This window comes from Frankia sp. R43 (genome assembly GCF_001306465.1).
GTDB lineage: Bacteria > Actinomycetota > Actinomycetes > Frankiales > Frankiaceae > Parafrankia > Parafrankia irregularis.
In genome coordinates this window covers 692056-807099 of sequence record NZ_LFCW01000003.1, presented here as the reverse complement: position 1 = coordinate 807099, position 115044 = coordinate 692056, and the positions used below count along the sequence as shown (strand labels likewise).

Annotated in this window: 102 protein-coding genes and 1 pseudogene (2 of these 103 cut by a window edge); 41 read left to right on the top strand and 62 right to left on the bottom strand. The window is 71.4% G+C overall.

What is annotated here, in order from left to right:
• On the top strand, positions 1-29 hold the 3' end of the coding sequence (locus ACG83_RS16900; protein ID WP_054567110.1) for a hypothetical protein. 460 nt of this gene lie to the left of the window's left edge; 29 of the gene's 489 nt are visible here — the last part of the coding sequence; the start codon falls outside the window, past its left edge; the stop codon is at positions 27-29.
• A 100-nt stretch (positions 30-129) separates the two neighbouring features.
• Here the strand turns inward: ACG83_RS16900 and ACG83_RS16895 are convergent, their stop codons facing one another.
• Positions 130-1359 (bottom strand): MFS transporter, encoded by a 1230-nt coding sequence (locus ACG83_RS16895; protein WP_054567109.1) that lies wholly within the window; start codon positions 1357-1359, stop codon positions 130-132.
• A gap of 220 nt (positions 1360-1579) precedes the next feature.
• Positions 1580-2926 (bottom strand): erythromycin esterase family protein, encoded by a 1347-nt coding sequence (locus ACG83_RS16890; RefSeq protein ID WP_054567108.1) that lies wholly within the window; start codon positions 2924-2926, stop codon positions 1580-1582.
• A gap of 131 nt (positions 2927-3057) precedes the next feature.
• Between ACG83_RS16890 and ACG83_RS16885 the strand changes: the two genes are divergently transcribed.
• Positions 3058-3543: a MarR family winged helix-turn-helix transcriptional regulator gene (locus ACG83_RS16885; protein ID WP_054567107.1), complete on the top strand. Its 486-nt coding sequence runs from the start codon at positions 3058-3060 to the stop codon at positions 3541-3543.
• A gap of 115 nt (positions 3544-3658) precedes the next feature.
• On the opposite strand, the gene ACG83_RS16880 is transcribed toward ACG83_RS16885, so the two are convergent.
• From ACG83_RS16880 to ACG83_RS16850, 7 genes are all read right to left on the bottom strand, one after another.
• Positions 3659-4066: a type II toxin-antitoxin system VapC family toxin gene (locus ACG83_RS16880; protein ID WP_054567106.1), complete on the bottom strand. Its 408-nt coding sequence runs from the start codon at positions 4064-4066 to the stop codon at positions 3659-3661.
• Positions 4063-4308: an AbrB/MazE/SpoVT family DNA-binding domain-containing protein gene (locus ACG83_RS16875; RefSeq protein ID WP_054567105.1), complete on the bottom strand. Its 246-nt coding sequence runs from the start codon at positions 4306-4308 to the stop codon at positions 4063-4065. The genes ACG83_RS16880 and ACG83_RS16875 overlap by 4 nt, the downstream gene beginning before the upstream one ends.
• A 219-nt stretch (positions 4309-4527) precedes the next feature.
• Positions 4528-6957 (bottom strand): diguanylate cyclase domain-containing protein, encoded by a 2430-nt coding sequence (locus ACG83_RS16870; RefSeq protein WP_054567104.1) that lies wholly within the window; start codon positions 6955-6957, stop codon positions 4528-4530.
• A 277-nt stretch (positions 6958-7234) separates the two neighbouring features.
• Positions 7235-8485, bottom strand: coding sequence for an NAD(P)/FAD-dependent oxidoreductase (locus ACG83_RS46065; protein WP_054567103.1), 1251 nt, complete (start codon positions 8483-8485; stop codon positions 7235-7237).
• Complete coding sequence (locus ACG83_RS16860; protein WP_152991404.1) at positions 8482-10398, bottom strand: ferritin-like domain-containing protein; 1917 nt, start codon at positions 10396-10398, stop codon at positions 8482-8484. The genes ACG83_RS46065 and ACG83_RS16860 overlap by 4 nt, the downstream gene beginning before the upstream one ends.
• Positions 10399-10532: 134 nt before the next feature.
• The gene (locus ACG83_RS16855; RefSeq protein ID WP_054567101.1) at positions 10533-12017 is read right to left on the bottom strand and encodes a radical SAM protein; all 1485 of its coding nucleotides are present in this window, start codon (positions 12015-12017) and stop codon (positions 10533-10535) included.
• Complete coding sequence (locus ACG83_RS16850) at positions 12014-13429, bottom strand: hypothetical protein (RefSeq protein WP_054567100.1); 1416 nt, start codon at positions 13427-13429, stop codon at positions 12014-12016. Before ACG83_RS16850 ends, ACG83_RS16855 begins: the two co-directional genes overlap by 4 nt.
• A 941-nt stretch (positions 13430-14370) precedes the next feature.
• Here ACG83_RS16850 and ACG83_RS16845 point away from each other — a divergent pair.
• Positions 14371-15687, top strand: coding sequence for a hypothetical protein (locus ACG83_RS16845; RefSeq protein WP_054567099.1), 1317 nt, complete (start codon positions 14371-14373; stop codon positions 15685-15687).
• 229 nt (positions 15688-15916) lie between these two features.
• On the top strand, positions 15917-17320 hold the full coding sequence (locus ACG83_RS16840; RefSeq protein ID WP_083473296.1) for an APC family permease: 1404 nt from the start codon (positions 15917-15919) through the stop codon (positions 17318-17320).
• Positions 17321-17469: 149 nt separating this feature from the next.
• On the opposite strand, the gene ACG83_RS16835 is transcribed toward ACG83_RS16840, so the two are convergent.
• The 5 genes from ACG83_RS16835 to ACG83_RS16815 form a co-directional block, all read right to left on the bottom strand.
• Positions 17470-18465 (bottom strand): aldo/keto reductase, encoded by a 996-nt coding sequence (locus ACG83_RS16835; protein ID WP_054567097.1) that lies wholly within the window; start codon positions 18463-18465, stop codon positions 17470-17472.
• A 145-nt stretch (positions 18466-18610) separates the two neighbouring features.
• Positions 18611-19144, bottom strand: a complete 534-nt coding sequence (locus tag ACG83_RS16830) for an NADPH-dependent FMN reductase (protein WP_076830838.1) — start codon at positions 19142-19144, stop codon at positions 18611-18613.
• 133 nt (positions 19145-19277) lie between these two features.
• Positions 19278-20756: a hypothetical protein gene (locus ACG83_RS45805; RefSeq protein ID WP_054567096.1), complete on the bottom strand. Its 1479-nt coding sequence runs from the start codon at positions 20754-20756 to the stop codon at positions 19278-19280.
• Positions 20753-22981, bottom strand: a complete 2229-nt coding sequence (locus ACG83_RS16820; RefSeq protein ID WP_054567095.1) for a hypothetical protein — start codon at positions 22979-22981, stop codon at positions 20753-20755. The genes ACG83_RS45805 and ACG83_RS16820 overlap by 4 nt, the downstream gene beginning before the upstream one ends.
• A gap of 450 nt (positions 22982-23431) precedes the next feature.
• Complete coding sequence (locus tag ACG83_RS16815) at positions 23432-23995, bottom strand: MarR family winged helix-turn-helix transcriptional regulator (protein ID WP_063793099.1); 564 nt, start codon at positions 23993-23995, stop codon at positions 23432-23434.
• A 119-nt stretch (positions 23996-24114) separates the two neighbouring features.
• Between ACG83_RS16815 and ACG83_RS16810 the strand changes: the two genes are divergently transcribed.
• From ACG83_RS16810 to ACG83_RS47960, 4 genes are all read left to right on the top strand, one after another.
• Positions 24115-24642 carry a hypothetical protein gene (locus ACG83_RS16810; protein ID WP_152991403.1) on the top strand — a complete coding sequence of 176 codons (528 nt, stop codon included), beginning with the start codon at positions 24115-24117 and terminating at the stop codon, positions 24640-24642.
• A gap of 897 nt (positions 24643-25539) precedes the next feature.
• Positions 25540-26628: a hypothetical protein gene (locus ACG83_RS44245; protein ID WP_131831201.1), complete on the top strand. Its 1089-nt coding sequence runs from the start codon at positions 25540-25542 to the stop codon at positions 26626-26628.
• Between the two features lie 95 nt (positions 26629-26723).
• The gene (locus ACG83_RS44240; protein ID WP_152991402.1) at positions 26724-27158 is read left to right on the top strand and encodes a hypothetical protein; all 435 of its coding nucleotides are present in this window, start codon (positions 26724-26726) and stop codon (positions 27156-27158) included.
• 272 nt (positions 27159-27430) lie between these two features.
• Entirely contained in the window at positions 27431-27529 is a 99-nt protein-coding gene (locus ACG83_RS47960) for a hypothetical protein (RefSeq protein WP_241840265.1), read from the top strand.
• 37 nt (positions 27530-27566) lie between these two features.
• On the opposite strand, the gene ACG83_RS16805 is transcribed toward ACG83_RS47960, so the two are convergent.
• From ACG83_RS16805 to ACG83_RS16780, 6 genes are all read right to left on the bottom strand, one after another.
• Positions 27567-27782 carry a hypothetical protein gene (locus tag ACG83_RS16805; protein ID WP_054567093.1) on the bottom strand — a complete coding sequence of 72 codons (216 nt, stop codon included), beginning with the start codon at positions 27780-27782 and terminating at the stop codon, positions 27567-27569.
• Between the two features lie 134 nt (positions 27783-27916).
• Complete coding sequence (locus ACG83_RS16800; RefSeq protein WP_054567092.1) at positions 27917-28339, bottom strand: DUF86 domain-containing protein; 423 nt, start codon at positions 28337-28339, stop codon at positions 27917-27919.
• Between the two features lie 3 nt (positions 28340-28342).
• On the bottom strand, positions 28343-28735 hold the full coding sequence (locus ACG83_RS16795) for a nucleotidyltransferase domain-containing protein (protein WP_054567091.1): 393 nt from the start codon (positions 28733-28735) through the stop codon (positions 28343-28345).
• A gap of 176 nt (positions 28736-28911) precedes the next feature.
• Entirely contained in the window at positions 28912-29316 is a 405-nt protein-coding gene (locus tag ACG83_RS16790; protein ID WP_054567303.1) for a flavodoxin family protein, read from the bottom strand.
• Positions 29317-29420: 104 nt separating this feature from the next.
• Complete coding sequence (locus ACG83_RS16785) at positions 29421-30074, bottom strand: SUMF1/EgtB/PvdO family nonheme iron enzyme (RefSeq protein WP_200931335.1); 654 nt, start codon at positions 30072-30074, stop codon at positions 29421-29423.
• A 36-nt stretch (positions 30075-30110) separates the two neighbouring features.
• The gene (locus ACG83_RS16780) at positions 30111-30917 is read right to left on the bottom strand and encodes a hypothetical protein (RefSeq protein WP_054567089.1); all 807 of its coding nucleotides are present in this window, start codon (positions 30915-30917) and stop codon (positions 30111-30113) included.
• Positions 30918-31080: 163 nt separating this feature from the next.
• On the opposite strand from ACG83_RS16780, the gene ACG83_RS16775 reads away from it, so the two are divergent.
• The 5 genes from ACG83_RS16775 (at position 31081) to ACG83_RS46060 (ending at position 38131) form a co-directional block, all read left to right on the top strand.
• A complete protein-coding gene (locus ACG83_RS16775; protein ID WP_054567088.1) occupies positions 31081-32385 on the top strand; it encodes a CoA transferase in 1305 nt (434 codons plus the stop codon).
• Positions 32386-32753: 368 nt separating this feature from the next.
• On the top strand, positions 32754-34082 hold the full coding sequence (locus ACG83_RS16770; RefSeq protein WP_054567087.1) for a wax ester/triacylglycerol synthase domain-containing protein: 1329 nt from the start codon (positions 32754-32756) through the stop codon (positions 34080-34082).
• Positions 34083-34210: 128 nt separating this feature from the next.
• Positions 34211-36640, top strand: coding sequence for a wax ester/triacylglycerol synthase domain-containing protein (locus ACG83_RS16765; RefSeq protein WP_083473293.1), 2430 nt, complete (start codon positions 34211-34213; stop codon positions 36638-36640).
• Between the two features lie 85 nt (positions 36641-36725).
• On the top strand, positions 36726-37613 hold the full coding sequence (locus tag ACG83_RS16760; RefSeq protein WP_054567302.1) for a DMT family transporter: 888 nt from the start codon (positions 36726-36728) through the stop codon (positions 37611-37613).
• Positions 37614-37963: 350 nt separating this feature from the next.
• Positions 37964-38131 carry a hypothetical protein gene (locus ACG83_RS46060; protein WP_200931326.1) on the top strand — a complete coding sequence of 56 codons (168 nt, stop codon included), beginning with the start codon at positions 37964-37966 and terminating at the stop codon, positions 38129-38131.
• A gap of 107 nt (positions 38132-38238) precedes the next feature.
• Here the strand turns inward: ACG83_RS46060 and ACG83_RS16755 are convergent, their stop codons facing one another.
• The 4 genes from ACG83_RS16755 to ACG83_RS16740 all read right to left on the bottom strand — a co-directional run bounded on the left by ACG83_RS16755 (position 38239) and on the right by ACG83_RS16740 (position 42736).
• Positions 38239-38538 (bottom strand): hypothetical protein, encoded by a 300-nt coding sequence (locus tag ACG83_RS16755; protein ID WP_054567085.1) that lies wholly within the window; start codon positions 38536-38538, stop codon positions 38239-38241.
• A gap of 630 nt (positions 38539-39168) precedes the next feature.
• Positions 39169-40197 (bottom strand): AIM24 family protein, encoded by a 1029-nt coding sequence (locus ACG83_RS16750; protein ID WP_063793098.1) that lies wholly within the window; start codon positions 40195-40197, stop codon positions 39169-39171.
• Between the two features lie 28 nt (positions 40198-40225).
• Positions 40226-40903 carry an AIM24 family protein gene (locus ACG83_RS16745; RefSeq protein ID WP_054567084.1) on the bottom strand — a complete coding sequence of 226 codons (678 nt, stop codon included), beginning with the start codon at positions 40901-40903 and terminating at the stop codon, positions 40226-40228.
• 126 nt (positions 40904-41029) lie between these two features.
• A complete protein-coding gene (locus ACG83_RS16740) occupies positions 41030-42736 on the bottom strand; it encodes a TerD family protein (RefSeq protein ID WP_054567300.1) in 1707 nt (568 codons plus the stop codon).
• Between the two features lie 280 nt (positions 42737-43016).
• Here ACG83_RS16740 and ACG83_RS16735 point away from each other — a divergent pair, with 280 nt between their 5' ends.
• Positions 43017-44033 carry an aldo/keto reductase gene (locus tag ACG83_RS16735; protein WP_054567083.1) on the top strand — a complete coding sequence of 339 codons (1017 nt, stop codon included), beginning with the start codon at positions 43017-43019 and terminating at the stop codon, positions 44031-44033.
• Between the two features lie 187 nt (positions 44034-44220).
• On the opposite strand, the gene ACG83_RS16730 is transcribed toward ACG83_RS16735, so the two are convergent.
• The 4 genes from ACG83_RS16730 to fdhD form a co-directional block, all read right to left on the bottom strand.
• The gene (locus ACG83_RS16730) at positions 44221-44871 is read right to left on the bottom strand and encodes a hypothetical protein (RefSeq protein WP_152991400.1); all 651 of its coding nucleotides are present in this window, start codon (positions 44869-44871) and stop codon (positions 44221-44223) included.
• 302 nt (positions 44872-45173) lie between these two features.
• Entirely contained in the window at positions 45174-46181 is a 1008-nt protein-coding gene (locus ACG83_RS16725; protein ID WP_152991399.1) for a hypothetical protein, read from the bottom strand.
• A gap of 698 nt (positions 46182-46879) precedes the next feature.
• Positions 46880-47458: a hypothetical protein gene (locus tag ACG83_RS16720; protein ID WP_054567080.1), complete on the bottom strand. Its 579-nt coding sequence runs from the start codon at positions 47456-47458 to the stop codon at positions 46880-46882.
• Between the two features lie 123 nt (positions 47459-47581).
• Entirely contained in the window at positions 47582-48442 is an 861-nt protein-coding gene (gene fdhD, locus ACG83_RS16715; RefSeq protein ID WP_076831141.1) for a formate dehydrogenase accessory sulfurtransferase FdhD, read from the bottom strand.
• A gap of 343 nt (positions 48443-48785) precedes the next feature.
• Here fdhD and ACG83_RS16710 point away from each other — a divergent pair, with 343 nt between their 5' ends.
• Together ACG83_RS16710 and ACG83_RS16705 are read left to right on the top strand one after the other, a co-directional pair.
• Positions 48786-49565: a sporulation protein gene (locus tag ACG83_RS16710; protein WP_054567078.1), complete on the top strand. Its 780-nt coding sequence runs from the start codon at positions 48786-48788 to the stop codon at positions 49563-49565.
• A gap of 316 nt (positions 49566-49881) precedes the next feature.
• Positions 49882-50088 (top strand): hypothetical protein, encoded by a 207-nt coding sequence (locus ACG83_RS16705; protein WP_054567077.1) that lies wholly within the window; start codon positions 49882-49884, stop codon positions 50086-50088.
• 109 nt (positions 50089-50197) lie between these two features.
• On the opposite strand, the gene ACG83_RS16700 is transcribed toward ACG83_RS16705, so the two are convergent.
• The 5 genes from ACG83_RS16700 to ACG83_RS16680 form a co-directional block, all read right to left on the bottom strand.
• Complete coding sequence (locus ACG83_RS16700; RefSeq protein WP_050795763.1) at positions 50198-50623, bottom strand: GNAT family N-acetyltransferase; 426 nt, start codon at positions 50621-50623, stop codon at positions 50198-50200.
• A gap of 111 nt (positions 50624-50734) precedes the next feature.
• Entirely contained in the window at positions 50735-53050 is a 2316-nt protein-coding gene (locus ACG83_RS16695; protein WP_054567076.1) for a prolyl oligopeptidase family serine peptidase, read from the bottom strand.
• Positions 53051-54832 carry an N-acetylglutaminylglutamine amidotransferase gene (locus ACG83_RS16690; protein WP_054567075.1) on the bottom strand — a complete coding sequence of 594 codons (1782 nt, stop codon included), beginning with the start codon at positions 54830-54832 and terminating at the stop codon, positions 53051-53053.
• 239 nt (positions 54833-55071) lie between these two features.
• Positions 55072-57732 carry a carboxylate--amine ligase/circularly permuted type 2 ATP-grasp protein gene (locus tag ACG83_RS16685; protein ID WP_054567074.1) on the bottom strand — a complete coding sequence of 887 codons (2661 nt, stop codon included), beginning with the start codon at positions 57730-57732 and terminating at the stop codon, positions 55072-55074.
• 704 nt (positions 57733-58436) lie between these two features.
• On the bottom strand, positions 58437-59384 hold the full coding sequence (locus ACG83_RS16680) for a LysR substrate-binding domain-containing protein (RefSeq protein WP_054567073.1): 948 nt from the start codon (positions 59382-59384) through the stop codon (positions 58437-58439).
• 112 nt (positions 59385-59496) lie between these two features.
• Between ACG83_RS16680 and ACG83_RS16675 the strand changes: the two genes are divergently transcribed.
• From ACG83_RS16675 to ACG83_RS16660, 4 genes are all read left to right on the top strand, one after another.
• Positions 59497-60057 carry a peroxiredoxin gene (locus ACG83_RS16675; RefSeq protein ID WP_006539284.1) on the top strand — a complete coding sequence of 187 codons (561 nt, stop codon included), beginning with the start codon at positions 59497-59499 and terminating at the stop codon, positions 60055-60057.
• Complete coding sequence (locus ACG83_RS16670) at positions 60057-60596, top strand: carboxymuconolactone decarboxylase family protein (protein ID WP_054567072.1); 540 nt, start codon at positions 60057-60059, stop codon at positions 60594-60596. Before ACG83_RS16675 ends, ACG83_RS16670 begins: the two co-directional genes overlap by 1 nt.
• Positions 60597-61382: 786 nt before the next feature.
• Complete coding sequence (locus ACG83_RS16665) at positions 61383-62207, top strand: FadR/GntR family transcriptional regulator (protein ID WP_054567071.1); 825 nt, start codon at positions 61383-61385, stop codon at positions 62205-62207.
• 209 nt (positions 62208-62416) lie between these two features.
• The gene (locus tag ACG83_RS16660) at positions 62417-63055 is read left to right on the top strand and encodes a hypothetical protein (RefSeq protein WP_054567070.1); all 639 of its coding nucleotides are present in this window, start codon (positions 62417-62419) and stop codon (positions 63053-63055) included.
• Here the strand turns inward: ACG83_RS16660 and ACG83_RS16655 are convergent.
• From ACG83_RS16655 to ACG83_RS46740, 4 genes are all read right to left on the bottom strand, one after another.
• Positions 63001-63567: a hypothetical protein gene (locus ACG83_RS16655; protein WP_083473292.1), complete on the bottom strand. Its 567-nt coding sequence runs from the start codon at positions 63565-63567 to the stop codon at positions 63001-63003. The genes ACG83_RS16660 and ACG83_RS16655 overlap by 55 nt on opposite strands.
• A gap of 240 nt (positions 63568-63807) precedes the next feature.
• Positions 63808-64971, bottom strand: a complete 1164-nt coding sequence (locus tag ACG83_RS16650) for a dienelactone hydrolase family protein (RefSeq protein ID WP_054567068.1) — start codon at positions 64969-64971, stop codon at positions 63808-63810.
• Positions 64972-65237: 266 nt separating this feature from the next.
• Positions 65238-67184: a bifunctional diguanylate cyclase/phosphodiesterase gene (locus ACG83_RS16645; protein WP_054567067.1), complete on the bottom strand. Its 1947-nt coding sequence runs from the start codon at positions 67182-67184 to the stop codon at positions 65238-65240.
• A gap of 214 nt (positions 67185-67398) precedes the next feature.
• Complete coding sequence (locus ACG83_RS46740; RefSeq protein WP_235497983.1) at positions 67399-67590, bottom strand: hypothetical protein; 192 nt, start codon at positions 67588-67590, stop codon at positions 67399-67401.
• 57 nt (positions 67591-67647) lie between these two features.
• Between ACG83_RS46740 and ACG83_RS46735 the strand changes: the two genes are divergently transcribed.
• Entirely contained in the window at positions 67648-67797 is a 150-nt protein-coding gene (locus tag ACG83_RS46735; RefSeq protein WP_235497982.1) for a hypothetical protein, read from the top strand.
• Between the two features lie 39 nt (positions 67798-67836).
• Here ACG83_RS46735 and ACG83_RS46730 read toward each other — a convergent pair.
• Positions 67837-67965 (bottom strand): annotated as a pseudogene (locus ACG83_RS46730) (pyridoxamine 5'-phosphate oxidase family protein); the annotation flags it as partial.
• Between the two features lie 105 nt (positions 67966-68070).
• Here ACG83_RS46730 and modA point away from each other — a divergent pair.
• From modA to ACG83_RS16620, 4 genes are all read left to right on the top strand, one after another.
• Positions 68071-68904 carry a molybdate ABC transporter substrate-binding protein gene (modA, locus tag ACG83_RS16635; RefSeq protein WP_054567299.1) on the top strand — a complete coding sequence of 278 codons (834 nt, stop codon included), beginning with the start codon at positions 68071-68073 and terminating at the stop codon, positions 68902-68904.
• Between the two features lie 41 nt (positions 68905-68945).
• Positions 68946-69767, top strand: a complete 822-nt coding sequence (locus ACG83_RS16630) for an ABC transporter permease (RefSeq protein WP_054567298.1) — start codon at positions 68946-68948, stop codon at positions 69765-69767.
• Positions 69764-70906: an ABC transporter ATP-binding protein gene (locus tag ACG83_RS16625; protein ID WP_054567065.1), complete on the top strand. Its 1143-nt coding sequence runs from the start codon at positions 69764-69766 to the stop codon at positions 70904-70906. Before ACG83_RS16630 ends, ACG83_RS16625 begins: the two co-directional genes overlap by 4 nt.
• Before the next feature lie 99 nt (positions 70907-71005).
• Positions 71006-71788, top strand: a complete 783-nt coding sequence (locus ACG83_RS16620; protein WP_054567064.1) for a CAP domain-containing protein — start codon at positions 71006-71008, stop codon at positions 71786-71788.
• A 90-nt stretch (positions 71789-71878) separates the two neighbouring features.
• Here ACG83_RS16620 and ACG83_RS16615 read toward each other — a convergent pair whose 3' ends face one another.
• From ACG83_RS16615 to ACG83_RS16600, 4 genes are all read right to left on the bottom strand, one after another.
• Positions 71879-72205: a SelT/SelW/SelH family protein gene (locus ACG83_RS16615; RefSeq protein ID WP_054567297.1), complete on the bottom strand. Its 327-nt coding sequence runs from the start codon at positions 72203-72205 to the stop codon at positions 71879-71881.
• Positions 72206-72376: 171 nt separating this feature from the next.
• A complete protein-coding gene (locus tag ACG83_RS16610) occupies positions 72377-73087 on the bottom strand; it encodes an MBL fold metallo-hydrolase (protein WP_006539271.1) in 711 nt (236 codons plus the stop codon).
• A 135-nt stretch (positions 73088-73222) separates the two neighbouring features.
• Positions 73223-73597, bottom strand: coding sequence for a co-chaperone YbbN (locus ACG83_RS16605; protein ID WP_083473291.1), 375 nt, complete (start codon positions 73595-73597; stop codon positions 73223-73225).
• A 361-nt stretch (positions 73598-73958) separates the two neighbouring features.
• Complete coding sequence (locus ACG83_RS16600; protein WP_076830757.1) at positions 73959-74486, bottom strand: MerR family transcriptional regulator; 528 nt, start codon at positions 74484-74486, stop codon at positions 73959-73961.
• 242 nt (positions 74487-74728) lie between these two features.
• Between ACG83_RS16600 and ACG83_RS16595 the strand changes: the two genes are divergently transcribed.
• The 3 genes from ACG83_RS16595 (at position 74729) to ACG83_RS16585 (ending at position 78788) form a co-directional block, all read left to right on the top strand.
• Complete coding sequence (locus ACG83_RS16595; protein WP_054567063.1) at positions 74729-75367, top strand: hypothetical protein; 639 nt, start codon at positions 74729-74731, stop codon at positions 75365-75367.
• Between the two features lie 266 nt (positions 75368-75633).
• A complete protein-coding gene (locus ACG83_RS16590) occupies positions 75634-77280 on the top strand; it encodes an FAD-dependent oxidoreductase (RefSeq protein ID WP_054567295.1) in 1647 nt (548 codons plus the stop codon).
• 20 nt (positions 77281-77300) lie between these two features.
• Entirely contained in the window at positions 77301-78788 is a 1488-nt protein-coding gene (locus ACG83_RS16585) for an ATP-binding protein (protein WP_054567062.1), read from the top strand.
• A 33-nt stretch (positions 78789-78821) separates the two neighbouring features.
• On the opposite strand, the gene ACG83_RS16580 is transcribed toward ACG83_RS16585, so the two are convergent.
• Positions 78822-79232: a helix-turn-helix domain-containing protein gene (locus ACG83_RS16580; RefSeq protein ID WP_054567061.1), complete on the bottom strand. Its 411-nt coding sequence runs from the start codon at positions 79230-79232 to the stop codon at positions 78822-78824.
• 111 nt (positions 79233-79343) lie between these two features.
• On the opposite strand from ACG83_RS16580, the gene ACG83_RS16575 reads away from it, so the two are divergent.
• Complete coding sequence (locus tag ACG83_RS16575; protein ID WP_063793097.1) at positions 79344-80801, top strand: DHA2 family efflux MFS transporter permease subunit; 1458 nt, start codon at positions 79344-79346, stop codon at positions 80799-80801.
• 20 nt (positions 80802-80821) lie between these two features.
• Here the strand turns inward: ACG83_RS16575 and ACG83_RS16570 are convergent, their stop codons facing one another.
• The 7 genes from ACG83_RS16570 to ACG83_RS16545 all read right to left on the bottom strand — a co-directional run bounded on the left by ACG83_RS16570 (position 80822) and on the right by ACG83_RS16545 (position 89383).
• Positions 80822-81067 carry a DUF2630 family protein gene (locus ACG83_RS16570; RefSeq protein ID WP_006539263.1) on the bottom strand — a complete coding sequence of 82 codons (246 nt, stop codon included), beginning with the start codon at positions 81065-81067 and terminating at the stop codon, positions 80822-80824.
• Positions 81068-81196: 129 nt separating this feature from the next.
• Entirely contained in the window at positions 81197-83737 is a 2541-nt protein-coding gene (locus tag ACG83_RS16565; RefSeq protein WP_083473290.1) for an MMPL family transporter, read from the bottom strand.
• A gap of 198 nt (positions 83738-83935) precedes the next feature.
• Positions 83936-84415 (bottom strand): bacterioferritin, encoded by a 480-nt coding sequence (bfr, locus tag ACG83_RS16560; RefSeq protein ID WP_054567060.1) that lies wholly within the window; start codon positions 84413-84415, stop codon positions 83936-83938.
• A gap of 183 nt (positions 84416-84598) precedes the next feature.
• Positions 84599-84793 carry a bacterioferritin-associated ferredoxin gene (locus ACG83_RS42445; protein ID WP_076830741.1) on the bottom strand — a complete coding sequence of 65 codons (195 nt, stop codon included), beginning with the start codon at positions 84791-84793 and terminating at the stop codon, positions 84599-84601.
• Between the two features lie 562 nt (positions 84794-85355).
• Positions 85356-86570, bottom strand: a complete 1215-nt coding sequence (locus ACG83_RS16555; RefSeq protein ID WP_054567059.1) for an OmpA family protein — start codon at positions 86568-86570, stop codon at positions 85356-85358.
• Positions 86571-86719: 149 nt separating this feature from the next.
• Complete coding sequence (locus ACG83_RS16550; protein WP_054567058.1) at positions 86720-87814, bottom strand: phosphatase PAP2 family protein; 1095 nt, start codon at positions 87812-87814, stop codon at positions 86720-86722.
• Positions 87815-88048: 234 nt separating this feature from the next.
• Positions 88049-89383 carry an Ig-like domain-containing protein gene (locus ACG83_RS16545; protein WP_054567057.1) on the bottom strand — a complete coding sequence of 445 codons (1335 nt, stop codon included), beginning with the start codon at positions 89381-89383 and terminating at the stop codon, positions 88049-88051.
• Between the two features lie 838 nt (positions 89384-90221).
• On the opposite strand from ACG83_RS16545, the gene pucL reads away from it, so the two are divergent.
• Entirely contained in the window at positions 90222-91130 is a 909-nt protein-coding gene (gene pucL / locus ACG83_RS16540; protein WP_054567056.1) for a factor-independent urate hydroxylase, read from the top strand.
• Between the two features lie 12 nt (positions 91131-91142).
• On the opposite strand, the gene ACG83_RS16535 is transcribed toward pucL, so the two are convergent.
• The 3 genes from ACG83_RS16535 to ACG83_RS16525 form a co-directional block, all read right to left on the bottom strand.
• Positions 91143-92144 (bottom strand): S-adenosyl-l-methionine hydroxide adenosyltransferase family protein, encoded by a 1002-nt coding sequence (locus tag ACG83_RS16535; RefSeq protein WP_083473289.1) that lies wholly within the window; start codon positions 92142-92144, stop codon positions 91143-91145.
• A gap of 24 nt (positions 92145-92168) precedes the next feature.
• The gene (locus tag ACG83_RS16530) at positions 92169-93350 is read right to left on the bottom strand and encodes a CaiB/BaiF CoA-transferase family protein (protein WP_054567055.1); all 1182 of its coding nucleotides are present in this window, start codon (positions 93348-93350) and stop codon (positions 92169-92171) included.
• A gap of 218 nt (positions 93351-93568) precedes the next feature.
• Positions 93569-94507 carry an RNA polymerase sigma-70 factor gene (locus ACG83_RS16525; RefSeq protein ID WP_054567054.1) on the bottom strand — a complete coding sequence of 313 codons (939 nt, stop codon included), beginning with the start codon at positions 94505-94507 and terminating at the stop codon, positions 93569-93571.
• Positions 94508-94837: 330 nt separating this feature from the next.
• Between ACG83_RS16525 and ACG83_RS16520 the strand changes: the two genes are divergently transcribed.
• Complete coding sequence (locus tag ACG83_RS16520; protein ID WP_054567292.1) at positions 94838-95323, top strand: carboxymuconolactone decarboxylase family protein; 486 nt, start codon at positions 94838-94840, stop codon at positions 95321-95323.
• A gap of 129 nt (positions 95324-95452) precedes the next feature.
• Here ACG83_RS16520 and ACG83_RS16515 read toward each other — a convergent pair whose 3' ends face one another.
• Complete coding sequence (locus tag ACG83_RS16515) at positions 95453-96043, bottom strand: DUF3099 domain-containing protein (protein ID WP_054567053.1); 591 nt, start codon at positions 96041-96043, stop codon at positions 95453-95455.
• A gap of 303 nt (positions 96044-96346) precedes the next feature.
• On the opposite strand from ACG83_RS16515, the gene ACG83_RS16510 reads away from it, so the two are divergent.
• Genes ACG83_RS16510 through ACG83_RS16495 form a run of 4 tightly spaced genes read left to right on the top strand, consistent with a single transcriptional unit; the run spans position 96347 to position 100456 of the window.
• Complete coding sequence (locus ACG83_RS16510; protein WP_198955642.1) at positions 96347-97504, top strand: glycosyltransferase family 1 protein; 1158 nt, start codon at positions 96347-96349, stop codon at positions 97502-97504.
• Positions 97501-98688: a glycosyltransferase gene (locus ACG83_RS16505; protein WP_054567052.1), complete on the top strand. Its 1188-nt coding sequence runs from the start codon at positions 97501-97503 to the stop codon at positions 98686-98688. The genes ACG83_RS16510 and ACG83_RS16505 overlap by 4 nt, the downstream gene beginning before the upstream one ends.
• Positions 98689-98701: 13 nt before the next feature.
• Positions 98702-99658: an SGNH/GDSL hydrolase family protein gene (locus tag ACG83_RS16500; RefSeq protein ID WP_054567051.1), complete on the top strand. Its 957-nt coding sequence runs from the start codon at positions 98702-98704 to the stop codon at positions 99656-99658.
• A 30-nt stretch (positions 99659-99688) separates the two neighbouring features.
• Positions 99689-100456, top strand: a complete 768-nt coding sequence (locus ACG83_RS16495) for a hypothetical protein (RefSeq protein ID WP_054567290.1) — start codon at positions 99689-99691, stop codon at positions 100454-100456.
• Positions 100457-100503: 47 nt separating this feature from the next.
• On the opposite strand, the gene ACG83_RS16490 is transcribed toward ACG83_RS16495, so the two are convergent.
• The 4 genes from ACG83_RS16490 to fabG all read right to left on the bottom strand — a co-directional run bounded on the left by ACG83_RS16490 (position 100504) and on the right by fabG (position 103851).
• Positions 100504-101019, bottom strand: coding sequence for a DUF3090 family protein (locus tag ACG83_RS16490; RefSeq protein ID WP_054567050.1), 516 nt, complete (start codon positions 101017-101019; stop codon positions 100504-100506).
• Between the two features lie 18 nt (positions 101020-101037).
• Positions 101038-102402 carry a ferrochelatase gene (locus tag ACG83_RS16485; protein WP_054567049.1) on the bottom strand — a complete coding sequence of 455 codons (1365 nt, stop codon included), beginning with the start codon at positions 102400-102402 and terminating at the stop codon, positions 101038-101040.
• Positions 102403-102444: 42 nt separating this feature from the next.
• A complete protein-coding gene (locus ACG83_RS16480) occupies positions 102445-102750 on the bottom strand; it encodes a hypothetical protein (RefSeq protein ID WP_054567048.1) in 306 nt (101 codons plus the stop codon).
• A gap of 384 nt (positions 102751-103134) precedes the next feature.
• Entirely contained in the window at positions 103135-103851 is a 717-nt protein-coding gene (fabG, locus tag ACG83_RS16475) for a 3-oxoacyl-ACP reductase FabG (protein WP_054567047.1), read from the bottom strand.
• A gap of 96 nt (positions 103852-103947) precedes the next feature.
• Between fabG and ACG83_RS16470 the strand changes: the two genes are divergently transcribed.
• The 3 genes from ACG83_RS16470 to ACG83_RS16460 all read left to right on the top strand — a co-directional run bounded on the left by ACG83_RS16470 (position 103948) and on the right by ACG83_RS16460 (position 108196).
• A complete protein-coding gene (locus tag ACG83_RS16470) occupies positions 103948-104256 on the top strand; it encodes a DUF167 domain-containing protein (protein WP_054567046.1) in 309 nt (102 codons plus the stop codon).
• Positions 104257-104286: 30 nt separating this feature from the next.
• Positions 104287-107202, top strand: a complete 2916-nt coding sequence (locus ACG83_RS16465) for a hypothetical protein (protein WP_054567045.1) — start codon at positions 104287-104289, stop codon at positions 107200-107202.
• A 268-nt stretch (positions 107203-107470) separates the two neighbouring features.
• Entirely contained in the window at positions 107471-108196 is a 726-nt protein-coding gene (locus ACG83_RS16460; protein WP_054567044.1) for a DUF5701 family protein, read from the top strand.
• 153 nt (positions 108197-108349) lie between these two features.
• Here ACG83_RS16460 and fabI read toward each other — a convergent pair whose 3' ends face one another.
• The 3 genes from fabI to ACG83_RS16445 all read right to left on the bottom strand — a co-directional run bounded on the left by fabI (position 108350) and on the right by ACG83_RS16445 (position 110912).
• Positions 108350-109123: an enoyl-ACP reductase FabI gene (gene fabI / locus ACG83_RS16455; protein WP_006539242.1), complete on the bottom strand. Its 774-nt coding sequence runs from the start codon at positions 109121-109123 to the stop codon at positions 108350-108352.
• A 68-nt stretch (positions 109124-109191) separates the two neighbouring features.
• On the bottom strand, positions 109192-110406 hold the full coding sequence (locus ACG83_RS16450) for a cation:proton antiporter (protein WP_054567043.1): 1215 nt from the start codon (positions 110404-110406) through the stop codon (positions 109192-109194).
• Between the two features lie 23 nt (positions 110407-110429).
• Entirely contained in the window at positions 110430-110912 is a 483-nt protein-coding gene (locus ACG83_RS16445) for a cation:proton antiporter regulatory subunit (protein WP_006539240.1), read from the bottom strand.
• A 439-nt stretch (positions 110913-111351) separates the two neighbouring features.
• Between ACG83_RS16445 and ACG83_RS16440 the strand changes: the two genes are divergently transcribed.
• Positions 111352-111882 carry a PGPGW domain-containing protein gene (locus ACG83_RS16440; RefSeq protein ID WP_054567042.1) on the top strand — a complete coding sequence of 177 codons (531 nt, stop codon included), beginning with the start codon at positions 111352-111354 and terminating at the stop codon, positions 111880-111882.
• Here ACG83_RS16440 and ACG83_RS16435 read toward each other — a convergent pair.
• Positions 111876-112277 (bottom strand): hypothetical protein, encoded by a 402-nt coding sequence (locus ACG83_RS16435; protein ID WP_054567041.1) that lies wholly within the window; start codon positions 112275-112277, stop codon positions 111876-111878. The genes ACG83_RS16440 and ACG83_RS16435 overlap by 7 nt on opposite strands.
• Positions 112278-112489: 212 nt before the next feature.
• Between ACG83_RS16435 and ACG83_RS16430 the strand changes: the two genes are divergently transcribed.
• Both ACG83_RS16430 and lhgO read left to right on the top strand, forming a co-directional pair.
• On the top strand, positions 112490-114379 hold the full coding sequence (locus ACG83_RS16430) for a glycoside hydrolase family 15 protein (RefSeq protein ID WP_054567040.1): 1890 nt from the start codon (positions 112490-112492) through the stop codon (positions 114377-114379).
• Between the two features lie 296 nt (positions 114380-114675).
• Positions 114676-115044, top strand: the 5' portion of a protein-coding gene (lhgO, locus tag ACG83_RS16425) for an L-2-hydroxyglutarate oxidase (RefSeq protein WP_054567039.1). It continues 915 nt past the right edge of the window; the window shows 369 of its 1284 coding nt (coding positions 1-369); its start codon is at positions 114676-114678; the stop codon falls past the right edge of the window.

Here is a 115044-nt window from a genome sequence, read left to right as displayed (position 1 = left end):
CCGCACCGCCCCAGCCGCGAGCCAGCTGAGCACTCCGCGGACAGACGTCCGACGTCCCCCACGATCAGCGGCTTCCACTCCGACCCGCTCGCCTAAGCGCCCTCGGTAGCAGCCGAGCTTCGTGTCTCATCACGGCGTCGCGCCGCCGGCGCGACGTGCGATGACGCTGCTGTCGGCCGCCGGCAGGTGCAGTAGCCCGAACCCGAGGCCGGCGGCGAGTGCTACGGCGGCGCCGACGAGAAGCGGCGACCGCGCACCATGCGCGTCGAGCAGCACGCCGCCGATCGCCGCGCCCGCCGTGATCGCGACCTGGAACGCCGTGACCTGCAGAGACATCGCGGACTCGGCGCGTTCCGGCTCGACTCTGGTGACCCACAGCTGGGTGGCGACCGGCACCATGTTGAACGCGAACCCCCACAGCACGATCCCGATCACGAGCTGCACGGGAGCGTCCGCCATGGCGGTGATCACCAGGCTCACGCCCAGCAGGGCCGGTCCCCCGGCCGCCAGTGGGCGCAGCCTCGCGGCGAGCGCGCCGGCGATGATGTTCCCCGCCATGCCACCGAGGCCCCACGCGACGAGCAGCCAGGTCGTGTGGGCCGAGGTCACCCGTTCGATCGCGAGCCTGATGTAGGGGTAGGCGGCGAAGTTCCCGAACGCGACCAGGACGACGCACCCGATCCCCGCCATGAGCCGCCGGTTCCCGACAGCCTCGCGCAGCATCGGCAGGCCGGCGGACGGATGCGCAGGCACCGGCGGAAGCGTGCACGCCAGCCAGGTCGCGGCGGCGGCGCAGATGACGGTGGCGCCGGCGAACGCGGCCCGCCAGCCGACGTCGTTGCTGACAAGGGCGGCGAGCGGCACACCCAGCACCGTCGCGAGGCTCACGCCGAAGGCGAGCGCGGTCGACACGACGCTCGACCTGCCCGGGGCAACGGTCACGCCCGCGCCGAAGGCGAACGACCAGAAGCCGGCGAGCGCGATGCCGAGCAGGAGCCGGCCCAGCAGCAGGACGGCGAAGTTCGGGGCGGCCGACACGGTGATGTTGGCGACCGCGCCGGCGGCCAGCAGGGCGACGAGCACCGTGCGCCGGTCGGCCCGCGGGAGGACGAGCGCGATCGTGGGCGCGGTCACCGCACCGGCGATCGCGGTGACCGCGATCGCCAGGCCGGCGACCCCGTCGCTGACACCGACGTCCGCGGCCATCTTCGGCAGCACGCCGGCGGGCAGGAACTCACTGGTCACGAGCACGGTCGTCCCCGACGTGAGTGCGGCCACCGGTGTCCAGGCCGCCGCCGGTGTGACGGCCCCGCCGGTCGGCGAGGACGTCGGCGGGGACACGGCGATCTCGTTGCTCATGAGGCCAACCTGCACCACCGCCGGACGACAGGCGTGATCCCGTGACACTTCCGGAGATCCCGCCGTTCGCTACACGTCCGCGTGCGTGGCCACTTTCACCGGCGCGGACCCGCGGCGGCGACAGCCGTGACGACAGCCGTGACGAACTTGCGATGTGCCCGGGTGATCCGCGGAATCCCGTCGAAGTAGATCTTTCGGGTCTCCCACGCCAACGAGTGCCTCAGAGCGGCGTGGTCGCGGTGACCACCCCCTGGTGGACGAGCACGTCGAACCAGCCGCGCAGGCTGCCCCCGGACATGAAGTAGGACGGGTCGTTGGCGGGGTCGTAGCTGGGGCCGACCGCGCGGAGGACGGCGGGGCCCCGAAGCCAGCTCCGCACGGCCGGCGGGGCGGGCGATCGCAGGTCGAGCAGGTAGTCGGCCGCCGTGGCGGCCGGCGCGAACGCGGTGTCGGTGAACTGTGGGGCCGGCGGCGGGACGGCGTACCGCTGCAGCGGGTAGCCCGCGTTGACCTCCCCGTGGTCGAAGGTCATGGCGACCGACAGGTACCGGTCGCCGTAGCGGCGCCGCAGGATGCCGCCGGCGCTCGTCTGCGTCGAGGGCGGGAACGGCGGATAGGAGATGGTCAGCGGGTCGCCGCAGGCGCTGTGAACGTTCGAGGCCCAGTAGATCGAGCGTCCGCCGGTGTACCCGCGCCAGAAGGCGACGGTGTCGGCCATGTAGCGGTCCCGGACGGCCACGGCGGAGGTGGCGTGGTACTCGTGGAAGCCGACGATCGCCTCGGCGTGCCGCAGCGCGAGCCGTCGCCCGGGGTCGGCGGGAAGGCTGGCGACGAGGTCACGCGCCGCGCGGGCGTGGTCGATGTAGGGCTTCTTGTCCGGCTGGCCGCGGTACCAGGCGATGTGCGGGCCGATGGCGCCGGCCGGCCGGATCACGTCGTAGTGGGCGCTGAGGTCGGCGAGGCGGCGCCGCGCGCGGCGGGCCACGTGGTCGGTGACAGCGTCGTAGGCGAGGGCGCGGACCGAGACCACGTCGGCGCCGGCGAACCGCACCGGGTCGGTGGGATGGCGTTCGTTGTGCTCCCGCATCCAGACGAGCAGGTCGAGAATCTCCCGGCACTGCCACGGTGTGCCGGCATCGGCGAGCAGATCGCGCGGGTCGCCCCGGCCGTGACGGAGGAACTCGTCGATCTGGATGCCCTTGGTCCAGTCCTCCTCCAGCACCACCGACCGGAAGCCCGCCCGCTCGACCAGGAACCGCACCAGGCGGTGCTTGAGTCCGAGCTGTTCGTGCGCGCCGTGGGTGGATTCCCCGAGCCCGACGACCGCGACGTCACCGATCATCGTGCGCAGCGGCTCGAGGTCGACGGGCGCGGCGCCGGGCACGATGCTGGCGATGCCGTGCGCGTGACCGCTGATCCACCTGGAAACGGGATCAGGCACGGCGGTCGGCTCGGCCGCGACCGCCGGCCGGGCCCCACCCGCGACGCCGAGTCCCAGGGCGCCACCGCCCACCGCCCGGAGCAGGCTTCGGCGGGACGTGCCGTATGAGTTCGGTTCGGTCGGCACTGGCGTCTCAACGGACGGGTGGCGACGGGACGACGGCAGCACACGGTGAGGGCATGACGACTCCTCCATCGATAGACATACGTGAACCATATACGAGTGTCTATCATTATCAAGCTGCTAGTATTTCGCTGGTGTCCGAGGAGTGCGACGAACCGAACCAGAGCCAGGGAGGAGTCGCCTTCCTGCTCGCACAGCTCGGCGCGCACGCAGCCGCACGCTTCGCCGACCGCGTCGCCGAACTCGACCTGACACCGGCGCAGGCCGGGCTGCTGCGCATGATCGCGGTGTCACCCGGGCTCAGCCAGCAGACCTACGCGGCTCGGCTGGGCACCCCGCCCAGCCGCTTCGTCGTGCTCGTCGACACCCTGCAGGGGCGGAACCTGGTGGAACGGCGCCGCGGCAGCCCCGACCGGCGGTCCTACGCCCTGCATCTCACCGGCGACGGCGAACGCCTCATGGGTGAAATGGGTGCGGTGGGCATGGCGCACGAGGGCGACCTGTGCGCCGCGCTGACCGCCTCCGAGCGTTCGGCCCTGCGCGGCATGCTCGCCCGCATCGCCGAGCAGCAGGGCCTGACCCCGGGGGTTCATCCCGGCTACCGGCGCCCCGCCGGCTGACACCCGCCCGCCGTGTCACTGGACCCATGCACGTACAGCCCCTGCGGGCGGCCGGCGATGACGTCCAGGCAGCGGTGGCGGTCCTGACCGCAGAAACGCCGTCCGCGAATCCTGATCAGGAAGCGAGTCGGTCCACGGTGACTCCCATGGCTTCGTAGGTCGCGGTAGCTCGCTGGTCGAGACTCATCAGGGTCGCCTGGTGTTCGGCCGCGGTGAAGGCGATCAGGGCGTCGTAGGCCGGGCCGCCCAGGATCTGGCCGGCCGCCAGAACAGCCAGGAGTTCCTGGTAGCCCGTCTCCGACAGGGTGAGGAACGGATCAGTGAACCGCTCGGTGATGAACGTGTGCACGGTCGACGGCTGCGCCCGGTGCGGAGGCGGAAGGCGGGTCAGGACCGAGTAGGACTCGATCGCCGCATGTGCGATCAGGCGCGGATGGCTGGCCATGGCCTTGCGCGCGACGGCATGGTGCTCGTGCCAGCTGGCGAAGCAGGCCACGACCACGCTGGTGTCGACAGCCTTCATCGCCGGGTTCGCTCCAGCGTGGTGCGTACCAGATCAGCGGTCAGCACCGGCATGTCCGCCTCTGCGATGGCGACCACGCCGTCACCCTCGTCCACCAGCGTCATCGGTGTCGGCGCCGGAACGATCTCGAGCCGCCCGTCTCGCTCGGCGATCTCCAGCGGCTGACCCGCCGTGAGCCCGAGAGCATCACGCAGCGCCTTGGGGATGACGACACGCCCCGCAGCGTCGATGGCAGTGCGCATGCCAGAAATCTACCATCGACTGCCCTGAAAGGCTTTCTCCGCGGCCAGGGTCAAGACCGCGACCAGAGTCGACATCCACGATCACCCGCGCGGTGGCGCCGAAGACGACAGTCCGCCCATCAGCCGTCGCGGCCGCACGGCTCGTGATTCGATTCTGGTGACACAGGACGCGAGACCCGAGCGACCAAGCCGACGAGAAGTCGCGTGCGCCGCGAGACCCTAGGCCGCTGGGCGACCGGTCGCCCCGGGCAGTGCGGCCGGTGGTCCGAACAGCTGTCCCTGCCCGAAGCGGCATCCGTGGCGCGCCAGTGAACGTGCCTGCTGCCGGCTCTGGACGCCGGTGGCGATGACCATGAGATCCAGGTCCTCAGCGAAGGCGATCACCGCATGGCGGAGCAGGTCGGCCCGGCCCACGCCGCCAGGGACACGACCGCCGAGCGAGCTGTCGAACATGAGTATCTCGATGGGCAGCTCGTCGAGCGACAGAAGACTGTTGTGGTTGCCGGCGATGCCGTTCAGTGCGAGGCGCAGCCCACGGGCGGCACAGGTACGCAGGCTGTCGGCGGCCCGCTCATCGAGGCGCTCCGTTTCCGACAGCCTGAGGACCAGCGCCTGCACCGGGAGGTCGGAGGCGGCCAACGCCGTCTCGATGTCGGCCGGCAGGTCGCGGGTCGGCCGTGCCACCGACACGCTGACGTAGACGGCGACGTTCTTTCCTGTCCGCCTTCGGTAGCGGCCGATGTCGTGGCAGGCACGGTCGAGGATCGCCTGTTCGAGCTGGTGGCTCAGCCCTGCGCCGGCCGCCACCGCGACCGTCCGTTCGCCTGTGAGATGCCCGAGGACCGGGTGACGCCACCGCGCCGAGGCCTGGTAGGCCACCGGGTGACCGTGGGTCAGATCGACGATCGGCTGGTACAGAACGTCGAGGACGCCACCCGCGGGATCTCCCCGCAACACCTGGTGCAGTGCACGGTGCGCCGGCAACGAGCCGCTGTGGGCGACGATGCCGGGATCGTAGACGACCAGTCGGTCCTTGCCCCGCTGCTTGGCCGCGTACATGGCGAGATCTGCCTGCTGGAGCAGACTCTCGGAGCTGATCGGAGATCCCGGCTCGGCGACTGCCAGGCCAAGGCTCACCTGGACGGCGTATGGCTGCCCGGCGAGGCGGCACGGCGCGCTGACGGCCGCGCGCACCCTCCTGCCGGCCGCCTCGGCGTCCACGGTCTCGTCCTCCAGGAGGACCGCGAACTCGTCGCCCCCGAGGCGGGCAACCGTGTCCGACGACGGGACGCAGCCGAGCAGCCGCCGAGCGACCAACCGCAACAGCTCGTCGCCGGCAGAATGCCCCAGCGTGTCGTTGACGGTCTTGAAGTCATCAAGATCACAGAAGAGCAGCGACAGCCGGCCGCGGCTCCGCCGAGCGACCGCGTGTTCCAGCCGGTCGCCGAACAGGGCACGGTTCGCCAGCCCGGTCAGGGGATCATGGAGCGCCTGGTGGCGCAGCTGCCGACGGCTCTGCTCAACCCTGTCCAGCAGCCTCATGTTGTCCGCCAAGGTCAGCAGCTGACGGATCAGCACGACGAGCACAAGCAGGAGGACACCGAGTAGCACGCTCGGTCCGACCTGCGTCCGCGTCGCCATCTGGACGGCCACCAGCACGCCCAGGGCGGCCAGCGGAAGGTATGGGAGGAGCAGTCTCGCCCAGCGGGGGCCCTGCCCGGCCTGCCAGCCGGCCCAGCGGGCACGCCACCGGGCCAGGCCGCCGGGAGCGGATCCGAGACCAACGGCGGCGGGGCAGACAGCACGGTCCGTCCGCGCCCGCGGCGGCACGATACAGGCGAGCCCGATCATCATCGTGCCGACGGTGTTGCTGGCCACCAGTTGCAGGGGCTCGGGCCGGCCGCTCGCGATGAAGTACAGCGACACGTGCAGAAGTACGGTGATGGAACCGAGCCCGCCCCCGAGCAGCGCGAATGATTCCCTGCAGCGGGGGCGCCGGAACACCCCGACGAGCAGAACTGTGATCAGCAGCAGGAAACATCCCAGGCCGAACGCCAGCAGGATTCCGAGCGAGGCCGGCGCCGGTGCCCGCGCGCGCACCAACGGGCCGAAGACGACCACCCAGCCGAGCAGGCTCAGCGAGCCGACGAGAAGCACCGCGTCCAGTACGGTGACGACCTTCCAACGAGTGCCGTGAGTTCCCGCCGGTTCGTCCTCCGGCCTGAGCGGGTCGGCAGGGAAGGCGAGCACCGCGGCGATCGACGCTGGAATGTACGCCAGATAGGCGGGCTCCGTCCCCGACAGCGGCGGCAAAGGGTTCTGCCCCAGGAACAACGCCCTGACGGATGTGATCAGGAGGCCGATCGCCACGCCGATCCATCCGGTGAGAAGGAGCAGCCTCCAGCGCCGCTCGGCGCCCCTCGCCCGCCGCGTCGACCAGAGCTCGCAGCCACCCTGGAGCCCCATCGCGGCCATGCCGCCGAGGCCGACGGCCAGCTCGGCGACGCGCGAAGGCAGGACGAAGGGGGCAAGCAGGGCTACGGACGCGACCACCGCGCACACAACGACGATTCGGCGGAACCTGGCCGCGCCGCAGTTCGGCGCTTCCCGCTCCGGTGCGATGCCTCGAGTGAGCTCCGCGTGCGACATCATCCTCTCCGCCTGGGCTCTTCGTCGGCTCCGCCGGCGAGGATCGTGCTGCCAGCCGGACCGGATCACGCCGGCGAGCCCCCGCCACCACCATCTGACCCAAGGTCAGCATGTGGATGCGAACAGCAACAACCTCCACGCTAGTGCAGGAGGAAGAAGTCCGCTAATGCGCCGACCACGATCCTTTCGGGCCGGTCAGGCCACCGGATGGTGCACCTTGCACGCCGCGAAGGTCCACAGCGGGCCCGGGCATCGCCACCTTGGCCGCGCGATGCGGCTACGGACTGTGCGGCACCAGTCTCCAGCCCGGTAGCGGGCCGGTCAGGGTGAACCTCGGAGAGGGGGCCGCGGCCAGGCCGAACCCGCGCAGGGCGGCGGCCGTCAGGTCGATCTCGTCCTGCCAGGCTGCCGGGTCCAGGCCGGCGCGCCCGGCGCCCCAGGATGTCCGCGCGCTGCCCGGACCTCCACCGACCGGACCACCACCTGCCGGACCACCGCCGACCGGATCTCCGCCGACGGGATCTCCGCCGACCGGATCTCCGCCGACCAGGGCGGAGGTGTAAAGGCCCAGGCAGGTGCGGACGTGCTCGGTGAAGGCGGTCAGGACCCGGTCCGTGACATGCGCGCGGACATCCAGCTCGTCGGCGCCGCGGTCGACCACGTCGATGGCCGCCGCGGCGAGTACCGCTGTTCGGACAGCCTGCGCGGTCCCCGAACCGCTGAGCGGATCGAACCGGGCGGCGTGGCCGCCCACCGCGATCCAGCCGGGCCCGCAGGGCGGTTGCCGCAACCGGGGCGCCGCGGGCACCACGACGGCGGCCTCGGGCGGTGCCACGAGCCGGCGTCCCAGCTCCGTCCCGTCCAGGAGCCTGCGCAGCAACGGCACCGGGTCCGCGACCGGCCCAGGCACCATGGCCTGCACCAGCGCCCGCCGCGGTCCGACCGGTGCCAGGAAGATCCAGGCCGGACCGGTGGCCACCAGGTGACTCGCGGCGGACTCGCCCGCCACGAGCCCCACCTCCGCGCTGATCATGTGTCTGCGCCCGATGTGAACCGGACGGCTCCCGGCCGGCCCGGCTGACGGGTGCCCGGCGGCGATCAGCCACTCGGCCGCCGACGGCGCGGGGCCGGCCGCGGTGAGCCGGACCAGGTCCGGATGGGTCTCGGCCAGCCGCCTGCCCAGCCGCTGGGCCAGCTGGGCCCCGTCGACCGCCAGACTCCGCTGTTCGAGGGGCTGGTCGGTGCCGGAGCCACCCCACCTGACGTACCGGCACCGAACCGGCCAGGCGCCGTCGAACAGACCGCTTCCGCCGTCCCAGACCTCCCGCAGCAGGTCGATGGTCAACTCGTTGAGCACCAGCCAACGCGCCGGCGGGGACGTCTCTCCCGGTGCCTGGCTGGTGCCGGATGCCCGCTCGGGGTCACCCGGACGCCATCCGGTGACCAGAACGCGGCGGCCCTGCCCGGCGAGCAGGTAGGCGCAGGTCAGGCCCGCCAGCCCGGCCCCGGTGACGACGGCGTCGGTCACCCCTGGGTCCGGGGCGGTGGCGGCTGGGCCGGCGGGGCGATCGTGCCGCCGGCGGCGATCGTGCCGGCGCCGGCGGCCTGCAGCTCGGCGAGCAGGGCCTCGTGCGCCGCGCCGTGCTGGAGGACGAGCCTGCGCTCCGGCGCGCCGCCCAGCTCGGCGACGGTCTCCTGGGCGCGGCGGATGCCGGCGGCATGATCGGCGACCGGGACGGGCAGCGTGACCGGGACGGGCAGCTCGAAGCGCGGCCGTACGCCGCGCGCCGCGAGCAGGTGGTTCGTCTCGTGCAGGCTGAACATCGCCCGGCGGGCCTGTTCGAGCAGCTGGCCGCCGGCCCTGTCCCCCAGCGCGAAGGTCGCCTGCAGGGCGTTGAGCAGCAGCGCGTAGTTCTGGTCGCTGAGATCGGCCAGGCCCTCGGTCAGCGCGTCGGCCGGGGCCACCCGCAGCGTGCGCAGGTAGCTCTCCGGTGCGAGCCCGGCGAGGTGGCCCTTGACCAGGCCGAACCGGCGGAAGTGCTCACCCCCCTCGTCGATGATCAGCTTGATGAGGTGGACGAGCCTGTCCCGCTCGGGGAAGAGATCGGGGCGCGCGTCGATCGTGGTCAGCAGCTGGACGTACATCCCGTCGACACCCGAGGCCGTTCCCTGGCTGGGCCGCTCGACCTCGATGAACCAGTCCAGCTGCGCCGGGGTGAGCGGCTCGAGCTGGAACGGCCGGTCGAGCTGGCGGTGGATGCGCTCGGCCCGCCCGACGTTCGGCGGCTGGCCGAGCAGGGCGAGCGCCTCGTTGACCCAGCGCAGGTGCCGCATCTCGTCGACGGCGATGGAGTAGACCTCGGTGGCCGCGGCGTGCACGCGGCGGGTGTGCTCGTCCGCGTCGTCGGGCAGCAGCCGGGGCGCGTCGAGCGAGTAGTGCGCGAACAGGTACTCCACCGAGAGGGCGTGTTCGACGGTGGCCAGGTAGTTCAGCTCGTCGAGCACCTCCTGGCGGGCCAGCTCGCCGACGGTCGGCCCCGGCGGCGGTGGCGGGGCGACCCCGGCGGTCTCCCGGCCGCCCAGCACGACCGCCAGGTCGTTCCAGGCATGGAGCATCTCGGCGTAGTCCAGCTCCTGCTCGCGCCGCCCCGCCTCGGTCGGCAGATCCGCGGGCGGCGGGACGGCGGTGCGGTCGCCGCGCTGGAAGTTGACGTAGGGGATCTGCCCGTCGGCGCTGGTGACGACGTCGGGCTTGGAGGCCGCCCAGTAGAAGCAGCCGCAGTCCCGGAAGTCGTACTGCCACGGCGCGCACAGGCTGCGGGTCAGCTCGCCGGGCAGGTAGACCTCGGGGTCGATGACACCCTCGGGGTCGAGGTAGCGGGCCCGGTCGGCGACCAGGACCGCCAGCACCGTGCCGTCCGGGTCCCGCTGCACGACGCTGCGGTCACCGCGGCGGAACCCGTTGAGCGAGCCGTTCACGACGTCCGCGCCGGGCGAGGAGATGCCGGGCGCCGGGCCGAGCAGGATCGCGATCCGGCCCGGCATGAGGTCGTGCACCAGCCGCCAGACGTCCAGCCCGCCGAGGTTCGCGCAGCTGAACGTCGGGATGTCCGCCTCGGTCTGGTCGACGGTCGTGCGCCCGCAGACGGCCCACAGGTGCAGGGGCAGGTCCGCGTCGGTCAGGCCACGCTCGGCGGCGATGCCGGTGGCGTCGACGCGGCGCAGCACGGCGCCGTCCGGGCGGTGGAACTCGAAGGTCAGCCCGGGGAAGAAGGCCTTGTCCAGGTTGCGCTGGTCGAACTCCAGCCCCGGATAGCAGTTGTCGACGCCGCTCTCGGGACGGGAGGCCGCCGGGTTGCCGCGCACGACGTGGTCCGCCCGCGCCGTCAGGTTTCGGGGGAAGATCTTCCCCACGGGTGGCCCGGCCACGGGTTCCGTCACGTTCCAGCCCTTTCGTCGCGCGCCGCGCCTCGTCGGGCGGCGCGTCGGTGTCCGCGCGGCGCACCTGATGGGCGACGCGTCCTGCTCACGCGGCGCACCTGTGTGGTCCGCGCGTCCAGCTCACGCGGCGTCCGTCAGCGGGCGACGGTCGTCGGATCGCTGCCGCTGCCGCCATACCCGGAAGACGCCGGCAGTCCCTCGAAGTAGTCGGGGCGCGCCGCGGACAGCTCGACGTAGGCCCGCAGGCAGAAGGCGAGCCAGCCGCGGATGTAGTCGCACCCGGGCCGCCCGCGCCGGGCCACCTCGTGGTAACAGCCGCCCCCGCACAGGTACCGGGCCCAGCACGACCGGCACGGGCTCATCCGGTCGACGTGGCCGCGGGCCAGATGCTCCGCCCGGGCCGCCTGGTCCGGGCCGGCCGTCACCGAGCCCATCGCGAAGCCTGGGTCGTCGACGAGCCGGTGGCAGGCGAACAGGTCGCCGTTCGCGGCCGCGCTGAGATACCCCGCACCCGCGCCGCACGGGTAGGGGCGGTGGCTGCCCCGGTGAATCTGCGCCATGGCCGTCTCGAAGTTGCCGAACGGGTACCGGCGGCCGGCGGCCAGCTCACGCAGCGCCACCTCGCCGCATTCGACCATGTGCGCGAGGAACCCCTCGAACTGCGGCCCGGTGAACTCCAGCGCCGGGTCCGGCGACGCGACGACCGCGGCGAACCCGACCTCGTCGAAGCCGAGGCCGATCACATGGTCCAGGACGTCGAGCAGCCGGCCGCCCGCCGGGGTGACGGTGACCCGCGCGGCGAGGTGGCGCGGACGCCCGTGCCGCGCCAGCAGGTCGAGCCCGGCACGCACCCGGTCGTAGGCGCTGGCGCCACCGGGCAGCCGGCGCAGCGCGTCGTTACGGTCCCGGTCGCCGTCGAGGCTCACCGAGACGGCGAAGGGATACCGGGCGAAAAGGCGGGCGTCCGCGGGGCGCAGCTCGGTCAGGTTCGTGGTGAGGGAGAACCGCGCCCGGCGCCCGGCGGCCTCGGCCGCCCGGGCAGCGTAGGCGGTGACCTCGTGCACGAGGTCCGCGGCGAGCAGCGGTTCACCACCCATGAACCCCACGACCACGTCGGCGCCCGGCCGCGAATCGGCGAGGAGACGGTCGACCGCGGCGAAGGCGACCTCGCGCGGCATCACCCGGGCCGCGCCGCCGAAGCGGCCCTCGTCCGCGTAGCAGTAGGCGCACGACATGTTGCACGCCTGCATGACGTTCAGGGAGAGGGCTGACAGCGGCGGCGGGTCGATCGGGCGGCCGTCGATGCGTCTGGACGCGCCGGGCTCCAGCCCCAGGGCGGCGCGCGCGCCGGGCCCGAGCTCGCGCGCATCACCCGAGTCCAGCCAGGACCGCACCTGCCCCTCGACGTCACCGGGCAGGTCGTAGACCCGGCTGCCGTCCACCACGAACAGGTGTGCCCCGTGCGCGCTGTGGAACAGGCGCGCCTCGGCGGCGGCGCCCGGCACCACGTCCGGGACCGCGCCCGGCAGGGGCCGGTCGGCCGGCACGGGGTGCCCGCCCGGGGACGGGTCCGGAGTCGGGTCCGGCGGGCGGCGGCCGATCTGCAGCAGGACCGTCACGTGCCCTGCTCGACGTCCTGCCGCAGCGCTGCGCTCCAGGCCCGGAGCAGGTCGTACTGCCGCCGGGTGAGATGCATGGGATGGCGGTCGGAGCCGCGCATCAGCGCCGGCATGCGGCGGTCGTAGTAGCGCTCGCTGGTCGCCGGCTCGCGCACAACCGTGGGGAGCAGGTCAGGCCGCTCCCGCAGCAGGTCCTCCAACACCTCCAGAGCCAGGAACCGGCGGTGGCGCGCCCGGGCCGCCTCTGTCAGCGGGAACGGATGGTCGGTCAGCGGCTCGGCCGCCGGGAATGCCCGGTCCCGGGCCGCTGCCTCCGGTTCCCCCCGGCTGCGCGCGATCGCGATGTTCTCGAAACGGGCGCGGCCGTTCTGGGCGTCGACGTTCACCGTGGCGACCGTCTCCAGGATCCGCTCGAACAGGTCGCGGACCTCCAGGGTGGTGCGGGCGGCGTCCGCCACGTACGCGGGGTCGCGGACGTCGGCGCGCCGGACCCGGTCGGTCAGGCCGTCCGCGGCCGAGGTGAACGGGCGCTGGTCGGGGGCGAAGTCCGGCGGACCGACGACGATGCGTGCCACCGCGCTCAGCTCCGCCGGCTGACCCGGGCCCGCCGGCAGGACGACCCGCACCGTGCCGTCACAGACGTCGTCGACGAGCCCGAGACCGGCGTTGCCCTCCGCGCCCGCGAACAGCCCGCCCGGGTTGGTCCGCGGATCGTCGCCGCCCAGCGCGAAGCCGACCCAGGGCGACTGCGGGCTGAGGACGAGCCGGTCCGCGGGCAGGACGTAGTCGCTCGTGCGGTTCGGGAGGTCCGTCGGCCCGTACACGGCGCCGACGGCCGGGGTGAACCGCAGGCGTAGCTCCGGCAGCTCGGCGCTGGGCCTGGTCAGCTGCACACTGCCCAGCGGGACGCGGCTGCCGGCGGGCACCAGCGGCGCCGCGGACCCCGCGGGCGAGTGCCCGTCGAGCGCCCGGCGCCCGGTGTCGTCCCCGGCGATGCTCACCGTCGCGACGATCCGGTCGTCGTCGACCTGGGTGTAGTGGTGCGGCTTGAGGTTGGCGACCTCGACCTCCCAGCGCACGTCGCCGAGGGCGACACCGGCGGCGGCGAGGACCTCGGCGGTGATCGGCCCCTCGTGGGTCACGCCGTCGGCTGTCCAGGCGCCGTGCAGTTCGAAGAACGGGCACACCGGGCGGAAGCCGGCGGGGTCCTTGAACGTCACCGTCGCGGGCTGCCGGAGGGTGACCGTTCCGTCCTCGGCGACGTCGAGCGTCTCGGCCGGCTGGACCGTCGTGCGGCCGGTGCCCCGCGACGACAGGTCGTTGGGCCCCCAGACGTAGTTGTCACAGGGAGTGGTGGACGGGCCCAGCCGCCCGTAGGCGAGCGGCGGATACAACCACAGCCGGTCGATCACCCGGGTCTCCTGTTCTCCGTTTCCGTGCTTTCCGTTCCCTGCTGCCACCCGCACCCGTTCGGGTGGTCGATGCCGATGGCGGCGGAGGATTCCGTGTCATACCACACGGGAATCCGATGCCGTCACCGGATTTCGGCAATTCATCGGTGTTCCCTGGTGATTCCGATGCCCGCCGACAGGGCGTGTCCGTTTCATCCCGAAGGTTCATTCCGCACGTCATCGTCCCGACCAGCCACGGCAATCCCGAACGCCGGGCCGGACAACAGTACGGTGCGCTGGAAGCGAGATCGTTCGCGGTCACATGTATCACACCGACGCCGTCGGTCACCACCCCGGTTCGCGCCGCCACGCGGGCGACTGTCGGCTCCCGGACAACGCGTGGTTCCAGCCGTCGCCAGCCTCTTCCCGTGCGAGGATCAGCCTGCCCCACAGGCGGTGTCGACCGGATGAGAGACTCAGGTGCCCGTCGTGTTCGGGCCCCGGCGGTCTCGACGACCTCGCCTCCGCACCAGGCCACGCAGCCGCCGGGAACAGGGCTCTGACGGCTTTCTTCGAGCAGGCAATCGTCAGAACCGAACAGTACGTCGGTCGCGGCGACAGCAGGTTCTTCAATCCTGCACGCATCGACCCAGCGCCCCGGGCGGCCCGGGGAGGTGAAAGGCCGTGGCGGTTTTCCCGACAGCCTGCTCGACGGCGCACACGGGGCCCAGGCCCACCAACTGGCCGAACAGCTGCCGGACAGCTACCGGACGGCCTGGTCGGCGACCGCTGGAACCGCGGGGGCGTCAGGGACGCCCCCGCACTCAACCAGGCCCGAGCGTCGCGTGGCCGAGCCGTCGAACTCAGCATGGCAGCGGTCCGGAGTACGCCGCGCGCGCTCGTCTGGCACCGCATCCGGCGACAGCGAGGTACATCGACACCCATCCGGATAGGTTGTTCGTGTGGTAAGCGGCAAAGGGACGGAGCCGGCGCGACGCGGAACGGCTGTCCTGTCCGCGGCTGCCATCGGCGGGGCGGCGGGGGCGGCTCTCACCGCCCATCGGAGCCGGCGGGCCACCGCTCTGGGCGCGCTGGTGGGCGCGGGCGCCCTGGCGGCCGGCGAAGCCGTCGCGCGCGCCCGGCAGCGGCCCGGCGAGATTCCCGCGCTGTGGCAGCGGATCGCCACCAGCGCGGCACTCGTCGCACCCGTCGGGTGGGCGGCCGGCCGGCGCAGCGGCGCGGGCCCCGTCACGATCGGCGCGGCGACCGGGAGCCTCGGCGGCCTGCTCGGGCTCCGGCCGCAGAAGGTGCTCCTCGGCCCGCCGTTCGGCGCCGCCGTGGGAGCGGTGCTCGCGGCCCGCGGCCGCCCGGTGCCGGCTGCCGCCGTCGCCGGCATCACGATGGCCGCCTACCGGACCGTGTCGGCGTTGGCGTTCCGGGACGCGCAGGTCGCCCTGCTGGCCGAACGGGTCCCCGCCGAGAGGCTGCCCTTCGTCGTGCCCCGGCAGTCGCGCTCGCGCGTTGTCGGAACCGGCTTCGTCCGAGAGCTGGCCGAAGAGCTCGGCGGTCGCTACGTCGCAGACGCGACCGACGTCGGAATCGTCGCCTCCATGGACGATCTGGCCGGCCCGGACGTCGACCCCGGCGCCGTCGACCCGCTCGTCCGGGAGTTCTACGAGCACACCACCCGCTTCTCGCTCGACATCGTGCCGCGGTGGCGGCTGTGGGTTCGCCCCGGCTATCTGCTCTACCGCAACCTGCTGGCCCGCCCACTGGGCCAGGCGAACGTGCCGATGAACCAGCGAGAGACCCAGCGGGGAATCCGCAGCCGCATCGACACCATCACCCACCCCGGCACCGGCACCGATTCCGACGTGGTGGCGGTCCGCGGCTGGATCCGCTCGTTCGCCGACACCGACGAACCCATCTACGTCGGCATCTACACCACCTACCGGCATGACGGCCGCGGCTACGTCAGCGTCGGTTTCCCCCTTCCCCAGGCCAGTTTCACCGCCACCCTGCTGCCACGCGCCCGGCCCGACGGCGGCCTGACCCTGACCAGCCGCGGTGGCGACCTGGCGCACCCCGGCCACTACCTCACCTTCCGCGACCCCGCCGACGGCACCCTCACCGCCCTGGCCGTCCACGGCTTCACCGAACAGCTCGACGTGTACCGGCGAGACGGCGACCTGCGCGCCGACCACGCGTTCGCACTGTTCGGCATCCCCTTCCTCGTCCTCGACTACCGCATCAGCCGCAAACCGCACAGACCCGCGTAGGCGACACGACCCCGTTGGGCCGCCTCGAGTCCGCGAGCGCGCGGCCGACAGGTTCCTCGCCGCGCCGACGAGCGCAATCCCCCGGCATCCGACAGGCGGGCCGGCAGGCGCGGTGTCAGGATCCGGCCCAGGGGAGGCGGCCCGGTTCCCCCAGCGGCCTGGCGGGCAGCGACCATCCCGCCGGTCCGGGGCGGCCACACGGTACGGGCCAGCGACCGCCGTCGGCCGGATGACGGCCAGCCACACTCGCGGAGACGGGACTACCGATGACGAGACGGCGGTGACCGGGCGGACACCCGACGCCGAACAACCCGCCCTGGCGCGCGTCCTGAGCGGACGGATGCTGGTGTTCCTGGTGCTCGGCGACGTCCTCGGATCGGGGATCTACGCGCTCACCGGGCAGATCGCCGCCGATGTCGGCGGGATGATCTGGGCGCCGTTCCTGATCGCCTTCACACTGGCGTTGCTGACCGGGACGTCCTACGCCGAGCTCGCCGGCAAGCACCCCCGGGCGGCCGGCGCGGCGCTCTACGCCGACCAGGCGTTCCGTCGCCCGTATCTCACCTTCATGGTCGGCTTCACCGTACTCGCCGCCGGGATCACCTCCACCGCCACAGCCGCGCAGGCCATCGGGGGCGAATACCTCACGGAGTTCGTGACAGCCCCGGTGGTCGTCGTCGCGGTCGTGTTCCTTCTGCTGACCGCCGTCCTCAACGCACGTGGGATCGAGGAGTCGGCCCGGGTGAACCTCGTGCTCACCGTGATCGAGCTGGCCGGGCTGTTGCTGATCGTCGGAATCGGCGTGTACGCGCTGCTCACCGGAACCGGTGAGCCGGGGCGGGCCTTCGAGCTGCGGGCCGAGGGCCCTGCGCCGCTCGCCCTGCTCGCCGGCACGACCCTCGCGTTCTACTCGATGCTCGGCTTCGAGAACTCGGTGAACCTGGTCGAGGAGGCCCGACGGCCGCGCCGGGACCTGCCGAGGGCGCTGTTCGGTGGCATGTTCATCGCCGGCATCGTCTACCTGTTCGTCGCGTTCACCAGTGCGGCCCTGGTCGATCCCGACGTCCTCGCCGGTTCGAGCGCCCCGCTGCTGGAGGTGCTGAAGGCGTCCGACGTGCCGGTGCCGCCGAAGCTGTTCGCCGCGGTCGCGCTGGTCGCGGTTGCCAACACCGCCCTGATCAACATGGTGATGGCATCCCGTCTCGTCTACGGCATGGCCGCCCAGGGCACGATCCCGGCCGTCTTCGCGCGCGTGCTGCCCGGCCGGCGCACCCCTCCGGTGGCGATTGGTCTCGTGACGGCCCTGGCGGTGGCGCTGGCCTGCACCGGCCAGCTGGCCGGCCTGGCCGACACCACCGTCCTGCTCCTCCTGCTGGTCTTCCTCATCGTCAACATCAGCGCGCTGGCACTGCGCCGCGAGCCCGCCTTGCCGGGCGCCTACCGGGCCCCCACCTGGGCCCCGGCACTCGGCGCGCTGTCCTGCGCGGTGCTGGCCACCCCGCTGGTCCACCGTGAAGGCACGGCCTACCTGCGCGCCCTGGGTCTGCTCGCGATCGCCGCCCTCGTCGTCATCACCCGGAAGGTCGTCAACGGCAGGTTCCGCGCGTGCGCCAGCCGCCCGCCATCGCTGTAGTCGGCGGCCCGCTCCAAACGCGTTCCGGATCACCGTGATCACTGGTGGTCTGCGGCCCGGCCGGCGGTGAGACGGCATGACCGGGCCGCGCGAACCTGCCGAGCCGGACCCCTGCGCGATGGCAGAACGCGGCGGGCGGACTTCGCCGGCTACCAGGCGAAATGCTCGGGGGCCGTCCGGTAGCCCGGGAAGATCTCGTCCAGCCGGGCCAGCGCCTTCTCGTCCAGGCGTACGTCGAGTGCCCGGACGGCGTCGTCGAGCTGCTGCGGGACGCGCGGGCCGACGATCGGCGCGGTGACGGCCGGCTGGTGGAGCAGCCAGGCGAGCGCGACGTCACCAGGCTCGTGACCAAGCTCGGCGGCGAAGTCCTCGTAGGCCTCGATCTGCGGGCGCCTGGCCTCCAGGGCCGTCGCGGCCCGGCCTTCCAGGCGCCGCCTGCCCTCGCGTTCCTTGCGGAGCACGCCACCGAGGAGCCCGCTCTGCAGCGGCGACCACGGGAGGATGCCCACGCCGTAGTGCTGCGCCGCGGGCAGCACCTCCAGCTCGACCTCACGGGTGAGCAGGTTGTAGATCGGCTGCTCACTGACCAGGCCGAACGTCCCGCGCCGGGCCGCTGCGCTCTGCGCCTGGGCGATGTGCCAGCCCGCGAAGTTGCTGCTGCCGACGTAGAGGATCTTGCCGGCCGCGACGGCGACGTCGACAGCCTGCCAGATCTCGTCCCACGGGGTGCCGCGGTCCACGTGGTGGAACTGGTAGAGGTCGATGTGGTCGGTCTGCAGGCGGGCCAGGCTCGCGTCCAGGGCGCGGCGGATGTTGAGCGCCGACAGCTTGCCCTCGTTGGGCCACTCCCCCATGGCGCCGTAGACCTTGGTGGCCAGCACTGTGCGCTCCCGGCGCCCACCGCCCTGCGCGAACCAGCGGCCAATGATCGACTCGGTGTGGCCCGGGCCCTCGCCCTGACCTGACACGCCGGCCGAGCGCAGGCCGTAGACGTTGGCCGTGTCGAAGAAGTTGATGCCGTACTCGTGCGCCGAATCCATGATCTTGTGAGCATCGGCCTCGTCGGTAAGCGGACCGAAGTTCATCGTCCCGAGACACAGGCGCGAGACAGACAGACCGGAACGGCCGAGATGAGTGAACTGCATCCTGGGCGAAGTCCTCTCCGATGAGGGATCGCTCGGCGCCAGGCTTCCACGGGCGCCGCGCTGGCCTTTCCAGTCTCCACCTCCACGTGGGCCCCAGCCAGCAGATCCGCGGCGAGGCGGCCTCCACGCCGCACAACACCGGCGGTCAGGCGGGCGCGGCGGCCCGCCGGGCGACAAGCTCAAGCACTTCACGCAGGGCGCCCCGCACCCGTTCGTCGCCGACGAGCCCATCCGGCCCCACCGCATCCCGCCCCACCACGATGCGCACCGGGCTGGGCACCGCGACGACCGCGCCGACGTAGCCCAGCACCGTGGCCAGCGCCGCGTCCGCACCGCCCCCTCGGCCCTCGGCAGCCACATTGACCCAGGCAACCGGCTTGCCGTACAGCTCACCGCCCCCGACCGTCCAGTCGAGCAGGTTCTTCAGGCTGCCCGGCAACGACCCCGCATATTCCGGCGTGCAGAACAGCACCGCGTCCACCGCGTCGAGGTGCCGCCTCAGTTTCGCCACCGCGGGGTGGACCGGCTCCTGGTCGCCGGGAACGAATGCCGGCAACTGCGCCAGTCCCCCGTAGAGGTCGGCGATGACGCCGTCGGGGGCGACGGCCTGGGCGGTTCGCAACGCGGCCGTATTCGTCGAGCCGCCACGCGTGCTACCGGAAACGAGCAGGATCCTCACCTCAACGCCCCTTCATGTCGCCAGGAACAACACGCTTCGGTACGGCCGACGCTCGCACCGAGCCGGTTACGCGGGCCAGCCTGGGGTTGTACCGGCCGATCCGCCGTCTACCAGGAACCAACGGCTCAGGAGACTAGGAACGCAGGGCGGGAACGGTCAGGGCTTGGGCGCGGGCCGCAGTGGCGAGCAGGGTCTGGGCCGTCGAGGCGAGGTCCGCGACCATCGCGACGAGGATCCGTGGGTCGTTCTGATCGCCCCAATCGTCGACGGCGGTGTGCGCGTGCGCGGTCGTGAGGTCGACCGTCACCGAACCGGGGCCGTCGCCCTCGCCGTTGCCGAACCCACTCGTCAGAAGGCTTCGCGCGGTGTCGGCGATGCCGCGGGCGACGAAGTCACGGGCCGACGGCCGATCCTCGCCCTCGCCCTCGCCGGCGTTGCCGTAGCGGTCCAGCAGCGAGCCGGCGAGGCCGTGCGGGCGCCGCGGCGACTCACTCGCATCGTCCGGCGGCATGCCACCGTCGTCCCCACCACCACCACCACCGTCGTCGTCCCCACCACCGTCGTCCCCGCCGCCTCCTTCGTCCCCGCCGCCTCCGTCTCCCTCACCATCGTCGCCACCGCCGTCGCCACCGTTTCCGCCACCACCGGCGTTACTTCCCTCACCGGCGCCGGCGGTGGAGCTGTCGCTGATGGCCTCGCCGTTCCGATCGAGAACGGTCGTATGCCGGTAAACGGTGCCGTCCTCGCCTTTCGAGGTGGTCTCGATGGTTGTCTCGCCGGTGGTTTCGTCCTGGGTGACCTTCGTTTCGCTCTCGTTCTTCCCGTCGGTCGAGTAGGAGCTCTTCTGCTCCGACGTGACGTTTCCGTTCACGTCGCGGTGGACGTCGGTGCGGACCGTCGTCGTGGTTCCCGAGTCGCGGTCCTTCCAGGTCGTCTCGGTATCCGTGTCCGTTCCGCCACCCGGGGACGGCGTGGTGACCGTCTTCGTCGTCCTGTCGACGGTGTGCCCGTCACTGTCGACGTAGGTCTTCGTGTCCGTGTCCTGGCGGACAACCAGATTCCCCTGGGCATCGCGCTGCTCACGGGACTCGCTGACCGAACCGTCCGGGCGCTCGGTCCGTTCCTTCGTGCTCTTCACACCGTTCGGCGAGACGATGGTGGTACTGGTTCGGACACTGCCGTCGGGCTGGCGGACCGGACCCGTGGTCGTAACCGTCGGACGGGCGTCGCCCATGGTGACGGCGAGGTCGGGGAAGGCTCCAGGAACGGTCCTGCCGACCACGGCCCAGCCGCCCGTCTCGGCCGTCCAGCTCGCCGTCCCGTCCGGGCCGAACGTCGCCGTGCCACGGACCGTCACCCGTTCGCCGGTTCGGCGGGTCCAGCTCGTCTCGGTGTCATGCGGGCCGACCGCACGGGCGACGGTCACGAGCGTCGCCGCCGGCGCGCCCCAGCGGCCCGGAGCCAGCTCGACCTCGGTCTGTGACCAGCCGGAGCCATCGGTCACTGCCACGCTGACGCCGTGGTGGCTCGTCTCGACGACCGCGTACCGCTGGCCGGTCCCGTCGGTCAGGACGGCCGTCAGGCGGCCGTTCGAGCGCAGTACCAGCCTCATGCCGTCCGGCTCCCGTTCCCGAAGGGGATCGCGACGACGAGTCGGTCGTCATGGATCGCGGCCACCCGGCCGTCGCGCAGCGTCACGCTGAACGGCGGGGGCTCGGCGCCCGCGGGCTCCTCACGCGGGCCGGCTCCCGCGACCTCACGGACCTCACCCGTCGGCGACCAGACGGTCAGGCCGCCGTCGACGGTGCGCACACCGACCCCGTCCTCGAGGCGGAACAGGCTCGCCGCGGGCGCGGGCAGCGCGACGACCTGGGTCGGCAGCAGCCAGCGCTGGATCAGCCGGGCCCCGTCCGGGGCGGCCGGCAGGTCATGCTCGAGCGTGAGCTCGGTGGCGGCATCCGTGACGAGTTCGATCGCCACGGCAGTGCCATCCGAGGGTGAGAGCGCGACCAGCCTGCGGTCGTCCGCACCGTCGCGGTGGCCGGTGACGGTGACGGTCGCGCCCCCGGGGATCTCGCTCACGGCCAGCTGCCAGTGCCGCAGAGCGTCCACGCCGTAGGTGAACGGAGGCGGGTCCACGAGCCAGCCGATCCTGATCCGCGGGTCGTGCCAGTCCCGGCCGAACCGGCGGCACTGGTCGACGGCCAGGATCTTGACCCGGGCGGGGTCCGGAGCGGGAGGCGGAGCGGGGACCGGGCCGGTGCCGATCGGTTTGCCGGACGGCGAGCGCAGGTAGCCCGCCAGGTCGTAACGGCGGATGCCCGCCGAGGTGTGCAGGAACGCCCGCCCGACGGACCCGGCAGCCGCTGGATTCCCCACGATGGCGATGCGTTGTTCGGGCCGCGCGCTCCACCCGTCGAACTGGAGCTCCCAGCCCTCCGCGGGCAGGACCGTGCTGGAACGGAACACCGTGACCGGGACGTGCATGACCAGGGTGGCCAGGGCCATCGCGTCGGCGGTGACCCGGACGTTGGGAAGCTCGAACGTCTGTCTCCAGCCTCCACCGTGCTCGCAGGTGATGCCGCCGACCCAGTCGCCCTGCAGCTGCCCCAGCGGTTCGGCCGCCGGGGCGAAGGTCGCCCGGTGGTTGATGCCGAACGGGACGCCCAGCTTTCCTGAGACGACGAGGCCGTCCGGCCCGGCCGACGCGGCCTGGACGAGGGCGGTCGGCAGCGGGGCCGGGAGGCTCTGGGTGCCCTCGTAGGTCGCCGACGAGTCGTCGCTCGCGACCTTCCGCAGGTCGCCGCGCGAGTCGGCGCCCGTCACCTGGTTATGCACCCCGTCGGCGATCATCGAGCCGACGATGCCCAGGCTCAGCGCGGCGAGCGCTATCGCGGGGACCGGGTTGACCACCGCCAGCAGGAGGGTGAGGGGGCCGCCCTTGGCCGCCCAGCATCGAAACGAGTCCCAGTCCGACGCGTTCCCGTCTATCACGAACCGCGTGGTCAGGCTTTTCGCCTCGATATCGGGCACCAGCGCCAGCCGCGTGGTGACGTCGACCGAGAGGTCGACGTCACCGAACGGGCCGGAGCAGGCCTTGAGCTTCTTGACACCGAATCCGCCGACGACACCCCAGTCGCCGGTCCCGAAGGGGCCGAGGGGCTGCCAGGTGGCTACCGGCTGCTCCTCGACGGCCATTCCCGCGCCGAAGTCCGCGATCGCGGTCTTCAGTGCGGTGAGCAGCTGTTCCCGGAACACCTCGCCAGAGATACGGATGCACCATTCGGCCCCGTCGAGCGCCACCACGCGGTCGGCGGTCGGCGCGGTGAGCTCGCCGGGATCGCCGGTCACGAACCGGATGGTCACGGCCTGGTCGCTGGCGAGCACCGCGGCGCCGACCACCCTGACGCCGGCGGGCACCGGGAAGTCGCGGCGCGCGATGCCCAGCGAGAAGGCCGGCTCCGACGGCGGCCGGCTGGGAATCGCGAGCGCGACGAGGTCGATCCGCAGATGCTGCAGCGCACCTTCGCCGGGGACGGCAGTCACGGTGAGGGTGGCCGTCCCGGTGGTCTTCGTCATGGCGGCGGGGTCGGCGTCCAGCTCGGCGATCGACACATGGCTGATGGTCACGTCCGCCGTCAGGAGGAGGACACCGAACCGCGCCGGCACGCCCGGCGCGGACGAGACGATGGTCGGCAGGCCCCAGTCGAGCCGAGTGATCAGCCGGTCATGACCGAGCACCGCGAGCGAGCCGGTCGGCAACCCCTCGATCAGCATCAGACACTGGGCAAGCGCGGAAAACTGGTTCCTGGTGAACTCGGCCTCAATGACACCCATGCCCGTCTTCCTCATTCCCCGTTGTACGCGCCCGCCCGCCGGGAACACACGCAGGCACGTTGAAAGAAAGTCCGGTGACACTGCCGTGATGTCGGCCTCAAGCGCCGACCGGGCACCGACGATACCGCTGGAAAAAGTCGACGACCCCGCCATTGTCGGTGTACCGACCAATGCCAGCGGGTCGCGCCTGGCCGCTGACGGTTGACGGCCCGGCCGGCGGTGAGGCGGCACGACGGTGTCGCACGAACCTGCCCGGATGGACCGTGACGCAATGGCTGACGCGGGAGGCGGCCTTCGGCGGCTACCAGGCGAAATACTCGGGGTCCGTCCGGCACGGCCTGACGATCGACGAACCGCCCCGCAACAGGTTGTTCCGGATCACGCGGACATCAATTGTCGCGTTCCGCAGTCAGGGGGGCGGTGCGGACGGCACCCGGGCGGCCCGCCTGCCTAGATCACATCGCCCGGCGCCGCGCCTGACGGGGGAGACGGGGGAGACGGGGGAGACGGGGGCGATCCGAGGGCCGTCGGCGTTCCCGGCGTCGTGAGCGACGCGGAGGCGTCGAGGGCCTCGGACTGCTCCTGGCCGAGCCGCGCGGTCTGAGCCCTGAGGACCTGGATCGTGTTGCGCAGGTAGTCGACGATCGCGGCTGTCTGGTGCTCGTCATACCGGGTCATGAACGCGCCCATCTCGCGGCCGAGCTCCGCGAAGATGCCGGTCAGGTCGGGTGCCCGCTGCGGGTCGGCGCGGACCAGCACCCGCCGGCGGTCCGCCGGGTCCGGAATCCGCTGGACGTAGCCGGCGCGTTCGAGGCGGTCCACGATTCCGGTCACCGCGCTCGCCCCGACGCCGAGGGAGGGCGCGAGCGCGCCGACGGGCATGGGTCCGGTCCGCACGATCACGCCGAGCGCCTTGTGCTCCGCCGCGCCCAGCCCGAGGCGGCGGGCGATCGCCTCGTGGAAGAGCACCACCGCGGTGCTCAGCTCCCATCCCAGTGTGTCGCCGTCCGTCACGGCCCTCGACTCCTCCGGCACGCCTCCAGCATGACCTCCACAGGCCGCCCCTTGCGCGCCCACCCTCCAATAGTTCATGATCGTGGAAAGTTCATGATGATGAAAGAAAGGGAGCTGGGATGGCAACGGGACTCACGGTGAGTGGTCACGCGCTGCGTTGGGCCGCACGCTGTTACCGCGACAACGCGGCACTGCTGGTGGCGCTCGCGGCCGCCGCCTCGCTGCAGCGCTTCGGGACGATCCGGTACGGCGACGAACTGCCCGCGGCGATCGGCCCGGCCGGCGAGGCCCTCACCGGCCTGACCCGTATCGCCGTGATCGCCGTCGCCCTGCGCGCCCTTGCCCGGGAGCCCGAGCTGGCCCCGCTGACACCCCGCGAGCGCCTCGACCTGTTCGGGTCAGCGGCGGGCGCTCGCCGGAGGGCGCTGGTCGCGCCCGCTCTGCTGCTCGCCGCCGCCTTCGTGATCTTCGATGTCATCCCGAACGCCGTGATCACCCTGCGGGTCGAGCCAGCTGATCGCCGTGAGCTCATCCAGGCGATCCTGGTGGCTGTGAAGAATCCGACGGTGATCGTCCTGACCATGCTCTGGATGGTCGGCCTGGCTCGCGAACTCATGACCGAGCACCTTCGCGCCGCGGCTCGCTGAAGCTCTCGGTTCCGCCGTACTGCCGTCGGGTCCGCGGGCCTCGCTGGGTCCGCGGGCTCCGCCGGGTCCGCGGCGGGTGGCCGGCGAGCGGGTCAACCGCCGTCTCGTGGCCGTTGCACGACACGCCCGCCCACCCGTGGACGGCGGCAGACCCGGCGGCCAATATCGGAGTGTCGAGGGTCGGCCTAGCCCGTGGTGTCACCGTCATGGTGGGCGAACCACCGATCACCCACCTGGCCAGCCGGCGAATCACCTCGGCCGCCGACCTGCTAGGGAGACCGACCAGACGGTTGGCACGATCGCGAGGAAGGTCGCCTACGCCAACGCCTTCGCACTGAGCGTGGCGTTCAAACAGCTACGCGGCACGCGACCAAGTAATCATCGAGCCCCAGGACACGACGTCCGCGATCCCGGCTCCAGCCCGTGACACGGACGACCGCTGCTCGCACTGCGAATGAGAGCAATCCGAAGAGCGGAGGTCAGCACTCGCCTTGGCCTTCTTGCTCATCGTCAGGTGTCGGACGCTCGGCAATCTTCGGTCGGATCGCAGTGGCGATCATTAGCTCAACAACGACTGGTGCGATCAGCTGCGGAGCAGTTAGCCAACCGAACCATGCAGCGACCGCTACCAGCCCTAGAACCAGGACATATATGAGGATTTCCCGCCAGACAGGGGCAGTGCGGGGGGTGCCGGAGGTGCTCATGAGCGTCTCCCAAGGTTTGCCGCGATGAGTCGTGGAACGCGAGGTCTTTCGACGTGTCCTGATCGACTGCGCAGTCGCCGTCCACCCGGCTTGTCGCTTCTGCCAGGAGCTTTGCGTCCCACCCGATGAGACCACCCGGACAGGAGCCAACACCAACCCCACATGTGCACCGTTTCGGTGCGATGAGGGTGCCGTGACGGTGCAGGCGGCACTACCATCGCACCCAAGCCGTCCGCACGGCCTTGTGGCGTTTTGTTGCGAGGCGTCAAGTGGATCTTGTGGCGAGGGGGTCGGCCAGGGAGTGCAGGAGAAAGATTCGTCATCACATTCGGGACCAGAAGGCCCGGCAAACAGCATTCCATTGGCCGACGATCTGAACAGCCGGATTTATGAAGACCTAAAGCGACTCATTAATCCTGGGCTGGTGCGTGCTCACGGCGACGGCGAGCTGACCACCTTGCCCCATTTGGCATCCGTGAGAAGAAAGCGATCAGGGACTTCGAAACGTGGGGAGCTTCACGCAATTCGTACTGTTGTCCTTGGGGCGATTGAGCAGCTGGGCCTGCCAACGTCCGCGGCCGCGAAAGAACTCTTGGCTCTTGAATCCAATCCGACAAGGGTGGAATTCCGACGGGACCGCGCCGCTCGCGCGATAGGCCTTCAGTCCGGCCAGGGGTTCAAGTCACACCGCCAGTCGGCACTGCTGAAAGAACTCGCCGACACCATCGAGCATCTCGAGGAGAGCATCCATGAATCACTGAAGACTCAAACACCAATCGTTCTAGAATGGCCAGTAATACAGATGGCAATTGTCCGGATGCATGCAAACGTCGACCGATCGTTTGCGCCCGAACTTCTGCTGACCATGTCGGGTCCCGGCAGTTTCGCCGCCTGCTATTTCAGCACCCTTAGCTCAAGAGACGTGCCACTGATAGTGTGCACAACCTTTCCAAGGCGAGACGACAGACTCCCGAGCCACAGTATCTTCGAACGCGCCGCCACGGCTTCCAACTACGTCAGGATCGACACATCCAAATGGGTCGTTTACCTGCCAAACCTTCTCTTCGAATTGCCAACCAAAACGAGGGTCCTAATTCTTGACGATCGAATCCTGTCGGGCGAAACGCAAAATACCGTCGCCGAAAAAATTGGGGGTCGCTTCGATGTTCGAAGGGCGGCCATTATCGCGCACACCTCGGCACTCTCAATGCTCGATTACCACGGGATGGTCCTCGATGATGACTACATAATGCCCTGGGGATCCAAGCACGGCCGACAGTGAGAATTGAAATATTCACTTTTCGGAACGAGAACCTTAAGGCTCCCCCGCGAGGATCTTTAAGAATCGACGCCAGACGCACGTAAGGATGACACACAATGAATGACGAAACAGTCAACGAACTGGCCGAGCATGTCCGAACCTCGTTGGAGTCAGTGAAAATTATTCAAGAAGCTTACGATGAGGTTGGATGGCAAATCAAAGACCCAGCACTGGCGAAGGTCCGGCATATGCTACTACACCTCATGAAAGTTACTACAGAAGTCGCAGTCATCGTGGAAGACGCCGAGCACCGACTACATGACGGAACTCCCGCCGATGAAGTCGGAGCACACTTCACGGAAAGAATTGCCCAACGAGGGGACATTGCTGGACATTTGCTTTTCCATGCTGCACAGCTGGCAAATATCGGAAGTTACAACCTGGGGCAGCAGCTTCTAGAAGTATACGCGGAGAACTCTCAACGATTCGCTCCGAACTCAGTTTTTGTCGGTATCGACCAACGACGGTCCCCGGCAGAGAATTCGCAGTAAGTTTAGAACCCGTAATGAATTAGCTCGACGGCGTCTGGTGCACATATGCGCCAGCTACGTCCAGGAGTAGCCCATGCCCGAAGGCGCCGGACGCGCTGGACGACCTGCGCGAGGCGCTCGTCGGCCTGATCGAGGAGTCGGGATCCCGGGGGGTGTCCGTCACCGTGGCGGCCTGATGCCGCCTGCGACCTCCGTCCGAGGCATACAGCGGTCCATGCGCTGGAGCGTCAGGGCTACACAAGGTTGCGAAGTTCAACGGCAGCCATCACATCATGCGACACCCGGACGGACGTGACACGACGGCACCGGTGCAGGGTACGCGCGACCTTGCGACAGGCAACCTGCGCGGCATCCATAATGATGCGGCCTAACGATCGAAGAACTCGCCCCGTGACAGCCCGTTTCAGGTCACGCGGGCATCAGGCTGGCCACGACCGTCGCTCCGAGCTCCCAGCAGGCCTCGCGCACCGCGGCGTCCACTTCGCCGACGATCGACAGCGGCTCCCGCAGACGCTTCCACTTCAGCCCGGTGACGATGGTCTCGACCCCGCGGATCGCGCCGGTCGTGTCGCTGTTGCCGTGCACGTGGAGCGCGTACGGCCGGCCGATGGTCGCCTCAAGCACGGGATAGTAGATCTGGTCGCAGAACTCGCGGAAAGTCGCGTGCGTCGTGCCGTCACGCTACGTGCCACACGAGGTTCGCCGTAGCGGCCTGCATGGCCATCGTCCAGGTCGGGCAGGACGACGTGCGTTCTCGGCTACGCCTCCGCGGCAGACACGTACGCTGCTATCTGCCGGACGAATTCGTCAAGGCCGTCGAGGGCGTGCAGTCGAGCAACGACGATCTCGTCGTTGACCGCGATGTAGTCGTGGACGAGGACGTTCCTGAAGCCGACGGCCTTGCGGAGCGACACTGCGAGCGTTGAGGCCAGCGCCCCATGGTCGCCAAGGAGTTGGATCGCGTCGCCATTGTCCGCCGGCGGTCCCCAGCCCTGTGTCGCGCAGATGTGCTGCGCGACGTCGACGCAGGCCTCGATCGCTGTCACGAAGGTGTACTTCACCCCGCGCAGCCAGATCGGGTCCGCGCGGCGCTCGCCGTCGGCGTCCGCCTCGGAGCGGAGCACAGACAGGTCGTCGGTGATCGCGCGGAGCAGGCGCAGCACCCTGGCTTCGTCGATCACCGGCTACGCACTCCGGCCCAGAACAGCCGCGGCGAACTCCCGGTGCGCCCGGGTGATCCGCGGAAGCTCGTCGAAGTAGATCTTTCTGGTCATCGCCTCCCAGCGCACCCGCGCGGCCCGGTCGTCCTCGAAGAGCAGACGCCCGCCGACCGCCACCCTGCCCGCGAGCTCAAGCGGCGCGCTGTCAAGAACGAGCAGGTCCACGCCCGGCGGCAGGAGTATCTCGAAGGCGCTCGGAGTCCGTGGGCCGCCGAAGAAGGCGGCGATATCGATGTCCGAGTCCGCCCGGTGACACCCGACGGCGCGGCTACCGTGCAGATAGGCGAACCGGGCGCCCGCCCGCCGCAGCACGGCGACAGCGTCGCGCGTCGCAATGGTCGCGAGCGTCTCGTCCATGCCCCGATCATCCCAGACACAACGGCCGCGCGGCACTCGGCCTCCGTCCGCGTCGCCGGCCCCGCACAGTGGTCTCGGGTCCGCTGGAGGTCTCGTTCATCGAACCCGCCGAACCGCGGCACGGCCACCCGGATTCTCCTGATCCACCCGTCCCTCGCGTTCCACGTGCCGGCTCATCACGCGGACATCAGGCTTGCCGCGACCGTGGCCCCGAGTTCCCAGCAGGCCTCGCGGGCTGCGGCGTCCGCCTCGCCGACGATCGACAGCGGCTCGCGCAGACGCTTCCACTTCAGCCCGGTGACGATGGTCTCGACCCCGCGGATCGCGCCGGTCGTGTCGCTGTTGCCGTGCACGTAGAGCGCGTACGGCCGGCCGATGGTCGCCTCGAGCACTGGATAGTAGATCTGGTCGAAGAAGTGCTTGAGAGCGCCGCTCATATAACCGATGTTGGCCGGGGTGCCGAGCAGGTACCCGTCGGCGGCGAGCACGTCGACGGCGGTGGCGGCCAGTGCCGGGCGGACGACGACGTCGACACCCTCGATCGCGTCGTCCCGCGCCCCGGTGAGCACGGCCTCCAGCATCGCCTGTGTCGTCGGCGACGGCGTGTGATGGACGACCAGCAACGTCGGCACCCCGACATGCTAGCCGTGACCCGCTGCCCGCCTGTGGGCACCGCCTGGGACCGTCAGCGCGGGACAGCCGTGCGCGCGAGGCGGAAGCCGACGTCATCGACCTGGAAGTCCGGATGGCCACGGCGCCGCACCGAAGCGCGGCAGCTCCAGTGCTCGTCGAACCATCCGCCGCCACGAAGCACCTTGTAGGAACCGTAGACCTCGGCGTCGTAGGTGTCCCAGCACCAGTCCCAGACATTGCCGAGCATGTCGTGAAGGCCCCATTCGTTGGGCGCCTTGCCGCCGACCTCGTGCGGGCGCTCGGCCGAGTTGCCGCGATACCAGGCGATCTCGTCGAGTGGTCCGTACCGTGGGCCGACCGACCCGGCCCGGCAGGCATGCTCCCATTCGGCCTCGGTGGGCAGCCGGTATCCCTCGGCGGATTCGTCCCATTCGACGTGACCATCACCGGCACGGATCACATAGGCGGGCGCCAGCCCCTCCCTGCACGAGAGTTCGTTGCAGAACCGTACGGCGCCCCACCAGGAGACGCCCTCGACCGGCAGCCGCCCGCCCCGAACAGCGCTCGGAAACTCGCCGACCACCTGGGTATACAACGCCTGGGTGACAGAGAACGCGGAAATGGAATACGGCGCGAGCTCGACCGTCCACGTCCGCCGTGTCCGCCGATCCGACAGGGTCACCTGCCCCGGCGGGATGACGACCATGGCGCCTTCCACGTCATAGTCCACAAGAAATTGATCTTACAGCGTGACGACGCAGGCAACAGGCCGCCGGGCTCCGGGCACTGGCGTTCCTGGCCGCTCGACGGTACCGCTACGGCTCAGCGCTCCGGCTCGTTCGCGGCCAGGTCGGCCGGGTCCAGGTGCAGCAGGTCGTCCGTGGTCGGTTCGGGCAGCTCCGCGACCCGCTGCGCCTGGTTCTCGGATCGACACCTTGATCGACACGCCGCGTTCCGCGAGCGCCGCGTGCCTACCTGGAGGCAGCAACGCGATCCAGCCGCTCTCCACCGTGGTCAGGCTGGCGCCGGCGAACGCCGTCACGAGGATCACCAGGCCGACGACGGCCACCGCCAGGTACGGCACGACCGCGTGGGCCCACAGCCGGACCGGTCGCTGGGACGCCGGTCGCCGGGACGGCACGGACGGCTCTTGGCCGCCCGGCCGCTCCGACACCTCCGATGGCCACTCCTCGTCGCGGTGCGGCGCGACGGCGGCCGCCAGGGCGACGAACAACGAGCTGAGCAGGAGCAGGATGTTCAGCGGCGCCGCCACCCGGGGTCCGTACGACCCCAGCAGGAGGTAGCCGACCTTCCCCTCGATGAGCGCGACGCTGCTGGCGAGCAGCAGGTAGAGCGCCCCACCGGGCGGTGCGCTCCGGAAGGAGACGAGCAGCACCACGACGGCGGCCACCACGAGATCACCGACCGAGGTGACGACGAGGAGATCCCTCGGGACGGGCGCACCGACGTTCTCATCGAGGTGCGGGAGAACGAGAGCGGCTCCCACGAACGCGAAGGATCCCACCACCGCGACGCAGTCCAGCAGCACCAGCAGCCGCCACCGCCGGGACGTCTGGGGGCGCCCCGGCCGGGGGCTCGGTGTGACGTCCGTGGGCCCGGCCCGGCGCCGGGCATCCGGATGTCCCGGCAGACCGCCGTCAGCGGAGCAGCTGGCGCGGATTCTCGGACCAGCGACCGACGCCCCACCGGCCGTGTTCCACTGCGATACTCCTCCGGTGACCGGTTCCTGGCTTTCCGCGACACTTCCGGTGCTGGGCCTGGCGACCGCCTCGGTCGAGGCGGTGCGGCTGGCTGCCGTCCGGGCCGGGGCGGCCGGGCCCGTCACCGACGCGGTCGTCGACCCCGAGCGCGTCGCCGCCGCCTTCGGCAGCGAACGGCTTTTCCGGGATGGCGACGCCCGCCCGGACGCGTTCGCACCACTGTCCGGCTTCTTCCGAACGCAGGACGGCTACCTGCGGACCCACGCGAACTATCCGCACCACCGCGACCGGCTGCTACGGATCCTCGGACTTGCCGACGCCGACCGGGAAGCAGCCGCGGCCGTGATCGCGACCCGCGCCGCGGCCGAGATCGAGGACGCCGCGGCGCAGGTCGGCGCCATCGCCGTCCGGGTCCGGACCGAGGCCGAATGGCGCTCCAGCGCCCCTGGCATGGCCGCTGCCACCGGGCCGCTCATCCGGACCACCGATCGTGACGACACGGTGGCCGGCGCGCCGTCCGCCCGGACATCGTCCGCCCGAACACCTTCCACGCGTGCGCCGGCAGGCGGGAAGCTGCCGCTGGCGGGGGTGCGGGTCCTCGACCTCACCCGCGTCCTCGCGGGGCCGGTGTGCGGCCGCACGCTCGCGCTGTTCGGTGCGGACGTGCTGCGCGTGGACCCACCGGTGCCCGCCGAGATCACCTGGCAGCATCTCGACACCGGCCAGGGCAAGCGCTCGGCGCTGCTGAACCTTCGTACCGACCTGCCGCGCGCCCAGGAGCTGCTCGACCAGGCCGACGTCCTGGTCACCGGCTACCGGCCGGGGGCCATCGAGGCCTTCGGCCTGCGGATACCTCCCGGGCTGGTCCGGGCCCGGATCAACGCCTGGGGCGACGCCGGGCCGTGGGCGGGGCGGCGCGGGTTCGACTCCATCGTCCAGGCCGCCGCGGGCATCTCGCTGATCGAGGGCCACGACGGGGTCACCCCCGGCGCCCTGCCCGCGCAGGCGCTGGACCACGCCACGGGCTACTTCCTCGCGGCGGCGGTCATCGACGCGCTGGCGGCCCGCGCCATCGACGGCCGGGGCCGCGACGTCGCCGCCTCCCTCGCGCGCACCGCCACCTGGCTGCTCGACGCCCCGGGGCGCGACCCGCGCCATCCGGCGGCGACCACGCCCACCGACGCCGCGACGGTCACCCACGGCCGGCTGACCACCGCGCGCCCGGCGATTCCCGGCTTCGACGACCACGCCTTCCCGTCCCGTCCCTGGGGCCGCGACGAGCCCGCCTTCGGCTGACGTCGAGCGGCGGGACCGCGGCGCGCCCCGAGACCAGCACCGACCGAAGCCGGCCGTCGCGATCCGCCCCACATCCGACGCGGACGTCGTCACCACACAGCCCGACCCGGTGTGGGCCGCACACACCCGTACCGGGTTCTGACCGGCCACCGGCCGCCCGACGAGGGTTCTGGCCCGCGGGCCGACCATTCGACCGCCCGGGATGCCTGGTCGGTTCGGCACTTTCGGGCGGTTTGCCGGTTGTTTTCCGCGGGTGTTCCTGTTCGGGTGCGTATACGCTGACCCGCCAGGCTGGACGGACCACTCGGAACCGGCGTCGACCCGGTCATCCGTCGAGGTTCGCGGCATGACGCCGATCGGAGCTGCTCATGACTCAGACATTCGTCGACGGCGTCCCGCGAACCTCGCCGGCGACCAGACCCCCGCTGACCAGACCCCCGCTGCGCCCCCTGACCAGCGGTGATCGTGCGTTCCTGCATTTCAGTCGGCTCAACCCCGGGGAGCGGCTCGAGGCCGGGGTCGTGCTGTGCGTCGACGACCCGACGCTGACCGTCCACGAACTGCGCGCGCACGTGGCGACGCGGCTGGCCGAGGCTCCGGCCCTCACCGAACGGCTGTCCCCACCGACCGGGCGATCGGCGGCCGGTGTCGGCTGGCAGCTCGACCACGAGCCCAGCCTCGGGTATCACGTCAGCGTCGAGGAACTGCCCGCCGGCAGCGGGCAGGACGGCCTGCGGGAGGCGATGGACCGCATCGCCGCCCGGCCCCTCGACCTCAACCGCCCGCTCTGGCGGATCTGGCTGCTGCGCGGGCACCGTCCCGACGGGGTCGAGGTCGTCTACCGCTTCAGCCACATCCACCAGGACGGCGCCGCCCTGCACCAGGCACTGCACCTGCTGTTCGGGCTCGACCGCGAACCGGCGCTGCGGAACCTGCCCACCTTCGGCGCCCCCACCCGACGCGACTACGCCCGGATGGCGTCCGGGCTGCTCCGCGGCATCCCCCGTACCCGGCAGCTCACCTCCTGGGGCGGCCCGCCGCACGGCGGGGCCCGGCACACCTGGGCGATCGCCGAGCTCGACAGACTGCGCCGCATCGCGCGCCGCAACTCCGCGACCGTGAACGACGTCTATCTCGCGGCCGTCGCCGGTGCCCTGCGCACCTGGTCACGAACGGAATGGACCCGGTACGGGCGTCCCGTCCACGCGGTGATGCCGATCAGCCTGCGCACCCCGGCCGAGCAGGAGATCCTCTCGAACTTCACGTTCGGGGTACGGATACCGCTGCCCTGCGCGGAACCCGACCCGCGCCGCCGGCTGGCCCGGGTCGCCGCGCAGACCCGGCGGATCAAGGCAGGCGGGCGGATGGGCACGATCGAGCGGCGGATTCTGGACCGGGTGCCGCCGAACGCCTCCCCTCGCATGCTCGCCGGGGTCGCCGCCTCCGGATCACGCGCGCACGAGGTCGCTCTGGTCGCGAGCAACACCGGAACGATGCGCGGCCCGTACGTGATCGCGGGGCGACAGGTCCGCATGCTGATCGGTATGCCCCCGCTGTTCGTCGGCCGGCAGCACCTGTCGGTGGCACTGTTCGGTCTCGACGCGCACGTGTGCGCCGCGTTCACGGCCAGCGCCAGCGTGCCGCGCCACGCCGAGCTCGCCGACCGCTGGCTCGCCGAGCTCGCCGCCCTCGACTGACGGGCGCTGCCGGGTCGGCGTAGGAGGGCTGGGCCGACCGGCTCCGCCGCTCACTGGATCGAAGGTCTGCACACACCTGGCGTGACCAGTGCCGATTCGGGGCACTGTGCGTGGCAGGGGGACGTGATATGAGCCGTCGAGCGCTGAGCACACCGGACCGCGCACACGTCACCGCCTCGCCCGCGGGCGGGCCGTGGCCGTCGCCGCAACGTCCGGAACCAGCCGTGGAGCGGGCGCCGCGACGGCGACGGCACGAACACCCGACCGAGCACGGACATCCGACCGAGCACGAACACCCGTCCGGGCAGGCCCGCTTCGCCGGGCGGGGCGTCGACGCGGTGTGTCAGATCGCGATCGGGCTGGCGATCTTCGGCGTCTACCTGGGTGTGGCGCACGGCCTGGCGGTCTCCCGGTCCGCCGCGGACGCGCGAGGAGCGGACCTGCTCGCCGCGGAACGCTGGCTGCACATCGCCGCGACGGAGCCGCTCAACAACGCGCTGCGCGGACACACGGCGCTGGAGATCCTGGCGGCCTGGGAGTACGCCACCACCTACATCATCACGACCTTCGGCCTGCTCGGCGTGTTGTGGGCGCGAGCCGACCCGACGTACCGCTGGGCCCGTGACAGCCTGGCGGTCACGACCCTGCTCGGCGTCGCCTGCTTCGCGCTGTGGCCGACCACTCCCCCACGGCTGCTGCCCGGGGAGCGATTCGTCGACATCGTCGCGATCCACCATCCGCCGCTGTCGTGGGGAGGTGGGCCGGTGTCGGCGGGGGCGAACCAGTTCGCGGCGATGCCGAGCCTGCACGTGGCCTGGGCGGTGTGGATGGTGGTGGCCTCGATGCGCGCGCGGCGGGTCGGCCCGGCCGGCCGGGCGTTCGGCGCGGCCCATCTGGGCGTGACGATGCTGGTGGTCCTCGCGACGGCGAACCACTACGTGCTCGACCTGGTCGCGGGTGGCGCGGCCGTGGCGGTCGCCGCGCCGGTCGCCGGCGGGATGGGCCGGCGGGCCACCGCGAGCGGCACCCGGCGGGTGGCCGCGGCCGACGAACTGTTCCTCCATGTGCAGACCGCCACCAACCCCCAGTACGTCGGCGGGGTGGCGGTGCTCGACACCTCCCTCGGAGCACCACCGACCCTGGACGCACTGCGGCGGCACGTGGCGGCACGGCTGTCGGCGATGTCCCGCCTCACCCGGCGGGTGGTGCCGGCGGGCCGGCTGCGTCACCACCGCTGGGCGAGCGACGGCGACATCGATCTGTCCTGGCATGTGCGCGAGACGCACCTGCCCGCACCCGGGGGGCAGGCCGCCCTCGACGGCCTGGTCGCCAGGCTGAGCGTGACGCCGCTCGACCCGGACCGCCCGCCCTGGCGGATCTGGCTGGTCCGCGGCCTGGGCGCGCATCGGGTGGCGGTCGTGGTCATCGTCCACCATGCGGTGGCGGACGGACTCGGCGTCGTGGCGCTGCTGCGCCACCTCCTGGACCTGCCCTCCCCACCGGACCCGCACCGCCCGCAGGACCTGCACCCGCCGCCCGACCTGCATGCTCCGACCGACCCGCACCTGCCAGCCAACCTGCACGGCCCGACCGACCTGCGCTCCCCGACCAACCTGCACCCGCCGGCCGACAGCGTCACCACCAGCCCGGGCGGGCCGGCCCCGGGACCGGGGCGGGCCCGACGGCTGGCCCGGGTCGCGCGCACACCCGTCACCCGACCAGCCACTGTCGTGAGTGGGCTGGTGAGCCTCGCCCGTGACGGTGCCGCGCCGCCGATGACGCTGTCCGGTCCGCTCGGCAGGTCACGCGCCTACCTCACGACCTCCTGGTCGCTTCCCGCGGTTCGGTCCTGTGCCCACCGGCTCGAGGTGACGGTGACCGATCTGCTGTTGGCCGCGGTCGGATCCGCTGCCACGGCGGCCGTGGCGGCGGCCGGCGAGGAGCCGTCCGGACAGGTGCTGCGCGCAGCCGTCCCCGTGACCATGCGCATGCCCGGTTCGAATCAGCATGGCGTTCCCCGCGGCCCCGGCAATCTGACCGCGGCACTGCGCCTTGACGTGCCACTCGGGCCGATGCCGCCGGACCGGCGCGCCGAGCAGATCACCCGCCGCGCGCGGGGCCGAAGGGCGTCGGGACGCCTGCCGGCGAGCGCCGCGGCCCTGCGCCTCATGGGGGCGCTGCCGGCTCCGCTGCACCGGGCGGCGGCCCGCTCGGTCTACCGCGCACGGTTCTTCACCGCGATCGTGTCGAACATGCGCGGGGCGCCACGGCCGTTGGAGCTGCTCGGGTGCCCGTTGCGGGACGTCTTCCCGATCGTCCCGCTCGCCGCGCAGGTACCGCTCTCGGTGGGTGCGCTCGGCTGGAACGACCGCTACTGCGTCGCCGCGACAGTCGATCCCGCCCGGCTCGACCCGGTGCTCTTCGGGACGGCGCTGCGGGCAGCGCTGGCCGAGCTGACATCACCGGAGCTGACATCACCGGAACTGACGTCGGCGGAACTGACCGGCCGTGCCCGGACGTCGCCACCTCCCGGGCGGCCACTGGCCCGATCAGCCTGAACCGGCCGCGACACCCACCTGTCCGTCTGTGACAATTCCGATCACGTGATCTTGCCTGTCCGGTTGCCATCCTGGGTGGGTGACCATGCCCGCTGTCGTCCCCGTCGCTCTTCTCGCCGCGTTCCTGCTCGCCTCGTCGGCCGCGCTGCAGCAACGCGCCGCCGGCCGCAGCAGCTTCGCGACCCGCGCCGACAGCGCGCACGCCGTGCCCGGCATCGGGCTGCTGGCCGAGCTCGTCCGGGACAGGCTGTGGGTGCTGGGCTGGCTGGCGAACATCAGCGGCTTCTGCGTCCAGGCGGCGGCGCTGCACCTGGGGTCGGTCGCCGAGGTACAGCCGCTGATGGTCTGCCAGCTGCTGTTCGCGCTTCCCCTCGGCCTGATCGGCACCGGGCGGCGGATGTCCCCGAGTGCCTGGTGGGGTGCGGCGGGCATCTGCGGTGGCCTGGCCGCGCTGCTGTCGGCGCGGGGCGACCTGCCCGCCTCGGGCGGCATCGACGAGACGCGCCTGGTCGCGGCGATCGCGGCGACGGTGGCACTGGCCGGCCTGCTGGTCGTGATCTCACTCGGCCGGCCGCCGGCCGCCCGCGCGGGCCTGTTCGGCGTCGCGGCGGGGCTGTTCTACGCCCTGACCGCGGTGCTGATGAAGGAGACCACGGAACTGCTCCTCACCGACGGCATCCTGCATACGGCGATCAGCTGGGAGGGCTATGCGCTCGCCGCGGCGACGGCGAGCAGCCTGCTGCTCGGGCAGGCCGCCTACGCGAGCGGGCCGCTCGCACCGACGATCACGGCGATGAACATCACCAACCCGGTGATCTCCTATGTGCTGGCGGTTCTGCTCTACGGCGTTCCCGTACCGAGCACCGCCGGGCAGCTGGCGGGCGTCACGCTCGGCGCCACACTGATCACCGCCGGGGTCGTCCTGCTCGCCCGAACCCCCACGCTGCCGAGGGCCGGCAGCCAGCTGCCCTGACATCCGCCAACCGACCGAGATCCTCCACGGCCCAGACCCGGCCCACCGGCCGGATCAACATATGCCGCGCCTGCCATTTCACGCCGAAACAGATCGCCGGTACACGCTCTCGGTTTGATCAGCAGGCCGACCGTATCCGTTCTCTCGCCAGGAGCGATCACGACTCGCACTCCCTGGCGATCTCTCGCACCAGACGAGGGCAGTCATCCCGCATCACGCGGGCGAGAACCGGCACCCGTAACCGGCGAGCACTCACCACGTAACACCGCATACATCATTTCATGCAACAGTGAGGCATCCGGACATCCAGCCGGACATCCGTTCCCTTGACCCCTCACGGTGGTGATCTCGTGGTTGATATCGTGTCGCTGACGGCCTCTGTCAACGGCATCCCGACAGTGGCGGAGACCGACGCGATATTGGCGGAGCTTCGCCAGATGCCACGGACCGTGCAGAACACGTCGCTTATGGATGACCTTCTGGAGTTTCGGTCGCTGCTCACAGCGGCGACCGAATGATCGGGTCTCCTGGCGGGTGTGCCGGCCAGGCACGTGGGGAGAGGCGGGGAGGCAGAGTTCCCGCCCATGAACTCCCCTCCGCACCTGGCCGGTTGTAAGCAGGGTTGTTACTGGTCGCCGAAGCGCTGCCCCTCCTGGCCCTGGTCCCCACCGAAGCGCTCACCGGACTGTCCGCCCTGGGCGCCTACGCCGACGAGCTCCCGCAGCCGGTTCTCGACATACCGCTCGCTGTGGTGGGTCTTGTCGGCGATCCGGGCGATGAGGTCGTTGATGCCCGTCGCCGAATCAACGTCAGAGGTGCTGACCTGACCGAACTGGTCGAGCAGCCGGTAGCGAAGCTGCCGCCAGTTCTGGCGCAGCTGCCGCTCGATCTGCTGACGCTGCTGCTGCTGCTCCTGCTGAGTCATTTCAAAGAGCCCTTCCGACGCGATGGAATTTTACGAGGTGTTGACGCGGGGGGAACACTACCTGCCTCCCCGTGGAATGCAGCCCAGGTCACCGAACCAGCGTGGCTGCAATCAGTCTCACCAATACCTCAGATCGGGCAAGAGGAAAACGGTGCACACACCGGGATGATTTCTTTCCGGCGATGTGGATCCGGAACCTGCCGGTGATCAACCGGGCCGGTCGCTCCGGGGCAGAGGCCGGGAACTCGCGCAGTTCCGGCCGCGGACATGGTCACCGGCAGATGATCGATGGAATCGTTGCCGGACCTGGGCCGGGACGCCGTGGCGGGACACGTCCCGGCCCGGTAGGACGTCCCGGCCCGGTAGGACGTCCCGGCCGAGCCGGTCGACTACGGGCTGCTCCGGAGCCGGCAGCGTGACGACGTCCGGAGGACGGATGCGGGCTCAGCCGCAGCCACGGGCGGACACCCCGCCACGGGTGGGCACCAGAGTGCCCACCCGGAACGGACGGCGCTGGGGGGGCGTCAGCCCACGCCGCGGCCGTCCCGCACAGCCCGCGGGCACCCGACAGGCCGGGTGGATCGTCTCTCCCCCGGGCCGCCCACCCGAAAGGGCCAGGGACCTGGCTGGCTAGTGCCGGCCCGGGTTGCCGCCGAACAGGCCGCCGAACCCACCCGGACCGCCGCCGAAGCCGCCGAGGCCACCGAAGCCGCCGCCGTGGCCGCCTCCGTGGCCTCCGCCGTGACCGCCCAGCTGGTTGCCGGCGAACCCGCCCTGACCGAGACCGAACTGCCCGGCGAGGCCCGAACCGGCCAGCGCGTCATAGGGCGGGAGCAGCTCACACGGCTGGACGATCACGTAGCCCTCGCCGCTGAACTGCAGCTGCCAGCTCTCCCCGGTGTTGCCCCGCGGCTTCCAGGCCGCGCTGGAGGTGACCGCTGCCTGCATCGAGACCTGCAGGCTCGACGACCAGCCGACCACGGCGTCCGCGTCCGCGAAGTAGTAGTTCTGCGAGGTCACCCGCATCACCAGCGGGGCCCCGGTGGTGCACACCACCACCTGGCCGTCGCCGCGCAGGTCGACCTGGTAGTTGCCGACACCGGCGATCCCGACCTGGCTGTCGATTCGGACGAGGTCCCAGTTCAGCGCCTTGTCGAAGGCGAGCACGTTCTTGCCGTCCACGGTCAGCCCGTCGCCGGCGAGATCGAGGATGTGGATGTCCTGCGCCTGGTTGGCGAGGTAGACCGTGCCGGAGCCGGCGACCTTCATCAGGTTCAGGCCCTCGCCGCCGCTGAAGAAGCTGCGGAACCGCGAGCCCCAGCCCTCCCAGTGGGCGTCGAAGGTCGCCGCACCCTGGTAGGCGACCATGGCGCCACGCCGGGCGTAGAACCCACGCATGCCCTGGGCGCCGAGGGTCGCCTTGAGCATCTTGCCGTTCTGCAGCGTGAACCGCTCGTTGCTGTTGACCTCGGGGTTGTCGAGCAGGCTGCTGCGGATGCCACCACCCGGCCCGCCAGGACCACCCGCGCCTGGCGGCATTCCCCCGGGCGGGTAGCCACCGGGCACACCCGGGCCGGGCGGGTAGCCGCCGGGCATCCCCCCTGGCATCCCACCGGGGTTACCGCCCGGGTGACCGCCGTACATCCCGCCGTGCGTCATGATCAGATCCTCTCACCCACGCCGACGGTCAGCCCCGCACCGAGAAACTCGGGCGCTCGTCCTCGCTCGGTTGCACCACGACGAACCCCTGACCGGAGAAGCCCAGCTGGAACGCCTCGCCCGAGCCACGCCCGATCAGGCCACCGAGGCGGGCGGTGCGCCGTGGCTCCACCCGCAGGCCGTCGGTGTAGGCGACGAGCGCGTCGGTGTCGACGAAGGTGGCCGCCTCCCGGGTGTCCAGCATGATCGGGTTGCCCTTGGCCGTCAGCGCCACCCAGCCGTGGCCGCGCACCACGACGTTGAACATCCCCATGCCCGAGAGCATGTTGACGCCCTTGACCCGTTCGATGCCCCACTGCAGGCCGGCGTCGAAGGCCAGGATGTTCTTGCCGTTGATCGACAGGCCCTCGCCGGCGAGCTGGACGACGATGACCTCCTTGCCGTAGTCGGCCAGGTAGAGCAGGCCCTGGCCGGTGGCGGTCATCAGCGGCACGCCCTCGCCGGTCGCCCAGGACGACGCGATCCGGCCGAGCTGCGGCGGCTGCGGGTTGAAGTCGATGAGGCCCTCGTAGGCGATCATCGAGCCGACCCTCGCGAAGAGGTCCTGGCCCGGCATCATGACCACCTTGGCGATCTTGGATCCGTGCTTGCTCATCCGATCCATGACCGGCGTCGGACCGTAGTGGTCCATCAGGCTGCCCTGCACGGCACGCTCCCCTCTGCCCGTCCGCCCACTGCCCGTCCGCCCACTGCCCGTCCACGCCCCGGGCCGTCGGGCCACGCCACGCGACTCATGTCAGACCTCGCACGCATGTCAGACGTCGGACGCATGTCAGACCTCGTAGGGCTGGACGACGACGAAGTGACCCGCGAACCCCATGAACTGCAGCGCGAACGACTCCCCGCTGGCCCCCGCGTAGATCGTGCGGGAGACGCGCACCTGGGTCGACACGCTCACCCGCATGCCGGACGTCCAGGCCACCAGCGCGTTCATGTCCGCGAACGTCGGCCCGGCGACGTTCAGGGTCATCGGTGTGCCCTTGGTCATCACGACCACCGAGCCCGGCCCGGAGACCTCGAAGTGGAAGAAACCGCCACCCGGGATGCCGGGGCTCTCGATCCGGCGGACCTCGGAGCGCACGGTGGCGTCCATGGCCAGCAGGTTCTTCGAGTTGATGCACAGCGACGAGTTACCGAGATCGACGATATGCAGGTCCGCGGCATCCCGCGCGAGGAAGACCTCACCGTTGCCCCGGCAGGTCATGAGCTTGAGCCCCTGCCCGGTGAGCTTCTCCTCGATCAGGCCGCGCAGGCCCCCGCTCTTGTAGTCGAACTCGACGTTGCCCTGGTAGGCGACCATCGAGCCGCGCAGGGCGAGCGCGTCCGGCCCGAGGGTCACCTTGACCAGCTTGCCGTTCTGCTGCGTCCAACGGCCCGCCGTCGGCACCTCGCGGTACGGGTTGAGGCTGTTCATGGCGCCCGGCTGGATGGGCTGGGCCTGGGACGGCAGGTAGGGCACCGGCCCGGGGAACCCGGCCGGCGGGTGCGGCTGGCCGCCCGGGCCGGCTCCGTAGCCTCCCGGCACGGGACCACCGAACCCACCCGGCCCGCCGGGGCCACCGTGCCCTCCGGGCATCTGCTGGCCTGGCATCTGCTGGCCGGGCATCCCCGGACCGGGAGCGCCGTGGCCGTGGCCGGGGCCGCCGGGCATCCCTGGTGGGGCGGGCGGCGCCGCGGGCGGCTGGGCGTACCCCTGGTGGGCGCCGCCGGCCTGGCCGTACGCAGGCTGTGGCTGCGGTTGCGACTGCCCGTAGCCCTGGTTGTAGGCCGGTTGCGGCTGCCCGTGACCCGGAACGGGAGCCGAGGGCGGCGGGGGCGCGTTGTAGGCGGGCGCGGGAGCCGGCTTGGTCTGCGAGACGGGGGCGGGCGGCGCGCCGAACCCGGGGGCGCCGCCGGGGCCCGCGCCGGGCGGCGGCGCGAAGGACGGAGCACCCGGCGGGGGCGCCGCCGGCTCGTCCTCCACCTCGCCGCCGTAGCTGCGGATCAGCTCCGCGAGGCCCCCGCGGAAGCCCTGGCCGACCGCGGCGACGCGCCAGACTCCCTTGCGGTAGACATCGCCGATCATGATCGCGCGCTCGTCCGAGAAGTCCGCGCCGGTGAAGGAGTAGCGCAGCACCTCGGTACCACCGGCGACGATCCGCAGGTAGCCGGAGGTGATCTGGGCGGCGCTGCCCGCTCCGTCGAGCGCGGCGCAGAAGGCCAGCTTGTGGACGGCCGCCGGGACCTGGTCCAGTGTGATCCGGAACGACTGGGTGTCACCGGACTGCGCGCCGAGCAGCTGGATCGAGGACTCGGGCGACTTCGGCTGGTTGAAGAAGATGAAGTAGCGGTCGTCAGAAAGCCGGTCGGCAGCGTCCAGGCCGAAGCAGGACACGTCCCATTCACCCGGCGCGTTGATCTGGATCCCGATGTACAGATCGGTGCCAGCGGTGATCGCCGACAGCTGGGACTTCTGCCCTCGACTGAACTGCGTTACCACCGCGCTCCCTCCCATCGGCGTACCGGCCCACCGCGGCACGAGCCGCACTAACCGGACTGTCCGGGAAACTAGCAGCCCGGGCCGCCGGTGGCAGGACCAGCATCCTGCCCGGTCCTGTCAGACCCCGGACATCGCCCACGCCGTACGCCGGCCCGGCAGGCGTACGCCGGCCCGGCAGGCGTACGCCGGCCCGGCAACATATGGGACGGGCCACCGCAGGATCCGCCGATGTTCCCGGCTCCCCTCGCCCTCGGCGCGCCGGTGGCGTTGACTGGTTGCCATGCGCTATGTGGATGTCGTCTCCACAACGAAGAAGATCTCCAAGATCGGGCTGGGCACGTGGCAGTTCGGCTCGCGCGAATGGGGCTACGGCTCTTCCTACGCGCAGACGGACGCGGTGCTGATCGTCCGGCGTGCCCTCGAGCTCGGCGTGACGCTGTTCGACACGGCCGAGATGTATGCCTTCGGGCGAAGCGAGCGCATCCTCGGCGACGCGCTCGCCGAGGCCGCGGCGCTGGGCTGGGAGACGTCCACCGCGGTGCGGCCGGAGGAGGCGTTCGTCGCCACCAAGATCTTCCCGGTGCTCCCGGTGGCTCCGGTGGTCGAGCAGCGCGCCATCGCCAGCGCGAACCGCCTCGGCGTGCGCACGATCGACCTGTATCAGGTGCACCAGCCCAACCCCGTCATCCGGGACGGCACGACCATGCGCGGGATGGCCTCGCTGCGCCAGGTCGGCGTCGTGGACGAGGTCGGCGTCAGCAACTACTCCCTGGAGCGCTGGCGCGCCGCGGAGACCGCGCTGGGCAGCCGGGTGCTGTCCAACCAGGTCCAGTACAGCCTGGTCCGCCGCCAGCCCGAACGCGATCTGATCCCGTTCGCGCGCCGCGAGGGCCGTCTGATCATCGCCTACAGCCCGCTGGCGCAGGGGCTGCTCTCCGGGCGCTACGACGTGACGAACCGCCCGCGCGGGGCGGTGCGCAAGGCCAACCCGCTGTTCCTCACCGAGAACCTGGCTCGTCTCACGCCGCTGCTCGACGTCCTGCGCGAGGTGGCGTCCGGGCACGACGCGACCGTCGCCCAGATCGCCCTGGCCTGGGCTGTTCACCACCCGAACGTCGTCGCGATCCCGGGTGCGTCCAGCGTCGCCCAGCTGGAGAGCAACGCGGCGGCGGCGGAGATCACGCTGGCCGACGGCGAGTACGACGCGCTGACCTCCGCGGCAGAGAACTTCTCACCGCTCACCGGCCCCACCTCGTGGGCGGCGATGGCCGCGGAACGGGTCGGCAACCGGACCTGACCCACCCAGGTTCCCGAGCCAGCCGCGGCCCTGGGACCGGTGCCCTCTCGGCCCGCGCAGCTGGCTATTTGCTGGCCCGGCGGCCGACCGTCATCGGCGGACGGGCCCATGCAGCGCGGTCCGGGCAGCTGGCGCACGGCCGCGGCGTCCGCCGGGCCGCGACCCCTCGGGATCACGTTCCGAAGGGCTAATACGTGCCAGCGCTCAGCGAGGCATGAACGACGCGCATCACCTCGGTGGCATCGCATGGAGACCGACGCAGTATTCCCGGCGCCATGTCAGCAGGGCCGAGGAAGCAGTCCTTGAAATCACCGCGGCGGTGGCCGGACACCACGGTCGCGGCGACCGACGGCCCGCACGGTTCGGAGGTGTGGAAAACCCCGGCCGGCAGCAGGTAGAAGGTGCCCCCATCGACACGCCGTTCCTCGACAACGCACTCGGTCACAAAGTCCACGGTCTGTGTGACAACATCCGACAGCCCGTCGCTTGCTACCTCGAAGACGCGCTGCAGCGCCTCGGCGCCTCGGTCGATTCGGTCGATTCGATGCACCCGGTTGACCAGCGAGCCGGTCAGCACGAAGCTACGAAGGTCCCAGCTGTGGGAATGAACCGTCGACACCTTCTTTCCGTCCGGCGCCTCCGGCCAGAGGTGGAGACAGAGGCCCGAATGGTTGTCACGGAGCAGCGAGATACATACAAAACCGAGCGGATGCCTCGACGGACGGTATTCGGCCGACCCGTCGAGTAGGCACTCCAGAAAGTTCGCCGCACGACAACGCAACGCGTCACTATCACTCGCATCAAAAGCTTGGCAGATGTCACTGACGAGACTATTCATATGGATTCCTGTCGTGGAGCGCCCGAGCGACTATATCATCGATGTCGGCATCCCCGAAGTCAGCCGTTAGATCAGGACCAAGGTTCTCGAAAAGATGGCACACCTGCGCCGTCGTCGGCTCGCTGCTTAAGCGGGAGATATCTTCCCGGACAATGGGAACCTGGCGCACCCGCCGAGAACCTGACCCATACTCTCAGTAGTGCAACGTTATCCTCGGTGACATTGCCGGGCGACCGGGTTTCGATCAGACGGCACCTGGTCCCACCCCACCCGACCCGATGGCCGATTGCGCCAGCCGATGGTCATCGACCGGACCGCCCCCGCAACCCGTCCAGGTAGGTGGTGAACCCAGCCGTGTGGGAGACGTACTCAGCCCTCCACCGTTCCACGTCGTCCGTTGACACCGGACGCCCGGTGAGATCGCTTAGGTGATCGACAAGAAACTGATCGTCATGAGTCGAGTCGAAGCGAATCTTGTTGTTGGCGAGTTGGAATCTTCGAGCAATATCGAGCCGCAGCGTGAGATACATGAAGGACGACGCGCCGAAGCGGAATGACTCCGGCATCTCCTTGCCCCTGGAATTCGGGCCGTGGAACCACGACACGAACACGGCGTCATCGAAGATCTCGTACCGGTACACCGCCGTGTCCTCGGTGTATACCAGGTCGACGGGGCAGAACCTGCGATAGTCAAATAACGATACGATGGTCAGGATGAGTTCGGTCCGCAGTTGGTCCTCAAGCTGCGCCTGGGTCATCGAGCGGTAGCGGACCCAGGACTGCCGGTCAGCAGCACGGCGTGCTATCAGGACGTGGTCACCGGGGCTGAGTATCGATACGCGGACTTCCTGGGGAAAACTTCGCGCGCTTTTCAGCCTCGCTGCGATATAACGCCCTGCGGGGCCTCGAAACGCGTAGTAGGAGGACCCCTCCAGGCTAGCCATCATGTCGCTGTTGTACCGGTCTCCAAAAGAGGCCCCCGGGTCGAGGGGAGGGTACGAGCCCGATGGAAGGAAGAGGGTGTTCGTCCGCACCAGATCCTGCCGCAGCTCAAAGGATGCAGCCTTCATTCCCTCCTCGATACTTTCCGCGGCGGCACGCTCCTGTATCCGGTTGCTCAACATGGCGAAGATGACCGCGAAGATGACCGAGGCGATCAGACTGAGTCCGATCGACGACGATACCTGCTGCAGGTTGAGACTACTGTCGAGATAGACGAGAACTGCACCCAACGCAATAGTAAGCAAACACGCGAGAGAGTACGCGTACAGCTGCAACAGACGCCGGGTCCGCTGCGGATCTGCCGTCACTTTTGAGCCCCCCGGATACTCGGCTTACAAAATAGTCGAACGCTCGCTTCGTCGTTCCGGGACTGAGGCGGCTGGCAGGGCCTTCGATCAGGCGACGTCGATGGTTGTCGTCTGATCGCCGCGTTCTCGCCGGCCCGCATCCAGGTCATCTCATCGTGACAGTTCGTCGTGCTCCGATCGACTCCGCGGCTTCCCCGTGGGATCAGGGGGTCGGGCTCATCGACAGCGCTGGCGGCCTCGAGCTGCAACACCGATCGCCGCTTCAAACGGCCGCAGGTGACCGTTGGTCGACCAGGGAGAACCTCGACGTGGCTCGGCGGGGAGCGCAGCGTCAAAGTTGTCAGGTCAGCGGAACGAGGGGCTGCCCGCGTAACAGGCGTGGGAAGCTCCGCATGGCTCGGGGATCTCGCCCAGAAGCAACAGAGGGCCGCAGTGCGGTCGTCAGACAGACGGCTGCGGCGACCAGCATGCATACTTCTGCTTGGCACGTTCCAGCTCCCAGGTGTTCCGCAGAGCGAAGCGTAGTGCCGTATTCCGCGACGATACCCGCCAAGAGCGGAATTCACGAGGGGTCACAGAACTCCTGCCACGGCAGGGGTGCGGCTCGCTGCCGGACGTGCGATGGCGCCGTCCGCGTCCGGGCACCGGTGCTCGGACGCGGACGGGACGCGCTCCTGCGGTATCTCGCCCGCGCAGGCTCAGAAGGTCGTGCGGTCGTCGATGTCGCCGCCGTCGCGATGGGTGCCGTCGTCGGAGATGATGTGGAAAGGCGGGCAGACACCGGTGGAATGGTGCGCCGCCGCTTCCAGCGCCTTGCGGACCCGCTCCTCCGGCTCCTCGCCGATGGTGCTGTGCAGCGACCCGCGCGCATACTCCTCGCCGCAGCCGGCGGCATCGTAGTTGTCGACGGTCCGGCCAATCTGGTAGTCGGAATCGATCCGGTAGAGCTGACCCCGGATACCGACCAGGAACTGGCCGCCCGACTCGTTGCCGGCGTCGTTGCGCGCGTAGCCCCCCTCCCTCAGGCAGTCCCGGACGACCGAGACGAACTCGGTGGCCATGAAGCGGTCAAGGTCCCAGGTGTGAGGAACGGGCGGAACGAGGCTGTAACGCAGCAGCTGGCCCATCCGGAACGAATCCGTGAACCCCATGATGAACTCGCCGTTACGAAAGACCTTCGTGTCCGCACGGACCGTGATCGACCAGCCGGCGACGCCAGCACTGTCTCCCCCGATCACGACCCGTCCGTCGTGCTCCACACCGACGATGCAGGTCACGGTTGGAGATGTTATCGGGTGGTTCCGGCGGGCCGACCGGCCACCGCCGGCCAGCCTGTCATCGCCCGCCCATAATCCCATCGCACGACGGTTTTCCAACTTCCGGGCGGGCTGGCGAGCGGGCTAGCGGGCGGCGGCCACCGCGGGCAGGATCACCCGGTGCGCACCCGTGTACAGGTTCATCGACGATCCGCGGACGAAGCCGGCGAGAGTCATCCCGCACTCCTCCGCCAGGTCCACCGCGAGCGCGGACGGCGCCGACACGGCCGCCAGCACCGGGATGCCGGCGAGCAGCGCCTTCTGCACCAGTTCGAAGGACGCCCGGCCGCTCACCAGCAGCACATGGCCCCGCAGCGGCACCCGGCCCGCCCGGGCCGCCCAGCCGACGACCTTGTCGACCGCGTTGTGCCTCCCGACATCCTCACGCACCACCAGGACCTCACCGTCGACGTCCGCCAGGGCCGCGGCGTGCAGCCCGCCCGTCGCGGCGAACAGTCGCTGCGCACGGCGCAGACGTCCCGGCAGGTCGACCAGGACCTCGGCGGTGATCCGCACCGGGTCGGCGCCGATCTCGTAGCGCCCGCGCAGGCGGACCGCGTCGATGCTCGCCCGCCCGCACACCCCGCACGAACTGGTGGTGTAGAAGTTGCGCCGCAGGTCCACATCGGGCTCGGGCACGCCCGGCGCGAGTGTCACATCCAGCACGTTGTAGGTGAGGCGCCCCTCGTCGTCGACGGAACCCTCGCTGCCGGCGCAGTAGCGCATGCCCGCGATGTCGGCGGCGGTCGCGATCAGGCCCTCACCGAGCAGGAAGCCCATCGCGAGATCCATGTCGTCGCCGGGCGTCCGCATCGTGACGGCCAGCGGGTGCCCGCCCACCCGGATCTCCAGCGGTTCCTCCCCGACGATGGTGTCGGGTCGCGACGTCGGCTCCGTCCCCAGAGTCACCCGCATGACCCGACGTCGCGTTGTTGCTCGCCCCATAGGCTCACCGTCCTCCAGGTGGGTCGAGAAATCCACCATGTCGAGCCATCGGCGGCGTAGTTCACTGACTCCACGCGCCCACATCCCGACGCCCACGGACGATTCGACACACGACGTGTCGCACCCCGTCGCACCGTGTCGCACCGTGTCGCACCGTGTCGAGATGATTTCTCGTCAGGCGTATGGATTCCCGGCCAGCCCGGGGTGTCTGGTCCATGACCTGGCGCGATCAGGCGCCGCGTACCTGCTACAGCTATGTGATGGCATGGGACGCACCCGCCTGCGTTCCACCGGAGAACACATCCAGTGACAACCCATCCAGTGACAAGGGGACGGAACAGCCATGGGAATGAAGCGGTTCATGTCGCGGCTCGGTGTCGGCGCCGCCGAGGTGGAGACGGTGCTGGATCGTCCGGACGCACTGCCCGGTGCGGTGGTGACCGGGCTGACCACGATCACCGGTGGCTCGGTCGACCAGGAGATCGAACGGGTGCTCGTCGCGCTGGAGGCGACCGTCGAGGTCGAGACCGAGGACTCCACCTGGCACGAGCAGGTCACCTTCGGCACCCAGCAGATCGGCGGCGGGTTCGTGATCCGGCCCGGCGAGAAGCAGTCCGGCCGCTTCGAGCTGCCGGTGCCCTGGCAGACACCCATCACCGACGTCGCCGGCTGGCATCTGCACGGCATGAAGATCGGCGTGCGCACCACGCTGTCGATCCCCGGCGCACTCGACCCGGGTGACCTCGACCCGGTGGCCGTGCATCCGCTGCCGGTGCAGGAGACGGTGCTCGCCGCGCTCGGCGACCTCGGCTTCCACTTCCACTCCGCCGACGTCGAGAAAGGCCACGTGCACGGCTCGGACCTGCCCTTCTACCAGGAGATCGAGCTGAAGCCGTCCGGGGAGTACGCCAACCGGATCAAGGAACTGGAGGTCACCTTCCTCGTCGACGGCGCGGGCATGGACGTCGTGCTGGAGGCCGACCGCCGCGGTGGGCTGCTGCACTCCGGCGGCGACCAGCTCAGCCGCTTCCGGGTCGGCCACCACGACACCGACCGCCACGCCATGGCCGGCGCGCTGCACCAGCAGCTGCAGGCCCTCGGCGCCCGCCGCGGCTGGTTCTAGAACCGCGGCTGAATCCGGACCAGCGGCCGGATCTCGACATCTCGACCGGCGGCTGGATCTCAACCGGCGGCGATCCCGACCGGCCCGCCACAGCCACGACGCGCGGCGTCGAAGGCTGGCGCGCCGCAAGCAGGCAACAACCGCAAGCGGGCACCAGCAACCGGCGGCGGTGGACAGCAGCTACCAGCGGCCTGCAGCTGCAGGCGGACAGCAGCTGCAGGCGGACAACGACAGGGCCGGCGGGTTCAGCGCCGCTGGAGACAGGCGAGGACCGCCAGGACCCGCCGGTTGTCCGCCGGTCCAGCGGATCGACCCGGTGTACCGAGCCGACGAGCTCACCCACGACGTCCGGGTCGATCACCGTGCCGCCGGCGGCCAGCCGGTGCAGCGTCCGGCTGAGATGGTCGGGATGCAGGACCCGTTCCTTGAGCAGGTAGCCGGTCCCACGGGCGCCTGCGGCCAGCAGCCGGGTGGCGTACTCGGGCACGGCGAACTACGACGGGCTCGCCGGCCGGGTCGCTGACCTGGCGTCGGGGAAGGGCCACGGGGACCGCGTCCCCCACGAGAGGGCTCGGCCGACGAGCAGGGCAGACCCCAGCGATCTCGAAGGATCCCATCCCGCCTCACACCGCTCAAAGACGGCGGGCGAAGTGGAAGGACGGGATCGTGAAGCCGGTACGGAGGAAGAGCCGATGCGCGTCATGGCGGTGGGTGCCGGCGTCGAGGTGGATCTGCGCGCAGCCCAGGCGGCGCGCCTCGCGTTCGACCCAGGCGAGCAGCCGGGTGGCATGACCGCGCCCACGCATGTTCGGCATCGTCGTCAGGTCATCCACGAGCAGATGCCTGCCATAGGCCAGGGAACTGCTCTCCCGGAACCCGGCGGCCGCGACGACGCGGCCCGACTCACCGTCCCACGAGCCCACCAGCCGGTACCCCTGCGGCCGCTGTTCCTCGTTCACCAGCCGGACGAAACCGGCCGAAGTCAGGTGAGGCCGCAGCTGCCTCATGGGATCGAACGCGAGCCAGGTACGTTCGGCCTCCAGCTCCTCTATCTTCACATTACTCATTGTTACAGCTCCATCGCGCGATGTGTGGACGGGCTCCCCCACGAGGCGGGAGAAGCCCGGACACACCCCCGGTGGAGGCCCGGGTAGCCGCGACCGCGCGCCTCAGACCGCCTCGCCGAGGGTCTCCGGCACATCCGCGGTCACCAGGTGGGCTGCCACGAACTCCACCACGGCGCGAACGAAGGCGAGCCTGTTACCCCGCTCGGAGACCTCGTGCCCCTCTCCCGAAAAGAGCAGGTACTCACACGGCACCCCGCGAGCCCGCGCGGCGGCGACAGTCTGCTCGGCCTCGAACACCGGGACATTGGTGTCGTGGTCGCCGTGCACGACCATGAGCGGAGCCGCGAGTGCGTCCATCCGGTGCAATGGCGAGAGCGCCCGCAGGAGATCACGATCGGCAACCGGATCCCCGTACTTGGTGACGGCAGGTGCGGCGATCCACGGCTCGGTGTGCTGATAGAAGGTCTCCAGGTCCACCATGCCGCACACGTCGACGCCCACGGCGAACAGCTCGGGAAACCCGACGAGCGCGGCCAGCGTCAGGTAGCCGCCGTAGGAGCGGCCCGCCACCCCGATCCGGCCCGGGGCCGCCAGGCCCTCATCCACCAGATAGGTGACGGCGCTGGCGACGTCGGCGATTCCGGCGAACCGCCGCTCCAGGTGGTCGGCCTCCTCGAAGGACCGGCCGAACCCGGTCGAGCCCCGCACGTTCGGTGCGAAGACGGCGATGCCCCGTGCGAGCAGCGCGTGGAACAGCGGGTTCAGCACAGGGCGTTCCTGCGCCTCCGGGCCACCGTGGAAGTACAGCAGCGTCGGCACCGGGCCCGGGCCGACAGGCGGGCGATACCACCAGCCGCTCAGTTCCAGCCCGTCGTGGGCACCGAAGCGGTGGGAGATCGGGCGGACCAGCCGGTAGCCGACGGACTCGGCCGCCAACGCCGACCGGTCCAGCACACCGTCGACGGAGGCGGGCTCAACCGACGCGAGCTCAACCGTGGGGTAAGCCGTCGGTGTGTGGGAGACCAGACATCGGTAGGCGGGCCCCTCCGCCGCGTGTGTATCACCCGGAGCCAGGCCTTGGCCCTGCTCCGCTACTCCCGCCTGTGCCAGATCCAGCGTCCACACCTCACCGGGGGTGGTGGACCCCGCGAGTCCCAGGATCAGCGTGGATCCATCGGGGCTGCTCAGAAGGCGGGTGACCACCTCTCTCGGAGGCGACGGCAGGGTTCGGGTCACGTCGTTCGCGAGGTCGAACAGCACCAGCTCGCTGCGTCCGCCGACGTTCCAGCTCAGCACGGCCGTGGTCGGGTCGACCAGGATGAAGCGTTCCAGGTCGGCGTCGTCGCGCCCGATCAGCAGCCGCACCGAGCCAGGGGTGCCGTCGGGGCGCGGGATGACCTCCAGCAGGCCCGCCCGCTCCCGCCCCAGGTCGCTGGCGAGCAGCACGCTGGAACCGTCGGCGGTGAACGTGCCGGCGACGGTGGTGGCGGTGCCACCGGGAACCACGAAGCGGGCCGCCACCGCGGCCGAGGGCAGCAGCACCTCGGTGGCGGGCAGCAGCACCTCGGTAGCTGGCCCCGGCTGCTCGGACGCCGGTACGGTCGCGGCCACTGCTGGGGCAGCGACCGCGAAGTCGGGGACCGCGACCCGGCTCAGCAGGATCCGCCGAGCTCCACGCGGGCCCTCCCGCAGCAGCAACGACAACCGGCCGTCAGCGTCACCCGGACCTTGCGCTTCCTCGTGCACGGCGCAGACCTGCAGGGCCAGTCCGACCGCGAGGTGACGACGATGGCCCGACAGATCGACGGCGAGAGCATGGGTGAGGCCGGATCGGACGGATTCGGTGATCAGCAGAAGCCGGCCGCCCGCAACCCACCGGACCGCGGTCGCCGCCGACGGTTCCGCGGTGCCCGCCGCATGCCCGCCGGCCAGATGGCACAGGCCTGTGCCGTCGGGCCGGACCACGTGGACCTCGGTGCGTTCCCCGCCGCCTGGCGCTACGACCAGGGCGATCCACGTTCCGTCAGGAGACCACAACACGGACCGCACCTGGCCGGGGCCGGTGTCGACGGCCCGTTCGGTGCCGTCCCTCTCGCGGATCCACAGTGCGGGGATCCCGGTGCGGTCGCCGACGAAGGCAAGGGCACCGTCCGGGCCGGGCGACGCCCCGCGCACGCTCGGCGGCGCGGCCCATTCGTCGACCAGGTCACGTGGGCCGCAGCCGGGCCGCTGCCAGGGAAGGTCGGTCTCGGCGCCTGCCGTGGCCTGCCCGGGGCCCGCCGTTTGTCGCCCAGCACCAACCGCGAGCTGAGTGACCTCCGCCGCGTGCTGCGCGACGTCCACTGCGTCCTGCTCCGACCGCGGTGCGGCGGGCTGAAGCGGAATGCCGGTGGAGACCGACTCGACCGGACGGAGCATTCACACCCCCTGTGTCTGCAACCACATCTCCAGCAGGGCGGCCTGCCAGAGCGCGTTGGCTCCCAACGTTGTGCGGTTCGAGTTCGGCTCGGCGAGCATCGTCTCGATCCAGTCCTTGCGGAACAGCCCACGGGCCCGTGCGGCCGGGTCCGTCAGCGCGTCGGCCACCCGCTCCAGGAACGGGCCGTCGAGATGGCGGATGGCCGGGACCGGGAAGTATCCCTTCGGACGGTCGATGACGTCCACCGGCATCAACGGTCGGCTGAGGTCCTTGAGCACGCCCTTGCCGCCGGAGGCGAGCTTCAGCTCGGGCGGGCAGGCCGCGGCCAGCTCCACCAGCTCGTGGTCGAGGAACGGGGTGCGGGCCTCCAGACCGGCGGCCATGGTCATGTTGTCGACCCGCTTCACCGGGTCGTCGACCAGCATCACCGTGGAGTCGAGGCGCAGCGCGGCATCGACGGACGTCTCCGCACCCGGCTCGGCGAACCGTTCGGCGACGAGGTGGCGGCTCGCGTCGGCCTCGATGAGATGGTGCGCCTCGACCATCTCCGGCAGATCGGCGTGTGGGCGGTCGGCGAAGACCCTCAGATAGGCGTCCACGGCGTCGCCACGCGGTACCGCGGCCAGTGGCGGGTACCAGGCGTAGCCGGCGAACACCTCGTCCGCGCCCTGCCCGGACTGCACGACCTTGACGTGCCGGGCCACCTCCTGGGAGAGCAGGTAGAACGCGACGCAGTCGTGGCTGACCATCGGCTCACTCATCGCGGTGACGGCCGCGTCGATCGCCGGCAGCAGCCCGCTGCCGGGCACCCGGATCTGGTGATGGTCGGTGCCGAAGCGGCGGGCGATGATGTCCGAATAGTGGAACTCGTCCCCGGACTCGCCACCGACGTCCTCGAAACCGACGCTGAACGTGGCCAGGTCACGCTGTCCGGCCTCGGCGAGCAGAGCGACGATGAGACTGGAGTCGAGCCCGCCGGAGAGCAGCACGCCGACCGGCACATCCGCGACCATGCGCCGGCGCACGGCGATGCGCAGCCGTTCACCGATCGCGTCCTGCCAGTCCCGCGCCGTCCAGGCGGCGTGCTCCGGGCGGCGGGTGAAGTCGGGGCGCCAGTACACCTCGTCGCGAGTGGTGCCGTCCGCCTCGACGATCCGGATGGTGGCCTGCGGGAGTTTGCGGACGTCCGTGAGGATGGTGTGCGGCGGCGGCACCACGGCGTGGAACGACAGGTAGTGGTGGAAGGCGACCAGGTCGATGTCGGAGGACACCTCGCCGCCGGCGAGCAGGGCCGGCAGGCTGGAGGCGAACCGCAGTCGGCGCGCGTCCCGCGTCACGTAGAGCGGTTTGATCCCGAGCCGGTCGCGGGCGAGGACCAGCCGGCCGGTGTCGCGCTCGTAGACGGCGAAGGCGAACATGCCGGCGAAGTGGTCGACGCAGCGGGCGCCCCAGTGGTGGTAGGCCTTGAGGATCACCTCCGTGTCGGAGGTGGAGAAGAAGCCGTACCCGGCGTCGACCAGCCGGTCGCGCAGCTCCTGGTAGTTGTAGATGCAGCCGTTGAACACCGCCGTGAGCCCGAGCGCGGTGTCGACCATGGGCTGGGCGCCCCGCTCGGAAAGATCGATGATCTTCAGTCGGCGGTGACCGAAGGCCACCGGGCCCGCCGACCAGGTGCCGACCCCGTCCGGGCCGCGCGCGACCATCGCGGCGGTCATCCGCCCCACCGCGGCGACGTCCGCCCCGCGGCCGTCGAACCTCAGCTCACCGCTCAGCCCGCACATGTTCCAGCTCCCGTCGATCGGTCGGTCAGACGGTCGTTCTGCTCCCCCTCGGCCTGGTCCACGCATCCAGGTCACCGAAGTCACCGAAGTCGGCGAAGGTCACAGGTAGACGCGCGCCAGGTGCGATCAGTGGGTGACGCGGCGCCTACCGCGCCACCCACCTTCGTGGGCCGAGGTTTCACCACGATGACAGCGGTGTTGCTGTGCGCAACACCACAGTGACCCGAAGCCTCGGGGTGTCAGGACCGAAGCAGCCAGGTGTCCTTGGAACCGCCCCCGCGCGAGGAGTTGACGATCAGGCTGCCGACCGGTGCCACTCGGCTGAGCGCCGCCGGGGCGACGATCGTCTCCCGCCCGGCGTAGACGAAAGCCCGCAGATCCACCGCACAGGGCGCGAGCTCGCCGTCCACCCAGGTCGGGTGAGTCGACAGTGACACGACCTCCTGGCCGATCCAGCCCCGCGGGTCGGCCAGGATGCCCGCGCGGGCCTGGGCCAGCTCCGCGGGCTCGGCGGCCGGGCCGATCACGACACCGGCACCGCCGTAGCCGTCGACAGGCTTGACGACCAGCCGGTCGAGGTTCTCCAGGACGTGGTCGCGTTGGTCGGGGTCCCCGCAGACGTAGGTCGGGACATCGTCGAGCAGGGGCTGCTCACCCAGGTAATAGGTGATCATCCGGGCGACGAAGGCGTACACCACCTTGTCGTCGGCGACGCCGTTGCCCAGCGCGTTCGCCAGCGCCAGCGTGCCAGCACGGACGGCCCGCAGCAGACCCGGCCCGAGCGGCGCCCCGTCCGCGCCGGGCAGCCCGAGCAGCTCGTCCTCGTCAACCCGCCGGTACAGGACGTCGACACGCCGGCGCCGGCCCCGTCCACCCGGCACGGCGTACAGGATGTCGTCGTCGACCAGGATGTCCGTCGGGGTCAGCAGCGGCACCCCCATCTCCTCGGCGAGGAAGGTGTGCTCGTAGTAGGCCGAGTCCCGCGGCCCGGTGGTGAGCACGGCCACCGCGGGCTCGCCGTGCACCGCCGGCGGCGCCGCGGCGACCAGTGCCTCGTGCAGAAGTGCGGGCACCGTGCTGACGCTCAGGATGGCACCCGGCGGGCTGAGCTCGGGCAACGCCGAACGCGTCAGCTGCCGGGCCTCGATCGCGTAGGCGACCCCGGAGGGCACCCGCAGGTTGTCCTCCAGCACGAGCCATCCCCCGTCGCCGCCGCGGACGAGGTCGATGCCCGCCACCGTCGCCCGGGCCCCACCGGACAGCGGTGCGCCGTCGCGGGACAGCACCCGACCGGTGTGCCGCAGGCCCGGAGAGTCGTTGACCACCCACGGCGGGATGACGCCGTCGGCGACCGCGGCCCGTTCGGAGTACGTGTCGCGCAGAAAGGCCTCCAATGCCCGTACCCGCTGGGTCAGCCCGGCCTGCAGCCGCTCCCAGTCGGCCGCGGCGACGATCCGTGGCACCAGGTCAAACGGGAACGGGCGTTGCTCGCCGTCGACGCGGAAGACCACGCCGCGTTCCACCTGCTCGCCCTGCATGGCCTCGCCGCGCTCCGCGAGCACGGCCGGCCCCAGGCGTTCCAGGGCACGCGCGACGGCGCGGTACGCGGGCCGCACACCGTCCTCGACCGACATGACCTCGTCGAACCCGGCCGGCCGGTACTGGCCGAGGAGGGAGCGCGCGGCCCGGGCCGCCGGCGGCGGCAACGCCACGGCGCCACCGAAACCAGCAGCAGCACCACCAACACCAGCAGCACCAGCAATGCCGCGGGTGCCGACCCCGTCGAACGGATCCGTCGCCGCGGACGGCGACTCGCGGGTCTCGGTCAGCAGCAGGTCGGCCACATCCGTCAGCAGCCCGCGGCGGGCGTGGGCCCGGCGCTGGCGGGAGGCGGCGCTGCCGTGCCCGACCGCGGCTTCGGCCAGATGCCCCACCAGCTCCCAGTCTCCGAGCTGCTCAAGCTCGGGACGCACCTCGGCCAGCAGCCGCCGCAGCAGCTCCTCCGCCGGCACGCTGCCGGCGCCGGATGTGTCGACCAGGTCGCCCTCGATACCGGAGCGGGCCGCCCGCCAGGTGGCCGCCCGCAGCAGCTCGCCGCGGGGCGGTGGCGCCGGGTCGCCTGCCGTGATGGAGTCGATCGCCCGGCACACCAGCGCTCGGAACAGGCCGGCGATCAGGATCACGGTGTCCACATCCGGGCAGGCGTCGCAGATACGCAGCTCGACCGTGGGCAGATGCGCCGAGGGCCGGACGTCGAAATAGACCATTCCGGGGTCGCTGATGACACCGGTCTTGACCAGGTCCGCCACCAGCTGGTCGTATTCCGCGGCGGTCTGGAACGGGCCGGCGACGCCGGCGGTGGGCCATCGTTGCCAGACCATCGTCCGCATACTCGCGTAGCCGCTGTCCTCGCCGTTCCAGAACGGTGAGGAGGCCGAGAGCGCGAGCAGCATCGGCAGCCACGGTGCCACCCAGGAGGTGACCGCCATCGCCAGGTCCCGATCAGCCACGTCGACGTGGACCTGAGCGCCGCAGATGAGCTGCTCGCGGGCGAGGAGCTGGTATTCCTCCGCCATCTGCAGGTATCGCGGGTCCGGTGAGACGTCGTGGGCCTGGGTGGAGATCGGTACGGTTCCGGCGCCCGCCGGGCCCAGGCCGAGCGGCTCCGCGACGGCGGCGAGGCGACGACGCAGGTCGACCAGGTCCGCCCGCAGGTCGGCCAAGTCGGTGCACGGCCTGCTGTTCGTCTCGACGACGGACTTCAGCAGCTCCTGGGAGAACTGGTCGTCGGGGAGCCCCCGCAGTATCTCGGCGGCCCGCGGAACGAGTCGCCGCGTTTCGAGATCGAGGATGTGAAATTCTTCTTCTACACCGACCGCCGCAATCCGCGCGTCGCTCATGAATACCTACACTAGGGCCGACGGGTTACGGGGATATGTCCTGGGCGTATCACCGCTGCTCACCCGGGCCCGATTTATTCCGGGCGGGATGTCATGATTTGTCATGCCGCGCAGATGAATCCCACGCACGGGAATCCTCGGCTCCACGGGCACCCCGCGGCCTCGCCTGTTCACATCGGGCCTGTTCACAGTCGGCTCCGAACCTGTTCGGGCGCGGTCCACCACGCATGGCGGATTCCATGCGGGCCAGATCCGCGGACGGTCACCCTCCCCCCGCTGCACCGCGGGCAGGGACGACGCCTGCGTGCCGGCCAAGGCAAGCCGCAGCCACCGCCAGCACGCCTCCCCTACCCGCAGAGAACCAGTTTAAACCGTGACTAATCGCCCTAATCGCGCCTCGGATCGTCAGGCGGCCGATAGCGCCGCAGGCCCCGGGCAGCCACCCGTCCGGGGACGGAACGAGGACGGAACGAGGACGGAACGACCCATCGGTCACCATCCGAGTCCGACCGGCACGGGCCCACCAGGACGGCCGTCGGGATACGCGCCACGATCTCGATCGAGATCGAGATCGTGGGCCGGTGGCGGGAATCGGCACATCAGAAATCGCGACAACCGAAGACGTCGGCCGACGAGGCGAGAATCCGAAGGAAAACCACGCCGACGGAGACGAAATCCGTTGCCGGCGATACCCCTCGGATGCGTCAGGAACCCGCCGTCAGCGCGGCCGGTGTCACCGGCAGGCCGGTTCCCGGCAGCGCCGCGCGGATCTCGGCGGCGAGCAGACTCCATTCGGCCACCCGGGCGGACGTCGCCCGATACGCGAGCCCGATCCGGCGGCGGGGCGCCGGGGTGCAGAAGGTCGCCGTCGCGAGGCCACGCCCTGCCCCCACCTCGACGCCCACCGCGGCCGCGGGGACCAGTGTGAGCCCCAGCCCACCGGCGACCATCTGCACGATCGTCGACAGGCTCGCGGCACGCAACGCGCTGCGCTCCCGCGCCCCCGCCTCCCGGCACACATCGAGAGCCTGGGCCCGGAAGCAGTGCCCGTCCTCCAGCAGCAGCAGCTCCTGGCCACCGAGCGCGGCCACCGGCAGCCCGTCCCCGCCGGCCATCGGATGATCCACCGGTGTCACCAGGACGAAATCCTCGTCGTACAGCGGCAGCTCGGCGACTCCGGGCTCGTCGGTCGGCAGCGCGAGCAACGCCAGGTCGAGCGCACCGCCACGCAGCTCCTCCAGCAGCGCCGCGGTCTGGGCCTCCCGCAGCCTCGGGCTCGCCTGCGGCCGCTGGGCACGCAGCAGCGGAAGCAGACGGGGCAGCAGATAGGGCGCCACGGTGGGGATGACCCCGAGCCGGATATCACCCGACAGCGGCACCTGCGCACGCACCGCGACCTGCGCGATGTCGTCCACCGCCCCGAGGACCCCACGGGCCCGCGCGACGATCTCCTCCCCGACCGGCGTCAGCAGCACACTGCGGGTGGTGCGCTCGACGAGCTGGATGCCGAGCGTGCGCTCCAGCGCCGCCACCGCGCTCGACAGAGTGGGCTGACTGACGTGCAGCGAGGCCGCCGCCCGACCGAAGTGCCGGTGATCCGCCACACCCACCAGCGCCCGGAGTTGGGCGAGGGTGGGCTGAGGTTGAGCCATAGCCTCAAGCTATCAGATTCCCCAAATCTTTCGATTTCCCTTCTGAGTAGACGGTCGCAAGAGTGGAGCCCGTCGCCCCACCCCGGGGCACCAGAGACAGGAGATCGTTCGGATGCTGACCGTCGGCGACGTCTTCCCCGCCTACGACCTGACCGGGGTCGTCTCCCTGAACCCGGACACGGCGTTCGTGCAGGAGACCTCCAGCAGCCGTCCGGGCCAGTGGCGCGTCGTGTTCTTCTGGCCGAAGGACTTCACCTTCGTCTGCCCGACCGAGATCGCCGCGTTCGGCCGGCTCAACAGCGAGTTCGCCGACCGTGACGCGCAGGTCCTCGGCGTGTCGACGGACAACGAGTACGTCCACCTCGCCTGGCGGCAGAGCCACGAGGACCTGCGCGAGCTGCCGTTCCCGATGCTGTCGGACATCAAGCGCGAGCTGACCCAGGCCTGCGGCGTGCTCGGGGACGACGGTGTGGCACAGCGGGCGACCTTCATCATCGACCCGGACGGCGTCGTCCAGTTCGTGATGGTCACCGCGGGCAGCGTCGGCCGCAACCCGGCCGAGGTGCTGCGGGTGCTCGACGCCCTGCAGACCGACGAGCTGTGCCCGTGCAACTGGCAGAAGGGCGAGGCCACGCTCGGCGGTGGCAAGGCCCCCGCGGAGGTCGCGGCCTGATGGGGGTGGCTCGCCTTCGGGAGCTGCTTCCCGACTACGCCAAGGACATCCGGCTCAACCTCGGTTCGGTGACGTCGCAGTCCAACCTGAGCCCCCAGCAGCTGTGGGGAACGGTGCTGGCCTCCGCGATCGCCAGCCGCGGCCGCACCGCACTGGCGGAGCTGGAGGCCGAGGCCCAGGCGTTCCTCACCCCCGAGGCCGCGACCGCCGCCCGCACCGCCGCGGCGCTCATGGCCATGAACAACGTCTACTACCGGACGATGCATCTGCTGGAGGACAAGGAGTACTCCAGGCTGCGGGCCGGGCTGCGGATGAACGCCATCGCCAACCCGGGCGTCGACAAGGTCGACTTCGAGCTCTGGTCGCTGGCCGTCTCGGCCGTGAACGGCTGCGGTATGTGCCTCACCGCCCACGAACAGGAGCTACGCAAGCGGGACGTCTCCCGGGAGGTCATCCAGGACGCGATCCGGGTGGCCTCGGTCGTCCACGCCGCGGCGGTGACCATCGAGGCACACGAACAGGTCGCCGCGGCGACCTGACACAGGCCCAGCGGCCCACCCGGAAAGAACGGCCGGCGCAGCCGGCCCTGCAGGACGGCAGGCCCTGCAGGACGGCAGGCCCTGCAGGTTTGCCTGAGGCCGGCATCAGGTTCGCATGAGGCCCGGCGTCGCGGTGGCACCGGCCGCGACGCCGGGCCCGTTCGCGTTCCGCAGCACATCAACGGCCACCGCCCCGGGCGCGACACGCCGACGACGGAGGCACTCTGAGTGCCGCGACGCGCCGAGAACGGAGTGGCTACCGAAATCGTTCTCCGATCCGGGCAGCCACGCAGCGCGACCCTGTGTGATTGCGTGGCTTCGGCGGCGACGTCGCCGAAGCCACTCGGCCATCGGCCGCCCACAGTCGACGAATGCCGGTCGGCATGTGGATCCGGGGCCGGGCACTCTCCCGGGAACGCACCGGGAGCCGGGCGGCGACCACTGCGATCTCGCCACTTTGAGTAACGACGCGGCCGTATTACGCCAAGCCATTTGTGGTTTACACCGTGGTCTGATTCTCCCCAGCCCATCCAACCCAGTCCATCTGATGCCACAATGCAACTTCACAAGCACGCCTTGTAGTCAGGGCCTTGTAGTCGTCGTCGGGTTTCGATCGCTCGGCGCCCACGGTGGTGTCCGCCAGGCCAGTCGGACGTCATCGCGGGCGCGCCAGAACCTCCGGCGCGGCCGTTGCTCAACGACGAGCGTGGACATGGACACCGCCAATGCGGCCGGCCGCGTCAACCCGCGGATGCCGGTGGCATGAGGAACTGGGGGAGCACCGTCATGGCGTTACTGAATCCGGCCAACATCAGTGCAGTGCGCGGGGGGCATGCGCTGCGCGTACCCCGGCGCGGCAGCGAATCCGCCACAGCGGGAGCAGCCGACGGAACAGGCGCCGGGTCGGCAGGCCCACCGCGCATCGGCCCGCTGCCCGAGAACAAGGTCGGGCAGCAGGTGCGGGTGCCCAAGACCGCCGAGCTCGTCGCAGCCCAGCTCCGCCGCCAGATCGTCCGCGGCGAACTCGTCGAAGGCGACGCACTGCCCCCCGAAGCCGTCCTCATGGAGCAGTTCGGCGTCTCCCGCCCCACCCTGCGCGAGGCGTTCCGCGTCCTCGAATCCGAAGCGCTCATCTCCGTCCGCCGCGGCGCCCACGGCGGTGCCCGCGTCCACACTCCCGACGGCCAGGTCGCCGCACGCTACGCGGGCCTCGTCCTCGAACACCGCCACACCACTCTCGCCGACGTCCACACCGCCCACACCCTGCTCGAACCCGCGGCCGTCCGCCTGCTTGCGACCCACCACACCGACGCCACGCTCACGGCCCTGCACACGGCCCTCACCCACCCCGACCCCGCCCACTTCCACCACCAGCTCCTCGAGCACGCCGGCAACCAGACCCTCACCATGATCGCCGGGATGCTCCGCCACATCCTCGACACCCACACACCACCCCCGCACCCCGCGCCTCACAACCACCACGACCACACCCACCTGCTCGACCTCATCGCGCACCACGACCCCGACGCCGCCGAAACCCACTGGCGCACCCACATCACGACCACACCCACCCAGCCCCCCACCATCGTCCTAGACCTTCTGGGCGAGTGACGATGCGGCGGCGGCCCCGCTGTGTCCCTGACCGGGCACTCTGGGCGCGCCGCCAGGCATCGCCTGTCACCGAACGGGAAGCAAAGGTGACGGAACCGGCAGAAAAACCGACCGACCGGCACAGACGGGTAGGGCGGGAAACGTAACTGACAACAAGCTTTCATCAACCCTGATGGTTAAAGCTCCCGCTCCGGGTTAGCGTGTGCGCCATGCCGCTGTCGGGACTTGCCTGGCAGACTCTCCCGGACGCGGGGGCGTTGGCCCTGGTAGATACCAGCTCACGGCGGGCCGCCGCGCTCGCCCGTCCCCATCCCCGTGAACTACCCATGATCGACGTCGTCGACATAGAGCGACTCGTCGTGGCATGGCTGTCAGTTCAGACCAGATTTGCCGCCGAGCAACAGCTCGTCGAACGAGTGGAGGATGACCCCCATCGCACGATGACAGCACTGTCCTGGCTGCTGGCGATGTGGACGGTCACGATCCACCTGCGGACGGGGCGCCCCCCGGCCGCGGTGGTCGCCGCTATGACCTATCGCCAGGTATGGCGTAGCCCGGAGGCTCCGAACTCGGAGCGGGTCTGGGAGACGTTGACCGATCGAATCAGGTTGGGCACGCTGGCGGCGCTGACGTCCGACGCCGGTTCCGCGGTCGAGTTCCGCGCCCAGGTCGACAGCCCGCGCGGCATGGCCGCCGTCATGTTGCGCCATGCCCTCGGCGTGATGGCCAGCCTCGCCGAGGACATGCGAATGATCGGAGTCGACCCTCAGGACATGGCCGGCACGCTTGCCCTCTACACCATCGACCCGGATGGTCCGACCGCGCCGTGCTTCCGCCCGCTGGCCTGAGCAGGCAGGGCCCGGGCCGCACCACCCCGCGTGGCCGCCCGCCCGATGATCAGGCCGGCGGCAGCTCCCCAGGAGGGCTTGGCGATGCGCCCGCGCCCGTTCCGGCTGGCGCCGCGTGCCACGGCGCCCCGCCCGCCGCCGATCCGGGCGGCCGCGGGTACCCGCCTGGCACGCGGCGCACCCACCGACGACCTGGGCGCGTCATGCGCCGCCGCACCGGTCGCGCCCGTCAGGTCAGTCGTGCCGGACTCGGGTGGCGCGAGGGCAGCGGCCCGGCCGGCCGCCTCCGGGCCGTCGATGTACACGGCGCTGGTCATCCCGCCGTGGCCGTGTATCGCCAAAAGTGACTGCATCGACGGGTAGATGGCGACGGATCCGTGGTCGGAGTTCCACCACAACACGCAGGTGCCGTCCGGAGCCTGCACTCCGTAGGCCACCGCCCCGGTGCCCGAAACTCCGGACACGTCTACCTCTCGCTCCAGGTGAAACCGCCGGATCTGGCGAGCGGACATGCTGGTCGACCTCCTCGCGGGTCACATCGCCGTACCGCTGGACGCTGCCCGCCACACCGGCGACGACCGGCCAGCCGCCGGGAGAGTCGGCACCGGCCGGTCGGGTCACCGTAGCCGCCGTGATCGGGGGCGGTCATCTGATTGGCCTTCCACGACGGTGGCATCGCCGTCGCTCGACGCGTCACCGCAGGTGAACGGCAGCGTAGCGGCTGATCAGACCACAGACGTTTCCTGCCGGGCTCAGCTCGCCACGCGGAGCTCGCCTTCGGGGTGGCGTTCTGCCGCCGCCACGGTGAGATAGCTGTCGTAGCCCGGCACGCCGGCCAGCCGGCTCTCCAGAAAAGCCACCGTGTAGTAGGTGGCCAGGCCGTGCGCACGGTCGATGTCGATGGCCGGTGGTCGGCAGGTCAGCTCCTCCGTCACCTCCAGCCGGACGCGCACTCCGTCCTCGACCTCGTGCCCGCGGGCCGCCGCGGCCTGCGCGCAGATCTCGGTGAACGAGTTGTGCGTCCCGCCCGCCACCGTGACCAGGTAGCGCGGGTGCGCGCCGGTGAGCTCGTCGAACGCACGTCTCGCGTTGCGCTCGAACGGAACCGCGCCGTCCAGACGACCGCCGATCAGAAGGGCCGGTACCCGAACGCGGCCGAGCAGCCGCGCCGGGACGACCTCGGTGGCCGGGGCGATGCCGACCACGGCCCGCACCCGGGGGTCGGCTGGCGCGCGCAGGAACCCGACCGTGGAGACGACCGAGGTCAGACCGCCGAAGGAGAAGCCGACCACCCCGATCGCATCGGCCCGGACGATGCTGGAGAGCGGGCAGTCGTCATCGGTGAACGCGCTGATGACGTTCGAGACGTCCACCGACCGGTCGCTGGCCAGCTCCACCAGTGGTGCCTGCCGGCCCTCGGCAGCCTCGATCATGGTGTCGCCCGGATGGTCCGGCGCGGCCACGACAAAGCCGTGCGTCGCCAGCGCCTCGGCGAGATAGGCGAGCTGCACCCGGCTGCCCGCGCTGCCGTGCGAGATCACCACCAGCGGGAAACGGCCGGGCGCGATCGTCCTCCCCTGCAGGGCGACCCGTGACGGCACCGCGATGTCGGATGCCACCGGGTAGCGGGCGGCGCCGTCCCGCGGTCCTTCGGCGGCAGGCGTCGGCCCCTTCCAGGTCGGGTACCAGACCGACGTCGTCAGGGTGCGGTCGGGGCGGTCGGGGTTGGGCACGATCAGGGTCTGGTAGCCCACCGCATACGGCCCTGGCTGGTCGGGGGGCGGCGCCTGGTCAGGCGGCACCTGGTCGGGTCGCGACCGCACAGCCGCCGCGGCAGCCGGCGGAGGACGGCCCGCCGGCGCGCTGTCGCCGGCGGGCGGCGGCCCGGAGGTGACCAGCAGTGTTCCCCCCAGCACCGCGGCTGCCGCTGCCCCTGACCAGACAGACCCCGTCGAGGGCGGCCATCGGAACGGGCGACCCCCACGCGCGGAGAACGCCCGGGAGCCCAGCCGGGCGCGCCGCGACGGCGCCGTTCCCGACACCCCAACCACAGCTCTGACACTACGCACAGCGACCACTCCGGAGCGACCGGATCAGCGAAACCCGTGCGTGCTCCAGAGTGGTCCGAAGCGGCCCGGAACGGTCCCGCGAGGCCATGGTTACCTGGTCAACGGTGGCCCGGTCAGCGACGGCCGCCCAGGCTCATCACCGTCGTGACGTCATCCCCGTCCGGACCACCGAGCAGCTCGGTCAGGCGCCGTGGCCGTCCGACGTGATAACCCTGCGCAATCCCGACACCGATGTCGAGCAGTGCCGACGGCAGCGTGGCACGGTCGACGCCTTCCGCGATCACGATCATTCCTGCCGACCGTGCGATCTGGACGACCGCCTCGACCAGGGCCCGATCGCGCGGACTGGTGTCGATGGTGCGAACAAGCCCCGTGTCGATCTTGACCGCCCACAGCGGAAGGTTCCGCAGCGCCGTCACCGCCCCGGTGGTCATCCCGAAGTCGTCGAGCAGGACCGCGCAGCCAGCCGCGCCGAGCTGCTCGGCGAGGCGCCGCGCGGCATCCGGATTCGCCACCGCGGCGCTCTCGGAGATCTCCAGACCCAGGCGGGAGGGGTCGACACGACCATCCCGCAAGGTCGAGAGGACGAAGTCACCGAAGGCCGGATCCCGCAGTGAACGGGCCGCGAGATTCACGTAGAGCCGCCCGGACAGTCCGCTGAGCAGTGCGTTCACGGCGCGCAGCACGACCCAGCGGTCAAGGTGCAGACCGAGGTCGGTGTGCTCGGCGGCAGCCAGGAAGCCGCGTGGGCCCAGCTCGGGCCAGATCCCGTCCCGCAGCCGGGAGAGCAGCTCGAAGCCGATCACCTCGCGGCTCGCAAGGTCGACGACGGGCAGGACGTCCAGCGACATCTGGCCGTTGTCGAGCGCCGCCGCCACCCTGCTGGTCACCGTGACCCGCAACGCCGCCTCGTCGTACTGCTCACGGGTGAACAGCCTTGCCCGGTTGCGCCCCACCCGCTTGGCCTCCCGCAGCGCGAGGTCCGCCCAGGCGAAGGCGGCCTCGCTGCCGGCCGCGAGCTCCAGCGGGACCACGCCGATGCTGACGGTGGCCTGCACCGCGACCTCCTCGGCCGCGGCGGTGCGGGCGGCGACCGCGGCGCACAGGCGTTCGGCGATCGCGAGGCCCTCGTCTCCCCCGCCCTCGCGCAGGAGGACGGCGAACTCGTCCCCACCGAGGCGCCCGAGCACGGTGTCCGCCGGCAGTTCCTCCCGCAGCAGGCCGGCCACGGCACGGAGCACGGCGTCGCCCACCGAGTAGCCCTGCAGATCGTTGACGTCGGCAAGATGATCGACGTCAAGCAGGAGCAGCGAGCCCACCGCGGTCTGGACGCCCGTGGTCCGGATCTCCAGGTCCTCCGCCATCGCGTACCGGGTGAGCAGCCCGGTCAGCGGATCGGTGGACACCCCGGCCGCCGCCGCTGCCCCGACCTCGACCGCCGCTCCACCATCCGGCGCGGCTCCACCATCCGGCGCTCCGTCAGACGGCGCGGCTCCGTCAGGCGGCACCACCTCGCCCGCACCGGGCAACATCACTTCACCGGACGACCCGGCTCCGTCGCCCGGTGCGCCTGCGCTTCCCAGCGCGCCCGCACCACCCGGCCCAGCTGCACCGCCCGGCAGGCCGACGCCGTCCGCGGGATCATCCGGATCCCGCGTCGGAACACCCGGCGTGGCGTCGACGGCCGTGCCGGCAGATCCGGGTAGCAGGCCGAGGCTGCTCGCCACGGCCTCGTCCGCCAGATCCACGATCTCGAAGAGCAGCAGCTCCGAGGGCTGACCCGCGCTCATGTCACGGCAGGTGATCCGCAGCAGATGCGACGTTCCGTCGACCGCGGTCCAGTCGGCGACCGCCGGTGGGGCACCTGGATGCAGCCCGGTGAGGGGCAGCCCGGCTTCGGCGACCGCGAGGCGGGACTCGAACGGCGAGTCCGGGTCACGCGTGCCGGTGACCAGCTCGACGAGCGCGTCGTTGACCCACGCCACCCGGCCGTCGGCGGTGACGATCAGCATCCCGACCGATGACGCAGCCGCGGCCAGGCCCGCAACCCCAGCGATCACCGCACCTCCCGTACCGCGCCGCCCGGAGTGCGCAGTCTAATGTCCACAACACCCCGGTCTGTCGGTCACCGCGCCGTGTCGGCCATCGCCGCGATCCACCCGCTGGCTCGAGTCATCAGCGATCACGACCAGGCCACTCCGCACGTAACCCACCCGTAACAAATTCCGTGATCCGCATCACATCTCGCCGGGGAAGGAACTTCGAAACTCCTGGTCAGAGTGTGCCGAGAACGCGGGTTATCGAGATCTCCAGGACGACCCGTTCCGGGTTCACCCGCGGGGCCCGGTACCGCTCGGCGTAACGACGCACCGCCTCGGCGACCGCCGCCGGATCGTCCCGGACGACCGCCAGCCCCTCGAGGGTCGACCACCGAGGCCCGTCGATCTGACACACCGCCACGGGCACGCCAGGCGCCGATCGCGGCCGTGACGCATCCCGGCCCGACTCGTTCCCCGAGTCGGCATGAACGCCGCCGCGCGCTTTAATTTCGGACAATTCGCCATCAAAGGCGTCAGGATCGTCACGGAATGGCGCCGCAGCCGGCCGCGCCTCGGCGAAATGCTCACCCGCCGTGACCCCATCGCGACCATTTATCAGCGCGACCTTGCGTGAACGCCGAAAGGTGATCACCCTCGCCAGGCCGGCCGCCGGCTCCAGCGTCACACCGACCGGGACGACGTGGGCCGTACCGTCCGGACGCACCGTGGTCAGGCTGCACAGATGCCGCTCCCGCCAGAACTCGAGGAAGGCCGCGCCGCGCCCGCTGAGATCAACCGTCATGGGGCCAGCCTCCCATGCGCGCAGGCAGGCGGTTACCGATCCGTAAACGCGGCCTGAAGAAGGAGACAGATTCCGCGATTGCGGCTGTATCGTGCATCCGTGTCGATGATCCGTACAGGGCGCAAAGCCCGTGTCTCTCGCCTCGCCGTTCCCCTCGTCCTGGTCCCCGCCCTCGCGCTCGTCGCGGCGGGCTGCGGGTCCGACGACGATGACGACACGGCCACCGCCGCTCCCTCCGCCAGCGTCACCGCGTCGGCGGAGCCTCACAAGATCACCGTTCTCGCCGCGGCCTCGCTGACCGAGACGTTCACCACGCTGGGCAAGCAGTTCGAAGCGGCCCACCCCGGCACGACCGTCACGTTCTCCTTCGCCGCGAGCTCGGCTCTGGCGCAGCAGATCAACTCGGGCGCGCCGGCGGACGTGTTCGCCTCCGCGAGCGCGAAGAACATGACCGAGGTCGTCGACGCGGGCAACGCCACCGGTCCGACGACCTTCGCCACGAACTCGCTCGAGATCGCGGTGCCGGCGGACAACCCGGCCAAGATCGACGAGATCGGTGACCTCGACGAGGCCGGCGTGAAGGTCGCGCTGTGCGAGGCGCAGGTACCGTGTGGCGTGGCCGCCACCACCGTCCTCGAGAAGGCCGGCGAGAAGGTCACCCCGGTGACCTACGGCGCCGACGTGAAGGCCGTCCTGACCTCCGTCAGCCTGGGTGAGGTCGACGCCGGCCTCGTCTACCAGACCGACGTCGCCTCGGCCGACCCGAAGAAGGTCATCGGCGTCGAGATCCCGGCCGACGTCAACGCGAAGACCAGCTATCCGATCGTCGCGCTGAAGGAGTCGAAGGACGCGGAGACCGCGAAGGCCTTCGTCGACTACGTCCTGTCCGCCGACGGCACCAAGGTGCTCACCGAAGCCGGCTTCGGCCCGGCGAAGTGACCACCCGCCGCCTGGCACGGCGAGCAGCCCGCACGCGGCCTGTGACCCGCGCACGCCGCGAGGCACGGGTCCGCGCTCCCTGGCCGCTCGCCGTGCCGGCGGCGCTCGCCACCGTCTTTCTGCTGTTCCCGCTGCTCGCCCTGATCATCAGGGCGCCGTGGGAGTCCCTGCCCGATCTGCTCACCGACCCGTCGACCCGGCACGCGCTGTGGCTTTCGGTGCGGACGGCCACCATCGCCACGGCCATCTGCATGGTGTTCGGCATTCCGCTCGCGTGGGCGCTGTCCCGCGCGTCCTTCCCGGGGCGGGACCTGATCCGCGCGCTGGTGACCATTCCGCTGGTCCTCCCGCCCGTGGTGGGCGGTGTCGCGTTGCTGCTCGTGCTGGGGCGGCGCGGCATCGTCGGCCGCCACCTCGACAACTGGTTCGGGTTGACCATCCCGTTCACCACCGACGCGGTGATCCTCGCGCAGATCTTCGTCGCGATGCCCTTCCTCGTCCTGTCGGTCGAGGGCGCGCTGAGCGCCGCCGACCAGCGCTTCGAGGAGGCGGCGGCGACGCTGGGCGCCAGCCGGGTGACGACCTTCCGCCGGGTGACCCTGCCCATGATCCTTCCTGCGATCGGCGCGGGTGCCGTGCTGTGCTGGGCCCGGGCGCTGGGCGAGTTCGGCGCGACGATCACGTTCGCCGGCAACTTCCCGAAGACCACCCAGACCATGCCGCTCGCCGTCTACCTGGCCATGGAGGTCGATCCGGAGAAGGCCATCGCGTTGTCCCTCGTGCTGCTGAGCGTCAGCATCGTCGTGCTCGTCGCCCTGCGCGGACGCTGGTGGAACAGCCGACAGGCCCAGGGGATCGCATGATCATAAAATCCGACGGAACCGGCCTCGTCGCCCGCATCGGCATCCAGCTGGGCACGCTGGACCTCGACGCCGAGCTGACCGTCCAGCCCGGGCGCACCCTCGCCGTTCTCGGCCCCAACGGTGCCGGCAAGAGCACCCTGCTGCGCGCCCTCGCCGGGCTCGTTCCGCTGCGGTCCGGGCAGATCGTGCTGAACGGAGTCGTCCTCGACCAGCCGGAGAACCGGCACTTCGTCTCCCCCGAGCACCGCGGCGCCGGGTACGTCTTCCAGGACTATCTGCTCTTCCCGCATCTGAACGCCATCGACAACGTCGCGTTCGGACCGCGGGTACGTCATCGGGTCCGCCGGGGGGCGGCCCGCGCCGCCGCCCGCCAGTGGCTCGCCCGGCTAGGCCTCGCGGAGGTCGCGCACCTGCGCCCGAACGCACTGTCCGGCGGGCAGGCGCAGCGGGTCGCGCTCGCGCGCGCACTGGCCCCCGACCCGGGCCTCCTCCTGCTGGACGAACCGCTCGCGGCGCTGGACGCGGGCACCCGCCTGGAGGTCCGCGCCGAGATCCGTGCGCTGCTGCCCACCCTGGACGTCCCCGTCGTCCTGGTCACCCACGACCCGGTGGACGCGTTGACCCTGGCCGACGACGTCGCCGTGCTCGAACGCGGCCGGGTGGTGCAGCGAGGCACCCCGGTCGAGGTGATCACCCGCCCGCGCACGCCGTACGTCGCGCGGCTGGCCGGGCTGAACCTCTTTCCCGGCACCAGCTCGAACGGTGTGGTCACCCTCGACGCAGGCAGTGGTGGCGGTGGCAGCGGCGAAGGAGGTGGCGGTGGAACGCCGGTCACGCTCCTGGGGCCTGCCGACGCGCCGGCCGGGAAGGTCCTCGTCGCGCTGCGCCCGTCGGATGTCGGTGTGCACCTGGAGGAGCCCCTGCGCGCGGAAGGCGTCCTGGTCCTCACCGGGCCGGTGACATCCGTGGAGCAGCTGGGCGACCAGGTACGGGTGCAGATCTCCACCACACCCGTGGTGCGTGCGGAGATTCCGGCCCGGCGGCTGGCGGAGCTGCGGCTCGTCCGCGGCACGACCGTGTGGCTCACGATCGACCGCAAGCACGTCGAGGTCTACAGCCAGGCCGAGCCCGGGATCTGAGCTCCGAACCGGGAAGCGACCACCCGACACGCGCACCGAATGCCGGGTTCGCTACAGTTCGAGGCGTTGCGAGGGGGGAGATCGCCAAAGGAGTCTCCAATGGCCCGGGTCCGTAAGACCGTCGCCAGCGCAGCAGTCGCAGCCGCCCTTGTCGCGGCCGCCTCGTCCTGCCGTACCGATCCGATCGACCTGGCCGACAACGGCGGCCGGCCGACAACCGCCGCCGCGACGCCGAGCGCGTCACCCGCCACGGCGACGCCGACCGAGCCGACACCGGCCACACCGACAGCGCCAACCACGACCGCGGCCGAGGTGACACCGCCGGCCTCGGCCCCGGCCACATCCACCGCCCCCGCCGGACCGATCCCGGCGCCGGCGACCACCCAGGCGCAGGCCCCAGCGCCGGTACCGCCGCCCACGACCACCAGGCCCGCGACGACGCCGAGCGCATCGCCGCGACCGGTCCCGGCACCATCCACGCCCGCGGCCCCGGCGGCGGGAACCCGGCAGGACGAGGTCGTCCGGCTGACCAACGTCGAGCGGCAGGCGGCCGGATGCGGACCGCTCGCCGTCGACGCCAGCCTGTCCGCCGCGGCCCAGGCCCACTCCGCGGACATGGCCGCGAACAACTACTTCAGCCACTCCGGCCTAGACGGCACCTCGGCGGGCGACCGGGCCCGGGCTGCCGGCTTCCCGTCCTCCTACGTCGGCGAGAACATCGCGGCCGGTTCGACAACCCCGGCGGCCGCCATCGCGCTGTGGATGGGCAGTTCGGGCCATCGCGCCAACATCCTCAACTGCGCCTACACCCACATCGGCGTCGGCTACGCCGAAGGCGGCTCGTATCGCTACTACTGGACGCAGGTGTTCGGAACACGCTGACCGGCCCCGGCTCCAGGACCACGCCGGTGCGGGGGCACCCGACGACAGGGGACGTCGACACTGGCCGCAGGGCTCGATGCGGCGCCGCGGTCAGTGCTCGACGTGCCCCAGCGGGCGCCCCGGCGCGACCCTGTCACGCAGGGCGCGCTTGACCGCGGACGGCTCGGGAAAGCCCTGCTCGCGCCGGTCCCACAGCACCTCACCATCGAGCCGGACGGTGAACACGCCGCCACTGCCCGGCACGAGCGCGACCGAGCCGAGATCCGTTTCGAAGGTCGTGAGCAGCTCCTGGGCCAGCCACGCGGCGCGTGGAAGCCATCGGCAGCGGGTGCAGTACTCGATCTCCACGCAGGGCCGGCCCGGACCACCCAGCTCGGCGGAGCCGGCCCCAGCCGCCGGCTCGGATTCAGCACCCATTGCCACCATCTCCATCACCCCAACAGCCGCGTCACCCGGCACCAGCCCGGCCACGCCCGCCAACCCCAACGTCCGGCCTCACAGCCGCGCCGTCAACCGGTCCAGGCCGGGCCGTCCAGGCACCGGCCGTCAGGCACCGGCCGTCAGGCACCGGCCGTCAGGCACCGGCCGTCAGGCACCGAGCATCGCGAGCCACTGCTTCGAACTCGTCGGCCGGAAGACGTAGTTCATCTTGCGCACGACGCTCAGCTCGGCGGAGGACTCCGCCGAGTACCGGTGGCCCGGGTAGACGGTCACGTCGTCCGCCAGGGCACCGAGCCGGCGCAGGCTGTCGTACATCGCGGCCGCGTCGCCACCGGGGAAGTCCATCCGCCCGCATCCTTCGAGGAACAACGTGTCCCCCGCGACGAGGCGCCCGTCGACCAGGAAGCACTGGCTCCCCGGCGTGTGCCCCGGAGTGTGCAGCAGCCGGATGTCGACCGCGCCCACGGTGACGACGTCGTCGTCGGAGTGCTCGACGAGCTCGGCCTGGCCCACACCGGTCCCCCGGCGCACCCACTCCGCCTCGTCCCGCTGCAGGTGGATCGGCACCGAGGTGCGTTCGAGCAGCTCACGGATGCCCTCCAGCTCGATGCCGAAGGCCGTGCCACCCACATGGTCGGCGTGGTGATGCGTCACCAGCGCCCCGGTCAGCCGCATGTCGTCGGCGGCGAGGATGTCGAGCAGGTCCCCGACCCGGTAGGCCGGGTCGACGACGACAGCTTCGCGGGTCTCCCGATCACCGATGAGGTAGACGAAGTTGACCATCTGGGTCGCGGCGGGATCCCCCACCGCGAAGTCGCGACCGGACAGAAGCTGACGGAAGTACAGGCGCTCGCTCACACCGCGAGCCTACGGAGCACCACCCCAACGCTCCAGAACCGCCAGGCTCCGGTGCGACCGTCGCCGCTGTGCCTCGCGACCCGGGCGACCTGCCGCGGGCGCCTCACCGCGGGGTCGCCGCGGGCCCTGCATCCGCTACAGGTACGCGGCGAGGTCCTCCAGCAGGCGCCGTCGGCTGCGCGCTCCCACCATGGTCGCCATCCGGGTGCCGTCCCGGACCACGACCATGGTCGGCATCGCCAGCACGCCGTAGGCCAGGGCCGTTTTCGGGCTCGCGTCGACATCAACCTCGACCACTCGCAGACGCCCTGCCAGCTCGGCCGCGATCTGCCCGAGGATCGGCCGCATCAGCCGGCACGGCGGGCACCAGTCGGCGTGGAAGTCGACGAGAACGGGCACCGGGGAACCCAGCACGATCTGGGCGAACGTCTCATCGTCCGCGTGCCGCACCGCGGCCTCGGCGTCGTTCTCCCTCAGATCCGGGCGGCCCAGGACGTCAGATGTGTTCATGAGATGAAAACTCCCTCGCGTCAATGTCGTCATGGGAATTCGGCGTTCATGGCCATGGGGCCCGTCACGGAATCCCGAATCCGGGGCTTCCGCTGCGACCGCCGCTCCCGAGCAAGAAGTAAGGATTCCGGCTGCCACAACAACCGAAATCCTTACCTCCTGCGGATCGCCAAACGGCTTCGTGCCCTGTTTGTTCTTTTGAGGAGTGAATTTTCGGCCCTGTGCGGCCGGCGCGGGATACCGGTGGGTCGGCGTGCGGCGGGCTGGGCACGGACCAACCGGGTCGATATCGGTGGCCCCAGATCCGCCACTTCTCGGAATCTTGTTACCTACTCCATCCGGATCGCGTTTCTCCTGCCGGTCACGCTGTTCCCTCGACGAAGGAGGCGGGTGACCGGGCCGCCCCGTCGTCGCGCTGTGCGTCGGGCGGGAACAGCGCGCACCTCGGCCGCTCGGCGGAGACACCAAGACCTCGGACGTCCCGCCAGGGGCCGGGAGAGCCCGCCTCGGCCGGCGGGGGAGCCTGCGGCGCCCCGCCGGCGCGGCGAGCTGCCTCCAGTCGTGCGGCGATCCGCTCCCGTGCCTGGAGAAGGCGAGCCATCTCGTCATCGATCTCGGCGATCCGGCGTCGGTAGCCGTCGACGGAATCCGGGCAGGCGTCACCGCTTCCGTGCCCGGCCCGGAGGCATTCGACGAAGGGGCGCGTCTCGGCGAGCGCGAAGCCCTCGGCGACCCGGGCCCTGATCTCCTCGACCGCGCGGAGGTCCGTGGCGTCGTAGTCCCGGTAGCCGTTGGACATCCGCCTGGCGGGAAGCAGCCCGTGCTCCTCGTAGTACCGCAGTGCCCGGGGACTCGTGCCGGCGAGCCGTGCCAACTCACCGATGCGCATCCGTGTCTCCTTCGCCGTCGTGCCGCCACTTCGCCGTCGTGCCGCCACTTCGCCGTCGTGCCGCGTCACCGTCGACGCTAGACGTTCACGTCGGCGTCAAGGCCAGCCTGATTCACGGCCGACCGTTCGCCCGGACCAGTACCGGCGCCGGCGCCCCGCTGTCGCCGGCGCGGGAAGCGTGGCGACACCTCGGACGAGCCCGATACGGCCCCGGCGGTTACATTCGCCGGGTGACGGACAGGATGCGCCGAACGGCCAGGCCTGCTCCGGAATCCTCCGACACCGGCCGCGTCACGCCCAGCCAGCTGGCCTACTGGCGCCGCTCCGGCCTGGTACGTCCGGGGCGTGGCGAGCTGACCCAGGCCAGAGCCGTGGCCGCGCTGCGCCGCGCCGGTCTGAGCCCACGGCGTATCAAGGCGGCCGCGGAACGCCTGAGCGTCGGTGCCGATCTCGGTGCCGGACAACAGGACGTGGGAATCGCGGCGGGCCGGGGCACGGGTGCGCCTGCGCGCTCCGCCCGGCCGGGGCAGGTGCCGCTGCGCTTCGCGGTGTACGGGCAGGAGCTCTTCGTCCAACGGCCCGGCGGCGCCTGGGAGGGAGACCGTGCGCCGGGCCAGCTGATTCTCGACGGAGTCGTTCCCCTCGTCCCGGTCGACACGGTGCTGGTCGGGCACCTGCCCGGCGGCATACCCCCGAGTTCCACGCCAGCCGGCGGCGGCAGGGCCGGGTGGTCGTCGGGAGCTGCGGGCGGGGGCCGGGGCGGGGGCCGGGGCGAGGGCCCGGCGCGGGCAGGCGGCGTCCGGCCCACCGGTGCGTCCGCGAGCGATCAGATCCGCCGGTTCCTGGGCCGCCAGGAGGCTCTCGACCATCGGGACCACTGATCGTCGCGGCCCCGCGGCACCACAGCCGCGTAGTCCACCCGCTACGCCCACTTCCAGGGCATTCGTCCGGACCGGCCGGCTGATGCGGGTGAGCAACCTAGACTGAGGCCCGTGACCGAACGCCGTCGACCACCTGTGGCCCGCCAGCCAGCTCATCCAGCAGCCTCGCCGGCACAGCGGTGACGCCCACCGAGACGTCGGCTCATCCGGCGCCCAGCACCGGCACCGGCGATGCCGCCTCGGCTGGGCGGGGCGGGGATCGGCCGGTGCTGCTGACGGTCGACGACGACGTGAACGTCTCGCGGGCGGTCGCCCGTGACCTGCGCCGGCGTTACGGCGGGTCGTGGCGGATCGTGCGGGCCGAGTCCGGGTCCCAGGCGCTGGAGGCACTGCGCGAGATCAAGCTGCGTGGGGGCGAGGTGGCCGTCATCCTGGCCGACTACCGGATGCCGGGCATGAACGGCATCGAGTTCCTGGAGCAGGCGATGGACCTGTTCCCCGCGGCCCGGCGCGTCCTGCTGACCGCCTACGCGGACACCAACGCGGCGATCGACGCGATCAACGTCATCGACCTCGACCACTACCTGCTCAAGCCCTGGGATCCGCCGGAGGAGAAGCTCTACCCGGTGCTGGACGCCCTGCTCGAAGCCTGGCGGCTGGCGGACCGCCAGCCCGTCGCCGAGGCCAGGGTGGTCGGGCACCGCTGGTCGGCCCGTTCCTACGAGGTGCGAGACTTCCTGGCCCGCAACCACGTGCCGTACCGCTGGTACCTGGCGGACGAGCCGGAGGGCGAGCGGCTGCTGGCCGCGGCCGGCGCGGAGCCCGACTCGATCCCGTGCGTGATCACCACCGACGGCACCGCGCTCGTCAACCCGAGCGACGTCGAGCTCGCGAACCGGGTCGGGCTCGCGACGGCGCCGGCCGGCGACTTCTACGACCTGATCGTGGTCGGCGGCGGGCCGGCGGGCCTCGGCGCGGCGGTGTACGGGGCCTCCGAGGGCCTGCGGACGCTCCTCGTCGAACGGCACGCGACCGGCGGCCAGGCCGGGCAGAGCTCCCGGATCGAGAACTACCTGGGGTTCCCCGACGGTGTCTCCGGTTCGCAGCTCACCGACCGGGCCCGCCGCCAGGCGCTCAAGTTCGGCGCGGAGCTGCTGACCACCGCCGACGCGGTCGCCCTGGAGACCGCCGGCCCCGCCCGGCGGCTGGTGCTCGGTGACGGTGGCCGGATCGACGCCCACGCGGTCATCCTCGCGACCGGTGTCTCCTACCGGCAGCTCAACGCCCCGGGCCTCGGCGACCTGACCGGCCAGGGCGTCTTCTACGGCTCGGCGCTCACGGAGGCTCCGAGCTGCAGCGGCGAGGACGTCTACATCGTGGGTGGGGCGAACTCCGCCGGGCAGGCGGCGATGTACTTCGCCCGGCACGCCCGGTCGGTCACGATGCTCGTCCGGGGTTCCGGGCTTGAGGCCTCGATGTCGCACTACCTCATCGAGCAGATCGCGGCCGTCGCGAACATCACCGTCCGGACCTGCACCGAGGTCGTGTCCGCGCACGGCACCGACCACCTCGAAGGCCTCGTGCTGCGCGACAGTTCGACGGGCCAGACGGAGAAGGTCGACACCCACTGGTTGTTCGTCTTCATCGGGGCCGCGCCCCGCACCGACTGGCTCGACGGAGTCGTGGCCCGCGACGAGCACGGGTTCGTGCTGGCCGGGCCGGATCTCATCGTCGACGGCCGCCGGCCGGCAGGCTGGGCGCCGGATCGGGATCCGTATCACCTCGAGAGCAGCCTGCCGGGTGTGTTCGTGGCGGGCGACGCGCGCGCCGAGTCGGTGAAGAGGGTCGCGTCGGCCGTGGGCGAGGGCGCGATGGCGGTCGCGCTGGTGCATCGTTATCTGGCCGGGCGCTGATCGGCCACAGGGAGGCTGACATGGCGGGCGACGTGGCGGGCGGCACGGCGGAGAACAGGCTGCCCTGCGACATCGACGAGCTGCGCACCTTGTTCCTGTTCGAGAAGCTCACCGACGAGCAGCTTGACTGGATCTGCCGCAACGGCCACGTCGAGCTCATCGAGCCGGGGCCGGTGTTCCGTGAGGGCGAGCCGGCCACCTGCTTCTACGTGCTGGTCGAGGGCTCGCTGGTACTCACCCGGCGGATCGGCGACGACGACGTCGAGGTCACCCGCACCGACCAGCGCGGGGTCTACGCCGGGGCCTGGTTCGCCTACCTGGGCGACCGGGTGCCGCAGCTGTACAACAACTCGATGCGGGTGACCTCCCCGTCACGCTTCGTCGTGCTGGACGGGGTGGCGCTGGCGCGGCTCATGCGCGAGTGGTTCCCGATGGCCGTCCACATGCTCGAGGGGCTGTTCTTCGGGCTGCAGAACCTGCAGCAGCAGACCGGCCAGCGCGAGCGCCTCCTGGCTCTCGGCTCGCTGTCGGCGGGCCTGACCCACGAGCTCAACAACCCGGCCGCCGCCGCGGTGCGGGCGACGGCGTCCCTGCGCGAACGGGTCGCCGGCATGCGGCACAAGCTGGGCCTCATCGCCGCCGGACCGTACGACCGCCCGGCCCTGGAGGCGCTGATCGCCCTGCAGGAGGAGGCGGCGGAGCGGGTCGGCAAGGCTCCTGCGCTCACACCGATGGAGACCAGCGACCGGGAGGACAGCATCTCGGACTGGCTTGACGACCAGGGCATCGCGGGCGGCTGGGAGCTGGCACCCACCTTCGTCCAGGCCGGCTTCGACGTCGACTGGCTGGAACGGGTCGCGGGCACCGTGCCCGCGCAGATCCTGGAGGGCGCGGTCCGCTGGCTGATGTACACCGTCGAGAGCGAGCTGCTGATGAAGGAGATCGAGGACTCCACGAACCGGATCTCCGGCCTGCTCGCGGCGACCAAGCAGTACTCCCAGCTCGACCGGGCGCCCTACCGGCAGGCGGACGTCCATGAGCTGCTGGACAGCACGCTGGCCATGCTGGGTGCCAAGCTCGCGGGGATCCAGGTCGTGCGCGAGTACGACCGGGCCCTGCCGGAGATCCCGGTACATGCCGCCGAGCTCAACCAGGTGTGGACGAACCTCATCGACAACGCCGCGGCGGCGATGGGGGGCGCGGGCACCCTCACCGTCGTCACCGCCGCCGACCACGACGACCTGGTGGTCGAGATCCGGGACAGCGGCCCGGGTGTCCCGGCGGACATCCAGGACCGGATCTTCGAGCCGTTCTTCACGACCAAGCCGGTCGGTGAGGGAACCGGGCTGGGCCTGGACATCTCATGGCGCATCGTCGTCAACCGCCACCACGGCAACCTGACGGTGACCTCGGTGCCCGGCGACACCCGGTTCCGGGTCTGTCTGCCGATACGTCCCGACCTCACGAGCCCCCTGGAATCCGCCGTGGAGGCCGCCGAGCAGGGCTGACCCGCCCTCGGCTCCCGCCCTTGGCTCCCGCTCTCAGCTCCCGGTTTCCGCCGCCCGGTGGTCGTACTCGTGCCGGGCCGAGGCGATGGTCATCTGGTGGCGCTCCGCCCAGTCGCGGAGCGCGGAAAGCGGCGCGAAAAGCTCACGCGCCACGCTCGTGGCGGTGTACTCCGTCTTCGGCGGCACGGTCGGATAGACCTTGCGAGTCAGCAGCCCGTCTCGTTCCAGCCGGCGCAGGGTCAGGGTCAGCATGCGCCGGCTGATGCCGTCGATACCGCGTTCCAGCTCGGTGAAGCGGACCGGGCCGTGCGCGGCCGCGATCAGGATGCTGACGCTCCACTTGCCGCTGACCTGGTCAAGCACCTCCATGATCGGGCAGGCCTCGATGACGGCCTGATCCACGGTGCTGCCATCACCCGTCACATCGATGTTCCGCTGGGACATGAAAGTGCCTTCTTCCGCCGGTGTGAACGCTCCCCCAGCATGGTCACTGACCGTTCCCCCCGCAACAAGCAGTGGGCCCTGTAACAAAAAATGCCCCATTGGAGTGCACACATGTCCGAGCTCACGCTCCCAGCGCCGGTCGAGACACGCTCCGAGGTGGCCGAAGCAGGTCCACCCCGCTGGCTCGCACTGATCGTCCTGTGCGCCGCCATGCTCATGGTCATCCTCGACGGCACCATCGTCACCGTCGCACTGTCCGCCATCCAGGACGACCTGGGCTTCTCGGAATCCGGGCTGGCCTGGGTGGTCAATGCCTATCTGGTGGCCTTCGGCGGGCTGCTTCTGCTGGCCGGGCGGGTCGGCGACCTCGTCGGTCGACGGCGGGTCTTCGTCGGCGGTCTCGCCCTGTTCACCGTCGCGTCGCTGGTCTGCGGGCTGGCCGCGAGCCCCGAGACGCTGCTCGCCGCACGGTTCATCCAGGGAGTCGGGGGTGCGCTCGCCTCGTCCGTCGTCCTCGGAATGATCGTGGTGACCTTCCCCGAACCTCGGGCACAGGCTCGGGCACTCGGAGTGTCGAGCTTCGTCGGTGCCGCCGGAGCCTCGATCGGACTGCTCGCCGGCGGGCTGCTCATCGAGGTGCTCACCTGGCACTGGGTCTCCTTCGTGAACGTGCCGGTCGGCCTGGCCGCGGTCGGACTGTCCCTGCGGGTCCTGCCGCGGGACCGCGGTCTGGGCCTCGCCGCCGGAGCGGACGCACTCGGCGCCGTACTCGTCACCGCTGGCCTCATGATCGGCATCTTCACGATCGTGGGCAGCGACGACGCAGGCTGGACGTCCGCCCGCACGCTCGGGCTCGGCTTCCTCTCGCTGGGGCTGCTGGTCGGGTTCGTGGCCCGGCAACTGCGGACCCGGCAGCCCCTGCTACCACCCCGGCTGTTCTCCTCCCGGCCGCTGGCCGTGGGGAACGTGGCGCAGTTGTTGATGACCGGCGGGCTGTTCGCGTTCCAGTTCACCCTCGCGCTCTTCCTCCAGCGCGTCCTCGGCTACGGCGCGGCGGCGACCGGCCTGGCCTTCCTCCCCGTCGCGATCACGATCGGTGTGTTCTCACTGGGACTCACCGGCTGGCTCGCCGAGCATCTCGGTCCGGGGCTGGTCGCGCTGCCAGGCCTGGGACTGCTGGCCGTCGGCCTCCTGCTGCTGGCACGGCTCTCGCCCGACGCCTCGTACGCGCTGGACATCCTGCCGGCGGCGATCATCCTCGGCTGCGGGGGCGGCCTGGCACTGCCGGCGTTCACGCAGCTCACCATGTCGGGAGTGCCGGAGGATGACGCCGGCCTGGCCTCCGGGCTGAGCAACACGACGCTGCAGGTAGGCGGGGCACTGGGACTGGCCGCCCTGACGACGCTCGCGGCATGGCGCACCGAGAGCGCGGCGGGCGACGGTGCACTGAACGCACACGACCTCACGGCCGGCTACCACGCGACGTGGCTCGGCGGCGCGGCCCTGATGGTGGTCAGCATCGCTGTCACGGCGGGGCTGCTCAGGCCGCGCCGCCCCTCGGCCGGCTGAGCCGCCCGCACCTCGATGCGCTATTGAAGGTAGCCCTCGACCTGGTTGCCGGAGCCGGCATGCGTGTCGTCCGGGTCCGCTCCGACGGAGCGGGCCGCGCGGCGCCGGCGGAGCAGATCCCAGCACTGGTCGAGGGTCTGCTCCAGCTCGACGAGACGGTCGCGCTCGGCGTCCGAGTCGATGTCCCCCTGGGATCGGCGCAGCCGCAGGCTGTGCTCCTCCGCCACCAGGGTGTCGATGCGCTCGAAGATCTTCGTGTCGTCCATCCGCCCCAGCAAAGCACGTTGCCCGGGCGGCGTTCCAGCCTGCCAGGCCGGGTCGGCCCGGGCCTGCCAGGGTCAGGCCGGACCTGTCAGGGGCGGTCCGGGCCTGTCAGGGGCGGTCCGGGCCCCGGATCAGTCCACGCCCTTCGCCAGGGCGGACGGCCACCAGATCTTCTTTCCGATGTCGTGGCTGAGCGCGGGCACCAGGATGGAACGCACGATGATCGTGTCGAGCAGGACGCCGAAGGCCACGGCGAAGCCCACCTCGGCGAGGAAGACCAGCGGGAGAACACCAAGGACCGCGAAGGTCGCCGCCAGCACGACCCCCGCCGAGGTGATCACGCCGCCGGTCACCGACAGGCCACGGACGATCCCGGCACGGGTCCCGTGTTCGAGCGTCTCCTCCCGCACCCGGGTCATCAGGAAGATGTTGTAGTCGATGCCGAGAGCGACCAGGAAGACGAACGCGAAGAGCGGGAAACCCGGATCGGAGTCGGCGAAGCCGAAGACGTGGTTGAAGAACACCGCGCTGACACCGAGCGTCGCCGCGAAGGACAGGACCACCGTCGCGATCAGCAGCAGCGGGGCGACGAGCGCCCGCAGCAGCACGCCGAGCACGATCAGGATGACCACCAGGACGATCGGAATGATCAGGTTCCGGTCGTGCGCGGACGCCTGCTGCGTGTCGTAGTTGATCGCCGACGCGCCGCCCACCAGCGCATCGGCCCCTGCGATGGGATGGAGCGCCGCGCGCAGCGCCCGGACCGTCTCGAAGGCCTCGGGTGTGTCGTAACGGTTGGTGAGGGTCGCATCGATGGCGATGCGGCCGCCGACGGACGTGACCTGCAGCGCGGGCGGCAGGCAACCGTCCGCACCCGGCCTGATCGACGTGCTGTCGGCGGCGAACGCCCGCGCCAGCTTCGCGTAGTCGACCTGGACGCACACGGAGCCCGGGCCGGGCGCGACGCCCGGAACCTTCGACGCGGCCGCGACGACCTCGTCCTGGCGGTCCAGGTTCGTGATGATCACGGCCGGGGCACCGGCTCCCTGGCTGAAGTGGGCGTCATAGATCCGCTGGCCGAGGATCGCATCGGGCTCGCTGGTGAAGCTGTCCGTCGTCGACAGGCCGTCGACCTTCAGCGTCGTCATCGCGCCGGCGCAGGCCAGCAGGATGACGGCGGTCGAGACCCAGGCCAGCCGCGGCCGGCCGGCGAGCCTGGCGGCGAACCGTGCCCACGCACCGTGCGTGGCCAGGTCGGCCTGCTGGTCGAAGCGTGGAATCCGCGGCCAGAAGACCCACCGGCCGAACAGCACCAGGAACACCGGCAGGAAGGTGAGCATCACGAGCGCGGTGCAGGCGATACCGATCGCGGTGACGGGGCCGAGGCTCTTGTTCGAGTTGAGCTCGCCGAGCGCGAGGCAGAGCAGCCCGAGCACGACGGTGATCGCCGAGGCGGCGATCGCGGGTGCGGCGCCCCGCCAGGCCGCGATCATCGCGTCCATTCTCGCGGGGTAGGCGTGCAGCTCTTCGCGATAGCGGCTGATGAGCAGCAGCGCGTAGTCGGTTCCGGCGCCGATGACCAGCACGAACAGGATGCCCTGGCTCTGCCCGTTGAGGGTCAGTACATCGTGCTTGGCCAACGGGTAGACGATCAGGACCGAGACCCCCAGCGCGATGATGGCGCTGAACAGCGGAAAGAACCACAGGACCGGGCTGCGGTAGACGACCAGGAGGATGACGATCACAACCAGGCCGGCGGCCAGCAGCAGCACACCGTCAATGCCCTCGAATGCCTCGATAAAGGCCACGAGAAGGCCACCGGGGCCCGCGCTGTGCACGATCAGGCCGGCCGGCACGTCCGTCTTCGCCAGCTCGACGACAGCATTCTCGACGTCGACCAGCTCATCGCCCGGGACCTCGACGTCGCCCCTCTTGCCGATGAGCGGCACCGCCACGTTCGCGACGCTGCCGTCCGGCGAGAACTGGGGCGCGGCGATCTGGTTCGGGTCGACACCCTCGATGGACCGGAAGGCCCGCGCATCCGCGGCGATCTTCGCGCGGTCCTCCTGCGTCAGCCCGCCCACGCGCTGATAGACGATGAAACCGGGCAGCGTCTGCTCGGAGCGGAACTTCTCCGCCTCCTTGTCCACCCGGGTCGACTCGGCCGACCCGGGCAGGAACGCGGCGTTGTCGTTCTTCTGGACCTCTGCCAGCTTGGCCTGGAACTGGCCGCCGAACCCACCGAGCAGAAAAAGAACCACCGCGAGGCCGGCGAAGAGATACAGGATCACCCGAGCCGGCCGGCGCACCGCCGCCGTGGGCTCCACTCCCCCTCCGACACCGCCACCACCGACACCGCTGACACCACCGCGACCACCGCCGGACAGAGCAGCTGCCACTACCGCGGCCGGCGCCGTCGGATGGCCGGGAAGAAGCTGCCGCTCGGACTCCGAGGCCTCGGACCCGACGGGCCGGGGCTGGGCGTCCGGCGCCGATCTCCCGGACGGCACCACGGGCGCCGTGGACGTGCTGGAGCCCGATTCGATGGGTGCGTCCTCCGGTGAGACGCCGGAGGCGACCACGGCCGGGTCGGACTGCGTTTCCTCACGTGGGCTCGGAACTGTGGAGGATCCGTCGCTGCTGGTCGGCGAGCCGCCGCCGCTGTCGGTCATCTGGCGTCCCTCGATGCGCGTGGGCCAACGGAGCACCCACGTTCACCGGGCACCCAGGTGATGGTCCCCGACATTGTCGCGCATGACTGGCGCGGCGGGCCGAGTGCACCGCCGGCGGAAGGAGCCGCCGAATCCCCCGGTCGGGGTACGACCCTTCCGCGGGCCATTCGGCCTCGCGAGCCGTACCCCGGTCTCTCCCTAGTCGTCGTGTTCGTGGATCTGCTGCGAGAGGTACTCGGTGGCACCGAGCTGGGAGATGAGCTCGAGCTGGGCGTCCAGCCAGTCGATGTGCTCCTCCTCGGAGGTCAGGATGTCCTCCAGCAGGACGGCGGAGCCGATGTCGCCCTTTGACCGGAACAGGGCGATCGCCTCGCGGAGAACGTCGACGGCCTCGGATTCATGCTGGCGGTCGAGCTCCAGCTGCTCGGGAACCGTCTCCCCGATGCGAAGCGTGTTCAGGCGCTGCAGGTTCGGAAGACCGCCCAGGTAGAGAACTCGATGGATGAGTCGATCGGCGTGCTTCATCTCGTCGATCGACTCATGGTAGTAGTGCTCGGAGATGTGCTTGTAACCCCAGTTCCGCTGCATCCTGGAATGCAGGAAATACTGGTTGACCGCGGTCAGTTCATTTGTCAGAACCGTGTTCAGCCGCTCGACGATCTGTTCGTCGCCACGCATCGCCGACTACCTCCACCAATATCGCCCGGAAACCTCCACAGGCGATTCGACGGGCAAGCGAAGGCAGCACGAAGCCCTTGACCGGCGTGCCGGAATACCGCGCGAAAAAAAGCGGATCCCGCAGACGGCAGCGGGTTTCCGCTCCGACCCACCGAGATCACCCCCGGAGGCCCCGGTGGGTCCCTAGGCTGATCTGGCGACCGGACGGCGACGAAGCGGCACCGCCGCATCGAGCATCTCGTCGATCTCCTCGAGGCATCCGCCGCACCCCGTGCCGGCGTCACACCTCGCACCGATCTCCTCTGCGTCACAGGCACCCGATGCGATCACGCTACGTAGCGTCCGATCGGAGACAGCAAAGCATGAACAGACGAGCACCGCACCTCACCACGCCCGGAGATGTCGACGCCGAAGCGCCGAGAGGTTGTCGTTACCGTTCCGGGATCCCTTCGCGCCGAGGCTCAGGCTTAGCTAAGGCTTCCCTAATCGCTAGAGTGCCACGGAGTGGGCGGCAGACGCAAGGCAGCCTTACCTACGCCACACACCGACCGCAAACCCCTGATGCGCAGGGTGACAACCCCCAGCGCCTTCGGCGATGAAACCCACTCCTGGTCGCATCCGAGTCACCGCACGACGAGCGACATCGCCCTTCCGCAAGCACCGCACGCGCAGCAGGCACAACCGTCACCGCGAGTCCCCGCGAGCGCCGGCGGATCGCGGCGGATGCCAGCAGGTGCAGGTCATGCCACACGGGTCATCGGCTCCCGGGCGGCCGCAGCGGGGTCCCACAGGCCCCCAGGCCGCCCGGGAAGGCGAGGGCCGCCGGCTCAACCCGCCCGCCGCGAGAAACCGCGTTTGCCGTTCGGACCCGAAGGCCGCGCCACCACTCGACAGCGCGCCGGAAGCACCACCCGGGCCGAAGGTGCCTGCGGCCGACTTCTCAGCCAGTGACCGCTGTCACATCCACCCGGCGGTTGGCGGCGCGACCTGCCACGGTCGCGTTGTCAGCGACCGGGCGCTCCGGTCCGAAGCCGGCCACCCGCACCCGCTCGGCCGGCACTCCCCGCTGCACCAGATATTCACGGGCGGCCCTGGCCCGGTCCATCGACAGCGCCTGGTTGAAGGCCAGCGGGCCGGTGCTGTCCGTATGCCCGCCGACCAGCACGGTGAGGTCTCCCGGCAGCAGGGCCTGGGCGACCTTGTCCAGACCCGCCCGCACGGACGCGTCGAGGGTTGACTCCCCCACCGCGAAAGTCAGGCTGGTTCCCTCGAGCGCGGCCTGCAGCGCGCCCTGGGTGCGCCCGGCCTCGGGAACAGCACCGGTGGAACCAGTAGCCGACGGGGCAGGAGCCGACGGAGCAGTGACCGACGAACCGGGGGCCGCCGAATCGTCGCTCGTGGAATCGGTCGCGACGGGGCTGACCGCACCCGTGGCCGGGTCGAGGGCCACCTCGGCGCCGACCGTCAGCCGGTTGTCGAGCGAGGCGTCCGGAACCTGGTGCCGGACGGCCGCCAGCACCTCCGCCCCGATCGCGGTGCCCGCAGCCCGATCCGCGACCGTGCCCTGGAGCACCAGCGACGAACCGTCGATCGTCACGGACCGGACACCCGACTGCTTTCCCAGCGCCCTGGCCACGTCGCCGAACGACTCCAGCGCCGGTGTCGCCACCCTGGGATCAACGGTGACGGTCGCCGAGACGGCACCGCCGGAGACATCCGCCGCCGCGCCGAGCAGCTGCGCCCGCGTCGCACTGTCCGGAACGGTGGCGCTGAAGGCCAGGTCGGCCGGTGTGCCGCCGGTACCGCTCACCCCGATGACGATCGGCCGGGACGGCTCGGTGGCGACGACCGCGTCCCCGGACAGCCGCACGGAGGCACTGCCGGACACGGCTGCCACCCGCTGGGCTTCCCGGGCCTCCTGCGGGCTCTCGAAACGGCCGTGCAGGACGATGTCACGACCTTCGACGCTGACCCGCGCCCGGCTGACACCGGCCGCGCGGACCGCGTCCGCCGCCCGGGTGCCCAGGTCGTCCTCGATCGGGCCACGCCGCAGCCAGAGCGCCAGCAGCCCCAGCAGCACCCAGGCGACCAGCAGTGAGACGACGAACGCGACCGGACGGGGGCGCCGAAAGAGCGCCACCGACAGCGAGGACATGGGTACTCCGTGCTCCCTACTCAAGGGGGGATACGCGATGGGGGCACTGCGAGAAACCGCAGCGTACGGAAACTTTCCCATATGCCCGACATCGGGAACACACCGGGGGAAGGCTCACGCCAGCCCAGGAACCGCCACGTCCAGCCCCTTCAGGCCTCGCTGACGCGGGCGCGCGCAGCCGCCGCCGTCGTGCCCACCGCCGTCGTACCCGCCGACGCCGTCCCCGCCGACACCGTGCCAACCGTCCCCGCCGACGCCGTGCCAGCCGACGCGGTCCCTGCCGCGGCTTCCTCCCGCACGGCCACCTCCGCCGTCGCCACCCCCGCCTCGGCGTCCGTGGGGGTGGCCGGCGGGACGTCCGCGGCCCGCCGGCTGCGGTGGCGGACCGTGATCGCGAAAGCGAGCAGCGTGCTCACACCGAGCACGGCCCAGCCGGCCACCGCGTCCAGGATGTAGTGGTTCGACGTCGCCATCACGATGAAGACCGTCGCCGCCGGATACAGGCAGCCGAGCACCCGCACGACCGGCCGGCGGGCGAACCGGGCGAGCAGGAAGCCCGACCAGAGGGCCCACGCACAGTGCAGCGAGGGCATCGCGGCGTACTGGTTGGCCAGCCCTTCCAGGCCGTCCGGAGCGGCACTGGCGCTTCCGCTCCACCAGCCCCAGCCCTCGAAATGGGACATCGTGTCGACGTAGGACGTCCCGGGCAGCAGGCGCGGCGGGGTGGTGGGAAACAGGAAGAAGCCGCACAGCGCGATCAGCGTGGTGAAGACCAGGGTCCACCGGGCGCGGACATACCGCCCCGGGTTGCGCCGGTACATCCAGACCAGCAGCGAGGGTGTGACCACGAAGTGCAGGGTCGCGTAGTAGTAGCAGCAGATGACCGCCAGCACCGGCACGCTCTGCAGCCAGCTGTTGAGGCTCAGCTCGATGTTGATGTGCAGCCGTTCCTGCAGGTGCAGGATGTCCCAGCCGAGTCGGTTCGCATCCGCGGCGGACGCGTCGGCCGCGCCTCTGGTCGCCGTGTAGACGTAGTAGAGCGACACCAGCAGGACGGCCTCGACCCAGAGCTTCGGCAGGCCGGTGGCCGGGTTTCGCAGCCGCCGCCACCATCGCCCGCCGCTGGGCCCGCCCTGCCCGCCGGGGGCACTCGACCCACCCGGCCCGGCCTGGCCGCTCTGCGCCGACCGGAGGGCCTCGTCACCCAGGTTGTTCTGAATGTCCCGGTTCGTCTGATCCACCACGCCTCGACTCCCGGTCCGTCCCGCGGCTCGCCGTGTCCGACTCTCTTCGTCCAGCTTGCGCCGACAAGCCAATCATGGGCAGCCGTTCTCGAGCGCAAGGGCGGGTGGCCACCGAGAGACGTCTCCGTGACCACCCGCCCGTCACCGACCGGGTGTTACCCACCCTTCATGGCCCCGCGATCCGGGGAACCCGGCCCCGGAGCCTCACCCGCGCCGCCGAAGCGACCAGGCACGTCAGGTGCCGCCGGCCGAGGTACCAGCACCGGAGGAGCCCCCGGCCAGCGTGGAGCTGTCCGACGACTCGCCGACGGGCAGGGCGCTGCCGGCCTTCCAGGTCGCCCACGGGACGGACCACTCGTTCCCGAGCTGCGACGTGTCCGCCGGCCGCCCGGTGTTCTTGATATTGATGATGTCGCCAAACTGACTGAAGTTGTAGAACCACTCCGCATCAGCGGGCGACGCGTTCACGCACCCGTGCGAGACGTTCGCCCGCCCCTGTGAGGGCACCGACCACGGCGCGGAGTGCACGTACTGCCCACCGCTGGTGTAGTGGACGGCCCACTGCACCTCCTCGCGGTAGTAGTCGGGGTCGCCCACCGGAATGCCCACCGTCGCCGAGTCCATGATCACCATGGGGGACTTGCCGAGCACGTTGTGCGGGCCTTCCATGGTCAGTGAGCCCGGCTTGCCGCCGCTGATCAGCATGGTCCGGACCAGCTGCCCGTTCTGGTAGACCTGCATTCTGTGGGTCGACGCGTCGACCTCGCTGACCTGGGCGGCGCCGATGGTGAAGTCCATCGTGCGGTCCTTGACGCCGATCCAGCCGGTGCCGGAGTCGTAGCCGGCCAGGTTCGCCGCCACGTGCACCTTGGTCCCGGGTGCCCAGTACTCCTGGGGCCGCCACATCACCAGGCGGTTCGACATCCAGCGCCAGGCGCCGAGCACCGGTGGGTCGGTGCTGACCGCGAGGCGACGCTGCACCGCGGCACGGTCCGTCACCGGCGCGCTGAAGGTGAGGCTGATCGGAGTGCCCACCCCGACGGTCTGGCCGGCCACGGGCTCCCAGGACACCTTGAACGCCTTGTCCGGGATGCCGGTGGTGAAGCTCGACGTGATGCTCTTCGTGCCGGTCAGGCCCGCCGCCTGGGCGGTGGTGGCCTGGATGTCGTAGCGGCTGTCCGAGAACAGCCCGCTCGCCGAGGTCCACGTCCGGTGGTCCGCGGAGAAGGTTCCCTCGAGCGTGCCCGCCTCGGTCTTCTCGGTCGTGCTCGCGCCGCGCGCGACCGTGACCGACGCGAGCGGCGCGTTGCTCGTCACCACGACCGACTCGGTCAGCGCGATGCCGGCCGCGCCGTCCGCCGGGGTGACGGTCAGCGTCGGTGTCGCCGGCGGGGGCGAGGTCTGCGGCGCCGCCTCGTCGCCACCACCGCCACCGGACGAGCACGACGCCAGCAGCGCCACGGCGAGCAGGAGGGCGACGACCCCGCCGCCACGCTGGCGGACGGAACGGGAGGCGGGCAGCAGCCCGCCACGGAGAACTCGAGCCGGGCTCATCATCGAGCGGGACATGCGATGCCTTCTTCCGAAGACCGGAGCAACGACGAGGTGTAGGGCTTTCCGTCGGCTCGCGGATCGCCCGGCACCGGATCACCAGGGCTGGTGACCAGCGGGCGCCGCGACGCGGCGACGAACCGCAGCGGCCTCACCGAAAGGGATCGGCCAGAAACAGAAAGTGCACATGCTCGACCACCCACGAGCGGACCGTACCCACGACCGCGAACCACGTCCCGTCGATCACGGGAAAACCCGGCCCCACCCGTGACACAACTACCCGCCGCTAATATTCCGATCTCGGAGAGTGACGCTCCCCGGCCCGCTGCCATAAACCCCTCCCAGCGCCGTTTCGTCCGACGCACGACTCATATACAAAGTTGCGCGCCGACGAGAAGCCGCACCGGGGCCAGTACCGGATTTGTCCGCGAGTAGACACTAACCACTACCGGACGTGCCAGATATTGCACGCAGCGCAGCCACACCTTGGTGCCGTACGGATTCGCGTGCCCGGATTTCCACCGGCCGCACGCCGGGACACCCTCGGGCACTCCGACCGACGAGTCGCGCCGGAAAGCGCCGGAGCGCGCCGAACACCGCCGCCGGAAGTGATGTGCCGACTTCGGGCCGGAACCGTCCCGTCGCGGCACCGACCGGGCACCGAGGTGCCGGCCGGTCAGCCCTCCGGACGCGCACGCCGGAAACAGCGGCGAAACGCCACCACAACAGGCCGGCGCGGCCGGGCACCCCAGAATGGGGCTTCCCCGCCGGGTACGCCGGCACCGGGAGCCGGGATCGTCCGGCCACCAGCCGGCTGCCTCGGGCGGGCCAGCCGCCGCCGACCCGAAAGGTGCTCATGCCCATCGTTCTCGGACCGAACCAGTACGGCAAGGCCGAGGTCCGCCTCGTCCACGTGGACCGATCCACCCCGGTCCACCGGATCAGCGACCTGAATGTGTCCACCGCCCTGCGCGGTGACTTCACCGCGGCCCACACCCGGGGTGACAACAGCCACGTTCTCGCGACGGACACCCAGAAAAACGTCGTCTACGCCTTCGCTCGCGAAGGGGGTGTCGGCGAGATCGAACAGTTCGGGACCCGGCTGGGCCGGCATTTCACCGCCGCGTACGGCTGGATCACCGGCGCGCGGGTCGAGATAGAGCAGTTCGGATGGGACCGGATCGACGTGGCCGGGCCGGCCCACGACCACTCCTTCGTCCGGTCCGGGCAGAGCCGGCGAACCACGGTGGTCACCATCGACGCCGACGACGTGCACGTCGTCTCCGGAATCGCCGGGCTGGTCGTCCTCAAGACGACCGGCTCGGAGTTCCACGGATTTCCCCGGGATCGCTACACAACACTGGCGGAAACCTCCGACCGGATCCTCGCCACCGAGGTCACGGCCCGGTGGCGCTACACCGCCACCGACGGTGGGATCACCGGCGCTGATTTCGCGCGGCTGGCCGCGGAGATCCCGCGCACGCTGGTCGAGACGTTCGCGGGCCTGCACAGCCTCGCCCTGCAACAGACCCTTTACCACATGGGCGAAAAGGTGCTGGCGACCTTCCCGGAGGTTGCCGAGATCCGTATGTCGATGCCGAACAAGCATCATTTCCTGGTCGATCTGGCGCCGTTCGGCCTGGACAACCCCGACAGCGTCTACCTCGCGGCGGACCGCCCCTACGGCCGCATCGAGGGCACCGTCCTGCGGGACGACGTCCCGGCGGCGCCGATCGCCTGGGACGCCACCCCGGGGTTCTGCTGACGTCCGGGCCGGTCAGGCCGGTGTGATCACCACCCGGTCGCCCGGCCCCAGCCGCAGCGCACGCGCCGCGTCCCCGTCCCGGGTGGCCAGCGCGGCGTGGCCATCCGAATCGGCGTAGAGCACGAGCTCCCCGGGCTCCACCGAGCCGAAGGTCACGCCCACCGCCACCTCCACCGCGATCGCCTCCACCGCGACCACCGGCGGGCCAGCCGCCGAGTCCGTCGCAGGGCGCGCCGCCGGCGCGGCGCTCGCGCCGCCGCTCGCCGGACCGGTCCCGCGCAACGCGGTCAGCCGGCTCCGGTCGCCGGGCCGCAGGCCCAGCTCGGCCAGCAGGTCCGCCGGTGCGGCCAGCGCCACGTTCCCGAAGCCGTCCACACACAGGACGTCCGACTCGAGGCGGGCGGCGCCATCCGGGCCTGCCGGCGCGACCCTCGCCACCAGCCTGGGCAGCGTGACCAGGCTCTCCGGATCGACCACCAGGCCGAGCGCCCGCAGCGGGCGACCGGCCACCAGGGCCGCCGCCGCGGGGGCGAACACATCCCGGCCGTGAAAGGTGGCGGGGACGTCCGCCGGCACGGTGAGCGCCACCGCCTCCAGCACGCCGCCCAGCACCTCGGCCGCGGGCACCAGCAACCCGTTGTCGGGCCCCACGAGGAAACCGGCCGGCGTGCGCAGCGCGAGCGCCCGGCGGGCGGTACCGACGCCCGGGTCGACCACGGCGACATGAACCCCGCGCGGCAGGTGGGCGACGGTGGAGGCGAGCACCGTCGCGCCGCGCCGGATGTCACCTCGTGGCACCAGGTGCGTGACGTCGATGATCGGCACCGCGGGCGCGAGCCGGAGCAGGACACCGTGGCAGGCGGCGACGAAGCCGTCCACCAGGCCGTAGTCCGTCAGCAGGCTGACGCAGCGCGGATCGTCCACCGCGCGCTCGTCTCCCGGGACGCGCTCGTCTCCCTCGGCGCGCTCGTGTTCCCGTCCCCCGGCGCGCTCGTGTTCCCGCGACGCCCCCATAGCCCCGTCAGCCCCTTCGAAACGTCAGATCGCGCCGTCGGCGCGCAGTCCGGCGATCTCCTCGGTGGAGAGATCGAGCTCGCGCAGGATGGTGTCGGTGTGCTCCCCCAGCGCCGGAACCGGGTCCAGGCGGGCGTTCTCCCCCGGGAACTCGACCACCGGCCGGGACTGCCGGACCGGGCCCACCGGCGAGCCGATCTCAACCCAGCGTTCACGGGCCGCGAGCTGGGGATGCGCGAGCACGCCCGCGACGGTGTTGACCCGCGCGTAGGCGATGCCCGCGGCGTCCAGGCCCGCCTCCAGGTCGGCGGTGCCCAGCTTCGCGACCTCCGCGGCGACCACGGCGTCGGTCCCCTCCCGGTTGCGCACCCTGGCCACGTTCGTCGCGAACGCGGGGTCGTCGACGAGCTCCGGGCGGGCGAGCGGGCCCTCGGCCAGCCGGCGCCACTCCCCGTCGTTCTGCACCCCGATCAGGACGTCGTCACCGTCCGCCGTGCGGTAGGCGTCGTAGGGCGCGATCGACTGGTGGCTGATGCCCGACCGGGCCATCTCCTGCCCGGTGTGCTCCACGGTCTGCACCGGGTAGCCCATCCACTCCGTCAGCGCGTCGAGCATCGCGACGTCCAGCGCCGCGCCGGCACCGGAGCGCGCCCGCCGCAGCAGCGCGGCCAGCACGGCCTGGATGACGTAGCTGCCCGCGGCGACGTCCCCGGCGGCGAAGCCGGCCTTCGCCGGCTGCTGCGGGCTGCCCGTGACGGCGATCAGCCCGGACTCGGCCTGCACGAGCATGTCGTAGGCCTTGCGGGCTCGATACGGCCCGGCCGGACCGTAGCCCGACACGTTCACGGCGACCAGCGCCGGGTGGCGGCCGACGAGCGTCTGCGCGTCCAGCCCGAGGCGGGCGGCGGCACCCGGCCCGAGGTTCTGCGCGACGACGTCGGCACGGGCGACCAGCAGATCCAGCACCTCGCGGGCGCGCGGCACCTTCAGGTCCAGCGTCAGCGACTCCTTCGAGCGGTTGAGCCAGGAGAAGTGCGCCGACATCCCACCGCGCACCGCCCGGTCGTAGTCCCGCGCGAAGTCACCACGCCCCGGACGCTCGACCTTGATCACCCGCGCGCCCAGCTCGGCGAGGTGCCGGGTCGCGAACGGCAGGGCCACGGCATGTTCCAGACTGACGACGGTCACACCCTCAAGCGGAAGCACGCAGGTCAGGCTAGCGCCGCCCGCACCCGCCAGACCGCGGATCGATGCAGGTGGACAGGCCCTTTACGGCACAGAAGGGGAACCTGTCCGACGCAGCGGCGGAAATTCGGCCAGATCGCCCACCGACGACCTCCGGCGGCGGTGTCGAGGAGTGGATCCGCGGCCGAGGCCGAGTGCGGGCAGGGGGCTGGAGCTGCCGCGCTCGCTGGTGGCCACGCTCAGCGGCGAAGGGCGGTCTCCCGCTCGATGCGCGACAGCTTCTCGGGATTGCGGACGACGTAGAGCCCGGTGATGAGGCCGTCGTCGATGCGTACCGTCACGACGCTGTCGATCTCACCGTCGAGCCGGAGGACCAGCGCCGGGTAGCCGTTGACCTGTACCTGTTGCAGCGACAGGACAGCGCCGAACCTGCCCAGCCCGGCGGCCAGCAGCCGGGCTACCTTGCCCGCTCCGGCGACAGGGCGCAACACGGCCTTCCTGACCCCGCCGCCGTCTCCCAGCAGGACGATGTCCGGGGCGAGGATGTCCAGCAGGTTCTGCAGGTCGCCGGTCTCGACCGCCCGTTGGAACGCGTCGAGCGCGCCCCGGGTCTCGGCCGCGGAGACGACCGCGGCCGGACGGCGTGCGGAGACATGCGCCCGCGCCCGGTGTGCGATCTGGCGGACCGTGGCCGGGCTCTTGTCGACGGCTGCCGCGATCTCGTCGTACCCGAAGTCGAACACCTCGCGCAGCACGAACACGGCCCGCTCGGCCGGCCGAAGCGTTTCCAGCACCAGCAGCATCGCCATGGAGACGCTGTCGGCCAGCGCGACGTCCTCGGCCACGTCGGGCGCGGTCAGCAACGGCTCCGGCAGCCAGGGGCCGACATAGGACTCCCTGCGCCGGCCGAGCGTGCGCAGTCGGTTCAGTGCCTGACGGGTGGTGATCTGCACCAGGTACGCCCGCGGGTCCCGCACCGTGGCGAGGTCGACGCCTGCCCAGCGCAGCCAGCTCTCCTGGAGGACGTCCTCCGCGTCCGCGGCCGAGCCAAGCATCTCGTAGGCGACCGTGAACAGCAGGTTGCGGTGCGCGACGAACATCTCGGTGGCGGGGTCTGGCGAGCCGTCCTCCTGCTTCGGGCTCCCACCGTCGGGCGTCATCGACGAAGTACCGGCCATGGGCAACTCCTGTTCACGCGCGGCTGGACCATCCATGAGACGCCAGACCCCACCGGTTTGTGACACTCAGGCAGCCCTTCCGCCGTCCGCTTCCCCGCCAGGCGACGACGGGACCGCGGGGTGGACGCCGGGGCCGGTCATCGCCGGTGGACGACCGGCCGGGCCGGTCGCGACCGCGGCCGATGCCGGCTGATCCGCCGATCGCGATCCGACGGCGACAGCGACCTGTGGCCCAGATCACAAGGCCAGGTCGTCACGGAGACCGGGGTCGCCGGCATCTGGTGTTCGTCCGGTGCGGCAGCACGCGACACCACGAGTGAGGACGACATCATGGAAGCCCGATTCGACATGTTCGGCAACGAGCTCGCCACCAGGTTCGGCAAGCGGTTCGCGAACGCCAGCCTGGTGATCCACCAGTCGTCGCTGCCGAAGCCCACCCAGGAGCTGGTGTCGCTGCGGGCCAGCCAGATCAACGGCTGCGGCTTCTGCGTCGACATGCACACCAAGGAGGCCGCGGCTGCCGGTGAGACCTCCACCCGGCTCCACCTGGTCGCGGCCTGGCGCGAGGCAGACGTGTTCACCGAGGCCGAGCGGGCCGCGCTGGCACTCGCCGAGGAGGGAACCCGGCTCGCCGACGCCCACCTCGGCGTATCCGACGAGACCTGGGCGCAGGTCCGCAAGCACTACGACGACGACCAGATCGCGGCCCTCGTCTGCCTCGTCGGCCTGATCAACGCGGCCAACCGGATGAACGTGATCATGCGTACCCCGGCGGGTGGCTACCAACCCGGCATGGCCGCCAGCTTCGCGAACTGACCGGGGGTGCCCCGGCCGGGGCACCCCCGGCCGGGCCTGCGCGTCCAGCGGCTACGACACCCGACCAGCGCCCAGGTGGCCAGTGCCCAGGTCACAGGTGAATGGCCTACCCGGTAGATCACTCACGTCTCAGTGCCCAGGGCCGCCGGCCGCGGGCCCGGCATCCGGCTCCCGGGCGGGCTGGGGGCTGTCAGCGAAGGTTGATGCGACAACGACCGCATCGATAATCGTCCCCGCGCCGGCGGTGCCGCCCGCGCCGCGACGCTCGGATCCCGGATCGACGTCATCGCCACCGCCGGGCTCCGCGGGGCCACCCGGCACGCTGTCCGCAACGCCCACCTGGACATCATCATCGTGATGATCCACCGAGTCGGGACCGGTCGCCGCCGGCGGCGGGTCGCCCGACTGCTCCCCGTCGACCACCGTGGCGTCGACGATGGTGTGGCCGGCGGCCAGGGAGAGCGGCTCGGCGGTGGTCGCGTCCTTGGCGACGAAGCCCGCCTGGCGACGGTCGGACGGTGCCGGCCCGCCGTTGGCGACCACGACCGCGATCCAGGGCAGGATCACGGCGAGGGCCACCGCGACGATGCGCAGCCAGCCGGAGAACGCGACGACGGCGAGCACGAAGCAGACCACCCGGACCAGCATCGTGAGGACGTAGCGCTGCTCGCGCCGGCGGATCTCCTCCGGCCTGGCCTCAGCCGCCGAAGTGATCAGCACGGGCTCGCCTCGTCGCCACCTCACGTCAACCGCCGCCTGCCCATGTCGACCGATCACCCCACCGGGACCAGGCCAGCCGCCCGGCAGGGCCAGCAGGCCGAGAGTGGGTCGTGCCCCTTGGACATCCTGCCCACTCTCGCCCGCGCGATACAACGATCCGTGGCGCGAGATCGGACACCCGACGCCGATCACGGGCGCCGGACCCGGCCATAAGTTCCCGTCGCACCAAGTAGTGTCCGAAAGTTTACGCGGCGGACGGATTGTAGTCCTCACGTGGGCGCCGGTCGCTGCCACCGTGCTCGTGTGCGAGTCGCGGTGGTAAGTGAGTCGTTCCTGCCTCAGATCGACGGTGTGACGAACTCCGTGTGCCGGGTGCTGGAGCATCTGCGCGACACCGGTCACGAGGCCCTCGTCATCGCGCCGGCGCCGGCGCCGGCGGCTCGCCGCACCGCGCCGCGCAGCTATGCCGGGGCGCCCGTGCTGTGGAGCCCGTCCGCGCCGATGCCGGGCTACCCCGAGTTCCGCTTCGCGACGCCGTGGACGGGACTGCCGGCGGCGCTGCGCGAGTTCCGTCCGGACGTCGTCCATCTGGCCGCTCCGGCGGGTCTGGGGGCCCAGGCGGCCTACGCCGCGCGGCGGCTCGGGGTGCCGAGCATCGCCGTCTACCAGACGGACATCGCCGCCTTCGCGACCCGCTACGGGCTGGCGCTGGCCGAGCGGACGATCTGGCGCTGGCTGGCGACCGTCCATCGGCTCGCCAGCCGCACGCTGGCGCCGTCGTGGGATGCCGTCGACACGCTGCTGTCCGAGGGCGTGCAGCGGGTCGCCCGGTGGAGCCGTGGCGTCGACCTCGAGCGCTTCAACCCCGAGCACCGGGACGAGGAGCTGCGGGCGAGGCTGGCGCCGAACGGGGAGGTCCTCGTCGGCTATGTGGGGCGGCTGGCTCGGGAGAAGCGGGTCGAGCTGCTGGTAGGGGCCGCCGGCCTGCCCGGCGCCCGGCTGGTCGTCGTCGGCGACGGCCCGTGCCGGCCGGCGCTGGCCCGGGCGCTGCCGGAGGCGGCCTTCCTCGGCTTCCGCACCGGCACCGAGCTGTCGGCCGCCATCGCCAGCCTGGACGTCTTCGTCCATACCGGGATCAACGAGACGTTCTGTCAGGCCGCGCAGGAGGCGAAGGCCAGCGGCGTCGCGGTGGTCGGCCCGGCGGCCGGCGGCCTGCTCGACGTCATCGACCACGAGCGGACCGGCCTGCACTACGCCCCCGGGGACCCGGTGTCGATGCGACGCGAGGTGCTCCGCCTCGTCGAGGACGCCGAGCTGCGGACCCGGCTCGCGACGGCGGCGCGGGCCTCGGTCGCGGGCTGCACCTGGCACGCGATCGGCGAGGAGCTGCTCGGGCACTACCGGGACGTCCTGGGCACCCGGCTCCCCACGACCACGACGAGCGACAGGTGGCGACGATGAGGATTGTTCAGGCGGCGAGCTTCGTCGCGCCCGCCTCCGGCGGGATCCGGACGACCCTGCGGCACCTCGCGACGGGATACACCGCCGCCGGCCACGAGGTGGTGCAGATCATTCCGGGAGTTGCGGACAACGAGGAGCGCACGCCACACGCACGGATCATCACCCTGCGCGCGCCGTTCCTGCCGCGGACCGGCTACCGGATCCTGGCCGACCCGCGGCGGGTGGCCGCGGTGGCCGAACAGGTCGGCGCGGACCGGATCGAGATCCACGACCGGGCGACGCTGCGCCCGCTCGGCCGGTGGGCCCGCCGGGCCGGCGTCCGTTCGCTCGTGGTCAGCCACGAGCGGCTCGACCGGCTGCTGAGCCTGTGGACGCCCGCGCCGCTGCGCGGGGTGCTGCCCGTCAGCTCCGCGGCCGACCACTCCAACCGCGCGCTCGCCGCCGCCTTCGACACGGTGGTCGCCACAACCCGCTGGGCCGCCACCGAGTTCGTCCGCATCGGCGCCGAGAACCTGGCCCAGGTGCCGCTGGGCGTCGAGCTCGAGCGGTTCACCCCCGCCAACCACGACCGCACGCTGCGGCGCGCGTTCGCCCGCGACCGGGAGATCCTCATCGTCGCGGCGACCCGGCTCTCGCCGGAGAAGCGGGTCGACATCGCGCTGTCCGCGGTAGCCGAGCTGGTGCGCCGCGGGGTGCCGGTCCGGCTCGTCATCGCCGGCGACGGATCCAGTCGCGGGCGCCTGGAGCGGATGGCGACCGGGCTGCCGGTGACCTTCCTCGGGTTCGTCGCGGACCCGGCCCGCCTCGCCGGCCTGCTCGCGACCGCCGACCTGGCGTTCGCGCCCGGCCCGATCGAGACCTTCGGGCTGGCCGCGCTGGAGGCGATGGCGAGCGGCACCACTCCGGTCGTGAACCATTCCAGCGCGCTGGCCGAGATGGTCGCCGGGACGGGCGACGGCCAGGTCGCCGGTCTGAGCGCCGCCGGAACGGGGTTCACCTTCGCCGACGCCGCGATGGAGCTGCTCGCCGTCGACCCCGACCACCGCCGTGAGGCCGCCCGCCGCCGGGCCGAGCAGTTTCCCTGGGAGGCGACCATCACCGGCTTCCTGCGGTGCCACGACGCCGAGGCGCCCACTCCCCCGGCCAGCGAGCCGGCCCCGACGCGCGACCCGCTCGCCGCCTGACGTCCTTCACACCGTGACCGAGACCGGGCGCGCCGCCGGCGCCGACATCACCGTCCACACCCACGACGCGCGGTGGCTCAGCCCCGCCGGCGGCCCGTCCGGCGGCACCGCTGGCAGCACTGCGAGCAGCACCGCCGGGTCGCCCGCTGGCGGCGCGGCGGGCGACACGAACGGGCTGCTGCGCTTCGTGGCACTGGGCGACAGCCTCACCGCCGGTCTGGGTGACGGCGTCAGCATGGGCCGCGACCGGGGCCCGGCCGCCCTCGCCGGCCGGGGCTTCGCCGCACTGCTCGCGGCCACCCTGGCCCCACCGGGGCATGTGCACTACGAGAACCTGGCCCGGACGGGCGCCACGGCCCGGGAGGTCCGCGTCCGCCAGCTCCCGGTCGCGCTGGCCCTGCGGCCCGCGCTGGCGTGCGTGGTCGCCGGCATGAACGACGTCTTCAAGCCGACGTTCGACCCGCTTCGGCTGCGCCAGGACCTGGTGTGGAGCATCGGCCGGCTGCGCACCGCCGGAGTGGTCGTGCTGACCGCGAAACTGCCCGACCCGGGTGGGCTGCTCCCCCTTCCGGGCCCCTTCGCACGGTTGCTCACCGAACGCGTCGGGCACCTCAACGCCGCGATCGACGCGGCCGCGGCGCGGGACCCCGGGGTGCTCGTGGTCGATCTCGGCCAGCATCCCGCCATCCACCGCCGGTCGACCTTCGACGTCGACCGGGTGCATCCGGGGCCGCACGGACATCGCCTCATCGCACGCGCATTCGCCGAGAAACTGCGGGAGAGCGGGATGATCCTCGCCGACCTGCCGGATCCGCACCATGAGCCCCCACCGCCGGGGACCTTGGACCATCTCCACTGGGTCGTCACGATCGGGATTCCCTGGCTGGCGGGTCGCACGCGGGTCATCCGGCGAGATCCACCGGCAAGAAACCACGGTTTCCGGCGGCTCGGCACCGCGTCGGGCCGGTGAATTCCCTACGGTAGGCATGTGCTTGCCGACATGCCCGCCTCCCCTCGCTCAGGTGTCCTCGCTGGATGGGGCAATGCCTGGCTGGCTGGACTCGTCGGCCTCGACGACGTGATCACCCGGGTGCACGAGGCCCTGGGCAGCGGCGCACCGCACACGCTCGGCGACGAGCCGCTGGTGCTCGGCCTCGGTGCCCTGCGCCGCGTCGGGGCCGAGCGGATGCGCCTGGTCCTGCCCGTGCCCGGCGATGTCAGCAGCCTGCCTGGCCCGTCCGACCTCAACCAGGACGCGCTGACCGCCGGGGAGGCACTGCTGGTGATCGGGCCGAACCCGCCGCTGGCGCTCGTCCCGTCGGTCGTCGTGCACGGCCCGGCCGTCGAGGGCGTGATGGAATCCGTCCACTGGCGGGTGCTGCGGGCCGCGCGCGTCCCCCCGCCGCCGGCGGGCCTGCGGGCCGCCGACCACGAGCTCTCGGTGGCGATCAGGCAGACCACGGCGGCACTCGTCGATCTGGACATCGCCAGCGCACGGCCCCAGGTGCTCGCGCTGCTGCGGGACCGCGGCGAGCCCGAGCCCGGGCCCGGGCTGGGCCCCGGCTACCCGCCGAACGCGCACGCCCTGCTCGCCCGCGCCGAGCGGCTCGCGGAGCTGTTGGAGCTCGCCGCGCTCGACGACGGCGCCGCCGTCACCGCGAGCGAGATCGGCCGCCGCTCCGACGCGCTGCGCGGGCTGTCCGCCGCCGTCCGCCGGGCCTACGAGGCCGCGTACGACGCCTTCGACCCCGCCTACGCCACCCGCTGAGCGCCAACGCCGCCCGCTGAGCGGCGGCCAGTTCAGATGGGGGCAGATCAGTTCAGACGGGGACAGAAATGCCCGGACGGATCGTCGGGCCGCCCGCACAGCACGCACGGCGGGCGCCCGGCGGCGACGATGCTGCGGGCCCGTTCGATGAAGGCCTTCGTCTGCTCGATCGACATGCCGACACGCAGCGAGTCGACCTCGCTCTCGCTCTCCGCGACCCGGGCCTCCCCGGCCGCCAGACCGGCCGCCTCGACGAAGACCCGGTGACCATCCCACGAGACGGTCAGCTGGCCGAGGTGGAAGTCCTCCTCGAACGGTGCGTCCAGCGGGGCGAGGTCGACCTCGACCTCGGCTGCGGTGGGCAGCGGGATCCCCTGCGTCTGGCCCACCTGGCCGAGCAGCGCGGTCAGCCCTTCGGCGAGCGCGGTCACCTCGGTCTTCTCGAGCCCCACCGTGACGAGCTGGCCGCGGGCCGCGGCCTGGAGGAAGAACGAACGGTCCCCGGGCTGCCCGACGGTTCCGACCACGAACCGTTCCGGCGGGTCGAACACAAATCGCTGCATGTCTCGGATCGCTCCGTCTTATTCGCCTGCGGGAGGTGAGTCGGGCCGCGCGACGCTTGCCCGCTCCTCCACCAGTATCGTCGCTTCATCGCCGGGTCGGCCATCCGCGGGCCCCGGGTCGTTCGGCTGCCCGCAGGGCCCGGGCCCTGACAGACCGGGACGCCCGTGCCCCCGCCCGCACAGATCCGCCGGCACTCCGGCGGCTGCCGGGCGCCTCACACCCGGCCGGCCGTGCGCGCGGGTGCCCGCGCCGCCCGTCATCACCGCCCGGGAGCCGTTCACCCCCGTCCTCGCCCAGAACGCGAGCGGCCCGGCCGGGTCACAGCAGTGCAGCGGGCAGACGTCGTGCGCGGGGCCCTCCTCGCTCAACGCCGGTCGATCCCAGTCAGGATGCCGCCGCTCGGCGAGGAGGTCGGCCACCATGTCGACGAAGCGCGGGTCCGTCCCGACGGTGCCGGCGCGGGCCACGGCGATGCCGTGCTCCCCGGCGGTGCGGACCGCCTCGACATCCAGATCGTAGACGACCTCCATGTGGTCGCTGACGAAGCCGACCGGCACGATCACGGCGGCCTGCTCGCCGTCCTCGGCGAGCACCGCCAGGGCGTCGTTGATGTCCGGCTCCAGCCAGGGCGCACCTGGTGGGCCGCTGCGGCTGCAGAAGGCGAGCTGCCACGGATGCGAACGGCCCAGCCGCGCGCCGACCCGAGCGGCGATCACCTCCGCGGTCGCCCGCAGCTGCCGTTCGTACGCGCCACCGTCGGGACCGCTCACCACGGCCTGCTCGAGCGGGAGCGCATGGGCGGTGAAGACCAGCCGGGCGCCGTCCCGGACCTCGGCGGGCAGCGACCCGACCGCCCGGACGCAGTGATCGACCATCGGTTCGACGAAGCCGGGGTGGTCGAAGAACAGCCGCAGCTTCACGAGGTCGGGTGCGCCCGGGCCCACCTGCCGCAGCGCCTCGGCCAGGTCCTCGCGGTACTGCCGGCAGCCCGAGTACGACGCGAACGCCGCCGTGACGAAGCAGGCCGCCCGGCGCACGCCGTCGGCGCGCATGCGAGCCACCGCGTCGGCCAGGTAGGGCGCCCAGTTGCGGTTGCCCCAGTAGACGGGCAGCGGCGCGAGACGTTCGCGCAGCGCGGCGAGCAGCGCCCGGTTCTGGTCGTTGATGGGGCTGCGCCCGTCGAAGTGATCGTAGTGCGCGGCGACCTCGGCGAGGCGAAGCTCGGGTACGGCCCGGCCACGCGTCACGTTCCGCAGGAAGGGCATGACGTCATCGGGCCCTTCGGGGCCCCCGAAGGAGACGAGGAGCAGCGCGTCCACATCCAGCCCACCCGGCCCACCGCGGTCAGCACCCGCGCGGTCAGCACCCGCGCCGTTCGTCACCCTGTCCTCCTTCCCACTCCTGTGATGGTCACCGGCCCTCGGTCAGCGTGGTACCCGCTCCCGGATCTCCTCCAGATAGGACGGGAAGTACCGGGAGATCGTCGAGAGGTCGAAGGCCTGGAGGATCGCTGTCGCCGGCTCGCGGGCGAGCAGGTAGCCGAAGGATTCCCGCACCAGCGCGACCAGCGCCGCGTCATCGTCGGGGTCGAGCTCCAGGGCCGTGATCACCTCGTCGTCCACCCGCACGCGATAGGAGAAGGTGAGCCCGTGCACGCCGGGCGCCGTCTCCTCCGCGACCTCCACCTGGTAACCACGACCGCCCGCCGGTTCGACCTTGATCACACCCATCGCCGCCACCTCCGAGCATCCGCGTGTCGCCCGGCCTACCCCGCCGGTGGCGCCGGCTTTCCAGCCGCCTCGCCGCTTACCACCGTGGCCTATCCTGCACGCCGCGTCGACCGCTGGCCCGGACAGATCTGCGCCGGTGCGCGGGACCGCCACCATTCGGTGATCGACATCGGCCGACGACCCGTCAACCGGCCCGTCGACGACCGCGCGGGGCCGGGGTCGACCGGATGCTCGGCCGTTCGGCCGCCCTGGGCAGCCTGGCCGGCCTGGCCGGCCTGGCCGGCCTGGCCGGCCCATGGTGGCCAGCCAACCGGTGGAACGCCGCGGGGCGGTGAAAGGCGCCGGGCCGCGGAAGGGTCCGGGTGGTGGAAGGTGCGGAAGGGGTCAGTGGCCCATGCCCGCGCCGCCGTCGACCGGGAGCACCGCACCGTTGATGTAGGCGGCGCCGGGTGAGGCGAGGAACACCACCGCCGCGGCGACCTCCGCCGGCTCGCCCATCCGCTTGGCGGGGGTGGCGGAAACGAGGTACTCACGCTGGGCGTCCGTCAGCGCATCGGTCATGTCGGTGCGAATCGGGCCGGGAGCGATCACGTTGGAGGTGATCCCACGCCCGCCGAGCTCGCGCGCCAGCGACCGCGCGAAGCCGACCAGACCGGCCTTGGAAGCGGCGTAGTTCGACTGCCCGGGACCGCCCGAAAGCCCCACCACCGACGAGACGAAGATCAGCCGGCCGGAGCGCTTGCGGATCATGGAGCGGGAGGCGCGCTTGGCCACCCGGTAGGCGCCGAGCAGGTTGGTGTCGACGACGTCCTGGAAGGCCTCCTCGGACATCATCGGCAGCAGCGTGTCACGCACCATGCCCGCGTTCGAGACGAGGATCTCGACGGGCCCGAGCTCCGCCTCGATCTCGGCGAAGGCCTTGTCGACACTGTCCGCGCTCGTGACGTCGAGCCGAACGCCGAACATCCCGGCCGGCGCCTCGCCACCGCGGCTGGCCACCGCGACCCGGTCGCCCGACGCGGCGAGCGCCGCCGCGCAGGCCGCCCCGATCCCGCGGTTACCGCCGGTCACCAGTGCCACTCGACCTTCGTTCTCGACCATGGGCCGGATCGTAACCGTCAGGCGGGAAGCAGGCGGCAGGTGGCGCCGGTGACACTCGCCCGCCCTCTGCACAGACGCGTCAGGGACGATAGCCGGGTGCACGTTGCCATCCGGGTTCGTCCCGCCTCCGACCGGACCGCTGTGGGGCCGGTGACCACCGACCCGATCCACGGCCAGCTGCTGGTCGTACGGGTACGGGAACCCGCGGTCGAGGGGCGTGCGAACGAGGCCGCCCTGCGCGCGATCGCGCAGGCGCTGGGGGTGCGGCGAGCCGATGTGACGCTGAGCCGCTCGATCGGGAGGGTCAAGTTCGTGGCCGTGGACGCGCCGGACGACATCGTCGCCGCGAGAGTCGCGGAACTCGCGCAACATTCCACTCCGCCTGCACGTCTGGACTCCCGGTAGTTCGTCGACGCGATGGGACGCAGACGTGGATTGCGCAGGACGGACGTCCGGGCCGGGGAGCACGGGTACGGCTACGGCGGGCGTGACGAGGTGACACTCGGCGCGGAGGGTTCACCGCGGCCCGCCGGCGCTGTCGACGACGAGACCGGGCCCCGCCGCGTCGCCGTTCCCGGGAACGGCGACGTCCCCGGGAACGAGGCCGCCGCCGGGAGCAGGCCCGAATCGAGGCCGGAATCCAGGCCCGAAACCGTTCCCGGGAGTGGGGCCGCCGCCGGAACCGGGGCATTAGGCGTTCCCGGAGGAATGCCGGGAGGCGTTCGGGAAACCGGGGCCGGTGGCGCAGGCGGGGCCCACGCGGTCGACGGCGGCTCCGGCGGCGACCTGGTGCGGCCCGATGATCCGTCCGGTGCAGCGGAGATCGTTCCTGGGCCTCCCGGTGGTGTACTCGACCTGGGGGCCCTGGCCGCCATCGAGGAGCGCCTGCGAGCGCTTACCGCGGCTGGCATCGACCACGCGGTCGCGACCGGCTCACGCGGGCCACGCGGAGCCGACGCCGACCGGGCGATGGGCGCGGCCGCCGCCACGATCGCCACGGCGCTGTGGTTCGACACCCTCCGGGTCGAGGACAGGGTTTCCGCCACACCGCATGCCGGGCCCCTGCTCGGCGCCGTCCACCAGGTGCTGCGGGGCGCCACGGTCGACAGCACAGCCAGCACCCACAGCACAGGCGTTGCAGGCGGTGCCGACAGCGCAGGCGGCGCGGCCGGTACGGCGCCCCCTGCCATGCCCACGGCGGCGAGGAAGTCACCACGAGCGACCGGCGTCGGCAACATCGGGCCGAACGGGACGATCTGGTCGGCACTGGCCGGCCGCTTCGCCGGTCAGCGTTTCGACCGGGCCCCACAGGGACGACAGATCTGCCTGATCGACTTCGCGGAGCTGCGTGACCCCGCGGTCTGGGAGGCGATCGCCGACGAACGGATCTCCCACCTGGGCGAGCTGTTCTGGGTGGTTCTCGTCACCGGCGCCCCGACCGCCGGCATCGGCGGCGGCGCCGGATTCGCCGAGCCGACCGCGCCGGCCGGCGGAGTCGGGACACCCGCGCGCGCGGCACGGATGTTCGAGGCGGCCGGCTGGCAGGTGCTGACGCTGCGGTACGGCCGCCGGCTCAGCGCGCTCTTCCGCGCCCCGGGTGGTGCGGCGCTGCGTGCCCGCCTCGACGCGATGCCGCCCGGCGAGTACCTTTCGCTGCTTCTCCTCGAGGGTGCCGAGCTGCGGCGCCGGCTCGCCGGGCCGGGGGCCGGTGGCGTCGGGGTGAGCCGCCTGCTCGACGCACTCAGCGACGAGGAGATCCTGTCGGCGCTTCGTGACCTCGGTGGCCATGACCTGCCTCTGATCATCGACGCCTTCGACGAGGTCGCCGCCGACCGCCCCACCGTGCTCTTCGCCTTCACCGGCCCGTTGCCGAGCCCGGCGCGACCGCCGGCCCCGCAATCCGTCCAGGACGCGCAACCCGTCCAGGACGCGCCGCCCGCCTGGGAGGCGCAGCCCGCCTGGGACTCGCAGCCCTCCCCGGCGCCGGACACGCGGCCGTCGTGGGACGCGCAGTCCTCCGCGCCGCATCCCGGCGACGCGCCGGTGGGACCGGGCCGTGAGCTGGTCCCGGGACCGGGTCGCCGGCCGGTCGTGGCGCTGCCCCCAGCCTCACCGGGTGGTCGCCTCGCCCGGCACGTGGCGGCGTACCTCGACCGCGTTCCACCGGCCCTCGCCACCCCCGCGACGCTGCCGGTCGACACCGGACGTCCCTTTCTGGGGCACCGGTCGACCCAGGAGGTCTTCGGCGCCACGCTGCGGGACCTGCCGGCGCTGGCACCGGAGGCCGCCGCGGCGGTGGTGACGGTCTCGACCCGCGAGGCCGACCACGTCCTGACCGGCTGGATCGACGCGACAGCCGAGAACGGCGAGGAGAACGGTGCGAACCGGGCCTCGCCGGTCCTGCGCGGCACGACCGACCCCGGCGGCGCGGGTGGCGCGGGTGGCGGGCGCCATGTCGCCGGTGGGCTGTCGGCCACGGCGTTCGGCGGTGTGCTGGCCTCCCTCGGTGTCGCCTGGAGCAGGCTCGGCCTGCCGCTGCTGCCGATCGGTGTGGCCGACGAGATGGCGGCCCCGCGGGTGCTGCCAGGCTGGTCGACCAGCAGCGCCGGTGACGGGCGATCGTTGCTGGCCGTCGCGGACACCGGAGTGGACCCGGTCCGGCCGGGCGGCTGGCGCCACGGCCTGGTCGGCGTCGAGGGCATCACCTGCTGGGAACCGGCGTTCGCTCAGGATCTGGTCTGGTGCCTGTTGGAGGCCCTGGGTCGGCTCGGGCGTGTCGACGGCGCGTCCAGCCTGGTCCGGCTCAGCGCACGGGTGGTGGACCAGCGCCTGGCCGGCCTGTCCACCGACCCCACGGCCTGGTGGCGGCGGCGCGCCGGTGTGCTGGCCGGCGGCTACCGGCTGCGCGACGGGGAGCCGGCGGCTCCGCTGACCCTGGTCGGGATGGGCGCTGTGATGCCGGAGGTGCTCCGGGCCGCGGACGAGCTCAGCGCGGGCCTGCGCCGGGAGATCGGCGTGGTCTGCGTGACCTCGCCCGACCTGCTGTTCGACGCGCTCTCGGCCCGGCGAGGTCTGGCGGACGCCGACGACGCGATCCTCACCGAGCTGTTCCCACCCGGCCGGCGTGGCCCGCTGCTGACGGTCGTCGACGGTGACCCCAGGGTGCTGGGCTTCCTGGCCGGCGTACACGGGGAGCACATCACGACGCTCGGCTCGGCCAGGCCGGTGGCGTATCCGGCACCGTCGCCCGGTTTCCCCGGTGGCTCACCCGCCGGCGGCCGGGTTCCGGTGGACACGGCGACGATCGTGGGAGCGGCCCTCGACCTGATCGACGAGGCCGCCACCGGCTGACCGCGCCACCAGCTGACCACGCCGCCCGACACGACCAGGCCGCCCCGGCGCGGCCGGGCCCGCCCGCCCGCCGCGACCGGGCCGTGTTTCCGACACAGCATGCAGCGGCGCCACCCCTTTCCGTGGCTGCCCATCCCGACAACCGCCGGAACCCCCTGGGAACACTCGGCGTTGTGGGTGGGACGTCCGGTCACCGACCCGGGTTCCACGCCGGTGACCGGCGTCTCACACCGCCACAGATCGTCCAGGGAAACCGAGGGGATGCCGCATGCCGAGCCGCGCTGCGACGTTGAGCACCGCCGCGCGAAGCGCCTCGTTCGATCCGGGCACGGACGGATCCGCCGCCTGGGCCGATCCGCTCGACCAGGCGTTCAACAGGCAGGTAGCGGGACTGGTGCGGTTGGGATACCCGGCACTGGCCGGCCTGGAGGCCACGGACTTCGAGGCGCTCTGCGAGCCGCTGCGGACCGTGGCCCACGCCGCCATGCCCGGCCCCTACCGCCCCGCGACCCGTTCCTGGGTTCCGTTCGTCCTGGTCGTGTCGGAGGAGCTCGTCCGGGCCGAGGACATCGTGCCGTTGCTCACCCTCTCCGGCCGGGCCGACGCCGGGACCGTGGACCGCAACCACGGTGAGGGAGGACTCGCGCCCTACCGACCACTGCCGATCCTCAACCTGCCGCGTTCGGACGTCTATCTGCTGACCGACGTCGAACGCGGTGAGGAGTTCCGCGGGATCCGACCCGCGGACGCGCTGCCCGCCGTGCTGGAGCGCAGGCGCACACCGCTGACGATCCACGAGGGCATCGCCCTGGTCACCCATTTCCCGGAGGTGCTGGAGAAGAACAACTGCTTCATGCTCTCCGGATCACGCCGGGGGGACCGGAGGGTGCCGGCGATGTGGATCTCGGGGCGGGCACCGAAGCTGGGCTGGTGCTGGGAGGGCAACCCCCACACCTGGCTGGGGACGGCCTCCGCCGCCGCCCGGCACGCCTGACCACTGCCCGCATCGGAACACCCGCGCGGACCTGATCCGACTCGGCCCGCCCGACCTGCTCAGCCCACCTGATCTACTCGGCCCATCTGATCTACTCGGCCCGTCCACCCGTGCCGGCCGCGGCACGGGTGGACGCACGGGTGGACGGCCCGGTCACACCCCCACGGCGTGGAAGCCACCGTCGACGTGCACGATCTCACCGGTGGTCGCGGGGAACCAGTCCGACAGGAGCGCGACGCAGGCCTGCGCGGCCGGCGTCGTGTCCTGGATGTCCCAGCCGAGCGGCGCGCGGGTGCCCCAGACCTCCTCGAACTGGCCGAAGCCGGGGATGCTCTTCGCCGCCATGGTGCGCAGCGGGCCGGCCGAGACCAGGTTGACCCGGACCCCGCGCGGGCCGAGGTCACGCGCCAGATAGCGGGTGGCGGAGGCGAGTCCGGCCTTCGCGACACCCATCCAGTCATACGAGGGCCAGGCGACGGTGGCGTCGAAGTCCAGGCCGACGATGCTGGCCCGCTCACCGAACAGCGGCAGGGTCGCCCGGGTCAGCGACGCGATCGACCAGGTGGACACCTGCAGGGCGGTTCCGACCTCGGACCAGGCCGCCTCGACGAACGGCTTCCCACCCAGGACGGACTCCGGTGCGAACCCGATCGCGTGCAGCACGCCGTCGAGCCCGTCGACGTGTTCGAGGACCTTGGCGGAGAGCCCGGCCAGGTGCTCCTCGTCGGTCACGTCGAGCTCGATGACGGGAGCCTCGACGGGCAGGCGGCGCGCGATGCGGCGGGTGAGCGACAGGCCGCGGCCGAAACCGGTGAGCACCACCGAGGCGCCCTGTTCCTGGGCGATGCGGGCGACACTGAACGCGATCGACGCCTCGGTCAGGACACCGGTGACGAGAACGCGCTTGCCTTCGAGAAGTCCGCTCATGGAACGTCATCCTGCCAAACATCGCGGGCGGTTCCCGCCACCGGGGCGAAGTTGCGCCGCCGATTTCCTCAGACGTCGCCGGTGACGGTGGGTCCCGACGACCGCCGTGTCTGTGACCAGCGGCGGAAGGTCCGCACGGTCGGTTCCACGAACCGGGCCGCGAGCGGGCCGAGGACCGCCATCAACAGCACATAACAGGCCGCCAGCGGGCCGAGCTTCGCGTTCACCCCGGCGGCGACGGCGAGACCGGCGATGACGATCGAGAACTCACCCCGGGCGACGAGCGCCGCCCCGGCCCGGTAGCGGCCCATCGACGCGATGCCGGCGCGCCGCGCCGCCCACCAGCCGGTGGCCACCTTGGTGATCACGCCGGACACGGCGAGCAGCGACGCGGCGGGCAGCGCCGGCGGGATCTGCGCCGGGTCGGTCTGCAGGCCGAAGACGACGAAGAAGACCGCGGCGAACAGGTCACGCAGCGGTGTCAGCACCTCCCTCGCACCCACGGCGACCGGCCCGGACAGCGCGATACCCACCAGGAACGCGCCGACCGCGGCCGAGACCTGCATCCGCTGGGCGACCCCGGCCACGAACATGGTCAGGCCCAGTGACCGCAGCAGCAGCACCTCGTCGTTGCGGTCGGACCGCGCGCTGTAGACCAGCAGGGTCACCTTCTCGCTGTGCCGCAGCGCGATGTACAGGACGGCGACGAGCGCTCCGAGCGCCACCGCGACGGTCAGCGAGCCGCGGGCGAGCGTGTGATGGGCCAGCAGCGCGGTGAGCACCGGCAGGTAGGCGGCCATGGCCAGGTCCTCCAGCACCAGTACCGAGAGCACCACCGGCGTCTCCCGGTTACCGATGCGGCCGAGGTCTCCCAGCACCTTGGCGATGATCCCGGACGACGAGATCGCGGTCACCCCGCCCATGACCACCGCGGCCAGCGGCCCCCAGCCGAGCACGAGTGCCGCGACCACACCGGGCACGGCGTTGACCGTCAGGTCGAGCACCCCGGCGGAGGCCTGTCTGCGCAGGCCGTACAGCAGTTCCTCGGCGGTGTACTCCAGCCCGAGGGTGAGCAGCAGCAGGATGACGCCGAGCTCGGCGCCGATCTCGATGAACTCCTCGCTCGCGCCCAGCGGCAGCAGGCCGCCGTGCCCGAAGGCCAGGCCGGCGACGAGGTAGAGCGGGATCGGCGAGACGCTGAAGCGCGACGCGAGGTGACCCAGCACTCCGAGCACGAACAGGACGGCGCCCAGCTCCAGGAAGGTCGTCGCGGTGTCGTGCACGGGTCTGCGGTCGCTCCCTTCGGTCAGCCCTCGCGTAGCAGTCGGCCGACGGCCGTGGTGTTCTCCGGGGTGCCGACGACGACCACCACGTCCCCCACGCTGAACCGGAAGTCCGGGCGCGGGGAGGCGAGCACCTGGTGGTCCCGGACGACGGCGACGATGGACGCACCGGTCCGGGTGCGTGCCTGGGTGTCGCCCAGGAGGCGGTTGGCGTACGGCGAGCCGGCGAGGATCTGGATCTGGTCACCGACGAGCCCGGCGAACGCCCGCGAGATGTCCGCGAGCTTCTCCACGATGTGCGGGGCGCCGAGCAGCTCGGAGAGAACGTCTCCCTCCTCCGCGGTGAGCGTGATCGACTCGCGGGATGCGTCCGGGTCCTCGGCATCGTAGATGACCAGGTCACGACGCCCGTCATGGCGAGTCACGACACCGAGCCGGCGCCCCGATCGGGTACTGAAGTCGTGCCGCAGCCCGATTCCCGGCAGCGGGGTCTCCTCGACGTCCACTCATTTCCTCCGTCAGCACTGACGCCCGTGCTCCGGGTGCACCCGATGCCCGGGGCGATGTTCGGCCCCCGCTCCACCGTCGCGCGGGCGTCCACCACCTTCAAGGCATCCACGACACCGGTGACATCACGGGCACCCCTGCATGAGTGACGCAGACACCATGCCCGTGAGTTCCACCCGCCGTCAGATTAGCCCGGTGGGTCCGGCGAACCGGGTTGGCGGACCCACCGGACACAACGCCGCAGTCGCACGACCGACAACCCGTGCGACCGAATCCACTCCCCGCCAGGGGGCGCCATCGCGCACACTCCAGGGAGGACAACCCGGCAACCAGCCAGGATGCGGGAACGCCGCACGCGGGACGAGCCGTTGATCCGGGGAGCCCGCGCACGCGGGCGTGAGACACAGGCCCACCACTCGGGCCGAAGGGGACGACATCGTGCTCAATCGAAGCGGCCGGCTGATCCGGCGGATCGTCCTGACGGTGGTCGGTCTGGCGGTTCTCGGGCTCGGTGTGGCGATGCTCGCGCTGCCCGGCCCCGGCTTCCTCATCATCGCCCTCGGCTTCTTCATCCTCAGCCTCGAGTACGAATGGGCCCGGCACCGGTTCGAGCAGGCGCGCCAGAAGGCGGCCGACCTGGCGGACCAGGCCGCCGCCAACGCGCTGTCCAGCGCCTTCACCATCGTGTTCGGGCTCGGCATGATCGCCGCGGGGGTCGCCTGGATCGCCGTCGACACGCTGCCCGCCTCGTCGCCCTGGTCGGGCGGCAGCCTGATCTTCTCCGGCCTGGTGGTGCTGGCGACCATGATCGTGAGCCTCTGGCAGGCCAGGCAGGCCCGGGAGGCCGGGCTGCCCACCCCCGCCGAGCTGCTCGACCAGCGTGAGCGGGAACGAGAGCAGGCCGAGCACGAGACCAGGCCCGGCCACGAGCACGGCCACGAGCCGGCCGGCGAGCGGGCCGGCTACTGACCCTGCGTGAACTCGCTCATACCCGTCACCTTCGGCTGCGCCTGCACACAGCGGTAGATCGCCGCGCGGTCCACCGAGGAGGCCTGCGAGATGTCATAGCGCAGCGGATAGACCCGGCTGGTCGCGAGACCGTTCCTGTCCGGTGGCTCCTGGATCGCCTTGCCCACCGTCGGGCAGGCGGCCCGCACGGCCTCCTTCTCCGCGGTGGTCGCCTCCGGGTCGAAGACGACGACCGCCTCCACCTGCGGCGGCGGGCCGGCCACGATGGCGTAGACACCGAAGGCCACCAGGCCAGCGGTTGCCAGCGCCCCCAGCACCACCGCCGTTCGGCGGCGCGGGTCCGCCAGATAGTCCAGCGTCTGGCGAATCCAGGTCGGACGGGAGGTCGTCGTCATCAGGCGGTTCCTGTCACCACGGGGCACGAATTCTGGTCCGGTGAAGTCTCTCGGTGACGGACACCGGTACCCCCAACGTAAACCGTGCGCGGGGTCCGTAAGGTGAACGACCTTGTGCGGCGTAGCACTGGCAGCCAGTTCCCCCCACCTGGCGTAACCCGCTCACGACCGTCAGACGACCGAGGTACCGACCCGAGCTAGGAGAACAAGCCGTGCCATCCCTGATCGAGGATTACGCGCTGATAGGAGACACACATTCGGCGGCGCTGGTCTCGCGCGACGGCTCGATCGACTGGCTGTGCCTGCCTCGGTTCGACTCACCGGCCTGCTTCGCGGCGCTGCTCGGTGACAACGAGTCCGGCCACTGGCGGATCGCGCCGACCGAGCCGGTGCTGGGGATCAGCCGTCGCTACCGGGGCGACACGCTGGTGCTGGAGACCGACATGACGACGGCGTCGGGCACGGTCCGCATCGTCGACGCCATGTTCCCCCGGGCGGGCGCGCACGTCGTCCTGCGCCTGGTGGAGTGCCTGGAGGGCACCGTCCGGATGCGTTCGGAGACGCGTTTCCGGTTCGACTACGGCTCGATCGTGCCCTGGGTGCGCCGGCTCGACGAGCACTCCGTCGCCGCCATCGCCGGGCCCGACTCGGTGACACTGTGGACCACCGCCCCGATGGAGGGGCACGACATGGCCACCTACGCCGAGTTCAGCGTGTCGGCGGGGCAGTCCGTCCCGTTCTCGCTGACCTGGCGGCCCTCGCACGAACCGGCGCCCGCGCCGCAGGACATCCGGCGGATGATCAGTCAGACCGAGGCCTGGTGGTCGGACTGGATGGCCGGCTGCACCTACGACGGCCAGTGGCAGCCCGCCGTGCGCCGGTCGCTGATCACGCTCAAGGCGCTCACCTACGCGCCCACCGGGGGAATCGTCGCCGCGGTCACCACGTCGCTGCCCGAGCACATCGGCGGCGTCCGCAACTGGGACTACCGCTACTGCTGGCTGCGCGACGCCACGATCACCCTGCTCGCGCTGCTCGACGCCGGGTTCACCAGCGAGGCGACCGCCTGGCGGGAATGGCTGCTGCGGGCGGTGGCCGGCGATCCGTCGCGGGTGCAGATCATGTACGGGGTCGCGGGCGAGCGCCGGCTGCCCGAGTACGAGGTCCCGTGGCTGCCGGGCTACGAGAACTCCTCCCCCGTGCGGGTGGGCAACGCCGCCGTCGACCAGTTCCAGCTGGACGTCTACGGGGAGGTCCTGGACGCCCTGCACGTGGCCCGGATGGCGGTCGCCAACCGCCGGCCGGGTTCCGCCCGGGACCTGTTCCTCTCCGGGATCCACTCACCCGAGGACGACGGCCGGGACGACTCCTGGCAGCTGCAGACCAAGCTCATGGACTTCCTCGAGACCGGCTGGCGCAAGACCGACGAGGGCATCTGGGAGGTGCGGGGGCCCCGCCGGCACTTCGTCCACTCGAAGATCATGGCCTGGGTCGCCGCCGACCGCGCGGTGCGGGGGATCATCGAGTCGGGACTGCCCGGGCCGGTCGACCGCTGGTCCGCGCTGCGCGACGAGATCCACCACGAGGTGTGCGCGCGCGGCTTCGACAGCGACCGCAACACCTTCACCCAGTACTACGGCTCGAAGGAGCTCGACGCCGCGCTGCTCTACATGTCGCTGGTCGGCTTCCTGCCGGCGACCGACCCGCGGGTCGTCGGCACCGTCGCGGCGATCGAGCGCGAGCTGATGGAGGACGGGTTCGTGATGCGCTACCCGACCGCCGAGGACGGTGCCGTGGACGGCCTGCCCGCCGGCGAGGGGGCCTTCCTCGCCTGCACCTTCTGGCTCGCCGACAACTACGCCCTGTCCGGCCGGGTGCACGAGGCCCAGGAACTGTTCGAGCGCCTGCTGTCGCTGCGCAACGACGTCGGGCTGCTCGCCGAGGAGTACGACCCGAAGCTCGGGCGCATGACGGGCAACTTCCCCCAGGCGTTCAGCCACGTCCCGCTGGTCAACACCGCACGGACGCTCACCGAGGCGCTGCGCGGTCGGCCCCGCTCCCGCGCCGACCGCGCGCACCCGCCGGGCCACTTCTTCGGCTGAGCCTTCTCCGTCGTCGGCTCGGACCCCCGGCGTGCCTGGGGTGGGCCGTGAGACGAAAAAGCCGCACGGAGGCGGCAGCCGGGGACGGTCACGCAGGGTGCACCGGGATACTGGACCGAGGTCGGGCCCAGCCCCGGGCACTCGGGGCACCGGTGCCCCGAGTGGTGGCAAACCCGAGTGGTGGCAAAGCAGTGGCCGCGGCCGCGACATGGCAGTGGCAAGAGCAGTGGCAAGAGCAGTGGCAGTGGCAAGAGCAGTGGCAGTGGCAGTGAGTGGGACGAGTGGAGGCGGCACGGGTGGCGGAGCGGATCGCGGTCATCGGCGGCGGGATCCTGGGCCTGGCAGTTGCCCGCCGGCTCGGGCAGGTCGTGCCCGGATCGACGGTCACCGTGTTCGAGAAGGAGCACGACGTCGCCCAGCACCAGACCGGGCGAAACAGCGGCGTCGTGCACGCCGGCCTGTACTACAAGCCGGGCTCGCTCAAGGCGACGCTGTGCCGGCGCGGGGTGGGGATGCTTCGCGAGTACTGCGAGTCCCGCGGCATCCGCTACGACGAGTGCGGCAAGGTCGTGGTCGCCGTCGACGACAGCGAGCTCGACCGGCTCGCGGACATCGCCGGGCGCGCGGAGGCGAACGGTGTGCCCGACACCCGCATGCTGGACGCG

Excerpts from the sequence above, each read along its gene's own strand:
- ACG83_RS16895 (WP_054567109.1), bottom strand. The coding sequence starts at position 1,359 with ATGAGCAACGAGATCGCCGTGTCCCCGCCGACGTCCTCGCCGACCGGC.
- ACG83_RS16880 (WP_054567106.1), bottom strand. The coding sequence starts at position 4,066 with ATGAAGGCTGTCGACACCAGCGTGGTCGTGGCCTGCTTCGCCAGCTGG.
- ACG83_RS16875 (WP_054567105.1), bottom strand. The coding sequence starts at position 4,308 with ATGCGCACTGCCATCGACGCTGCGGGGCGTGTCGTCATCCCCAAGGCG.
- ACG83_RS16870 (WP_054567104.1), bottom strand. The coding sequence starts at position 6,957 with ATGTCGCACGCGGAGCTCACTCGAGGCATCGCACCGGAGCGGGAAGCG.
- ACG83_RS16840 (WP_083473296.1), top strand. The coding sequence starts at position 15,917 with ATGACGGCCAGCCACACTCGCGGAGACGGGACTACCGATGACGAGACG.
- ACG83_RS16835 (WP_054567097.1), bottom strand. The coding sequence starts at position 18,465 with ATGCAGTTCACTCATCTCGGCCGTTCCGGTCTGTCTGTCTCGCGCCTG.
- ACG83_RS45805 (WP_054567096.1), bottom strand. The coding sequence starts at position 20,756 with ATGAGGCTGGTACTGCGCTCGAACGGCCGCCTGACGGCCGTCCTGACC.
- ACG83_RS16820 (WP_054567095.1), bottom strand. The coding sequence starts at position 22,981 with ATGGGTGTCATTGAGGCCGAGTTCACCAGGAACCAGTTTTCCGCGCTT.
- ACG83_RS16810 (WP_152991403.1), top strand. The coding sequence starts at position 24,115 with ATGGCAACGGGACTCACGGTGAGTGGTCACGCGCTGCGTTGGGCCGCA.
- ACG83_RS44240 (WP_152991402.1), top strand. The coding sequence starts at position 26,724 with ATGAATGACGAAACAGTCAACGAACTGGCCGAGCATGTCCGAACCTCG.
- ACG83_RS47960 (WP_241840265.1), top strand. The coding sequence starts at position 27,431 with ATGCGACACCCGGACGGACGTGACACGACGGCACCGGTGCAGGGTACG.
- ACG83_RS16795 (WP_054567091.1), bottom strand. The coding sequence starts at position 28,735 with ATGGACGAGACGCTCGCGACCATTGCGACGCGCGACGCTGTCGCCGTG.
- ACG83_RS16790 (WP_054567303.1), bottom strand. The coding sequence starts at position 29,316 with ATGCTGGAGGCCGTGCTCACCGGGGCGCGGGACGACGCGATCGAGGGT.
- ACG83_RS16785 (WP_200931335.1), bottom strand. The coding sequence starts at position 30,074 with ATGGTCGTCATCCCGCCGGGGCAGGTGACCCTGTCGGATCGGCGGACA.
- ACG83_RS16770 (WP_054567087.1), top strand. The coding sequence starts at position 32,754 with ATGACTCAGACATTCGTCGACGGCGTCCCGCGAACCTCGCCGGCGACC.
- ACG83_RS16765 (WP_083473293.1), top strand. The coding sequence starts at position 34,211 with ATGAGCCGTCGAGCGCTGAGCACACCGGACCGCGCACACGTCACCGCC.
- ACG83_RS16760 (WP_054567302.1), top strand. The coding sequence starts at position 36,726 with ATGCCCGCTGTCGTCCCCGTCGCTCTTCTCGCCGCGTTCCTGCTCGCC.
- ACG83_RS16755 (WP_054567085.1), bottom strand. The coding sequence starts at position 38,538 with ATGACTCAGCAGGAGCAGCAGCAGCAGCGTCAGCAGATCGAGCGGCAG.
- ACG83_RS16750 (WP_063793098.1), bottom strand. The coding sequence starts at position 40,197 with ATGACGCACGGCGGGATGTACGGCGGTCACCCGGGCGGTAACCCCGGT.
- ACG83_RS16735 (WP_054567083.1), top strand. The coding sequence starts at position 43,017 with ATGCGCTATGTGGATGTCGTCTCCACAACGAAGAAGATCTCCAAGATC.
- ACG83_RS16730 (WP_152991400.1), bottom strand. The coding sequence starts at position 44,871 with ATGAATAGTCTCGTCAGTGACATCTGCCAAGCTTTTGATGCGAGTGAT.
- fdhD (WP_076831141.1), bottom strand. The coding sequence starts at position 48,442 with ATGGGGCGAGCAACAACGCGACGTCGGGTCATGCGGGTGACTCTGGGG.
- ACG83_RS16710 (WP_054567078.1), top strand. The coding sequence starts at position 48,786 with ATGGGAATGAAGCGGTTCATGTCGCGGCTCGGTGTCGGCGCCGCCGAG.
- ACG83_RS16695 (WP_054567076.1), bottom strand. The coding sequence starts at position 53,050 with ATGCTCCGTCCGGTCGAGTCGGTCTCCACCGGCATTCCGCTTCAGCCC.
- ACG83_RS16690 (WP_054567075.1), bottom strand. The coding sequence starts at position 54,832 with ATGTGCGGGCTGAGCGGTGAGCTGAGGTTCGACGGCCGCGGGGCGGAC.
- ACG83_RS16685 (WP_054567074.1), bottom strand. The coding sequence starts at position 57,732 with ATGAGCGACGCGCGGATTGCGGCGGTCGGTGTAGAAGAAGAATTTCAC.
- ACG83_RS16680 (WP_054567073.1), bottom strand. The coding sequence starts at position 59,384 with ATGGCTCAACCTCAGCCCACCCTCGCCCAACTCCGGGCGCTGGTGGGT.
- ACG83_RS16675 (WP_006539284.1), top strand. The coding sequence starts at position 59,497 with ATGCTGACCGTCGGCGACGTCTTCCCCGCCTACGACCTGACCGGGGTC.
- ACG83_RS16670 (WP_054567072.1), top strand. The coding sequence starts at position 60,057 with ATGGGGGTGGCTCGCCTTCGGGAGCTGCTTCCCGACTACGCCAAGGAC.
- ACG83_RS16665 (WP_054567071.1), top strand. The coding sequence starts at position 61,383 with ATGGCGTTACTGAATCCGGCCAACATCAGTGCAGTGCGCGGGGGGCAT.
- ACG83_RS16660 (WP_054567070.1), top strand. The coding sequence starts at position 62,417 with ATGCCGCTGTCGGGACTTGCCTGGCAGACTCTCCCGGACGCGGGGGCG.
- ACG83_RS16655 (WP_083473292.1), bottom strand. The coding sequence starts at position 63,567 with ATGTCCGCTCGCCAGATCCGGCGGTTTCACCTGGAGCGAGAGGTAGAC.
- ACG83_RS46735 (WP_235497982.1), top strand. The coding sequence starts at position 67,648 with ATGAACGCCGCCGCGCGCTTTAATTTCGGACAATTCGCCATCAAAGGC.
- modA (WP_054567299.1), top strand. The coding sequence starts at position 68,071 with ATGATCCGTACAGGGCGCAAAGCCCGTGTCTCTCGCCTCGCCGTTCCC.
- ACG83_RS16625 (WP_054567065.1), top strand. The coding sequence starts at position 69,764 with ATGATCATAAAATCCGACGGAACCGGCCTCGTCGCCCGCATCGGCATC.
- ACG83_RS16620 (WP_054567064.1), top strand. The coding sequence starts at position 71,006 with ATGGCCCGGGTCCGTAAGACCGTCGCCAGCGCAGCAGTCGCAGCCGCC.
- ACG83_RS16615 (WP_054567297.1), bottom strand. The coding sequence starts at position 72,205 with ATGGGTGCTGAATCCGAGCCGGCGGCTGGGGCCGGCTCCGCCGAGCTG.
- ACG83_RS16605 (WP_083473291.1), bottom strand. The coding sequence starts at position 73,597 with ATGAACACATCTGACGTCCTGGGCCGCCCGGATCTGAGGGAGAACGAC.
- ACG83_RS16600 (WP_076830757.1), bottom strand. The coding sequence starts at position 74,486 with ATGCGCATCGGTGAGTTGGCACGGCTCGCCGGCACGAGTCCCCGGGCA.
- ACG83_RS16595 (WP_054567063.1), top strand. The coding sequence starts at position 74,729 with ATGCGCCGAACGGCCAGGCCTGCTCCGGAATCCTCCGACACCGGCCGC.
- ACG83_RS16585 (WP_054567062.1), top strand. The coding sequence starts at position 77,301 with ATGGCGGGCGACGTGGCGGGCGGCACGGCGGAGAACAGGCTGCCCTGC.
- ACG83_RS16580 (WP_054567061.1), bottom strand. The coding sequence starts at position 79,232 with ATGTCCCAGCGGAACATCGATGTGACGGGTGATGGCAGCACCGTGGAT.
- ACG83_RS16575 (WP_063793097.1), top strand. The coding sequence starts at position 79,344 with ATGTCCGAGCTCACGCTCCCAGCGCCGGTCGAGACACGCTCCGAGGTG.
- ACG83_RS16570 (WP_006539263.1), bottom strand. The coding sequence starts at position 81,067 with ATGGACGACACGAAGATCTTCGAGCGCATCGACACCCTGGTGGCGGAG.
- ACG83_RS16565 (WP_083473290.1), bottom strand. The coding sequence starts at position 83,737 with ATGACCGACAGCGGCGGCGGCTCGCCGACCAGCAGCGACGGATCCTCC.
- bfr (WP_054567060.1), bottom strand. The coding sequence starts at position 84,415 with ATGCGTGGCGACGAACAGATCGTCGAGCGGCTGAACACGGTTCTGACA.
- ACG83_RS16555 (WP_054567059.1), bottom strand. The coding sequence starts at position 86,570 with ATGTCCTCGCTGTCGGTGGCGCTCTTTCGGCGCCCCCGTCCGGTCGCG.
- ACG83_RS16545 (WP_054567057.1), bottom strand. The coding sequence starts at position 89,383 with ATGTCCCGCTCGATGATGAGCCCGGCTCGAGTTCTCCGTGGCGGGCTG.
- pucL (WP_054567056.1), top strand. The coding sequence starts at position 90,222 with ATGCCCATCGTTCTCGGACCGAACCAGTACGGCAAGGCCGAGGTCCGC.
- ACG83_RS16535 (WP_083473289.1), bottom strand. The coding sequence starts at position 92,144 with ATGGGGGCGTCGCGGGAACACGAGCGCGCCGGGGGACGGGAACACGAG.
- ACG83_RS16525 (WP_054567054.1), bottom strand. The coding sequence starts at position 94,507 with ATGGCCGGTACTTCGTCGATGACGCCCGACGGTGGGAGCCCGAAGCAG.
- ACG83_RS16520 (WP_054567292.1), top strand. The coding sequence starts at position 94,838 with ATGGAAGCCCGATTCGACATGTTCGGCAACGAGCTCGCCACCAGGTTC.
- ACG83_RS16505 (WP_054567052.1), top strand. The coding sequence starts at position 97,501 with ATGAGGATTGTTCAGGCGGCGAGCTTCGTCGCGCCCGCCTCCGGCGGG.
- ACG83_RS16495 (WP_054567290.1), top strand. The coding sequence starts at position 99,689 with ATGCCCGCCTCCCCTCGCTCAGGTGTCCTCGCTGGATGGGGCAATGCC.
- ACG83_RS16490 (WP_054567050.1), bottom strand. The coding sequence starts at position 101,019 with ATGCAGCGATTTGTGTTCGACCCGCCGGAACGGTTCGTGGTCGGAACC.
- ACG83_RS16480 (WP_054567048.1), bottom strand. The coding sequence starts at position 102,750 with ATGGGTGTGATCAAGGTCGAACCGGCGGGCGGTCGTGGTTACCAGGTG.
- fabG (WP_054567047.1), bottom strand. The coding sequence starts at position 103,851 with ATGGTCGAGAACGAAGGTCGAGTGGCACTGGTGACCGGCGGTAACCGC.
- ACG83_RS16460 (WP_054567044.1), top strand. The coding sequence starts at position 107,471 with ATGCCGAGCCGCGCTGCGACGTTGAGCACCGCCGCGCGAAGCGCCTCG.
- fabI (WP_006539242.1), bottom strand. The coding sequence starts at position 109,123 with ATGAGCGGACTTCTCGAAGGCAAGCGCGTTCTCGTCACCGGTGTCCTG.
- ACG83_RS16435 (WP_054567041.1), bottom strand. The coding sequence starts at position 112,277 with ATGACGACGACCTCCCGTCCGACCTGGATTCGCCAGACGCTGGACTAT.